General features: G+C 62.1%; 91 protein-coding genes and 1 tRNA gene (2 of these 92 cut by a window edge). 33 read left to right on the top strand and 59 right to left on the bottom strand.

Translation table 11 applies throughout. The features are described 5' to 3' along the window. The 4 genes in view from NCG91_RS11670 to NCG91_RS11655 are tightly spaced (at most 28 nt apart) and all read right to left on the bottom strand, a layout consistent with a single transcriptional unit that may run on beyond the window. Positions 1-124, bottom strand: partial view of an ABC transporter ATP-binding protein gene (locus NCG91_RS11670; protein ID WP_251349816.1) — the 5' portion only. Its footprint begins 1,568 nt before the window's first position; 124 of the gene's 1,692 nt are visible here — the first part of the coding sequence; its start codon is at positions 122-124; its stop codon lies beyond the left edge, outside the window. Positions 125-133: 9 nt separating this feature from the next. Further along, positions 134-1,243 (bottom strand): ABC transporter permease, encoded by a 1,110-nt coding sequence (locus NCG91_RS11665; RefSeq protein ID WP_251349815.1) that lies wholly within the window; start codon positions 1,241-1,243, stop codon positions 134-136. A 9-nt stretch (positions 1,244-1,252) separates the two neighbouring features. Then, complete coding sequence (locus tag NCG91_RS11660; protein WP_034782513.1) at positions 1,253-2,191, bottom strand: ABC transporter permease; 939 nt, start codon at positions 2,189-2,191, stop codon at positions 1,253-1,255. 28 nt (positions 2,192-2,219) lie between these two features. Beyond that, entirely contained in the window at positions 2,220-4,058 is a 1,839-nt protein-coding gene (locus tag NCG91_RS11655; protein ID WP_251349814.1) for an ABC transporter substrate-binding protein, read from the bottom strand. Between the two features lie 379 nt (positions 4,059-4,437). Between NCG91_RS11655 and NCG91_RS11650 the strand changes: the two genes are divergently transcribed. From NCG91_RS11650 to NCG91_RS11640, 3 genes are all read left to right on the top strand, one after another. Continuing rightward, on the top strand, positions 4,438-4,746 hold the full coding sequence (locus NCG91_RS11650; protein ID WP_251349813.1) for a hypothetical protein: 309 nt from the start codon (positions 4,438-4,440) through the stop codon (positions 4,744-4,746). Positions 4,747-5,076: 330 nt separating this feature from the next. Beyond that, on the top strand, positions 5,077-7,746 hold the full coding sequence (locus tag NCG91_RS11645; protein WP_251349812.1) for a TonB-dependent receptor: 2,670 nt from the start codon (positions 5,077-5,079) through the stop codon (positions 7,744-7,746). A 357-nt stretch (positions 7,747-8,103) separates the two neighbouring features. Then, entirely contained in the window at positions 8,104-10,950 is a 2,847-nt protein-coding gene (locus NCG91_RS11640; protein WP_251349811.1) for a TonB-dependent receptor, read from the top strand. A 77-nt stretch (positions 10,951-11,027) separates the two neighbouring features. On the opposite strand, the gene aroG is transcribed toward NCG91_RS11640, so the two are convergent. Beyond that, positions 11,028-12,092, bottom strand: coding sequence for a 3-deoxy-7-phosphoheptulonate synthase AroG (gene aroG / locus NCG91_RS11635; protein WP_285817118.1), 1,065 nt, complete (start codon positions 12,090-12,092; stop codon positions 11,028-11,030). A 507-nt stretch (positions 12,093-12,599) separates the two neighbouring features. Here aroG and NCG91_RS11630 point away from each other — a divergent pair. Further along, positions 12,600-15,446, top strand: coding sequence for a TonB-dependent receptor (locus NCG91_RS11630; RefSeq protein ID WP_251349809.1), 2,847 nt, complete (start codon positions 12,600-12,602; stop codon positions 15,444-15,446). Positions 15,447-15,593: 147 nt separating this feature from the next. On the opposite strand, the gene tldD is transcribed toward NCG91_RS11630, so the two are convergent. The 3 genes from tldD to NCG91_RS11615 all read right to left on the bottom strand — a co-directional run bounded on the left by tldD (position 15,594) and on the right by NCG91_RS11615 (position 22,203). After that, positions 15,594-17,054, bottom strand: coding sequence for a metalloprotease TldD (gene tldD, locus NCG91_RS11625; protein ID WP_251349808.1), 1,461 nt, complete (start codon positions 17,052-17,054; stop codon positions 15,594-15,596). Between the two features lie 157 nt (positions 17,055-17,211). Continuing rightward, a complete protein-coding gene (locus NCG91_RS11620; protein ID WP_285817117.1) occupies positions 17,212-18,012 on the bottom strand; it encodes a carbon-nitrogen hydrolase family protein in 801 nt (266 codons plus the stop codon). A gap of 30 nt (positions 18,013-18,042) precedes the next feature. Next, a complete protein-coding gene (locus tag NCG91_RS11615) occupies positions 18,043-22,203 on the bottom strand; it encodes a YhdP family protein (protein WP_354004586.1) in 4,161 nt (1,386 codons plus the stop codon). A gap of 259 nt (positions 22,204-22,462) precedes the next feature. Between NCG91_RS11615 and glnE the strand changes: the two genes are divergently transcribed. The 3 genes from glnE to NCG91_RS11600 all read left to right on the top strand — a co-directional run bounded on the left by glnE (position 22,463) and on the right by NCG91_RS11600 (position 26,339). Continuing rightward, positions 22,463-25,216, top strand: coding sequence for a bifunctional [glutamate--ammonia ligase]-adenylyl-L-tyrosine phosphorylase/[glutamate--ammonia-ligase] adenylyltransferase (gene glnE / locus NCG91_RS11610; protein ID WP_251349805.1), 2,754 nt, complete (start codon positions 22,463-22,465; stop codon positions 25,214-25,216). A gap of 13 nt (positions 25,217-25,229) precedes the next feature. Continuing rightward, positions 25,230-26,006 carry a YoaK family protein gene (locus tag NCG91_RS11605; protein WP_251349804.1) on the top strand — a complete coding sequence of 259 codons (777 nt, stop codon included), beginning with the start codon at positions 25,230-25,232 and terminating at the stop codon, positions 26,004-26,006. 138 nt (positions 26,007-26,144) lie between these two features. Continuing rightward, positions 26,145-26,339: a hypothetical protein gene (locus NCG91_RS11600; protein ID WP_251349803.1), complete on the top strand. Its 195-nt coding sequence runs from the start codon at positions 26,145-26,147 to the stop codon at positions 26,337-26,339. Between the two features lie 63 nt (positions 26,340-26,402). On the opposite strand, the gene gap is transcribed toward NCG91_RS11600, so the two are convergent. Continuing rightward, a complete protein-coding gene (gene gap, locus NCG91_RS11595; RefSeq protein WP_010395244.1) occupies positions 26,403-27,413 on the bottom strand; it encodes a type I glyceraldehyde-3-phosphate dehydrogenase in 1,011 nt (336 codons plus the stop codon). A gap of 79 nt (positions 27,414-27,492) precedes the next feature. Continuing rightward, positions 27,493-29,490, bottom strand: coding sequence for a transketolase (tkt, locus tag NCG91_RS11590; protein WP_251349802.1), 1,998 nt, complete (start codon positions 29,488-29,490; stop codon positions 27,493-27,495). Between the two features lie 188 nt (positions 29,491-29,678). Between tkt and NCG91_RS11585 the strand changes: the two genes are divergently transcribed. Then, entirely contained in the window at positions 29,679-30,404 is a 726-nt protein-coding gene (locus NCG91_RS11585; RefSeq protein ID WP_251349801.1) for a 16S rRNA (uracil(1498)-N(3))-methyltransferase, read from the top strand. A 157-nt stretch (positions 30,405-30,561) separates the two neighbouring features. On the opposite strand, the gene NCG91_RS11580 is transcribed toward NCG91_RS11585, so the two are convergent. Then, positions 30,562-33,624 carry a TonB-dependent receptor gene (locus NCG91_RS11580; protein ID WP_251349800.1) on the bottom strand — a complete coding sequence of 1,021 codons (3,063 nt, stop codon included), beginning with the start codon at positions 33,622-33,624 and terminating at the stop codon, positions 30,562-30,564. Between the two features lie 1,490 nt (positions 33,625-35,114). On the opposite strand from NCG91_RS11580, the gene NCG91_RS11575 reads away from it, so the two are divergent. Further along, on the top strand, positions 35,115-36,746 hold the full coding sequence (locus NCG91_RS11575; protein WP_251349799.1) for an NAD(P)/FAD-dependent oxidoreductase: 1,632 nt from the start codon (positions 35,115-35,117) through the stop codon (positions 36,744-36,746). Between the two features lie 79 nt (positions 36,747-36,825). Here the strand turns inward: NCG91_RS11575 and NCG91_RS11570 are convergent, their stop codons facing one another. The 7 genes from NCG91_RS11570 to glnA all read right to left on the bottom strand — a co-directional run bounded on the left by NCG91_RS11570 (position 36,826) and on the right by glnA (position 47,278). Beyond that, positions 36,826-39,579, bottom strand: coding sequence for a TonB-dependent receptor plug domain-containing protein (locus NCG91_RS11570; protein WP_251349798.1), 2,754 nt, complete (start codon positions 39,577-39,579; stop codon positions 36,826-36,828). 374 nt (positions 39,580-39,953) lie between these two features. Next, positions 39,954-41,327, bottom strand: coding sequence for a GAF domain-containing sensor histidine kinase (locus NCG91_RS11565; RefSeq protein WP_099665309.1), 1,374 nt, complete (start codon positions 41,325-41,327; stop codon positions 39,954-39,956). 134 nt (positions 41,328-41,461) lie between these two features. Beyond that, complete coding sequence (gene corA / locus NCG91_RS11560; protein WP_034760218.1) at positions 41,462-42,427, bottom strand: magnesium/cobalt transporter CorA; 966 nt, start codon at positions 42,425-42,427, stop codon at positions 41,462-41,464. Between the two features lie 139 nt (positions 42,428-42,566). Next, positions 42,567-44,054 (bottom strand): nitrogen regulation protein NR(I), encoded by a 1,488-nt coding sequence (gene ntrC / locus NCG91_RS11555; RefSeq protein ID WP_251349797.1) that lies wholly within the window; start codon positions 44,052-44,054, stop codon positions 42,567-42,569. A gap of 48 nt (positions 44,055-44,102) precedes the next feature. Continuing rightward, entirely contained in the window at positions 44,103-45,191 is a 1,089-nt protein-coding gene (gene glnL / locus NCG91_RS11550; RefSeq protein ID WP_251349796.1) for a nitrogen regulation protein NR(II), read from the bottom strand. 5 nt (positions 45,192-45,196) lie between these two features. Then, entirely contained in the window at positions 45,197-45,679 is a 483-nt protein-coding gene (locus tag NCG91_RS11545; RefSeq protein WP_099668212.1) for a DUF4124 domain-containing protein, read from the bottom strand. Between the two features lie 183 nt (positions 45,680-45,862). Beyond that, positions 45,863-47,278, bottom strand: a complete 1,416-nt coding sequence (gene glnA / locus NCG91_RS11540; protein WP_070219258.1) for a type I glutamate--ammonia ligase — start codon at positions 47,276-47,278, stop codon at positions 45,863-45,865. 386 nt (positions 47,279-47,664) lie between these two features. Here glnA and NCG91_RS11535 point away from each other — a divergent pair, with 386 nt between their 5' ends. From NCG91_RS11535 to NCG91_RS11525, 3 genes are all read left to right on the top strand, one after another. After that, a complete protein-coding gene (locus NCG91_RS11535) occupies positions 47,665-48,126 on the top strand; it encodes a rhodanese-like domain-containing protein (protein ID WP_099665312.1) in 462 nt (153 codons plus the stop codon). Between the two features lie 157 nt (positions 48,127-48,283). Further along, entirely contained in the window at positions 48,284-48,634 is a 351-nt protein-coding gene (locus tag NCG91_RS11530; RefSeq protein WP_251349795.1) for a type II toxin-antitoxin system RelE/ParE family toxin, read from the top strand. Further along, complete coding sequence (locus NCG91_RS11525) at positions 48,631-48,915, top strand: helix-turn-helix domain-containing protein (RefSeq protein WP_251349794.1); 285 nt, start codon at positions 48,631-48,633, stop codon at positions 48,913-48,915. The genes NCG91_RS11530 and NCG91_RS11525 overlap by 4 nt, the downstream gene beginning before the upstream one ends. Before the next feature lie 13 nt (positions 48,916-48,928). Here the strand turns inward: NCG91_RS11525 and NCG91_RS11520 are convergent, their stop codons facing one another. Next, positions 48,929-50,281, bottom strand: coding sequence for a TAXI family TRAP transporter solute-binding subunit (locus NCG91_RS11520; protein WP_251349793.1), 1,353 nt, complete (start codon positions 50,279-50,281; stop codon positions 48,929-48,931). Positions 50,282-50,412: 131 nt separating this feature from the next. On the opposite strand from NCG91_RS11520, the gene NCG91_RS11515 reads away from it, so the two are divergent. Then, positions 50,413-51,018: a glutathione S-transferase family protein gene (locus tag NCG91_RS11515; RefSeq protein ID WP_251349792.1), complete on the top strand. Its 606-nt coding sequence runs from the start codon at positions 50,413-50,415 to the stop codon at positions 51,016-51,018. On the opposite strand, the gene NCG91_RS11510 is transcribed toward NCG91_RS11515, so the two are convergent. From NCG91_RS11510 to NCG91_RS11480, 7 genes are all read right to left on the bottom strand, one after another. Then, positions 51,015-51,395: a hypothetical protein gene (locus NCG91_RS11510; RefSeq protein WP_251349791.1), complete on the bottom strand. Its 381-nt coding sequence runs from the start codon at positions 51,393-51,395 to the stop codon at positions 51,015-51,017. The two genes, NCG91_RS11515 and NCG91_RS11510, sit on opposite strands and share 4 nt — an antisense overlap. A gap of 63 nt (positions 51,396-51,458) precedes the next feature. Further along, complete coding sequence (locus tag NCG91_RS11505; RefSeq protein ID WP_251349790.1) at positions 51,459-54,575, bottom strand: transglycosylase domain-containing protein; 3,117 nt, start codon at positions 54,573-54,575, stop codon at positions 51,459-51,461. 412 nt (positions 54,576-54,987) lie between these two features. Then, a complete protein-coding gene (locus NCG91_RS11500) occupies positions 54,988-55,773 on the bottom strand; it encodes a competence/damage-inducible protein A (protein WP_251349789.1) in 786 nt (261 codons plus the stop codon). A 31-nt stretch (positions 55,774-55,804) separates the two neighbouring features. Then, positions 55,805-56,632 carry an EI24 domain-containing protein gene (locus NCG91_RS11495; RefSeq protein WP_099665319.1) on the bottom strand — a complete coding sequence of 276 codons (828 nt, stop codon included), beginning with the start codon at positions 56,630-56,632 and terminating at the stop codon, positions 55,805-55,807. Continuing rightward, positions 56,632-57,672, bottom strand: a complete 1,041-nt coding sequence (locus tag NCG91_RS11490; protein WP_251349788.1) for a sterol desaturase family protein — start codon at positions 57,670-57,672, stop codon at positions 56,632-56,634. Before NCG91_RS11490 ends, NCG91_RS11495 begins: the two co-directional genes overlap by 1 nt. Beyond that, a complete protein-coding gene (locus NCG91_RS11485; protein ID WP_251349787.1) occupies positions 57,669-58,523 on the bottom strand; it encodes a polysaccharide deacetylase family protein in 855 nt (284 codons plus the stop codon). The genes NCG91_RS11490 and NCG91_RS11485 overlap by 4 nt, the downstream gene beginning before the upstream one ends. Positions 58,524-58,533: 10 nt before the next feature. After that, the gene (locus NCG91_RS11480) at positions 58,534-59,505 is read right to left on the bottom strand and encodes a YVTN family beta-propeller repeat protein (protein ID WP_034760259.1); all 972 of its coding nucleotides are present in this window, start codon (positions 59,503-59,505) and stop codon (positions 58,534-58,536) included. A 197-nt stretch (positions 59,506-59,702) separates the two neighbouring features. Here NCG91_RS11480 and NCG91_RS11475 point away from each other — a divergent pair, with 197 nt between their 5' ends. After that, the gene (locus NCG91_RS11475; protein WP_034782471.1) at positions 59,703-60,059 is read left to right on the top strand and encodes an FKBP-type peptidyl-prolyl cis-trans isomerase; all 357 of its coding nucleotides are present in this window, start codon (positions 59,703-59,705) and stop codon (positions 60,057-60,059) included. Positions 60,060-60,258: 199 nt separating this feature from the next. Beyond that, positions 60,259-60,513 (top strand): acyl-CoA-binding protein, encoded by a 255-nt coding sequence (locus NCG91_RS11470; RefSeq protein WP_034782468.1) that lies wholly within the window; start codon positions 60,259-60,261, stop codon positions 60,511-60,513. 139 nt (positions 60,514-60,652) lie between these two features. Here NCG91_RS11470 and proX read toward each other — a convergent pair whose 3' ends face one another. The 4 genes from proX to NCG91_RS11450 form a co-directional block, all read right to left on the bottom strand. After that, a complete protein-coding gene (gene proX, locus NCG91_RS11465; protein WP_251349786.1) occupies positions 60,653-61,711 on the bottom strand; it encodes a glycine betaine/L-proline ABC transporter substrate-binding protein ProX in 1,059 nt (352 codons plus the stop codon). Between the two features lie 9 nt (positions 61,712-61,720). Further along, the gene (proW, locus tag NCG91_RS11460; RefSeq protein ID WP_251349785.1) at positions 61,721-62,824 is read right to left on the bottom strand and encodes a glycine betaine/L-proline ABC transporter permease ProW; all 1,104 of its coding nucleotides are present in this window, start codon (positions 62,822-62,824) and stop codon (positions 61,721-61,723) included. Then, positions 62,821-64,053, bottom strand: a complete 1,233-nt coding sequence (proV, locus tag NCG91_RS11455; RefSeq protein ID WP_099668215.1) for a glycine betaine/L-proline ABC transporter ATP-binding protein ProV — start codon at positions 64,051-64,053, stop codon at positions 62,821-62,823. Before proV ends, proW begins: the two co-directional genes overlap by 4 nt. Positions 64,054-64,627: 574 nt before the next feature. Further along, complete coding sequence (locus NCG91_RS11450; RefSeq protein WP_077400202.1) at positions 64,628-64,912, bottom strand: polyhydroxyalkanoic acid system family protein; 285 nt, start codon at positions 64,910-64,912, stop codon at positions 64,628-64,630. A gap of 200 nt (positions 64,913-65,112) precedes the next feature. Between NCG91_RS11450 and NCG91_RS11445 the strand changes: the two genes are divergently transcribed. The 4 genes from NCG91_RS11445 to NCG91_RS11430 all read left to right on the top strand — a co-directional run bounded on the left by NCG91_RS11445 (position 65,113) and on the right by NCG91_RS11430 (position 69,039). Continuing rightward, positions 65,113-66,510 carry a gluzincin family metallopeptidase gene (locus NCG91_RS11445; RefSeq protein WP_251349784.1) on the top strand — a complete coding sequence of 466 codons (1,398 nt, stop codon included), beginning with the start codon at positions 65,113-65,115 and terminating at the stop codon, positions 66,508-66,510. A gap of 89 nt (positions 66,511-66,599) precedes the next feature. Further along, positions 66,600-66,887 (top strand): protealysin inhibitor emfourin, encoded by a 288-nt coding sequence (locus NCG91_RS11440; protein ID WP_251349783.1) that lies wholly within the window; start codon positions 66,600-66,602, stop codon positions 66,885-66,887. 332 nt (positions 66,888-67,219) lie between these two features. Continuing rightward, positions 67,220-67,543, top strand: a complete 324-nt coding sequence (gene fdxA, locus NCG91_RS11435) for a ferredoxin FdxA (protein WP_010395176.1) — start codon at positions 67,220-67,222, stop codon at positions 67,541-67,543. 275 nt (positions 67,544-67,818) lie between these two features. Further along, a complete protein-coding gene (locus NCG91_RS11430; RefSeq protein ID WP_077400193.1) occupies positions 67,819-69,039 on the top strand; it encodes a polyhydroxyalkanoate depolymerase in 1,221 nt (406 codons plus the stop codon). A 66-nt stretch (positions 69,040-69,105) separates the two neighbouring features. Here NCG91_RS11430 and NCG91_RS11425 read toward each other — a convergent pair whose 3' ends face one another. From NCG91_RS11425 to NCG91_RS11415, 3 genes are all read right to left on the bottom strand, one after another. Continuing rightward, positions 69,106-69,789: a DOPA 4,5-dioxygenase family protein gene (locus NCG91_RS11425; protein ID WP_251349782.1), complete on the bottom strand. Its 684-nt coding sequence runs from the start codon at positions 69,787-69,789 to the stop codon at positions 69,106-69,108. A 42-nt stretch (positions 69,790-69,831) separates the two neighbouring features. Continuing rightward, on the bottom strand, positions 69,832-72,396 hold the full coding sequence (locus tag NCG91_RS11420) for a TonB-dependent receptor plug domain-containing protein (RefSeq protein WP_251349781.1): 2,565 nt from the start codon (positions 72,394-72,396) through the stop codon (positions 69,832-69,834). A 129-nt stretch (positions 72,397-72,525) separates the two neighbouring features. Further along, a complete protein-coding gene (locus tag NCG91_RS11415) occupies positions 72,526-73,266 on the bottom strand; it encodes a substrate-binding periplasmic protein (protein WP_099665327.1) in 741 nt (246 codons plus the stop codon). Between the two features lie 43 nt (positions 73,267-73,309). Between NCG91_RS11415 and NCG91_RS11410 the strand changes: the two genes are divergently transcribed. The 7 genes from NCG91_RS11410 to NCG91_RS11380 are packed head-to-tail and all read left to right on the top strand — an operon-like array spanning position 73,310 to position 81,722. Beyond that, positions 73,310-73,609: a hypothetical protein gene (locus NCG91_RS11410; protein ID WP_251349780.1), complete on the top strand. Its 300-nt coding sequence runs from the start codon at positions 73,310-73,312 to the stop codon at positions 73,607-73,609. 19 nt (positions 73,610-73,628) lie between these two features. Continuing rightward, positions 73,629-74,360 (top strand): electron transport complex subunit RsxB, encoded by a 732-nt coding sequence (gene rsxB, locus NCG91_RS11405; RefSeq protein ID WP_251349779.1) that lies wholly within the window; start codon positions 73,629-73,631, stop codon positions 74,358-74,360. Next, positions 74,357-75,004, top strand: a complete 648-nt coding sequence (gene nth / locus NCG91_RS11400) for an endonuclease III (RefSeq protein ID WP_034782448.1) — start codon at positions 74,357-74,359, stop codon at positions 75,002-75,004. The genes rsxB and nth overlap by 4 nt, the downstream gene beginning before the upstream one ends. Before the next feature lie 27 nt (positions 75,005-75,031). Then, positions 75,032-77,890: an AMP-binding protein gene (locus NCG91_RS11395; RefSeq protein ID WP_251349778.1), complete on the top strand. Its 2,859-nt coding sequence runs from the start codon at positions 75,032-75,034 to the stop codon at positions 77,888-77,890. A gap of 14 nt (positions 77,891-77,904) precedes the next feature. Continuing rightward, the gene (locus NCG91_RS11390; protein ID WP_251349777.1) at positions 77,905-79,698 is read left to right on the top strand and encodes an AMP-binding protein; all 1,794 of its coding nucleotides are present in this window, start codon (positions 77,905-77,907) and stop codon (positions 79,696-79,698) included. 1 nt (position 79,699) lies between these two features. After that, a complete protein-coding gene (locus NCG91_RS11385; protein ID WP_251349776.1) occupies positions 79,700-80,590 on the top strand; it encodes a hypothetical protein in 891 nt (296 codons plus the stop codon). Positions 80,591-80,624: 34 nt separating this feature from the next. Then, positions 80,625-81,722 carry an MBOAT family O-acyltransferase gene (locus NCG91_RS11380; RefSeq protein ID WP_251349775.1) on the top strand — a complete coding sequence of 366 codons (1,098 nt, stop codon included), beginning with the start codon at positions 80,625-80,627 and terminating at the stop codon, positions 81,720-81,722. Positions 81,723-81,899: 177 nt separating this feature from the next. Here the strand turns inward: NCG91_RS11380 and proB are convergent, their stop codons facing one another. From proB to rplU, 5 genes are all read right to left on the bottom strand, one after another. Next, entirely contained in the window at positions 81,900-83,018 is a 1,119-nt protein-coding gene (proB, locus tag NCG91_RS11375; protein ID WP_251349774.1) for a glutamate 5-kinase, read from the bottom strand. 27 nt (positions 83,019-83,045) lie between these two features. Beyond that, positions 83,046-83,456, bottom strand: a complete 411-nt coding sequence (locus tag NCG91_RS11370) for a hypothetical protein (RefSeq protein WP_035825091.1) — start codon at positions 83,454-83,456, stop codon at positions 83,046-83,048. A gap of 12 nt (positions 83,457-83,468) precedes the next feature. Beyond that, positions 83,469-84,578: a GTPase ObgE gene (gene obgE / locus NCG91_RS11365; RefSeq protein ID WP_077400162.1), complete on the bottom strand. Its 1,110-nt coding sequence runs from the start codon at positions 84,576-84,578 to the stop codon at positions 83,469-83,471. A gap of 113 nt (positions 84,579-84,691) precedes the next feature. Then, positions 84,692-84,964 (bottom strand): 50S ribosomal protein L27, encoded by a 273-nt coding sequence (rpmA, locus tag NCG91_RS11360; RefSeq protein WP_070219281.1) that lies wholly within the window; start codon positions 84,962-84,964, stop codon positions 84,692-84,694. A gap of 40 nt (positions 84,965-85,004) precedes the next feature. Further along, the gene (gene rplU, locus NCG91_RS11355) at positions 85,005-85,316 is read right to left on the bottom strand and encodes a 50S ribosomal protein L21 (protein ID WP_034754730.1); all 312 of its coding nucleotides are present in this window, start codon (positions 85,314-85,316) and stop codon (positions 85,005-85,007) included. A gap of 304 nt (positions 85,317-85,620) precedes the next feature. On the opposite strand from rplU, the gene ispB reads away from it, so the two are divergent. After that, entirely contained in the window at positions 85,621-86,610 is a 990-nt protein-coding gene (gene ispB, locus NCG91_RS11350; protein ID WP_099395339.1) for an octaprenyl diphosphate synthase, read from the top strand. Positions 86,611-86,676: 66 nt separating this feature from the next. Here ispB and arsH read toward each other — a convergent pair whose 3' ends face one another. From arsH to NCG91_RS11335, 3 genes are read right to left on the bottom strand one after another with little or no spacing between them, the layout of a single operon-like run. Beyond that, a complete protein-coding gene (gene arsH / locus NCG91_RS11345; protein ID WP_251349773.1) occupies positions 86,677-87,414 on the bottom strand; it encodes an arsenical resistance protein ArsH in 738 nt (245 codons plus the stop codon). Between the two features lies 1 nt (position 87,415). Then, positions 87,416-87,838, bottom strand: a complete 423-nt coding sequence (gene arsC / locus NCG91_RS11340; protein ID WP_251349772.1) for an arsenate reductase (glutaredoxin) — start codon at positions 87,836-87,838, stop codon at positions 87,416-87,418. Further along, on the bottom strand, positions 87,835-88,206 hold the full coding sequence (locus NCG91_RS11335) for an ArsR/SmtB family transcription factor (RefSeq protein WP_251349771.1): 372 nt from the start codon (positions 88,204-88,206) through the stop codon (positions 87,835-87,837). Before NCG91_RS11335 ends, arsC begins: the two co-directional genes overlap by 4 nt. A 133-nt stretch (positions 88,207-88,339) precedes the next feature. On the opposite strand from NCG91_RS11335, the gene NCG91_RS11330 reads away from it, so the two are divergent. The 3 genes from NCG91_RS11330 (at position 88,340) to NCG91_RS11320 (ending at position 92,088) form a co-directional block, all read left to right on the top strand. Then, complete coding sequence (locus NCG91_RS11330) at positions 88,340-90,433, top strand: AsmA family protein (RefSeq protein ID WP_251349770.1); 2,094 nt, start codon at positions 88,340-88,342, stop codon at positions 90,431-90,433. A 54-nt stretch (positions 90,434-90,487) separates the two neighbouring features. Next, positions 90,488-90,564, top strand: a tRNA-Pro gene (locus NCG91_RS11325). 129 nt (positions 90,565-90,693) lie between these two features. After that, the gene (locus NCG91_RS11320) at positions 90,694-92,088 is read left to right on the top strand and encodes a GntP family permease (protein WP_251349769.1); all 1,395 of its coding nucleotides are present in this window, start codon (positions 90,694-90,696) and stop codon (positions 92,086-92,088) included. A 1-nt stretch (position 92,089) separates the two neighbouring features. On the opposite strand, the gene NCG91_RS11315 is transcribed toward NCG91_RS11320, so the two are convergent. The 4 genes from NCG91_RS11315 to NCG91_RS11300 form a co-directional block, all read right to left on the bottom strand. Then, on the bottom strand, positions 92,090-93,493 hold the full coding sequence (locus NCG91_RS11315; RefSeq protein WP_251349768.1) for a sodium:solute symporter family protein: 1,404 nt from the start codon (positions 93,491-93,493) through the stop codon (positions 92,090-92,092). 105 nt (positions 93,494-93,598) lie between these two features. Further along, positions 93,599-94,393, bottom strand: coding sequence for a 3-oxoadipate enol-lactonase (gene pcaD / locus NCG91_RS11310; RefSeq protein ID WP_251350062.1), 795 nt, complete (start codon positions 94,391-94,393; stop codon positions 93,599-93,601). A gap of 45 nt (positions 94,394-94,438) precedes the next feature. Next, the gene (gene catC, locus NCG91_RS11305) at positions 94,439-94,729 is read right to left on the bottom strand and encodes a muconolactone Delta-isomerase (RefSeq protein WP_251349767.1); all 291 of its coding nucleotides are present in this window, start codon (positions 94,727-94,729) and stop codon (positions 94,439-94,441) included. A 153-nt stretch (positions 94,730-94,882) separates the two neighbouring features. Further along, positions 94,883-95,992 (bottom strand): muconate/chloromuconate family cycloisomerase, encoded by a 1,110-nt coding sequence (locus NCG91_RS11300; protein WP_251349766.1) that lies wholly within the window; start codon positions 95,990-95,992, stop codon positions 94,883-94,885. A gap of 102 nt (positions 95,993-96,094) precedes the next feature. Between NCG91_RS11300 and NCG91_RS11295 the strand changes: the two genes are divergently transcribed. Further along, complete coding sequence (locus NCG91_RS11295) at positions 96,095-97,009, top strand: LysR family transcriptional regulator (protein WP_251349765.1); 915 nt, start codon at positions 96,095-96,097, stop codon at positions 97,007-97,009. Positions 97,010-97,012: 3 nt separating this feature from the next. Here NCG91_RS11295 and NCG91_RS11290 read toward each other — a convergent pair whose 3' ends face one another. The 14 genes from NCG91_RS11290 to NCG91_RS11225 all read right to left on the bottom strand — a co-directional run bounded on the left by NCG91_RS11290 (position 97,013) and on the right by NCG91_RS11225 (position 112,826). After that, entirely contained in the window at positions 97,013-97,405 is a 393-nt protein-coding gene (locus NCG91_RS11290; RefSeq protein WP_251349764.1) for a hypothetical protein, read from the bottom strand. A gap of 56 nt (positions 97,406-97,461) precedes the next feature. Continuing rightward, positions 97,462-98,811: a PepSY-associated TM helix domain-containing protein gene (locus NCG91_RS11285; protein WP_251349763.1), complete on the bottom strand. Its 1,350-nt coding sequence runs from the start codon at positions 98,809-98,811 to the stop codon at positions 97,462-97,464. Positions 98,812-98,819: 8 nt separating this feature from the next. Continuing rightward, the gene (locus NCG91_RS11280; protein WP_251349762.1) at positions 98,820-100,934 is read right to left on the bottom strand and encodes a TonB-dependent receptor family protein; all 2,115 of its coding nucleotides are present in this window, start codon (positions 100,932-100,934) and stop codon (positions 98,820-98,822) included. Between the two features lie 77 nt (positions 100,935-101,011). After that, positions 101,012-101,410 carry a DUF2946 domain-containing protein gene (locus NCG91_RS11275; RefSeq protein WP_251349761.1) on the bottom strand — a complete coding sequence of 133 codons (399 nt, stop codon included), beginning with the start codon at positions 101,408-101,410 and terminating at the stop codon, positions 101,012-101,014. A 47-nt stretch (positions 101,411-101,457) separates the two neighbouring features. After that, positions 101,458-102,027, bottom strand: coding sequence for a PqiC family protein (locus NCG91_RS11270; protein WP_251349760.1), 570 nt, complete (start codon positions 102,025-102,027; stop codon positions 101,458-101,460). Between the two features lie 23 nt (positions 102,028-102,050). Further along, a complete protein-coding gene (locus NCG91_RS11265; RefSeq protein WP_099665344.1) occupies positions 102,051-103,682 on the bottom strand; it encodes a PqiB family protein in 1,632 nt (543 codons plus the stop codon). Beyond that, on the bottom strand, positions 103,675-104,967 hold the full coding sequence (locus NCG91_RS11260) for a paraquat-inducible protein A (protein WP_369812319.1): 1,293 nt from the start codon (positions 104,965-104,967) through the stop codon (positions 103,675-103,677). The genes NCG91_RS11265 and NCG91_RS11260 overlap by 8 nt, the downstream gene beginning before the upstream one ends. Before the next feature lie 128 nt (positions 104,968-105,095). Then, positions 105,096-106,445 (bottom strand): amidase, encoded by a 1,350-nt coding sequence (locus NCG91_RS11255; RefSeq protein ID WP_251349759.1) that lies wholly within the window; start codon positions 106,443-106,445, stop codon positions 105,096-105,098. Between the two features lie 5 nt (positions 106,446-106,450). Further along, positions 106,451-107,128 carry a DUF2848 domain-containing protein gene (locus tag NCG91_RS11250; protein ID WP_099665347.1) on the bottom strand — a complete coding sequence of 226 codons (678 nt, stop codon included), beginning with the start codon at positions 107,126-107,128 and terminating at the stop codon, positions 106,451-106,453. Positions 107,129-107,137: 9 nt separating this feature from the next. Then, complete coding sequence (locus tag NCG91_RS11245; RefSeq protein WP_251349758.1) at positions 107,138-108,463, bottom strand: MFS transporter; 1,326 nt, start codon at positions 108,461-108,463, stop codon at positions 107,138-107,140. Positions 108,464-108,571: 108 nt separating this feature from the next. Further along, positions 108,572-109,243, bottom strand: coding sequence for a DUF4286 family protein (locus NCG91_RS11240; RefSeq protein WP_251349757.1), 672 nt, complete (start codon positions 109,241-109,243; stop codon positions 108,572-108,574). A 134-nt stretch (positions 109,244-109,377) separates the two neighbouring features. Then, the gene (locus NCG91_RS11235) at positions 109,378-110,304 is read right to left on the bottom strand and encodes a LysR family transcriptional regulator (protein WP_251349756.1); all 927 of its coding nucleotides are present in this window, start codon (positions 110,302-110,304) and stop codon (positions 109,378-109,380) included. 57 nt (positions 110,305-110,361) lie between these two features. After that, a complete protein-coding gene (locus tag NCG91_RS11230) occupies positions 110,362-111,597 on the bottom strand; it encodes a M20/M25/M40 family metallo-hydrolase (protein ID WP_251349755.1) in 1,236 nt (411 codons plus the stop codon). Continuing rightward, positions 111,594-112,826, bottom strand: coding sequence for a urate hydroxylase PuuD (locus NCG91_RS11225; protein WP_251349754.1), 1,233 nt, complete (start codon positions 112,824-112,826; stop codon positions 111,594-111,596). The genes NCG91_RS11230 and NCG91_RS11225 overlap by 4 nt, the downstream gene beginning before the upstream one ends. Before the next feature lie 131 nt (positions 112,827-112,957). Between NCG91_RS11225 and NCG91_RS11220 the strand changes: the two genes are divergently transcribed. Further along, positions 112,958-113,896 (top strand): LysR family transcriptional regulator, encoded by a 939-nt coding sequence (locus NCG91_RS11220; RefSeq protein ID WP_034754583.1) that lies wholly within the window; start codon positions 112,958-112,960, stop codon positions 113,894-113,896. Positions 113,897-113,969: 73 nt separating this feature from the next. After that, positions 113,970-115,343 carry the 5' portion of an allantoate amidohydrolase gene (locus tag NCG91_RS11215; RefSeq protein ID WP_251349753.1) on the top strand. The gene runs 381 nt beyond the window's last position, so only the first 1,374 of its 1,755 coding nucleotides appear in the window; its start codon is at positions 113,970-113,972; its stop codon lies off the right edge, out of view.

The raw sequence follows: 115,343 nt of genomic DNA, 5'->3' as shown, positions 1-115,343 counted from the left end.
GCGCGACGGTGCTGTTGCGCGGCACGTTGAACGAGATGCCCTTGACGGCTTCGAACGTGGTCTTCTTGTCCAGGCGGAAAGTGACGCGCAGGTCGCGCACTTCCAACAGGTTATTCTGGTCCATGAGCAACTCCTATTTCACTTTGGGGTCGAGCGCATCGCGCAAGGCATCGGTAAACAGCGAGAACGCCGTCACCAGCACGGCCATCGCCGTGGCGGCGGCTGTCAACTGCCACCATTTGCCCAGGATCAGTTCATTTTGTGCCTCGTTGAGCATGCTGCCCCACGAGACGGTACCCACCGGCACGCCAAAGCCGAGGAAACTCAGGATCACTTCCGCCTTGATGAAGCCCACGACCAGAATCGACATTTGTACCAAGGCAACGTGACTGACGTTCGGGAAGATGTGGGAAAACATCTTGCGCCAGTGCGAGGCGCCGATGGCGTCGGCCGCCATCACGTACTCGCGCGCCTTGTGCTTGATGTATTCGGCGCGGATCAAGCGGTACGGCCCCGTCCAGCCCGTCAACCCCAGGATCAGCACGATGGTCAGCACGCCCTTCTGTTGCAGCACCGCCGCCACCGTCAAGATCATCAGGATCGAAGGAATCGACGTGAAGATGCTGTAGAACCAGTTGAAGAAGTCATCGACGATGCCGCCGAAGTAACCGGACACGGCGCCAAAGATGGTGCCCAGCACGACGGCCAGCAAGGCGGCCACCAGGCCCACGACGATCGACGTCTCGCCGCCCTTGACGGTTTTCTGCAGGATGTCGTGGCCCCACTTGTCGGCGCCGAACGGCAAGGTTGCCGCCTTGTGCGTGACGAGTTTCTTGGCCTTGCCCATGCCGGCGCGCAAGGCCGTCAAGTCGTCGGCCAGCGGGTCCGTGACGCCGTACATTTCCACGCCAGCCGATGGATTGCTGCCCATCTGGGCGCGCAGTTCGGCGATATCGTCGGCCAGCGGGTCGAGCACGTTGACGGGTGTCGGCGCGCTGCGCTCGTCCGTCACGGGCATGGCGCCATCGGCGGTGACGTCCTTGTCGGCGCCGACAAAGGTGGGCGGCGCATAGCTGACGGCCACTTCGTCTTCCCAGTTCGAAGCAACCAGGCCGCTGGCGGAAGCCAGCACCAGCAGGAAAAAGGCGCCGACCACGGCCAGCGATACCATTGCAATCTTGTCGCCGCGCAAACGGCGCCACGCCAGGGCCCACAGGCCGGGCGATGTATGAGGTTTCGACATCGTCTCTTTCTACTTCAGTTGTACGCGAGGATCGACCGCCTGGTACAGCAGGTCGGTGAGCAGGTTGAAGAGCATGGTGGCGGCGGCGACATACACGGTGATCGCCTTGATCACCGGAAAGTCGCTGCGCTCGACGGCCAGAATCACTTCACGCCCGATGCCGGGGATGCCGAAGAAGCGCTCGAGCAGGAAAGCGCCGATCAGCAGGGCCGGCAAGTTCGACATCACATAGGTAATGATGGGGATGCCGGCATTGCGCAGCACGTGCACCCACATGATGCGGCCTTCCTTCAAGCCCTTGGCGCGCGCCGTGCGCACGTAATCCTGGTTGGCCTCGTCCAGCACGAAGGTGCGGAACAGGCGCAGGGTCGGCGCAATCGACACGGCCAGGCCGATCAGGATAGGCAAGGTGGAATAGCGCAGCAGGTTTTCCCAGAAGCTGTCGCCCCAGCCCTGCACGGGGAACAGGCCCAGTTTATAGGCGAAGCCGTACTGGAAGACGATGATGTAGACGAGGATGGAAATCGACATGCCTACCGTGCAGGCGATCATGACGGCGCGGTCCGTCAGCGAGCCGCGCACGAAAGCGATGGCCAGCGCCAGCGCCACGCCAAAGAACGTTTCCAGCACGGTCAGCGGGATCAGCACCATCATCGACGGCCCCAGGCGCGACGTGATGATGTGCGACACGGATTCCCCCGTCGCCCAGCTCTGGCCGAAGTCAAACGTGACGATCTGCTTGATGAAGATCCACAGTTGCACGTAGTACGGCTGGTCGACGCCCAGCTGGCGGCGGATGTTGGCGATGCTTTCCGCACTCGACATCTTGCCGGCCAGGATGTAGGCGGGGTCGCCGCCCACCCAGTTGAACAGGATAAACACCAGCAGGACGACGCCCAGCATGGTGGGCAGCATCTGCCACAAGCGGCGCAGGATATAAGCAAACATAATGATTCCTTGTTGTTATAAGCCGCGCTTATTTTTTAGCAGAATCGGCAACAGGCGCCACAGGCGTGCCCGTGCTGTCGATATCCATGTACGCCCATTCCTGGAACAGGATCGGGTGCTTCTTGTAGCCCTGCACCGACTTTTGCGCCAGCATGTTGCGGTAGCGCGCGTAGCCGATCAAGGCGCCCGCATTGACTTCCAGGCGGCGCGCCATCTTGTGGAACAGCTCGTCGCGCTCGGGGCTGGCCGGCATGGCCTGGCTGGCCGCGTACCATTTATCGTACTCGGGGTCCTGGTAGCAGCCATTGTTGTTCTGGTGCGTGTTCGGGCCGTAGAACAGCTGCATGAAGTTGTCGCCGTCCGGATAATCGGCCAGCCACGGCGCCGTGCGCGTCTGCATCTTGCACTGCTTTTCCGTCTTGAGGATGTCGGAGAAGATCATGCGGTCGTTTTCCATGCGGATGCCCAGCGAGTTGTACGTCTTGCGCCACATTTCCGCCTGCAGCACGCCATTGGCTTCGTTGCGCGAAGCGTAGCGGATCAGGAGCGGCTTGCCGTCAGGCAAAGTGCGCCAGCCATCGGCGCCCTTCTTGTAGCCGAATTTATCCAGCAATTTATTGGCCAGCACGGGATCGTATTGCAGCAGGCTCTTGTAGTGCGGATCGTAGCCGACGACGCCGGGCGGTATCGGATAGTCGAGGCGCTTGGCCTGGCCATTCCAGATGATGCGGATTTCTTCATCGATATTGTGCGCCATGGCAATGGCACGGCGCAGCGCGATCTTTTCCTTGCTGAAGCCGCCGAGGGTGGGGTCTTCCATGTTCCAGTAGTAATAGCTGATCTCCGGGTCCAGCAAGCGCGACAGTTGCACGCCCTTCTCCGCCAGTTCGGGACGCAGCTTGCCGTTCAGCAATGCTTTCGGCGCCAGCGGGCCGTCGAGCCAGAACACGTCCGTGCCGCCGCTCTGGAAGGACAGCCAGCGCGACTGGTCTTCAATCATCACGGAAATTTCGATGCGGTCGATGGCAGGAATGCGCTTGCCCTGCATCTGGCGCACGATGCGCTGGTCGTCCGGGTCGTCGCCGGCCATGAAATTCCACGTTTCCGGCAAGTGCTGCGGGTTGCGGTTGAGGACGATGCGGTTGCCGCGCGTCCATTCACCGAGCGTGTAGTAGCCGGTGCCGACGGGATTCGAACCCACTTCGCCCTTCACGTCGCCGTACTTGTCCACCACTTCGCGCGCCACGGCGGCCGTCGGCACGTAGGCGAGGATCATGGGGAAGTTGAAATCCGTCTTGGTCAGCGTGATGCGCAAGGTGTACGGGTCGAGAATTTCCAGGCCGGCCACCTTCTTGTTGAAGTCCAGCTTGTTCGCCTTGGCCGCTTCCTTGGCCAGGTCGTCCAGCCCCACTACCTTGCCTTCGAACAGCCAGCTGTGCGGCGAAGCGAGGCGCGGGTCGAACAATCGTTTCCACGAATACACATAATCGGCCATCGTCAGTTCGCGGCCCTTGCCGCCGAACGCCGCATCGGGCGTGAACAGGATGCCTTTTTTCAGGCGGATGGTGTAGGTCTTGCCGTCGGCGGACACTTCCGGCATGGCGGCGGCCGCGCCGGGCACCACCTTGACGGGGCGCGCCAGGTAATCATAGGTGTACAGGGTGTCGAAGACGGCCTGCGTGATGTGGTTCGAATACAGGTCGCGCGCGGTGGCCGGATCGAAGCCCGTCTCGGCGGCCGGCAAGATATAGCGCAAGGTTTTGACCGGCGCGGCCGCGGCGCTGGGGGCATCGGCGGCAACGGCCGCCAGCGGCAGGGTGGCCAGGCAGGCGAGCAGCGCCACGCGCCGCATCCATGGTGACTTCATGTAATACCCTTCATCTCGATTATCTGTCGCACCGTATTGGTGCGCTTGTACTGGCTTCCCCCTGGGATACAGGATTCCACCGCCAAAACCAGTCCATCCTCGCAAGATCTATGCCTTGTTCATCGCCAGCCCCGTCCGCATGCAGGCGCGCTGGAAAAAGGCGTAACGATAACGCATATTTTGTTCCCGGGCAAAAAGCCGCAGTGCTGGCGTGACGGGCAGCCACGGCTGCCTGCCGTGCAGGGGAAATCTTCCGCAGCGCAACAAAGACCGGTCGCCACCATGAAAAAACGACTTGGCAGTAACCATTACCGCACCGAATGACGACAGTTTTTATGGCAGTACGGAAAATATACGGCGCGGTGCAACATTAAAATAATTGCAAATATTAAAACAAGTCGGCGCCCTGGGCCTGGCCGTGGGCGCGGAACACTGCCGCGACAAGCTCGACAATCCATCGTTGTCGGGCACGGAAGACGGCTCCATCCATTCCACCTATGTAGCCGCCAGGGGCGACAGCAAGGTGTCGGCCGTGTTCCTGGAAGTGCTGGCGCCCGTGATCAAGATGGTGGAATTGTCCGGCGCCTTGCGTGACGACAAATACGACCGTTTCTCGTCGACCACGCCGAAACTGGGCGCCAGCGACAATTTCTTCCAGCGTCCGCTCAGGCTGCCACGCACAGCCTGAACATCCGGCAGGCACAAGTCACTATCGCCATGCCATCCACACCAACGCCAGCTGCACTGCAGCGAGCGTTTTTTTATTTTGCGCACGAGGGGGGATGGCAGCCTCGTCAAAAATGCGGCACAAAATGCACCTTCTTTGTTCTAAATCAGTACCTCTGATGCACTGCGTTGTTTAGGCACACAAACCTGTTTGCCACGTTGACAAGGACTTTTGCAGCTCATTACAGTGAATCTCTTGAAAAGATATAAATACTTTTCAATGTTCTCGGTGCGCCAACCAGCGCGGCCGTTCTTGCCCTTCTAGCCAACCGCTTTTCCAGGAGTCTTGAACATGATCAGAGAAACACGCTTGTCCCGTTCCATCCGTTTGATCTGCGCCAGCGGCCTTGCCGCCGGCCTGCTCAGCCAGCAGGTGCTGGCGCAAGAAGTCAGCGATACCAGCAGCATGCAACGCGTCGAAGTCACCGGTTCCTCCATCAAGCGCCTCGTCTCGGAAACGGCGACACCCTTGTCCATCTTCAAGGCCGAGGATTTTGCCAAACAGGGCTTGACGACGGCCCAGGAAGTGCTCAGCAAGATCCCCTCGAATGCGTCCAGCATGGGCAGCGGCAATGCCGTCGGCGGCAATACCAGCGGCTTGCCCACGGGCGGCCAGGCCAGCGCCGACTTGCGCGGCCTGGGCGGCGACAAGACCCTGGTCCTGCTCAACGGCCGGCGCATCGCCAACCATCCGTATGACGGCGCCAGCGTCGACCTGAACATCATCCCCATCGCCGCCCTGGAACGGGTCGAAGTGCTGCGCGACGGCGCCTCGGCCATCTACGGCACGGACGCCATCGGCGGCGTCATCAACTTCATCACGAAGCGCTCCGTCAACGTCACGAATATCACCGCCGAGGTCGTCGCGCCTGAACACAAGGGCGGCGGCGAGCACCGCATCAACCTGTCGACGGGTTTCGGCAAGCTCGACACGGACGGCTACAATATTTTCGGCGTGGTCGACTACCACAAGCAAAATGTGCTCACGTCGCAGGACCGCGATTTTTCCAAGACCGGCATCATTCCCGAGCGGGGCCTGTCGCTTACCAGCGGCACCACCTTCCCTGGCAACTACTTCGATGCGGCGGCCAATGGCGGCAAGGGCCTGGCCGGCAATCCGTACGCGGCCAACGGCTGTCTGCCACCGCTGTCGGTGGCGGCCGCCAACGGCACTTGCCGCCAGGATTACACGCGCCAGATCGACGATCTGCCCGCGCAAGAGCAAGTGGCCTTCTTCGGCAAGGGCGCCGTCAAGCTCGGTGGCGGCCACCTGGCCACGGTGGAATATCTGCATTCGGAAAACAAGGTGAAAGCACGCACGGCGCCGCCGCCGCAAACGGGCTTGATCTTGCCCATTAGCAGCAAATATTATCCGGGCAAGGCGGGCGGCGTGCCGGCGCAGCCGGGCTTGTCGGGCCAGCCCCTGAGCGTCAACTGGCGCCCCGTGGAAGCGGGCCAGCGGCAGATCGATTCGGACGGCAAGGCGGACCGCCTGGTGCTGGCTCTCGAAGGCGAACTGGCGGGCTGGGATTACAAGACGGGGCTGAGCCACGCGATCAGCAAATCGTCGGAGAAATTTACGGGTGGCTATGTGCAGGATGCCTCGTTCGCCGCCGGCGTGCTCAATGGCATCCTGAACCCGTTTGGCGTGCAGGATGCGGCCGGCAAGACTTATCTGGACAGCACCGCCCTGCGCGGCGAAGTGCAGAACGCCAAGGTCACCACCACGGGCTTCGACCTCAAAGGCAGCCGCGACCTGATGCAACTGGCCGGCGGCCCGCTGGCGATTGCGCTCGGCGGCGAAGTACGGCGCGAAAAGGCCGACTTCAACGTGAACCGCGACATCGCCGGCCAGGCCACCAGTTCAGGCCTGTCCGGCTCGCTGTCGAAGAGCGGTTCACGCACGATCCAGGCCGTCTTCGGCGAAGTTAACTTGCCGCTGATCAAGGACCTGGAAGTGCAGCTGGCCGCGCGCTTCGACCATTACAGCGACGTGGGCAGCACCACCAATCCGAAGCTGGCCCTGCGCTACCAGGCCAGCAGCGCGCTGGTGCTGCGCGGCTCGGCCAGCACGGGTTTCCGCGCGCCCACGCTGTTTGAAAAGAATGCGCCGCCGTCGAAGAACGATACCAACGATAGCTACGACGACCCGATCCTGTGCCCCGGAGGCGTACCGCAACCGGGCGCCAATCCCCTGCGCGATTGCGACTTGCAGCAATTCAAGCTGCAAGGCGGCAATGAAAAGCTGAAACCGGAAAAATCCACCACCTTCGCCTTTGGCCTGGTGCTCGAACCCATCAAGGAAGTCACCGTCGCCGTCGATTACTGGAACATCCATTTGAAGGACAAGATTTCGTCCCTGCCCGAACAATCGATCTACGGCAACTATGAAAAATACAAGGCCTTGTTCCTGCGCAATCCCGACGGTTCGCCCTACGCCATCCTCGACCTGAACGACAACCTCGGTGAAGTGAAGACCGACGGCATCGACGTCAGCCTGAATGCGCGCCTGGGACGCGGCGCGTATGGCGATTTCAGCGTGTCGGTCGACGGCACCTGGACCCACAAGTATGACTACCAGAACGAGCGCGGCGGCGAATTCATCGCCAACGTGGGCCGCTACGCGGATAACAATCCCGTCTTCCGCTGGAAGCATACGGCGGCGCTGAACTGGCGCATGGGCAACTGGGGCGCCACCGTGTCGCAATCGTTCAAGTCCGGCTACACGGATCAGAACCAGGTGGATCCGCAGTACCGCCACGATGTGCCGTCCTACAGCCTGCTGAACGTCTCCGGCAGCTATGCGTGGAAGGGCTTGCTGCTGACGGCCGGCGTGAAAAACCTGTTCGACAAGGAACCGCCGTTCTCGAACCAGGGCACCTTGTTCCAGAAAGGCTATGACCCGCGCTACACGGACCCGATCGGGCGCGCCTGGTACTTGCGCGGCAGCTATACGTTTTAAGGGGGAATTGCGGGAAACGAGATCAGACGGGCAGCGCTGGCAGGCATTTGCCAGCGGAAGCAAAGACGGCGCCATCAGCGATGATGTGCGCCGTTTTATTTTACGCATCTGAGCAAGTCTGACAAGGGTTCACGATATTTTATTGCTGAAGGATTATAAAAAAAACAGGAAAATGTTGCATTTCGTCCAAAAAGTCCGCACGAAATTGACAATCTGAATCGTGAATGTTTTGATGAGGCCCAAGAAAATTTACAGAATTTTCGTTGGTCAATTTTGAAATAAGCAAATAAATTGTCAGCAAGCAACATGTTATTTCAAAATAAATGCCATCTTTATCACAATAACAAGGAATTTCAGATGATGATAGAAAATGTAATATCGCGGTCGCTGCGCCTGATGTTTGCAGGCGGCATGGCCCTGAGCATGCACGCCGCGTATGCGCAAGAAACAACAGATGGCACCATGCAACGCGTGGAAGTCACGGGTTCGAGCATCAAGCGCATCGCTTCCGAAGCGTCGCTGCCGGTGCAGTCGTTCAACCAGAAAGACATCAAGAAAACCGGCGTTACCACGGTTACCGATTTCATCCAGCAAATTCCTGCAATGCAGGGCTTCTCCGTGGCCGCCGATTCGGTGGGCGGCGGCGGCGGTGGCGTCACCACGGCCTCGATCCACGATATCGGCGCAGCCTACACGCTGGTGCTGCTGAACGGCCGCCGCTTAGCGCCATCGAATTCCGGCACCACCATCGACCTGAATTCGATCCCACTGTCGGCCATCGAGCGCGTGGAAGTGCTGACGGACGGCGCCTCGGCCCTGTATGGCGCCGACGCCATCGCCGGCGTGGTCAACTTCATCCTGAAAAAAGGCACATCGCCGCTGGAAATCAATGCCAAGTACTCGCGCCCTGAAGAAAAAGGCGGCGCCAGCAATTCGATTTCGATCAGCAAGGGCTTCGGCGATATCGACGAAGACGGCTACAGCATCTTCGTGTCGGCCAGCCACGACGAACAAAAATCGCTGAAAGCATCGCAGCGCAGCTTCGCGAAAAGCGGCATCATCAATTTCAACGATCCGAAGACCGGCAAGGCGCTGCAATTCATCAACGGTTCCTCGCGTTCGTCGGCAGCCAATGCCGCAGCCACCTACAACCGTACCGATGCAAACGGCAATGTGGTGATCAACCCGGAAACCAAAAAACCATTCGTCGATACCGTCAACCTGGCCAATCCGTATGCACTGGCCCATGGCGGCAAGTGCGCGCCTGGCAATATGGACTTCTACGGCGATGGCAACTGCTATTTCGACTCGCCGTCGACCATTGAAATCAATCCCGAATCGAAGCGCGACTCGCTGTTCAGTTCGGGTACCGTCAAGCTGGGCAAGACCGGCTGGCAAGGTTTCTACGACTTCGCCTACACCGAAGCGAGCATCAAGGCCAGCATCGCGCCGTACCCAGCCGATTTCTCCATTTCCCCGAATTCGCCCCTGTTCAGCAAATACATTGCCTCGCAGTTGAGCCCGTCGCAGCTGGCCAATGCTGTGAGCGGCGTCGCCAAGTACCGCCTGTCCGAAATGGGTAACCGCGTGTACGACTACGGCAACAAGGCAACCCACCTCGTCGGTGGCGTGGAAGGCAGTGCATTCGGCTGGGATATCAACACGGCCGTGACGTACTCGAAAAACAAGCAGACGCAGGACTACGTCAGCGGCTTCCCGCTGTCCGACAAGTTCAACGCCCTGCTCGACGCCGGCACTATCGACCCGTTCGCCTACCCCGTGGGCGCCATGCCGGACACCATGCGTCAAGCCCTGCTCGGTACTGGCTTCAGCGGCACCTACAACACGCAAACCGTGGAAATGAAGGGCGTCGACGGCCGCGCTTCGCGCCCTGTGTTCTCGCTGCCGGGCGGCACCGCCATGCTGGGCGTGGGCGCCGACTACCGCAACACCTCGTTCAAGATGCAACAGGCGGATGTCGCCAAGCAGGCGCAAATCCTGTTTGACAATGCGCAAGTCGACAGCGAATACGCACGCGACAACGCTGGCGCCTATGCCGAGCTGATGCTGCCGATTTCGAAAAAACTGGAAGTAACCGGTTCGGTGCGTTATGACCAGATCGGCGCCATCGACGACAAGCTGACGGGCAAGACGGTAGGCAAGAAAGAAAACGCCACCACCTGGAAAATCAGCGGCAAGTATTCCGCGACCAAGAGCCTGATGTTCCGCGCCGCTGCCGGCACCGGCTTCCGCGCCGCCAGCATGCAGGAAATCGCCGGACCGCTGGAAGACTGGGGCGTCACGGGCGGTAACTACCAATGCCCATTGACGGCGGCAAACGGCATGGGCGGTCACCCGCTGGCCAGCTATTGCAGTGGCGTTGGACGCCAGCAATTCGAAGCCTTCCAGGGCGGCAATCCTGAACTGAAGCCGGAAACGTCGAAGCAATGGAGCATCGGTACCGTGTTCGAGCCGATCGACAGCCTGTCGATGTCGTTCGACCTGTGGAACGTGGAAATCCGCGACCAGGTCACGGCCGTCTCCGAAGGCTTGATCTTCAACAATCCAGCCAAGTATGCCAACCTGTTCACCACCAAGCACATCACCTCGACAGGCCTCGACGTGCTGGCCATCAAGCTGCTGCCGATTAACATCGGCAAGGTGGAAAACCGCGGTATCGACTACGACTTCACCCACAAGATGAAGTTGCTGGACGGCCGTCTGACGAGCCGCCTGATGGGTACCTACCTGCTGCGTTCGCGCTACACGACGCCGGGCACCGATGATCAGTGGGAAACCAGCCTGAATCGCTACGGTTCGAACGACAAGGTCAGCTTCCGCAACATCATCCGCGCCACCACCTCGTATGAGACGGCCAAGTTCACGCATACGCTGAGCGCCAGCTACCGCAATGGCTACACGGACAAGGAACAGACGGTCGACGATTGCGCCGTGATCGTCGCAGGCAGCCCTGGCGAATGCTATGGCATCCAGCTGGAAGTGCCGAGCTACACCACCTTCGACTTCCAGACGGCTTACCGTCCTATGAAGAACGTGGAAATCACGGGCGGCATCCTGAACCTGTTCGACCGCAATCCGCCGTTCACCCTGCGCAACACGGGTTCGCATCAAATTGGCTACAACCCATCGTACTCGAGCGCCCTGGGCCGCCAGTTCTACCTGAGCGGTTCCTACAAGTTCTAAGCTGATTGCATCGGCTGAAAACTGAAAAAGCCCGGAAAGCTTAGCTTTCCGGGCTTTTTTTCATGCTGCGCGCCACCTTATTCCGCGTCGCCCTGCAGGCGGCGCTGCCTGACGGCCGCCGCCAGGTTTTCCAGCACGGCCACGCTGGCGCTCCAGTCGATGCAGCCATCCGTGACGGACTGGCCATAGATCAGTTCCTTGCCCGGAATCAAATCCTGGCGGCCCGCCACCAGGTGCGACTCCACCATCACGCCGACGATGCGGCCATCGCCACCGGCCACCTGGCTGGCGATATCGGCACACACGGGAATCTGGTTTTCCGGTTTTTTCGAGCTGTTCGCATGCGAGGCGTCGATCATCAGGCGCGCCGCCAGGCCTTGCGCGGCGATCGCCTTGCACGCCTCGTCCACGCTGGCCGCGTCATAGTTCGGGGTTTTTCCGCCGCGCAAGATGATGTGGCAATCCTCGTTGCCGTTGGTCGAAACGATGGCCGAGTGACCGCCTTTCGTGACGGACAGGAAATGGTGCGGCTGCGAGGCGGCCTTGATGGCTTCCACGGCGATTTTCACATTGCCATCCGTGCCATTCTTGAAGCCGACCGGACAGGACAGTCCCGACGCCAGCTCGCGGTGCACCTGCGACTCCGTCGTGCGTGCGCCGATGGCGCCCCAGCTGATCAGGTCGGCGATGTATTGCGGGCTGATCACGTCAAGGAACTCCGTGCCGGCCGGCAAGCCCAGCTCATTGATATCGCGCAACAGTTCGCGCGCCATGCGCAAGCCGTCGTTGATGCGGAAGCTGTTGTCCATGTACGGGTCGTTGATCAGGCCCTTCCAGCCCACCGTGGTGCGCGGTTTCTCGAAGTAGACGCGCATGACGATTTCCAGTTCGCCCGCGAAACGCGTGCGTTCCTTGACCAGCAGGCGCGCATATTCCATCGCCGCCTTGGTGTCGTGGATGGAGCAAGGCCCGATCACCACCATCAGGCGGTCGTCCTGGCCATGCAGGATACGGTGCAGGGCAATGCGGGCGCTGGCGGCAGTCTGTTCGGCTTGCTCCGAGCAGGCAAATTCGCGGATCAGGTGGGACGGCGGGGTCAGTTCCTTCATTTCGCGAATGCGCAAATCATCGGTGCGGGGCATCATTTTCTCCAAAATTTAAGGAAGGGTAAAACATCTGGGTAAAAAAAAACCGCCATCAGTGGCGGTTTTTTAGAATTTGCTGGGATCTCGTTTTGCTGCTACGTGAACCGACCGCTACTCCACCGCCTTTGGGTTGGAATTGCTAAAGTAAAAATAAGCGGTAAAAAAGTGGCGAGCGAACATGCGAGTCATCCGTAAGTGATGAACGACTATAAACCTAAATTGCAAGGGTTGGCAAGCATATTTGTCGGCAAAGCCGCATGCCGCTGCCGTTTTACACTGCATAACCCGCAAAAAAGCATAAAAAGTTGCGCGCTGTGAATCTCGCCGCGACTCTGCATCCCCGCGCCACCGTTGTGCCCGTCGTGGCAACCACGCCACGCCAGCCATTCTATCGACGACAAGCGGGACACTCCTTGATCCAGGTCTAGTCCCGGCGTCGCCGCACGGACAAAACTCAAGGACGTATCGACGACCTTTGACTGCCTGACCTTTCCGGAGAACCGCATGATCCCTACACCATCCTTGCATTCCGCTGCCTTTTCACCACCCAGACTGGGCCTGGCACTGGCCAGTGCACTGCTGAGCCTACCCGTCCTGGCGCAGGACGCCGCGCCGATTGCGCGCGTGGAAATCACCGGCTCGAACATCCGCCGCGCGCAGGCGGAAACGGCGTCGGCCGTGCAAACCCTGAGCGCGGCCGACATTGAAAAATCGGGCAAGTCCAGCGTGGCCGAACTGCTGCAGACCCTGGCCGTCGACAACCAGGGCTCCGTCCCCACCACTTTCGGCAACGGCTTTGCCGCCGGCGCCTCCGGCGTGTCGCTGCGGGGCCTGGGCACGGCCTCGACCCTGGTGCTGCTGAATGGCCGCCGCGTCGCGCCATATGGCCTGGCCGACGACGGGCAGAAAGTGTTTTCCGACCTGAACATCATTCCCCTGGAAGCCGTGGAACGGGTGGAAATCCTCAAGGATGGCGCCTCGGCCATCTATGGTTCGGACGCCATCGCCGGCGTCGTCAACGTGATCCTGCGGCGCGACTACCAGGGCACGGCCATCAAGGGCAATTACGGCAAGACGAAGGAGTGGGATGGGCGCGACGCGCGCGCCGCCATCACGCACGGCTTCGGCGACATCGACACGGACCGCTACAACGTGTTGCTGAACCTCGAGTATAGCGAAAAGGCCGCCATCTGGAACCGCGACCGGGCCGGTCGGGGCGCCGTCGGGCGCAGCGACTTGCGCGACCTGGGCTTCAGCGCGCAGGAAACCCTCAGCGGAGCGGGCGCCATCACCACCAACAATGCGGCCGGCAGCGCCGTCAACGGCAATGTGCGCAATCCCGACACGCTCGACTACTACAACCGCGGCAACCTCGCTGGCGCGGGCTTTACGCGCACCTTCCCCGGCGCCGCCTGCGGCAATTTCACGACTCACCCGCAGGGAGATCCGGGCGGCGGCTGCCTGACCGATGCCGCGCAGCAATATGGCCAGATCCAGCCCAAGCAAAAGAACATCAATTTCTTCGGCCGCGGCGCCTGGCAACTGACGCCGGAGCTGCAGACGTATGCCGAGCTGAATCTGTATCACAGCGAATCGCACTCGGCCACCACGCCCTCGACGGTCAGCGGCTCGGTCGGCTATCCGGGCGGCCCCGTCAGCAATGCGGGCGTGTCGCTGGGCGCCGCCCACCCGGACAATCCGTATTTCGGCACGGCGGCGCGGCTGCGCTACCTGGCGGCCGACGTGGGGCCGCGCCTGTCGGAAGTCACATCCACCTTCATGCGCTTTGTCGCCGGCATCAAGGGTAGCGTGGCGGGCTGGGATATCGACAGCGCCCTGCTGTACTCGCAGAACAAGGTGTCGAACGACCTGGACGGCTACCTGCAGCGCGACGTCGCCTTCGCCCTGCTCAACCCGAGCGCCACCAATGTGGAGCGGGCCAGCCTGAACCCCGCGTATGCGGCCCTGCCGTCCGGCAGCCTGTGGCGCATCGCGGAAAACGCGGGCCTCAATTCGCGCGAGCTGTACGCGGCCCTGTCGCCGCGCATCTCGAACGACGCCAAGACGCATATCGCGCAGATCGACTTCAAGGCCAGCCGCGAGGTGGCCAAGCTCGACGGCGGCGCCCTGGGCATGGCCGTGGGCGCGGAATTCCGCCACGAATCGACGGAACTCAAGCCCACCACGGGCACGGAACGGGGCAACATCATTGGTCTCGGCTATTCCGCCTACAAGGGCAGCCGCAACGCCTCGGCCATCTATGCCGAGGTGCTGGCGCCCGTGCTGAAGAGCGTGGAACTGTCGGGCGCCCTGCGCGCCGACCATTTCACCGACGTGGGCAACTCCTATACGCCGAAAGTGGGCGTGAAATGGACGCCCGTGCGCGAACTGGCCCTGCGCGGCACCTTCGCCAAAGGCTTCCGCGCCCCCAGCGCGGCGGAAAACGGCGTCGGCGGCCTGGCCGCGTTCTCCACCGCCAGCGATCCGCTGCGCTGCGCACTGGGCGTGGAAGCGGCCTGCGATCCGGCTTCCATCGCCGTCATCACCTCGCCCAATCCGAAGCTGTCGCCCGAACGTTCACGCAGCTATTCCGTGGGCGCCGTGTGGGACCCGCTGCCGCGCACCAGCATTTCCGTCGACCTGTGGCAAATCCGCCGCAAGAATGAAATCAACCAGGAGCAAACGGATACGGCCATCGCCGAAGGCCATGTGGCGCGCGACCCGTCGACGGCCACCGGCATCGCCGGCGATCCGGGCGCCATCACGGCCGTGCTGGCCAATTATGTGAATTCGGCGCAAACGACGGTGCGCGGCATCGATATCGACGCGCGCCAGCGCTTCAGCCTGGGCAGCGACTATGGCAACCTGGTGTTCGACTTGAAGTGGACGCATCTGTACAAATGGCTGCGCACGGAACAGGACGGCACGCAGCGCGATTTTGCCGGCACGCATGGCAATTGCGACGTGTCCAACTGCATGGGCACGCCGGACGACCGCATCAACCTGGGCGCCACCTGGGAACGCCAGAACTGGCGCGTCACGGCCAACGTCAACTACCGCGCGCCGCTCGATAACCTGCTGTTCAAGAATGACCCGGACGGCTGCGCCACGCACTTCGCCGACGGCACGGACGCGCCGCGCGGCTGCCGCATCGCCTCGTTCACCACGGTGGATCTGACGGCCCGCTGGCTGGCCACGCCCAAGCTGGAAGTGTTTGCCACAATACAAAACCTGTTCGACAAGATCGCCCCGCTCGATCCGCTCACGTATGGCGCCACGGGCTACAACCCGCTCGACTACGCGGGCGCGGCGGGACGCTTCATCAGTGCGGGGGTGAAGTACAAGTTCTGAATTTCGTCATATTTTCAACGTATCAGGCGTTTCAGGAACCGTAGCGAGCAAGCCCAATATTGGGTTGAGTAGCGCAGCTGTACTTCAGGTACAGCGAGCAACGCAAACTCAAGAGTGGGCTGCGCAGTAGGTTCCTGAAATGGCGATCTAAGCCGTGCCGCCGACGGTAATACCGTCCAGGCGCAAGGTCGGCTGCCCCACGCCCACGGGCACGCTCTGCCCTTCCTTGCCGCACACGCCCACGCCCGAGTCCAGGCGCATGTCGTTGCCGATCATGGAGACGCGGTTGAGCACGTCCGGGCCATTGCCGATCAGGGTCGCCCCCTTCACCGGGTAGCTGAGTTTGCCATTTTCAATCATGTACGCTTCGCTGGCCGAAAAGACGAACTTGCCATTCGTGATGTCGACCTGGCCGCCGCCGAAGTTGACGGCATATAAGCCGTTTTTGACGGAGGCGAGGATCTCGCCCGGGTCCTTGTCGCCGCCCAGCATGTACGTATTCGTCATGCGCGGCATGGGCAGGTGGGCGAACGATTCGCGGCGCGCATTGCCCGTCACGGGCATCTTCATCAGGCGCGCATTCATGGTGTCCTGGATGTAACCCTTCAGGATGCCATCCTCGATCAGGGTCGTGCACTGCGTGGGGTTGCCCTCGTCATCGATATTCAGGGAACCGCGCCGGCCAGCCAGGGTGCCGTCGTCGACCACGGTGACGCCCTTGGCGGCCACACGCTCGCCGATGCACCCGGAAAACGCGGACGAGCCCTTGCGGTTGAAATCGCCTTCCAGGCCATGGCCGATGGCTTCGTGCAGCAGGATGCCGGGCCAGCCCGGACCCAGCACGATGGTCATGGGGCCGGCGGGCGCGGGACGCGCTTCCAGGTTCACCAGGGCCGAATTGACGGCGTCCGCCGCGTATTGTTCCAGTACGGCATCGCTGAAATAGTCATAGCTGTAACGCCCGCCGCCACCTGCCGAGCCCGTTTCGCGGCGGCCATTCTGTTCCGCGATCACCGTCAGCGAGACGCGCACCAGCGGGCGGATGTCGGCCGCCAGCACGCCGTCGCTGCGCAGCACCAGCACCACGTCATATTCGCCGGCCAGGCCCGCCATCACTTGCACGACCCTGGGATCTTTCGCCCGCGCCATCTTTTCCACGCGTTCGAGCAATTGCACCTTGGCCGTGGCGTCCAGCGAGGCGAGCGGATCGTTGGGCAGGTACAAGGATCGTCCGCCCTGCGGCTGCATCTGGCCCGCGATCTTGATCCTGCCGGCGCCGGCGCGCGCAATCGTGCGCGTGGCCGCCGCCGCTTCCAGCAGGGCACGCTCGGAAATGTCGTCGGAATACGCAAACGCCGTCTTGTCGCCGGACACGGCGCGCACGCCCACGCCCTGGTCGATGGAAAAACTGCCCGTCTTGACGATGCCCTCTTCCAGGCTCCAGCCTTCGCTCTTGGTCGACTGGAAATACAGGTCGGCATAGTCGACCTTGTGCGTAAACATCGTGCCCAGGGCTTTCAACAGCTTGTCCTCGTCCAGGCCGAACGGCGTGAGCAGAATCTCGCGCGCCACGGTCAGGCTGGACAGATTGGGTTCAAATGGCTTCATAACTTTGCACTCGCTAATTATATTCAACTCATTCTCAGTACCTGACAGAAGCGTAGCGAGCGGCAGTGATTTGTGGCCGAGAAGCGCAGCCGTGCTTGAGCACGGTGAGCATCGCAGGCCGCAAAGCGCGACGCGCAGTAGCTTATGTCAGGTACCCTCACATAGTGCGGTGCGCCAGGGCTGGCAAGGATTCGCGCACGCCGGCCAAAAACACCAGGTCGATCTCGCCGCTCACCACGCCCTCGCCTTCGGGCAACACGGCTTTCACTTCGCCCCACGGGTCGATCAGCATGCTGTGGCCCCAGGTGCGGCGGCCGTTCGGATGCAAGCCGCCCTGCGCCGAGGCCAGCACATAGCACTGGTTTTCGATGGCGCGCGCGCGCAGCAGCACTTCCCAGTGGGCGCTGCCCGTCGTATGGGTAAACGCGGCCGGCACGACGATCAGCGCGCAATCGCCCATGGCGCGGTAGAGTTCGGGAAAGCGCAAGTCATAGCAGATGGACAGGCCGACCCGGCCGAACGGCGTCTCGATCGAGCGCACCTGCGCACCCGGCACGATGGTGCGCGATTCGTTGTACGACTCGGCGCCGCGCGTAAAACCGAACAGGTGGATCTTGTCGTAGCGGCCGGCCGGTTCGCCTTGCGGGTCATACACCAGCGTGGTGTTGAGGACCTTGCCCTCCTCGCCGGAAATCAGGGGCAAGGTGCCGCCGATCAGCCAGATGCCGTGCTGGCGCGCCATCTGCGCCATGCCATCCTGGATGGGTCCGCTGCCGGGCTGTTCCGCATGGGCCAGCTTGTCCGTTTCCTGCTTGCCCATGATGGCCCAGTACTCGGGCAGGACCACCAGCTGCGCGCCACCGGCGGCGGCCTGCGCCACCAGGCGGCGCGCCGTGGCCAGGTTGTCTTCCACGGAAGGCGAGGAAATCATTTGTACTGCTGCGACTGTATGCATCATTGCCACCTCTTCTCCATTCGAACGCCGCGCCTATTTCGCCACGGCCTCCGCCGCTGCGGCGGCAGGCACGGCGACAGGGTCCAATTTACCACCATCGAGCTTGGTCACGACGGGCGCTTTCCACGGCCCGGCGATCTGCATATGGTAAGTGAGCGCCTTCATCACGGGCGCACGCAGGAACAATTGCGCCAGGAAACTGCCCAGGCCGATGACGGGGTTGACGGCCAGCGCGTACACGAGCGGCCCCGTGCCCAGGTTGAATTCCGGGATCACCACCACGTGCAAATTCGTCGTTTCATTGGCGATATCGGCCGTGCCATCCATCAGTACGGTTGCCGCCACGCCATGCATCTTGAGGTTATCGGTGCTCACCACGCCGCGCTTGATGCTGGCGTTGGCCGTGATGCCGTCGAAGGCCAGGCCTTCGGAAAACACGTCGTGGAAATCGAGTTTCAGCAAGCGGGGCAAGGCTTGCAGGCTGAGCACGCCCAACAGCTTGGCCGCGCCCGGATCCTGCTTGAGGAACTGGCCCGATTCCACGTTCATCTCGATCTGCCCCGACAAGGTGGGGATGTCGAGCGAATACGGCAAGCCGTTCCAGGCGATGTCGCCGCTCAGGCGGCCCTTGCCGCGACGCACCGTGTCGGCAAAGCCGAAGCGGTCGAGCAACTTGCCCGCATCGACGATATCGAGGCCGAAACGCAGGCTGGTCGTGCTTTGCCCATCCTTGATCACCCATTTGCCATTGCCGCTCAGGGCGCCATCGGGATTCGACAGTTGCAGCTTGCCCACGCGCCACTCGCGCCCGCCCGCCGCCATGGTGTTATAGGCCTGCAACTCCAGCCGGCCGATCTTCTTGTTGAACAGTTCAAATTGCTCGGCGACGATATCGAGCGAGGGAATCGACTGGGCGCCGTTCTTTCCCTCCAGCAAATTCTTCACGTCGTTGGCGGCCGACTCCGGAATGATCAGCGACGACAGGCGCGCCGTCATCTTGCCCAGGCCGGACGGCGTTTCCAGCCAGGTCACATAGCCTGACACTTGTTTTGCATCAATATTAGCTTGCCACACATCCTTCTGGTGCGTGGCGCCCACGACCACGTTTTCCAGCTTGCGCTCGCCCAGCATCAGTTCGCTGGCACGGGCGGCCATCATGTCCGGCACCACGTATTGCGCGATATCGGGGGCATCGTCGGCGGCGCCGCTGTCGGCGGATGCCGAGCCGCTGCCGGCGATCTCGCTGCCGGCGGCAATCCAGCTGTCCACGTCCAGGGTTTTCATGTTGACGTTGAACATCATGCCGCTGTCCGGTTCCGGCGCCGGCACGTTCACGCCGATGCCGCCGCGCACCAGGCGCCAGGCGTCCTTGCCCTGCTTCTGGCGCTGGTAACGCGCGGCAATGCCGGATCCCAGCGCGATGCGGATATCGTCCGTGCGCAGGCCCGCGCCGTTGGCCGCATTGCCCGTCAAGGTGAATTTCACGGGCAGGCTGTCGCCGGCCGGCTTTTTCAGGGGGGCGGGGAAATCCAGGCCCAGGCCCGTCAACGGCGATTCGACATTGACCACCACCTGGTGGTCGCGCGCCGTGATCAAGCCGCTGTAGCGCGCGCCGCCGTTCAAATGTTTCGCCAGGCGCTGCAGCACGGGCGCCGGATACGTCTTGCGCAAGCCGTCGATGGTCATGTTGCCGGCAATCTTGACCTGGATGGAACTGTCCGCCTGCGTGCCGCCCGAGATGGCCAGCGGCCCGCCCAGCAGGCTGCCGTTCAAGCCGTTCAGGTTGACGCCCTTTTCATTGAATTCGATCTTGCCCTGCGTACCCAATACGGGCGGCATGTCGTGGAACAGCACCACGTCGTTGCCCGCCAGCTGCAAGCTGCCCTGCACGGTCGATTCGAGCATGCGCTCTATCGGCAAGTGCAATTTGAGGGCCAGCCTGGCGTTGCCCGTCGCCGTCGTTTCATCCGTGAAATGCTCGATCCAGCCCAGCACGGGACTGGCCGTCACGTACTTGAGGAATTCCTGCATGGGGCCGGCCGCGTTGCCTTCAATGTCGAGCAAGGTGTCGAACACGGTCAGGTCGGGGATCACGGCTTTGACATTCGTCAAAGCCACGCCGCCCGTGATGGCCGTGTCGCCGCGGATTTCCATGCGCGCCCGTTCAAACACGAAACTGCCCTTGATCTTGTCCGCCTGCGGCCACAGGGGCGCCTTGCCTGCCAGCGGGCCGCTTTCCGCAAATTCGCCGGGCGCGTAGTTCAGGGTGCCATTTTCGAGCTTGCCGGCCACGCGGAATTCGCCCCGATTGCGCTGGGCCGGCGTGTCGGCCTTGAAGGGGAAATGCTCGAGTTCGCCGCGCAGGCGCAGGCTGACATCGCGCGCCACGCCGCCTTCCAGTGCCCCCGTCAGCCAGTGGCGCAGGTGCTCGGGCGTTTGCAGCGGCAGGTAGCGGCCGATGGTGTTGATCTGGAAATTGTCTATCGTGCCCGTCAAGTCGACCTGGCCCAGGTTCTTGCCGTCGAGCGGCATGCGGTGCGTGCCTTGCAAGGCGACGCGCAAGCCTTGCTGATTGAAGTCAAGCTTGTCCAGCTCGACTTGCAGCATATTCTCCGCTTCAAACGTCCAGCGCGCCTGCATGGCGAATTGTTCGAACGGCATGGCCGGTTCGCTCAGGTACGATGGAAACTGCAGCATCAGGTCTTGCGCATCGATAGCGATGCTGCCGCCCTTGTCGCTGGCGTCGATGGTGCCGCTGAGTTTGTCGAAGCCGGGAATGGCCGGTGCGGCTGCCTGCGCGGGGCTGCTGGCCGTCTTCGCCACGGCCAGGCGCGCCGGCTGCGCATTCAGGCCCAGGTCGATGAGCTTGCCGCGCAGCCGGTAGCTGGCAGGAGTCGCCATCTCGCCTTCCCATTGCGCCGAAAAATCCTGCAAACGCCCGCGTGGCGCCAGGGCGTCGAGGCGCTGGCGCTGCTGTTCGCCCAGCGGCAGCTTGTCGGCCAGCGCGGCCAGGGTTTGCAAATCGAGCGACTTGGCCGTGATTTCCGTGCGCGCCGGCTTGCGCTTGGTGGCGGCAATGAAACGCTCGGACAGGGTCGTGGGTGGCAGGCTGAGGCCGTCGCGTGTTTCCACCGCGAAATTCGTCAACTCCACCTGATGGCCATTCGCGCCAAAGGTGGGCTTGCCGTCCGGCACCTGCGCCGACAGCTCTTCTTTTGCCGAAATGCGCCCGCTGACCGACAGCAAGTCGAGCGGGGCGATATGCTCGCCCAGCTGTGCCTGCACATCCGTCAAGCCCACGTCGGCCGTGAAGCCGGCCAGGCGCGCGTGATCCAGGCTCAACCAGGCGCGCAAGGCGCCCTTGCCCTGGCTCAGCTCGAACGGGTAATCGAGGTAGCGGCGCCAGGCGGCCAGGTCGGCGTTTTTCAGGTCCGCATACAGCTCGCCCTTCCACATCGACACATCCGAGATGCGCGTGCTGAAAGGCGGATGCGTGAAGTGAGCGCGCACATCGATGGGCGCTGCCAGGCTGCCGGGCGGCGTGGCCTGCAAGCCCAGCCGGTGGCTGCGCCAGCGGTTGCGCAGCAGCAAGTTGACCTGGGTTAAAGCCAGCTCCGGCGTGCCGCGCGCTTCGTCCGTCCAGCGCACCTTGCCGTCGCGAATGATGATGTCATGCTGCGACAGCAGCCAGTCGGCGCCCTTGCCGTCGCTGCCCTGGCTGCTGTCGACGAGCACGCCGGCCACATACAGCTTGCCATCCATGCTGCGCCGCACGTCCAGGTCGGGCCGCGTGATTTCCAGGGTAGTGAAGCGCACGGAACCGAGCACGCTCCACCACGACACGGTCGCCGAAATGCTCGGCAGGCTCAGCGCCTGGCGCCCCGCCTGGTCGCGCAGGGTCACGTCGCCGAGGAAGAGATTCGGCCGCACGCCATGCCAGGAAGCATAAATGCGCGCGATACTGACAGGGTTGCCCAGTGCGCGGCTGGCCGCCCGCTCGATATCGCCTTTGTAATAATCGATATTCGGCAAGATAGCGTAGCGCAGGAATAAAAACAGCACGGCGAAGGCGAAATACGCCAGCAGCACCAGTTTGATGGTAAAACCCAATACATGGTGGGTGGCCAGGTTGGCCATGCGATAGGCGGCACGCAGCCTCTGCCAGCGCAGGGCCAATGGCACATGTTCTGTCACGCTTGCTTCTGGCGGTTTTTGCATCAATAAGCTAATAAACTGGCCCGGCGTCAAATAATGGCAAAAATCGTCTGCATTCGTGGTGCGCGCCTGCATCCTTGCGCTTGCGTCTGAGCAAAGCCTCCCTTACCATCGTCCGGAAGAGCACGCACTACCGGCGGTATACGGCCAGCGGCACAATTTTACCGCATCCCCCGCCGTTCGCAGCCAAGTTAAACAAGAACATGCACGCAGCATCCACGAGACCCTTACCGATACCATGAGCACACAGCCTTTGATTTCCGCCTCCCGTTTCTACCAGCGCTGGCTGGACGCCGCCCCCGAGCGCGCCGCGCAGGTGGCGCAACTGGTGCGCGCGCCGCTGGACGGGCTCGACTTTGCCGCCGAGCTGGCCGCTCAGGCGAACGCCGCCACGCCGCCGCTGCCGCCCGAACGGGCCATGCGCCGCCTGCGCAACCTGCTCGTCTGCGGCCTGATCGCGCGCGATCTTGGCGGCCAGGCCGACTTGAACGAAGTCGTCACCGCAATGACGGGTTTTGCCGATTTCGCCATCCGCACGCATGTGGACGCCATCATGGCCGAGATGGTGGCCCTGCACGGCATGCCCGTCGGCGAGGAATCGGGCGAGGAACAAGCCTTGATGGTACTGGCGATGGGCAAGCAGGGCGGCGGCGAGCTGAACGTCTCGTCGGACATCGACCTGATCTTTGTCTACCCGGAAGATGGCGATACGCAAGTCACCTTGCCGGGCCAGCGCAGCCTGTCCAACCACGAGTTTTTCATTCGCATGGGCAAGAAACTGATCGCCGCCCTGGCGGAGATCACGCAAGACGGTTTTACTTTCCGTGTGGATATGGCCCTGCGTCCGAACGGCAATTCCGGCCCGCTGGCCGCCAGTCTGGGCATGGTGGAACAGTACCTGATCGTGCAAGGGCGCGAATGGGAGCGCTACGCCTGGGTCAAGGCGCGCGCCGTGACGGGCAAGCCGGAAGACATCGCCGCGCTCGACGCCATCGTGCGCCCCTTCGTCTTCCGTCGCTATCTCGATTTCGGCGTCATCGATGCCATCCGCACCATGCACGGCCAGATCCGCGCCGAGGTCAACCGCCAGGAGCGGCTGCACCCGGACCGCAGCAATAACGTCAAGCTGGGCCGTGGCGGCATCCGCGAAATCGAGTTCCTCGCGCAAGTGTTTCAATTGATACGGGGCGGGCGCGACGCCGAGCTGCGCGAACGTTCCACGCGCGCCACCCTGCGCACGGTGGCGGACAAGGGGCTATTGGAGCCGGCCATCGTGGAACAATTGCTGGGTTCCTACACTTTCCTGCGCAACCTGGAACACCGGCTGCAGTATCTTGACGATGCGCAAACCCATACCTTGCCCGCGAACGAGGCCGACCGCCTCACCGTGGCGCAGATGATGGGATTGCCCGACACGCCCACCCTGCTGGCCCAGCTGGAAGCGCACCGCGTGTTTGTCGCCGGTCAATTTGACGAAATGTTCAGCGACAAGAGCAGCGGCACGCCGCCGGCCGACACGGGCATCGACCCGCAAACGTCGAACGACTGCGCCGCCTCGGACCAGCAGGAAGCCATCGAGGCGCGCTTCGCCGCCCTCGACTTCCATGAACCGGCCGCCTGCGCGCGCCGCCTGCTGGCCACGTGGCAGGCGCCGCGGCTGCAATCCCTGCCCGAGGCGAGCCGCACGCGTTTAGTGGCCCTCGTCAATTCCGCCCTGCCCCTGATCACCGATTGCTCCGTGTCCAACGGCAACGCCAGCCAGCTGGCCACCCTGGGCCGCCTGCTCGATTTCCTGGAGGCCATCGCGCGCCGTTCGGCCTATCTGTCGCTGCTGACGGAATACCCGCATACGCTCGAGCGCGTCGTGCGCATGGTGTGCGCCAGCGGCTGGGCCGCCACCTTCCTCACACAGCATCCGATACTGCTCGACGAGCTGCTGGACGAGCGCATCCGCAATACGGTGCCTGACCCGGCCGCGCTGGCGCTGGACTTGCAACGCCAACTCGACGACGCGCCCGGCGACACGGAGCGGCAGATGGATATCCTGCGCGAAACACACCACGCGCAGCTGTTCCAGTGCCTGGCGCAAGACCTGGCGGGCGACCTGAGCGTGGAGAAGCTGGCCGATTACCTGTCCCAGCTGGCCGACATCATCGTCGCCGCCACCGTGCAAGCCGTCTGGCAAACCTTGCCCACGCGCCACCGCGAGGTGCCGAAATTCGCCGTCATCGCGTACGGCAAGCTGGGCGGCAAGGAGCTGGGCTATGTCTCGGACCTCGACGTCATCTTCCTCTTCGACGACGACGACCAGGAAGCGCCCGGCCTGTACGCCAAGCTGGCGCAGCGCTTCATTACCTGGATGACCTCGCACACCTCGGCCGGCATTTTGTTCGATATCGACATCGCCCTGCGTCCCGACGGCGCCTCGGGCATGCTGGTTTCCAGCGTGCAAGCCTTCGAGCGCTACCAGGGCAGCGCGGCCTGGGTGTGGGAACACCAGGCGCTCACGCGCGCGCGCTTCTGCGCCGGCGATGTCGGCATCGGCAAGCATTTCGAGCGCATCCGCGACACGATCCTGCGCAAGGAAAGGCCGGAAAACGGCCCCCTCAAGGGCGAAGTGGTGGCCATGCGCAAGAAGATGCTGGACGCCCACCCGCCCCGCCCCGGTAACTTTGATCTGAAACAAGATCCGGGCGGCATGATCGACATCGAGTTCATGGTGCAATACCTGGTGCTCCAGCATGCGGCGCAGTACCCGCAGCTGACGGCCAACTCGGGCAATATCGCCCTGCTGCGCCTGTGCGGCGAACTGGGGTTGATCGATGCCCAGCTGGCCGCCCTGGTGGCCGACGCCTACCGCGCGCTGCGCAAGCTGCAGCACCAGCTGCGCCTGCAAGGACAGGACCTGGCCCGCGTGGAACCGGAAAGAGTGCGCGTGCATGCGGACAACGTCATGCGCCTGTGGCAAGCCATCTTCGGCGCCACCGCCTGAGGCCGGCCCGGGCATGCCGCTTCATTACCTGTCCCGCCTGAGCGGATCGGCGCGCGATACGCAAGCCAATCTGCAGCTGGGCTGCGTGCTGGCGCTGGTGGCCGGCGCCGTGAATGCGGGCGGCTTTCTCGCCATCGGCGGCTATACCTCGCACATGACGGGCATCGTCTCGGGCATGGCGGATGACTTGGCGCTGGGCAATATCACGCTGGCCCTGGCGGCGCTGGGCGCGTGGCTGGCCTTTGTCAGCGGCGCGGCCGTGACGGCCATCATGGTGAACTGGGGCAAGCGGCGGCGCCTGCACAGCCAGTTTGCCGCCAGCCTGCTGCTGGAAGCGGCCCTGTTATTGCTGTTCGGCTTGACGGGCAATTACCTGGCCACCATGCCCGACGTGCTGGGCCCCGTCACCATCTTGCTGCTGTGCTTTGTCATGGGTTTGCAAAACGCCATCATCACCAAGATTTCGGGCGCCGTCATCCGCACCACGCACGTGACGGGACTGTCCACCGACATCGGCATCGAACTGGGCAAGATGGCGTATTACAACCGGCGCCACCTGCCGGACCGGATGGTCAAGGTCAACCGCGGCAAGCTGAGAACCCACAGCCTGCTGATCGCCTGCTTCTTCATCGGCGGCGTCAGCGGCGCCCTGGCCTTCAAGCACATCGGCTTTCCTGCCGCCACCATCCTGCTCGCCGGCGTGCTGACCCTGCTGTCGGGCGTGCCCGTGCTGCGCGATTTGCGCCTGCTGTGGCGCTTTTACCGGCGCCGCCTGCACATCCTCCGTTAGCAAAAATATTTTTCTTTAAAGCAATAAAATACTGGTTTTAATGCTAATATTTTTCTGCGTCCAGCGAGCCGATCAGGCTTGGCAGGACGGCGTTTTGATTTGACACCCTATCGTTGTCCAATTGTGAAAGCGAGAAAAATGATTTCCATCAAAAAAGCCCTGTTTGTCTTTGCCACTGCCGTCGGCATCGCTGCCTCGTTTGCCAGTAACGCGACCGAACATGCACGCAGACCGCCGGATACGTGCACCTATCTCTTGAACAGCTGCTATCAGGGCAATAACAATGACTGCGAACTCTGGTACGCACAGTGCGCCAACGTCGACCCTGAGTAAGCGGACTAAAGCAACAGACGAAAAAAAACGCCCCGAAGGGCGTTTTTTTATGCGGTCAAAAGATTACTTGGCCGACATCAATGCAACGGTGGTGTCGAGCATGCGGTTCGAGAAACCCCACTCGTTGTCGTACCACGACGACACTTTTACCAGGCGGCCCGACACTTTGGTCAGGGTCGAGTCGAAGTTCGACGACGCCGGGTTGTGGTTGAAGTCGATCGATACCAGCGGTTCGGTCTGGTACGTCAGGATGCCTTCCAGGGCGCCTTCCGAAGCGGCCTTCATCAGCGCGTTGACTTCTTCCACGGTGGTGTCGCGCTTGGCGATGAAGGACAGGTCGACCAGCGACACGTTGATGGTCGGCACGCGGATGGCGAAACCGTCCAGCTTGCCATTCAGCTCAGGCAGCACCAGGCCCACGGCGGCGGCGGCTCCCGTCTTGGTCGGGATCATGCTCATGGTGGCCGAACGGGCGCGGCGCAGGTCTTCATGCATCACGTCGGACAGCACCTGGTCGTTGGTGTAGGCATGCACGGTGGTCATCAGGCCCGTTTCGATGCCGATGGCGTCGTTCAGCGGCTTGACCAGCGGTGCCAGGCAGTTGGTGGTGCACGAAGCGTTCGAGATGACGGTGTCCGTCGATTTCAGCACGGAGTGGTTCACGCCGAACACGACGGTCGCATCGACGTCCTTGCCGCCTGGTGCCGAAATGATGACTTTTTTCGCGCCGCCCTTCAAGTGAGCCGAAGCTTTCTCTTTGGTGGTGAAGAAGCCCGTGCATTCCAGCACGACGTCCACGCCCAGTTCGCCCCATGGGATTTCAGCCGGGTTGCGCTGTGCGAATACGCGGATCGGATCGCCATTGACGATCATGTTGTCGCCTTCGACGGTAACCGTGCCCGGGAACTTGCCGTGCGCGGTGTCGTAGCGGGTCAGGTGGGCGTTCGATTTGGCATCGCCCAGGTCGTTGATGGCAACGATCTGGATATCCTGTTTCTTGCCGCCTTCGTAGAAAGCGCGCAATACATTGCGGCCGATGCGGCCGTAGCCGTTGATTGCAACTTTGATCGTCATACTCTGCTCCTGATTAAAAAAAAAGGTATCAGCACAGCACCCCGGCCAGCACATGGCCAGGGTCTGCTCAAAATCAATATTAGCCAGCGATAACGGCTTTAACCTTGGCTACGACATTCTCGACCGTGAAGCCGAAGTGCTTGAACAGCACGCCGGCCGGAGCCGATTCGCCAAACGTGTCGATACCGACCACGGCGCCTTGCAGGCCCACGTATTTGTACCAGAAGCTGGTCACGCCCGCTTCGATGGCCACGCGCGGCACGCCTTTCGTCAGCACGCTGGCCTTGTAGGCGGCGTCCTGGCGGTCGTACACGTCGGTCGACGGCATCGACACCACGCGCACGGCGATGCCTTCGGCAGCCAGCGCGCTGGCGGCGGCGACGGCCAGTTCCACTTCGGAACCGGTGGCGATCAGGATCGCCTTGGCATCGGCCACGTCGTTCAGCACATAGCCGCCGCGGTAGATGTTCTCTATCTGTTCGGCGCTACGCTCCTGGTACGGCAGGTTCTGGCGCGAGAAGATCAGGGTCGACGGGCCATCCTTGCGGCGCACAGCGGCGCCCCAGGCAGCGGCCGACTCGACGGTGTCGCATGGACGCCAGTTGTCCAGGTTCGGGATCAAACGCATCGACGAAACGTGCTCGACCGATTGGTGCGTCGGGCCGTCTTCGCCCAGGCCGATCGAATCGTGGGTGAACACGAAGATCGAACGCAGTTTCATCAGCGCGGCCATGCGCAGCGCATTGCGGCTGTAGTCGGAGAACGTCAGGAACGTGGCGCCGAACGGGATGTAGCCGCCGTGCAAGGTGATGCCGTTCATGATGGCGCTCATGCCGAATTCGCGCACGCCATAGTTGATGTGGTTGCCAGGCTGGCCCGAACGCACGGCTACGCACTCTTTCCAGTTGGTCAGGTTCGAACCGGTCAGGTCGGCCGAGCCGCCCAGGAATTCCGGCAGGGACGACGCCAGTGCCTGGATGGCGTTCTGGCTGGCCTTGCGGGTGGCGATGTTTTCTTTCTTCTCGACGCAGGAAGCGATGGCGGCCGACAGCGCCGTTTCAAACGCGGCGGGCAAGTCGCCCTGCATGCGGCGGCTCAGTTCAGCGGCTTGCTGCGGGAATTCGCGGCCATAGGCGACGAAACGCTCGTTCCAGTCCGCTTCCAGCAGGGCGCCTTGCTTCTTGGCATCCCAGGCTGCGTACACGTCGGCCGGCATCTCGAACGGGGCGGCATCCCAGCCGATGTATTCGCGCACGGCGGCGATTTCCTTGTCGCCCAGCGCGGCGCCGTGGACCTTGTCGCCGCCTTGCAGGTTCGGCGAACCCTTGCCGATGATGGTCTTGCAGCAGATCAAGGTTGGCTTGCTGGCCTTCTTGGCGGCGGCGATGGCGGCAGCCACGGCGGCAACATCGTGGCCGTCGACGGCGCGGATGACGTTCCAGCCGTACGCTTCGAAGCGGGCCGGGGTGTCGTCCGTAAACCAGCCTTCGACTTTGCCGTCGATGGAAATGCCGTTGTCATCGTACAGGGCGATCAGTTTGTTCAAGCCCAGGGTGCCGGCCAGCGCACACACTTCGTGCGAAATACCTTCCATCAGGCAACCATCGCCGACGAACGCGTAGGTGTAGTGGTTGACGATATCGTAGCCAGGCTTGTTGAATTCAGCGGCCAGCAATTGCTCCGACAGGGCCATGCCGACGGCGTTGGCGATGCCCTGGCCCAGCGGGCCGGTGGTCGTTTCCACGCCTGGCGTGACATCGACTTCCGGGTGGCCCGGGGTTTTCGAATGCATCTGGCGGAACGCCTTGATGTCATCCATCGACAGCTCGTAACCGGTCAGGTGCAGCAGCGCGTAGTGCAGCATCGAGCCGTGGCCGTTCGACAACAGGAAACGGTCGCGGTTCTGCCATTTTGGATTCGCGGGATTGTGGCGATAGTGACCGCTCCACAGGGCAACTGCAATCTCGGCCATGCCCATCGGCATGCCTGGATGGCCGGAGTTGGCCTTTTGTACAGCGTCCATTGCCAGTGCGCGGATCGCATTGGCCATTTTGGTAGTCGGGAGCGTAGTTGTCATGATGGTATGGGTCAGTCGCGAGTTTGGAATTCGTTTGCAACAGCACGGACAGGGAAGCCGGCTGCTTTCTGTGGTCAAGTATTTTACCAGACTGGGGGGCCGCAAATTAGAATTGCGGCGTACTGGCCCGCCAAATGGCTATACTTTGACGTCTTTCCACCCCACTTACACCCCCGTTGAGGATTTGCATGCCGCGTTTTTTCTGTCCCCAGCCGCTCGTTGCCGGCACCACCATCGCCCTGCCGGAGGCTGTCGCCCACCATATCCAGGTCGTGCGCCTGGCGCCGGGCGACCTGATCACCCTGTTCAATGGCGAAGGGGGCGAAGTGCAGGCTAGCCTGGTGACGGTCGCCAAGCGCAGCGTGACGGCTGAAATCCAGACGCACGTGGCGCGCGAAGCGGAGCTGCCGTATGCCGTGACCCTGGCGCAGGCCTTGCCGGAAGCGTCCAAAATGGACTGGATCATCGAAAAAGCCATCGAACTGGGCGCGGCGGGCATCGTGCCGCTGTCGGCGCAACGTTGCGTCGTGCGCCTGTCCGCCGAGCGGGCCGAGAAAAAACTTGCACATTGGCAAGGCATTATCGTTTCCGCTTCGGAACAATGCGGGCGCAACCGCCTGGCGCAGCTGGCGCCATTGCAGGATTTCAATCACTGGAGCCGCCAGCAAGATTTGCATAAGCGCATCATTTTGACGCCGCGCGCGGAGCAGTCGCTGGCCGACTGGGCCCGCCACCAGCCGCCGCAGGCGATCACCGTGATGGTGGGCCCGGAAGGCGGCTTTTCGGAAGCGGAAGAAAAGGCTGCGCTGGCCGCCGGCGCCATCGGCCTGGCCATGGGCCCGCGCATCCTGCGCACGGAAACGGCGGGCCTGACGGCGCTGACCACCCTGGCGGCATTGTGGGGCGGGATGTAAGAGGCCAGAAACCATATTGAAGGCAATGCCGGGGGCGTTCCCACGCCTGCCGTGGACATAGCCAAAAAAAATGCCGCACCCTGTCTGACAGGGCGCGGCATTTTTACTGAAATCGTGTCTTTTGCAAGCCGCCGGCAAGCCGGCGGCCATCACACAATTAGAACTTCTTGTTGAACTCAGCGGTGAACTTCATCGAACGAGGTGCGGTGTAGCTCAGTACCGATTCATACAGAGCATAGCGTGCCTGGTTGGTGTTGTAGCGCTCAACCACTTTTTGCGTGGTTTGCGTGTCGAACACATTGAAGATGTCCAGTTTAACCGACAGGCCTGGCACATAAGCTGGTTTGTACGAAACGTTCAAGTCCAGGTTTTTGTCCCATGGCAGATTGCCCACGGCGCCACGTGGCGAAGGAACGTTCTGGTTGCCAGTTGCACCGAAGCAGTAGTGCGAAGCGGACTGATAGTTAAAGCCGATGTCGTCTGCCGACTGCGTGTTCGGATTGGTACCGACACACGAACGTGGGCGGCCCGAAGCGAGCAAGGCGGCTGCACCCAGGGTCCACTCTGGGGTCAGGTCGTAGAAGCCGTAAGCCTTGATCTGATGCTTACGATCATTTGGCAGGCGGCCATCCGCATAGCGCATCAGTGCTGCGTAATCCCAGGTCTGGGTAGCGGCAACGTCTGCCTGGCCAGTCGTGGTATCGGACAGCGTCTGACCCTCGGTATTGCCGCTGCTGCGCGACAGGGTGTAGTTGACCTTACCATACCAGCCGTTACGGTATGGATGCTCAGCAAACACATCAAGTGCAGCGTAAGTACGCTTGGCCTTGTCGAAGCCCAGGTCTTCCTTCGTCAGGTGGACGCGGGTGTAGTTGGACTGCGTACCTGCGAAGTCAACCAGGAAATCATTTGCTTCGCCCGGGTTGAACGATGCGCAGTTGAAGCCGCCGTAGTTCGAAGTATCGATACCATTACGCTTGGCGTATTTTGCGAACACGCGGCCATCGCAGAAGTCATCGATCGTCGATTTCAGGGTACGGTAAGTAACCTTGGCACCGAAATTCAGGCTAGGGTTGTAAGCCTTTTCAAAGCCCAGGGTCAACTCATCCTGGAACGATGGCTTCATGTCCAGTGCAGCAACGGTTTTCGGATCTTTTGCTTGGCCGAATTCGTTGTTTGCAGACAAGACACCCGTCAACTGGGTCAAGCCCGTTGGCGCACCATGTGCATCCGTACCCGTGTAAGCGTAGTACTGGTTGGTGTTCAGCGAACCGTTTGCACCGCGCAGAGCGATCACGGTTGGCATTTGCAGGGTGTAACGGCCAGCGCTACCGAATACTTTGAACGATGCATCGCCATTCACGTCCCACACTGCTGCTACGCGTGGAGCGTATTGGTTCTTCATCTCAATATACTTGGTGCCGTCCTGGTTGGCATTGTAGAAGCCTTCGCGACGCAGACCTGCGGTCAGCAACACGTCCTTCGTCACTTGCCAGCGATCTTCAATGTACTGAGCATCCTGACCAGCGAAAGCATTCGATACGGTCGAGGACAGGACACGCGACACATAATAACCTTGCGATGCGAGCGGGCCCTTGCCTGCCAGCGCGCCAACTTGGCCGCCAGGAACGTCAAATGGCTTGCTAGCATCCGGTGTCTTGCCGTACAACCACAGTGCGCCACCGGCCAGAGCGTCGCCAGCATCTGCCGAGGACATCTTGTTATTGTCCAGACCAGCACGCAGGGTGTGGTTGCCAATCTTATATTCCAAATCCAGACGCTTGGACGTTACGCGGTCGATGGAACCATTGACTGGTTGATTGGTCGAGAACGGCTGGCCGCCCGTGTAGTTCAAGCCTGGCGCCTGATCCGCCTTTGCCGCACTCACTTGTGCCAGCGTTGGATCGTAGCCCGTAGGCTCATAGATATGCTTGGCGCGCGACTGGCCATACAGGGCCGTGACGGTCAGGTTATCGGAAATGTTACCAACGTAGCGCGCAATGTTGGCTTCGCCGCCGTTCGGGTTGAATGGGCCGTATTCTTCGTGGGTAGACGAGTTGACCTTGCTGCCGACGGCGCGGGTCGCGTAATCATACGAGCGGAATTGCGTATCGGTCTCTGGCAAGTCACCGATCGTGGTGAACTCGATGCGATGATTATCGGAAATATTCCAGTCCAGCTTACCGAAGTAGCGCTGCGTGGTGGTCTTGTAATCGCGCCAGCCGTTATCACTGTTGGTCAGTGCGGTGCGGCCGCCAAAGACGCCATTGCTTTCGGCGCGAGTTTGTTCCAGTGCAACGAAACCGAACAAGGTATCCTTGATCAGCGGACCACCAACATAGGCGGAGTACTGTTTTTGCTCGAATTCATTGTCTTCGCGGCGAATACGCAGAGTCCCGTCTGTTTGCGGGAAAACACCGGTATTGCCGTAGTACATGTCACGCGACTTGGCGCGCAACGACTTCGGTGCGATCGAGACCAGTGCACCGGCTTCCCAGGTGTTGGTACCGGATTTGGTCGTGACGTTGACCACGCCGCCAACCGAACGGCCAAATTCAACGCCGTAACCGCCCGTCAAAACCTGAGCTTGAGCGATCGCGCCAAATGGGAGTTCCATCGCGCCCAATTGGGACAGCGGGTTGGTTACCGGGAAACCGTTGATGTAGTAGGCATTTTCCGAAGCGCCGCCACCACCGAAGCTGGCTCCGGCTGGATAGGTCGGATCGCCACGGGTGGTATTCGGGGAGAGTTGAACGATTGCCTCGACGTTACGTGCGATCGGCAACTTGTCCAGCTCGCGCGCGGTAAAGGTCGCGCCATTGGTCGAGCTCGAGATATCGATGCGGTTGCGACGACCCGTCACTTGCACGGCCTGAACGCCGCCAGCAACAGGGAAAATCGCCTCGACGCCTTGACCGGCCAGCACTTCCAGCGACGTGGTGCCAACAACCGATTCGCCCTTCTTCAGCGTCACGGTATAGGTGCCGATAGGCAGACTCGTGGCACGGAATGCACCGTTTGCATCAACTGCCGTGGAACGCGTCTGGTTGGTACCATTGTTTTGCAACACGACGGTGTCGCCAGCGCCGCTGCCGACCTTACCAAAAATACTACCTGCTGCGTTCGACTGCGCCATGACGGGAGCAACGACCATGGCGGACATGGCGCCGGCGCTGAAGGCCAGCGCCAGCGCACGAACTAAAACTGTTTTTCTCAACATGTGGTTTCCTAATTATTAGATTAAGCGTCTCTGGTAGAGTTGCTTGGTAAATTTTAAGCACTAAATCATGTTTAATACGTTTTTATTTCCGGTTTTAGTTTTTGATGATTTGACACTCTCCCACCACTGATATGGCAGGCTTCAGACAAAACAGGAAAAACCTACTTGCCTAAGCGATACATAAAACCATATGCGATTGTTCACTGTCAACATAGTAGGAAAATATGATGCAAAGATACAACAAAAATGAATGGCGCCGGACAATGGCAAATGCGTCCAAGATTGTGCGGCAATGCACCAATTTGATGCACTGCAAAAAAACGCATATTAATATGCGAAAAATTATTGTTTGAAAACACACGACGTTGCGCTCGCCTCGCGCCCATGGCCAGAACGTGGAATACCTGCCATGGCGCTCCTGCAGCCCTTGAAGCGCCGCCTTCCGAGCATGCGAAGCATGCGGGATGGCAGCAGACCTGTTGCAGATTGACAACACCCGATGGAATTGAACTATTCAAACCTGAAGTTTTCAATTACATTGTATGAATACTTCTCACGGAGTTATTTGCGTTTGAATATAAGTTATTAGACGCACCAACGATTATCAGTATCCGGAAATATAATTTCCATATTCATCATCAGAATAAAAAAACAAATAGAAACACACCCTGCATTCTCCCCTCCGAGAAATAAAAAATCAGCGCCATCAAAAAATCCATATCTGGAAAATCAGAACATATAACGCAATAACGCAATGCCCTTATTTCTCGATGAGAATCGCATGGAATAACATCTGCAGTTATTGCATACAATAATCTGGAATTAAAAACAGGTTTTGATGGCCGGCGCCGGCTCGCAGCTTCCCTCCCATGCGCGCATGGTTAAATGTGGCAACGCCAGCAGCACGCTGACCCGCCATGCCACGATGGCAGCCTTCCCGCGGCTGCGGAACATCTCCTCTCCCCGCATCGCTGCAGCACCTCTTGTCCATTCAACTTGGCAAGAAAATTCATAATTTGCCTATACATATTGATATTCAACTTCTTATCCCAGCTTCAAAAATCGTCTGATCAACAAGCATGTAATTTGATATCGCAACAACAGCGCACCGTGCACAAAATGGGCAATATCTAAAAACAGGCAACGGCCCCGGCCATCAAGCCTTCGGACAAAGTCAGCCTGTCGCATTGCCCATGCCTGCCGTGGCGGCGAAACGACAGGCTGGTGCACCAGAATGGTGCGCTGCGGAAGCGCGCTGTCGTGCCGCGCCATCGCGTCAGGCATCGGCGCGAACGCGGCGTCAGGAGACGCGCCGCTTCCCGTGCGGCACCCGGCCGCCGACAACGCCCATGCGACAGGAAAATGGCCCGACATCCGCCCAGGCCGCCATGCATTGCCTGCAAGAAGGAGTAAAATGCCGCCTTGCGCCGCGCCACGCGGCTGCCCACTCTCCGCTAGATACGGAGCCCTGCACTTTTCGGATAGACACCATGTTGCGACTCAACGAAGTAAAACTCCCTCTCGAACACGACGAAGCGGCCCTGCCCGCCGCCATCCTGGCGCGCCTGGGCATCGCTGCGGCCGATTTGCTCGGCTTTACCGTCTTCAAACGCAGCTATGACGCGCGCAAGCGCAGCGCCGTGGTGTTGATTTACTCGCTGCATGTGGACGTCAAGAATGAAGCGGCCGTGCTGGCGCGCCTGCAGCACGATGTGCACCTGATGCCCGCGCCCGACACCGACTACAAATTCGTCGCCGGCGGCGAACAGCTGGCTGGCCACAGCAATGAACCGCGTCCCATCGTCATCGGCACGGGCCCGTGCGGCCTGTTCGTGGCGCTGATCCTGGCGCAGATGGGCTTGCGTCCCCTCATCCTGGAACGGGGCAAGCAGGTGCGCGAGCGCACGGTCGACACCTTCGGCTTCTGGCGCAAGCGCGAGCTCAATCCCGAATCGAACGTGCAGTTCGGCGAAGGCGGCGCCGGCACCTTCTCGGACGGCAAGCTGTACAGCCAGATCAAGGATCCCAAGCACTACGGACGCAAGGTCTTGACGGAATTCGTCAAGGCGGGGGCGCCCGAGGAAATCATGTATGTGAGCAAGCCGCACATCGGCACCTTCCGCCTGGTCAAGATGGTGGAAGAAATGCGCGCCAATATCGAGCGGCTGGGCGGCGAATACCGTTTCAGCAGCAAGGTGGTCGATCTCGACATCGTGCCAGGCGCCGACGGCGGCCAGGTGCGCGGCGTAGTGCTGGACAATGGCGAAACCATCGCCAGCAACCACGTCGTGCTGGCCATCGGCCACAGCGCGCGCGACACCTTTGAAATGCTGCACAAGCGCGGCGTGTACATCGAAGCGAAACCGTTCTCGATCGGCTTCCGCGTGGAACACCCGCAATCCCTGATCGACAGCTGCCGCTTCGGCCCCAGCGCCGGCCACCCGATCCTGGGCGCGGCCGACTACAAGCTCGTGCACCACGCCAGCAATGGCCGTTCCGTCTACAGCTTCTGCATGTGCCCGGGCGGCACGGTGGTGGCGGCCGCCTCAGAACCGGGCCGCCTGGTGACGAACGGCATGAGCCAGTATTCGCGCAACGAGCGCAACGCCAACAGCGCCATCGTGGTCGGCATCACGCCGGCCGACTATCCGGGCGACCCGCTGGCCGGCATCGCCCTGCAGCGCGAACTGGAAGAGCGCGCATTTGCCCTGGGTGGCGGCAACTACGATGCTCCAGGGCAATTGGTCGGCGACTTCGTCGCTGGCCGCGCCTCGACGGAATTTGGCAGCGTGGTGCCGTCGTACAAGCCGGCCGTGCACCTGACGGACCTGGCGCCTTCGCTGCCCGAATACGCGATCACGGCGCTGCGTGAAGCGTTTCCGGCGTTCAACAAGCAAATCAAGGGCTATTACAAGGCCGACGCCGTGCTGACGGGCGTGGAAACGCGCACCTCGTCGCCGATCCGCATCAAGCGCCGCGACGACGACCTGCAAAGCCTGAACACGCGGGGCCTGTTCCCCGCCGGCGAAGGCGCCGGCTATGCGGGTGGTATCCTGTCGGCCGCCGTCGACGGCATCAAGGTGGCCGAAGCGGTGGCGCTGTCGATGGCGGCGCGCGGCTAGGCCACGCTGCCTCCGCCCTGCGGCGGGACGAAAAAAAACCGGCACCATGTGCCGGTTTTTTTATGCCTGCGCCCGCTTTTTAAAACTTGTACGAGGCATTCAGGTAGCCGGTACGGCCGCGCGGATCATAGTAGCGGTCGTCATAGCCGAATTGCTGGCCGCGGTTCGCGCCGGACGTCGATGGCACGAACGGGGGGCTCTTGTCGGTCAGGTTCAGCACGCCTGCGGTGAAAACCCAGCTCTTGCTGGGAGTCCAGACCGTCTGCCAGTCAAGCGTCGAATAGAACCCGACCCGCATCCGGATATCTTCCTGGCCCGTCACGGCGCCGGAAGCGTCGATCACGTCGACCGTCGTTTTCTGGTCCTTGTAGCCGGACAGGAAGTTGACCGTCAGCGAATTGGCCCAGTTGCCCGTTTTCAGGGTGTTCGTCCACTGGCCGCGCGTGCGGAAAGTCACGGTGCCCAGTTCGGCATAGTTACCCAGCGCAGAATAATACTGACCACCGCGTTCCAGCTGTATATCTTCGCGCAACATCTGCGTCGCGTTCAGCTGCGAGGTAAACAGGCCGATACCCGAGCGGTAACGGGCGCTGATATCGATATCGACGCCGGTGGCGAACGATTTGCCCAAGTTCTGGTTATCGGCCAGGAAGGCCAGGTAGGTCTTGCCCGTACCGACGTCCGTATTCACGCCCCACGATTTCGGATATGCCGCGGGATTGGCGAACACCAGCTGCTCGGTCAACTGGCCGAAGGAATCGCGGATCTGTACATGCCACAGGTCGGCGCCCAGGGTAATGGCGCTGATCGGCTCGTAGCGGAAGCCCAGGGTGGCCTGTTTCGACTTCTCTGGCTGCAAGTTGCGGTTGCCGCCGGCCAACTGATCGTACTGGTGGTTGCCTGGCTGGCATTGGGCATTGAGGCGCGTGGCAATCGCTTGCAGGGCCGGCGTACACGTGTACTTGTCGCTGGTAACGCCATAGCCGCGCTGCAAGGCGTTGACTTGTGGCACTGTCGGCGCATGGAAACCATTGCCAACGGAGCCGCGGATCAGCAAGGTGGGCGCCGGCGTCCACTTGAAGCTGGCCTTGGCCGTGGTGGCGCCGCCGAAGTCCGAGAATTCATCGAAACGCAGGGCCGCGCCCAGTTCCAGTTCCTTCAGCACCGGCGCGATAATTTCGCTGAACACGCCCTTCGACGTGCGACTGGCGCTATACGGCTTGCTGCTGGCGGCATCGCCGAAACGCTGGTCGCACTCCAGTCCCGCCGCGCCGCCGCACAAGGTGCCCTTCACTGGGTCGGCCAGGATGCCCTGTGCAAACGGGCTCGGTTTGGAAGAGAATTCCTCGCGATTGATGTTGGCGCCCACGCCCAGCATCATGGCGCCGCCCGGCAAGCGTCGTATTTCCGTCGAACCATTCAAATTGATGGTTTGCAGGCGCGACGTGCCGCCATCCCAGTAGCCGGTGAAGGCGGCCGCCTTGATGGCTTCCTGCGCCGCAGCCGATTGCTTGCCCGGACCGACGAAGGGATCGAGTAAACCGCTCGATGTCAGGTTGCCGACGGCAATCGCGCCAGGATAACCGGAAATACTGCCTTTTACGCGGCTTTCCGAGAAGTTGTAGGAGGCATTGTAATCCCAGCCGGCGGCCACGCCGCGCGTACCCACCACCACACTGGCGAAGTCGGCCGTATCCTTCGAGGTGCGCTGTCCCATGTCGAACAGGCGATATGCCGCCACGCTGTCACCGGTAATACCGATTGGCAACAAATACTTGTCATGCAGCGGCGTTCCCTTATCGATGGAAATCTCGCCCGGCACGGGGGCGATACGCGAGGTCTGCTTGGTGCGCGACAAGAGTACGTCGGCATACACTTCGTGACCGGCGACTTTGAAGGTACCGGACGCCATGAAATTGTCGCGTTTGCGTTCCGGATAGATCTCCAGGTCCTTAACAAAATCATAACCGCAGTAGTCATTCAAGCGCGGGGTGCCATCCGGGTCTGCATACGGTTCAAGCACGCGGAAAGTCTTGGCGGGGCAGGAGCCGTTGAGCTTTTGATAGGGACTGATCAGCTGGCCATTGTCATCAACGGCGTTGGCGGGAATGGGGCTGACCGAAAACTGCTGCTTCTGATAGCGTTTGCCGTTGGCCGAGAATTGCACCTTGCCCGTGTTGGCGAACGAGCGGTCGACCGAGGTCAACTTGTCGCGTTCATCGTGGCCAAAGGTCAGCACCACGTTGTAGCCATCGTCTTCCAGGTTGCCGAAGCCCTTGGTGGCACTGATACGTTTCTCACGCGCACCGTTCTTTGGCGCCGAATAGCCGATGCTCACATCGCCTTCCGTCGTGTCGTGCTTGGTAATGAAGTTGACCACGCCGGCAATGGCGTCGGCGCCATACAGCGCGGACGCGCCGTCGGTCAGCAGTTCAACCCGCTGAATGGCGGAAATCGGGATCGAATTCAAGTCGAAACCGGCGGCGAAGCCAGTCAGGGTCTGGCCGCCGAACTGGGCCAGGCGCTTGCCATTCAGCAAGACGAGCGTACGCGTCTCACCCACGTTATGCACGGAAATGCCGGAGAAACCGAAGGTGCTGCCCCCGACCGAAGAACTTTCCGTCGTCGCCCCCTGGGCGGAAGAGAGTTTCTTGACCAGGTCGGTGACCGAAGTGGCGCCCGAGGTACGGATGGCTTCGGCGGTCAACACGGTGACGGGCAAGGCACCTTCGGCGGCGATGCGCTTGATCGACGAGCCGGTGACTTCCACGCGCTGTATCTGCGTATCTTGCGCCACCGCAGATTGCGAGGCAACGGACAAAGCCGCTGCCATGCCACCGGCACAGACAATGCGAACGGCACGGGAGATGACGGTTTCTTTAAGCATGACGAACCCTTTTCATTTTTGCATTATGTAAGCAACAAAGCTGCTATCCGGACTGCATCCACTCTCCTAAAGGCACTCTTCCTGCACCGCACGTTCGACAGTGTGCCAGCCCCGCTCCCGCATGAGGGAAGGCGAACCACGATGTCGGTACAACAGCCGAGGCCAGCCAACTGAAAGTTAGCTAGACAACTACATAGAATCACGGGGATATTCTTGGTGTCAACAGAACTCACGTCGCGTATGGCATACAAACAACATTGTGAAAAAAATAGAAGTCAGGCAGGCATGCCACCCAAAGATAGCGTACAGAGCAGCCGTGGTCAGCTGGCCAGCGGCAGCCTGATCTGTATATGACAGCCGGGCGTGCTGTCGATGGCGCACACCTGGCCGCCCAGTTGCTGCACGATGGTGTAGACGATGTGCATGCCCAGACCGGAGCCGCCCTGGCCCCGCTTGGTGGTGAAGAACGGTTCGAACATATGCTCGCGCACGGCCGGCGCCAGGCCGATGCCGTCGTCGGAAAAATCGAGCAGCAGCCAGCGCGCAGCCGCGTCGGTGTCGTCCTCCTCGATGCGCGCGCGTATCGTGATGCGCCCCGGCCCGCCCTGCGGATAGCCATGGCGGGCGCTGTTCATCAGCAGGTTCGAGAGGATTTGCGACAGCTTGCCGGCCGCCAGGCGCACCTGGCAATCGGGGGCGATATCGAGTTCCACGCCCAGCGCCGCCTTGCGCAATTCCGGACTGTGGGCCGACACCAGGCCGTGCACATAGTCGTGCAGCGCCAGGTCGGCCACGTATTCGCTGACCTGGTCCACGGCCAGTTGCTTGAAATTGCCGATCAGGTCGGCGGCGCGCGCCAGGTTGCGCTCGATCAAGGCGGCCGCTCCCTTGAGCGACTCGGCAATGTCGATCAGTTCGGCACGGCTGACCTTGGCGCCACCCAGCAGCTGCACCAGCTGGTCGGCATAGCTGCCCATGCTCGACGCGGCCGTCAGCGCCACGCCGATGGGCGTGTTGACTTCATGCGAGACACCGGCCACCAGCGAGCCGAGGGCCGCCATCTGCTCTTGCTCGATCAGGTTGGCCTGCGCCGCCAGCAGCGATTCGGTGCGCACGCGCACGATTTCTTCCAGCTGCTGGGTGCGCTCCTGGTGCTGCAGCTCGGCCGCGCCGCGGGCCGAGAAGATCGACAGCAGCAGCAAGGCCAGCAAACGCTTGTTTTCATCGATGGGCCGCGTGTCGATGGCCGACAGGATGCCCAGGGTCTTGCCATCGGTATCGATCAGCGGCATGCCGACATAGCTTTCCGCCTGCATGTCGACGAGGAGGGTATCGAATGGAAAGCGACGCTGGATATCGCTGCCATGAAAACACATGCTCTGGCACGTCACATCCTGGCATGGCGTGTGCTGCAGGCTGTATTCGATATTCGGCTGGTAACCGTCGCCGCCCCACAGGGCGAGGGTGCGGATACCTTCGCTGCCATCTTCCAGGCGCACCAGGCGTCCGGCGATCACATAGTGCACGTCGAGCGCTTCGGCCAGGTCCTTGACGAGGATGCGCAGGAAGTCGTCGCCCCGGGCGTGCGCCGTCGAGGCGGTAATCGAGCGCAGGGCCGCTTCCGCCAGGGTGCGCCGCTGCTCGGCATCGAACAGGGGTTCTTGCGAATTCACATCAAACAACGGAATACTCATGAATGCTCCTGCACGGCACCGGAAGCGCAGGCACACCTGCCGGCGCGGCGACTCTCAGCCATGGCCCGCCCCAGCGGACCTGCCGCGATTGTACCCCTGGCTATTGCTTAATAATACAGATACACAGGAATTTTTTACAGCCAGCCGGAACGCTTGAACAAGTAATACATATAACCGCAGACACAGCTCATCACTGCCACGGCGGCCGGATAGCCATAATGCCAGTCCAGCTCCGGCATGAACTTGAAGTTCATGCCCCAGATGCCGGCAAATGCCGTAAACACGGCGAAGATGGCCGCCCAGGCCGCCAGCTGCTTGTTCACTTCGCTCTCGTCGATGGCCACCATCGACAGATTCACCTGGATCGCCGTGCTGATGGTGTCGCGGATGGTGTCGAGCGTGCCATTGATGCGCGCCAGGTGGTCGTGCACGTCGCGGAAATACTCCTGGGTATCGTGGCACAGGGGCGGCACGCGCCCGCCGTGCAGCTTGCCCACCGCTTCCATCAGGGGCGCCACCACATGGCGCAAGACCATGACCTTGCGTTTCAATTGATATAGCCGTTCGATATTGTCGCGCTCGGTGCCACGGTCGAAGATGCGGTCTTCGATCAGTTCCAGCTCCGATTCCAGCGCGTCGAGCACGGGAAAGTAGCGGTCGACGACGGCGTCCATCAGCGCGTACAGCACGAAGGCCGAGCCCTGGCGCAGCAGATGCGGTTCGCGCTCGGCGCGCGCGCGCACGCCGAGGAAACCTTGCGAACTGTTGCTGCGCGACGAAAGCACGTAATTGGCGCCCACGAAAATGTCGACTTCGCCCAGCACCAGTTCATTCTCGACCATTTCCACGGTTTTCACGACGGCAAACAGGGAATCGCCATATTCCTCGATCTTCGGGCGCTGGTGGCCCCGCTGCGCGTCTTCCACCGCCAGTTCGTGCAGGCAAAACTCGTGCTGCATCTGTTTCAGCTCGTCCGGCGTGGCGTCGAGCAGGGCGACCCAGACGAAACAATCGGGGCGCTCGACGTAATCGCTGATGTCGTCGATCGGCAAGTCGGCCAGTTTTTTGCCATCCTGGTAGGCCACGCAGTTTATGAGCATGCTATTCCACAGTTCAAGTTAACACCGGACGAAACAGTCCGGCAGGCGCCAGCTTACCTTATCGCCTGCAGTGCGTGTTGTGGCGTGCGAGGGACGCCGTGGGGAAAAGCGGACGGGGGAGCCCCCGTCCTGACCTGCATCAATCGTCCTTGGCGCCGTCGATGCCCAGTTCCGATATCTTGCGGGTGATGGTGTTGCGGCCAATGCCCAGGCGCACGGCGGCGTCGTTCTTGCGCCCGTGCGTATGCTTGAGCGCCGTCTTGATCAGAGCCGACTCGAACTGGCGTCCCAGCACGGCCATGACTTCCTGCTGTCCCGCGCCCAGCATGCCGGCCGCCTGCAATTCCAGTAAACCAATCCAGCCCGGCGGCGCGCCGTTGGCGGGCGCGGCCGCCTCGAAGACCTGGCCGCCATGCACATGGGCAACGGCCGCCGGCGCAGGCTCGCCCGCCGCCGTGGCGGCGCCATCCCCCTGCCCCTGCGTCAATTCCAGCGGCAAGTCCTTGATTTCCACCGTCTGGCCCGGCGCCATCACGGTGATCCAGTTGCACAGGTTTTCCAGCTGGCGCACATTGCCGGGCAAATCGAGGCTGCTGAGGAACTGCATCGTCGGCTCGCTCATGCGTTTGGCTTCCACGCCCAGCTGGCGTGCGCTTTGCACCAGGAAGTGGCGCACCAGGATGGGGATATCCTCGCGCCGCTCCCGCAAACTGGGCAGGCGCAAACGGATCACGTTCAGGCGGTGATACAAGTCTTCGCGGAACAGGCCGTCGCGCACGCGCTGTTCCAGGTTCTGGTGCGTGGCCGTAATGACGCGCACGTTCGCCTTCATGGGCTGATGGCCGCCGACGCGATAGAAATGGCCGTCGGACAGCACGCGCAAGAGGCGCGTCTGCAGGTCGAACGGCATGTCGCCGATTTCGTCGAGGAACAGGGTGCCGTTCTCCGCTTGCTCGAAGCGGCCCCGGCGCGTCGTCTGGGCGCCCGTAAACGCCCCCCGTTCATGCCCGAACAGTTCCGATTCCAGCAAATCCTTGGGTATTGCCGCCGTGTTGAGGGCGATGAAAGGCTGCGCCGCGCGCGGGCTGTGCTTGTGCAGCGCGCGCGCCACGAGTTCCTTGCCGGAGCCGGATTCGCCCGTAATGAGCACCGTCACGTTCGATTGCGACAGGCGGCCGATGGCGCGGAAGACTTCCTGCATGGCCGGCGCCTGGCCGAGGATTTCCGGCGTTTCCGACGGCCCAGACTCGACGCTGGTCTCGCGCAGGCTTTCTTCCAGCGCGCGGCGGATCAGCTCGACAGCCTTGTCGATATCGAAAGGCTTGGCCAGGTATTCGAAGGCGCCGCCCTGGAAGGCTGCGACGGCCGAATCGAGGTCGGAAAAGGCCGTGATGATGATGACTGGCAAGCCGGGAAAGCGCGACTTGACCGTCTGCAACAATTCCAGGCCGGAGGCGCCCGGCATGCGGATATCGGACACGAGCACTTGCGGCGTGTCAAATTCCAGTGCGGCGATGGCGTCGCGCGCATTGGCAAAACTCTTGGTGGCGAGATTTTCCCGCGCCAGGGCTTTTTCCAGCACCCAGCGGATTGATTCGTCGTCGTCAACTATCCAGATTGGCTTCATTAGTGTGTGCGTCCCGCAATGGATTTCATGGGTGGGATACCTCCTCGCTTATGGCAAGGGTAGAACGATCCTGAAATCGGTGTATCCAGGCCGGCTTTCGCACTCGATCACGCCCAGGTGCTGTTGCACGAAGGTTTGCGCCAAGGTCAGTCCCAGCCCGCTGCCGCCTTCCCTGCCCGACACCAGCGGGTAGAAAATCCGGTCGCGGATCTGGGGTGCGATGCCCGGTCCATTGTCAATGATATGCAAGTCTAATGCCAGGCCGTAACGGACCTTGGCCAGGGTCACCTGGCGCGCCACGCGCGTCTTGAAAATCAGCTCCGCATCGCCCGCCTCGATGCGCTCGGCCAGGGCCTGCGCCGCGTTGTGCGCGATATTGAGCACGGTTTGTATCAATTGCTCCTTGTCGCCGCGAAACTCGGGGATCGAGGCGTCGTAATCGCGCGCAATGGTCAGGCCGCTGGGGAATTCGGCCAGGATCAGGCTGCGGACCCTTTCGCACACTTCGTGGATATTCACGTCGCCCACGATGTGCGGACGGCGGTGCGGCGCCAGCAGGCGGTCGACCAGGGTTTGCAGGCGGTCCGCTTCCTTGATGATGACTTGCGTGTATTCGCGCAGTTCGCTCAGGTGCAGGGCCGGCAATTCCAGCTCCAGCAACTGGGCCGCGCCGCGGATACCGCCCAGCGGGTTCTTGATTTCATGCGCCAGGTTGCGGATCAGCTCCTTGTTGACCTGGCTCTGGTCGAGGATGCGCTCCTCGCGGTCGAGCTTTAACTGCTGCACGTTTTCGCGCAGCTCGATCAGCACGCCGTCGCGCGGCGCGTCGAGCGCGCTGACGATGCTGTGCACGCGCAGCGGCTCGCGCCCCAGGCGCTCCAGGCTCAGGTCCTGGCGCAGGTCGGAAAACTTGTGTTCGAGCGCCTGCGCGCAGATGCCGGCCAGCTCCTCGGGATTGAGGAACAGCGCCGTCAGCTTTTGCCGCGACAGAGCCTTCAAGGAGCTTTCCAGCAGGTTTTCCGCCGCCGCGTTGGCGTAGCTGATGCGGCCGTCGCCATCGAGCAGGATCACGGCCGAGGCCAGCAAATCAAGGCCGGCCAGGTGGGCGGGACGGCTGGAATGGTTGTCTAGTGTCATGTGCTTTACCGGATATTCGCGATCTCGCGTTTCAGGGCCTCGACGTTTTGCTGTGTCCGGCTAATGTTGTCCTTCAGCTGCGCCACTCTTTCCTGGTATTTCGCGTAGTTGCGCTCATTGCCCTGGCGCTCGGGTTGGCCGCCGTTAAATTCCAGGCGCTGCGCCGCCAGTTTCTGCTCTTCGCTGCGCAATTCGTCCTGCAGGATCTGGCGCCGGTCCAGGTCGCGCGCGCGCTGCTCGGCGCCATCGACCTTGGGAAACGCGCCGGCGGCAGGCGCCGCCGTGGCCGCCGCCTGCAGGGCGGGCCGTACCGGCGCACCGGCCAGCGGGGCCGTCCTGCGTGGCGGCTCCGTCATGGCGCCCGGCAAATCGAGCAACTGGCAATGTTTGCCAGCACTCCTGTCCGTGTATGTCTTGTGTCCTTGCGCATCGGCGCACACATACAGCTGCCCGTGCGCCTGTGCCGCCGCGCCCAGCAATCCTGCCATCAGCGCCATTCTGTAATGCTTGGTCAATCTTCACTCCTGTCGGCTCGTGCCGCATCGTTCCTGGGCCGACTATACAACACCGCACTGTCACCGCCTTGGCGCCTTGCATAAAAAAACGCGGGCAAGACCATCGCCTCACCCGCGTTTTTTATTCACTACCGGCACATTGCCGGCGTGGCGCCATTACAGCGAGTAGTACATGTCGAACTCGGCAGGATGCGTGGTCATGCGCATGCGCTGTACGTCCTGCATTTTCAGTTCCAGGTAAGCGTCGATCATGGAATCGCTGAACACGCCGCCACGGGTCAGGAACTCGCGGTCCTTGTCCAGGGCTTCCAGTGCTTCTTCCAGCGAAGCGCACACGGTCGGGATCAGTGCATCTTCTTCCGGCGGCAGATGGTACAGATCTTTCGAGGCGGCTTCACCCGGATGGATCTTGTTAGCAACGCCGTCCAGACCGGCCATCAGCAGTGCGGCGAAGCACAGGTACGGGTTCGCCAGTGGATCCGGGAAGCGCGCTTCGACGCGGCGGCCTTTTGGATTGGCCACGTGCGGGATACGGATCGAGGCGGAACGGTTTTTCGCCGAGTACGCCAGTTTCACTGGAGCTTCGTAGCCTGGTACCAGACGCTTGTACGAGTTGGTGCCCGGATTCGTGATCGCGTTCAGTGCCTTGGCGTGCTTGATGATGCCGCCGATGTAGTACAGGGCGAAATCGGACAGGCCGGCATAGCCGTCGCCGGCGAACAGGTTTTTGCCATCTTTCCATACGGATTGATGCACGTGCATGCCCGAACCGTTGTCGCCAACGATAGGTTTCGGCATGAAGGTGGCGGTCTTGCCATAGCTGTGCGCCACGTTCCACACCACGTATTTCAGGTTTTGCGTCCAGTCGGCGCGCTCGACCAGGGTCGAGAACTTGGTGCCGATTTCATTTTGACCGGCGCCGGCCACTTCGTGATGATGTACCTCAACCGGGATGCCCAGCGATTCCAGGATCAGGCACATTTCCGAACGCATGTCCTGGAAGCTGTCCACTGGTGGCACTGGGAAATAGCCGCCCTTGACGGTAGGACGGTGGCCGCTGTTGCCGCCTTCGATGTCCTTGCCGGTCGACCACGAACCTTCGTCCGAACCGATCTTGACGAAGCAGCCCGACATGTCGATCTTCCAGCGCACGCTGTCGAAGATGAAGAATTCCGGCTCAGGGCCGAAGTAGGCGGTGTCGCCCATGCCCGACGATTTCAGGTAGGCTTCGGCGCGTTTCGCGATCGAGCGCGGGTCGCGGTCGTAGCCCTTGCCGTCCGACGGTTCGATCACGTCGCACTGCATGAACAGGGTCGTTTCTTCCATGAACGGGTCGATATTGGCCGTGTTTGGATCCGGCAGCAAGATCATGTCGGACGCTTCAATGCCTTTCCAGCCAGCGATCGAAGAACCGTCAAAGGCGTGGCCCGACTCGAATTTGTCCATGTCGAAGTGCGACACGGGAACCGTCACGTGCTGCTCTTTACCACGGGTATCGGCAAAGCGGAAATCAACGAATTTGACTTCGTTTTCTTCTACCATCTTCAAGACTTCTGCGGCTGTCATTGCCATGCGTATCTCCTAAATGAATGTGGGGTGAGCCGACCTTAGTGCGTCTGGGCTGATGAAGCGAAGCAAACATTGCGTGCCACCAAAACTCATAAGGATCATAGCAGATTCCATGCCAGCTCCCGGAGCCCCCCGGTGCCGGAGACAAAATTACTGCCATCCCAGTGAAAGTTTTCATGCCCGCGATTTTGACACGCGTTTGCGTCAAATCAAGAATGCACTAAGCAAGTGCAAAAAACGAATAACGCACCATTATCGTGCATTTTGTGCGAATTACCGAAAAATGCCTCCTTGTGGTGCATGCGCCGTGCACCATGGATTCCCGTTTGCGGGGCGCGGACGGCGCACTATAATCGTACACACACCTGCCCACTTTCATCGAGGACGCCATGACCACCGCCGCCGACATCCTGACCACCGCCCGCAGCCGGGCCAATGAAGGTACGCCGTATGCCGGCGCCGTCACGCCGCAGGAAGCGTATGACTTGCTGCAAGGCGATGCCGCCGTCAAGCTCATCGATGTGCGCACGACTGCCGAGCGCGACTGGGTGGGCCGCGTCGACATCGCCGATACCCAGCATGGTGCGGTGCAGTGGGCCACCTACCCGGGCGGCGTGCCGAATCCCGACTTCCTCGCGCAGCTGGCGGCCCAGGCCGGCAAGGACGAGGTACTGCTGTTCCTGTGCCGCTCCGGCGTGCGTTCGCGCCATGCGGCCAAGCTGGCCACCGAGCACGGCTATATCAACTGCTTCGACATCCTCGAAGGCTTCGAGGGCGACAAGGACGCCGACGGCCACCGCAAGCAGATCGGGGGCTGGTGCAAGGCGGGCTTGCCGTGGCTGGGCGCCTGACGCTGGCTGCCGAATTATCTGAACAGTGTTTGATCTGGCGAGCCACCATGCGGCCCGCCATCGGCTACAACCATCCATGCGCGCCCGCTTTTCTCAAGAGCGGCGCAGATTTACCTTGCGAGTATGTACCTTATATAGTACAACGTAGAGGTGCGTCATGGATGCTTCCGGCTTGCGGCAGATTACCCTGCTGTTCTATGCGAACGGCAATGGTGGCGAACCCGTGCGCGACTGGCTCAGATCCTTGCCCGTCGAAGAACGTCATGCGATCGGGCAAGACTTGATGCATGCGCAATGGCGCTGGCCCGTGGGCATGCCCTTGTGCCGGCACTTGGGGCACGGTGTGTCGGAAGTGCGCAGCAGCTTGCCCGGCAACCGCATTGCGCGCGTGCTGATCTGCCATCACGGCGATTGCCTGGTGGCGCTGCACGGCTTTATCAAGAAAACCCGCGCCACGCCGGACGACGACCTGGCGCTGGCCCGCAAACGCCACAAGGAATTGACATGAACGCCACCGCTCCCCACCTCGGCAGCAGTCTCGACGACTTCCTCAAGGAAGAAGGCATCTTTGAGCAAACGCAAACCCGCGCCATCAAGGAAGTGATCGCGTGGCAACTGACGCAGGCCATGCAGGAACAATCGCTGTCGAAGACGCGCATGGCGGCGCTGCTGCAGACGAGCCGTTCGCAACTCGATCGCCTGCTTGACCCCAGCAGCGACGTAACCCTCTCCACCCTGGAACGGGCCGCCGCGCTACTCGGGCGCAAGCTGTCGATCACCCTCGTTTAAGCGGGTTAAGCGCTCAGGCCGGCTCGGCCGCCTCCGCGGCCGGATGCTCGCCCATCAGGGTCAGGATGCGCTTGCGCACGAAATTGATGTGGCTGCGCAAGCCATACAGGCCATCGGCAAACGACAGGGGAATCGAGATCTGGTTGACCATTTCCTCGATCTGGTCGAGCCGTTTCAATTGTTCCGCATACACGTGCGCGCGCCGGTCTTCCGGCACGTCTTCCAGCGCCTGCTCCACCGTGCGCAGCTGGCCATACCAGCGGTACACGCGCGAACGGATGCGCCACACGTACAGGGGCGGCACGACGCGCGACAGGGGCAGGATCAGGGCGCCCAGCGCCACCACCAGCACCCACATGCGGTCGAAGAAATTGGCCAGCCAGAAACTCATGTAACGCTGCAACACGGGCGCGCCATCCTTGTAGAATTTCAACGCTTCCGGCGCCACGGGAATTTCCGTGTAGCGCGCGGACGGGAACTGCCCCTGCTGCTGGAACCAGCCCGTGCCGCCATGGATGCCGGCCGCCGCCTGCACGAACAGGTCGATCAGGGCCGGATGCAAGTCTTCGCGCGCGACCAGGGTGGCCGTCGGCGCGATCAGGTGATAATCCTGCGCGGGAATGTTTTGCCCCAGGTCGACGATGCCACGTGGCAAGACGACGTGGGTCAGGAACGGCAGGCGCCGCGTGTACGCCTCCGCTTGCGAAAAATCAAACAGCTTGATGCCCGGCGTTTGCAGCAGCATCTGGATCAGCGGCGCTTCCGGCGCCGAGCTGAACACGAGACCGTCGATGCGCCCTTCCAGCAGTTCCACCGTGGCGGGCGTGTTCTGCAAGTCGCTCACCGTCAACTCCTTGGCTTCCACGCCATTGACGGACAGCAACTGCCGAAACAGGCCGGGCACGCCCGTGCCTTCCGGCCCCAGGTTGATCTTCATGCCCTTCAATTGCGTCAGCTCCGTCACGGCCTTGTCTTCGCGCATGAACAGCCAGACGGGTTCCGTAAACAAGCTGCCCAGGGAAATGAGGCCGTGGCGCTCGGCATCGTCGTGTTCCGTCGAGCCACTTTGCACGAAGGCGATATCGGTCTTGCCCGCATTCAAGCGCTGCAGGTTTTCCTGCGAACCCAGCGACGGCTGCAAGGTTACCTTGATGCCGTGCCTGGCCAGGGTGGCCGCGTACTTCTTGCCGAACTCTTCGTAAGCGCTATTGTCCTGCCCTGTCGACAGGGTTACCTTGCGTGGCGGCGCCGGGTCGACCAGCCAGTAAGCGAGCGCGCAAAACGCGCCGACCAGCAGCAAGGTGGGACCGGCGGTGGCGAGGAAATCGCGCACGGAAAAGCGGCTGAACGCGAGGATTTTGGACATGTGGTGGCGCATAGGTTTCATGGGTGGCTACGATGCCAAGAAAAGCGCAACTATGCAAGGCACTTTCACATGCGCGGCGTGGTCATTTCCGCTACAGTGGCAGATCACTCATTCGCCCTTCGGAGCCCTGCATGCTGAAAATTCTTGGAAAAGCCGCCTCGATCAATGTCCGCAAAGTCTTGTGGACGTGCGAGGAACTCGACCTGCCGTACGAACGCGAAGACTGGGGCAGCGGCTTTCGCGCCACGGACGACCCGGCCTTCCTGGCCCTGAACCCGAACGCCATGGTGCCCGTGCTGCTCGATGGCGACCTGGTGCTGTGGGAATCGAATACGATATGCCGCTACCTGTGCGCGCAGGCGGGCCGCGACGACTTGCTGCCGAGTAATCCGCGTGCCCGCGCGGAAGTGGAAAAATGGATGGACTGGCAAATGGGCGACCTCAACAACAGCTGGCGCTACGCCTTCATGTCGCTGGTGCGCCACAGCCCCGCACACCAGGATGCAGCCCAGCTGGCCGCAGGTATTGCCGGATGGAACAAGATGATGGGCGTGCTGGAACAGCAGTTGCAGCGCACGGGCGCGTATGTGTGCGGCGAAACGTTCACCCTGGCGGATATCGTGCTGGGCCTGTCCGTCAAGCGCTGGCTGATGGCGCCCATGCAGCGCCCCGAGTATCCGGCCATCGCCGCGTATCACGCGCGCCTGGAAGGTAAAACCGCCGTGTTTGCCGGTTAGTCCAGTTCGATTGCCTCGACCGTGCCGCCGATAACGTAGCAATCGCCATCGCGACGCACCTCCTCCAGGGTCGCCGGGTCGTCGTGCGCATACGTGCCGTCGACATCCACGCACCAGACATCGCCAAAGCGCAGCAGCTTCACGCCGCAGCAGATGCGGTTGATGAAGTTGCCCGGCGTTTTTATCATCAATTCCCGCACATCCCCCACCGTGATGGCGACTTTGCGCCAGATGTTGCCCTCCAGTTCATGATTCCTCGCGTACAACACGATGCGCACGCTCTGCACGCCTCGGGGTCCATATGCTTGCTCGAATGATACGAGCGCGCCATCGTCAAAGCGGTGATATTGCGCAAAGATCTGCTGTGTTCTTTCCATGGATTCTTTCTCCTCCATAAAAAAACCGGCCCATTCAGGCCGGCTTTTTAATGCAGCAACGATTTAATTCGTGCACTGCTTGGCCACACCTTCGGCTGGCGCAGGCGGCTCGATCAGCGGCATCAGGCTCGGCGCCAGGGACACCAGCAGTTGCACGGGCAAGGCGCTGGTGAAATCGTAGTTCTTCGATTCCGGCCCCCGCACATACGCCGTCATGCTGCCATAGAAGCGCTCGCCGATATTGAAGACGAACGTGGCCGAACGGTTCACGTAGCGCGACTCGATCAGGCGGCCGCCGGCGCCATACACGTCGAAGCGCTGGTCGCCCGTGCCCGTCTTGCCGCCCATCGGGATCGGCACGCCGTCGGCGCCGACAAACGCCGTCTTCGCCCGTTTCGCCGTGCCGTCCGACACCACTTCGCGGATGGCCTTGGCGACTGCCTTGGCCACGTCCGGCGACAGCACTTGCTCCGCTTCCACCTTCGTGCCCCGCTTGACCATGGTGTCGTACGGCGTATTGGCGGCGAAATGCATGGAATCGATGCGCACGCTGGGTTTGCGCACGCCATCGTTGATGATGATGCCCATCAGCTCGGCCAGCGCGGCGGGACGGTCGGCCGACGCGCCCAGGGTGGTCGCATACGACGGCACGAGCGAGTCGAACGGGTAACCCATCTTCTTCCACTGGCGGTGGATTTCCAGGAACCCTTCCACTTCCAGCAAGTTGGCGATGCGGCGGTCCTGCGCGTGCTTGCGGTGCGTATTGAACAGCCATTTATACACTTCCTGGCGTTCCTTTTCGCTGGCCGCCACCATCTGCGACAGGGTGGAACCTTCGTGCTGGCGCAGATACGCCACCATCCACAGTTCCAGCGGATGCACATTGGCAAGGTAGCCCCGGTCGGCCAGCGACCAGTTTTCCATCGCATACTGCTGGTACATCTTGGCCACGCGCTCGGGCGGCACTTCGTTTTGCGACGGTAGATTGGCGTTGAGGAAGTCGCCAAATTCGGCCACCGTGCCCTTCGGATTGATGGTGCGGAAGATATTCGCCAGGCGCACGGGGGTCGGGCGAATACTGGCCAATAAAATCTTTTCCTGCTCGTCGACGCTCTTGCCGCGGTACTTCTGGTAGAAGCGGTGCAGGAATTCGCGCCCTTCCTTGTCGGCAAAACGGCTCAGGTACTGGGCTCGGCGCGGATCGTCCGCGTCCGCCAGCAGCGAGGCCGAGGAATCGGGACGCGAAAACATGTAGTAGCGGGCCACGTCGCGCATCAGGCGCACGAACACCAGGTTGGTCGACTGGCGCAGCGCCTGCTGCACCGTCATGATGCGGCTGTCGTCGAGCTTGGAGAAGTTGCCGAAATGGTGCAAGCCGCCGCCCGTGAAGAAGCCTTCGCCCGGGTTGCCCGAATATTTGCGCTCCATGGCGGCCGCCAGCATGGCGGGTAAATTGCGCGCTTCGCCCAGCGGCAAAGGTTTCAAATAAGCAATTGCCCACTGCGACAGCATGTCCTTCGGATCGACGGCAATCTTGCCCAGTTCGGCGGCGCCCATGCCGCTGTAGCGCTGGTGCAACTGGTCAATGATGTCCATGTACGTCACCAGAGTGCGCAGCTTGGCCGTGGAACCGAGGTCCAGCTTGGCGCCTTCGTTGATGTCGAGCGGCTGGTCGTAGTTATCCGTCTGCACGCGCAGCAAGTTGGCTTGTTCGCCCTTTTGCAGCAAAGTAAAACTGTAGACCACATTGGCGGGGTCGCCATTGCCCAGCATGCCCTTGCCCGTCAAGCCGGCCGCTTTCGCCACTTCCGGGTCGCGCAGCTCGCGCAAGACCTTGGTGACGGCGTTTTGCGCCTGCGCATCGAGCGTGCTGACCACTTTCAGGTCGAGGCGGTCGAGGTTGTACAAACGCGGATCGCCCAGCATGCTGGCCAGGTGGTTGCGCACGGCATTCGACGCCTTGCGCGTGACGAACGAGGTCGACGCTTCCGATTGCACGCCCGAGGCCGTCGACGGGCGCAGCTTCTCGGCGATGGCCGCATTGCGCAGCTGCGGCGAGATCACGCCCGCTTGCGCCAGCAGGCGCAGATGGCTGTTGGTCAGCTCTTCCAGGTCGGCGCCGCCTGCCACCAGGTAATGTGAGGGACGGCGCTGCGCGATCAGCAAGCTCAACGCCTGCTTGTAGGCGAGCGCACTGCCCGGCTGGTCCATATTACCTTTGAGCAAAGTTTTCACTTCGGCAAATGGACGGCCATACCAGACCCACATGCCGTCGCCGATGCCGTTGACCTCGCCAAAGCCGCTCTTTGCCGACAGCGGCACGGTATTGAGGTAATTGACGACGATCTTGCGCCGCGCTTCCATGGTGTTTTCGCCATCCTGGTACGAGCGCAGGCTGGCCGACAGCATCTGCAGCAGCTTGTCCTGCATGGAACTGGTGCGGCCGTCTTCCGAATGGCGGTATTTTTCAATTTGCGTGGCCAGCGTGCTGCCGCCGCCGCCGCGGTGGCCGCCGAACAGGTTCAGCGCCTTGTCCAGAATCGCCTTGCTCAGGCGGTCCCATTCCACGGCCGGATTGCGCTCGGGCGTGCCCGGATCGAGCAATTCGCGGTTTTCAATGAACAGCAGGCTTTGCACGAGCGCGGGTGGCGCTTCGGCGAAGCCGTCGAACATGCGCTCGGGATAGCTGGCCGCGAACAGGGGGGCGGCGCGGCAATCGAGGATGCTCAGGCCCGCGCGGTTTTTCTCGTGATACGTGGCAAAGATGCCCCGGTCGACCAGTTGCACCATCTTCGGCGACATGCGCGCCTGCGCCGTCACCTCATAGTCGCGCGCATTGAGCTTGCTAATAAAATCCGGCAAGCTGGCATAGCCGAGGCGCTCGTCATACGGGCCGTGCTGCGGATAGCGGATGGCGCCCGCCGGTGCGGGGCCGGGCTCGACCTTGAACGTCAGCTGGCGGTCCAGGCGCGTGAAAAATTCCGCCTGCAGGGCCGACGTGCGCACTTCGCGCATGACGAACCAGGCCACGCCGGCAATCAGCGCCAGCAGGATGATGGCAAAGATGGGCCAGATGCGCGAACGGCGCTTCTTCGGCGGGCTCGCCGGCGGCGGCGCCTCGGCAGCTGGATCAGAGGGGGGCCGCTCTTGCGCGGCCAGATTGACGCCTGTGTCTTTCATGGGATGCTGGGGTAAGGTTGGGTTTGGACGGCGCGGGAAATGCGGCAGCGATACCGCTCCGCGCAGGGTAAGACGAGAGCCAGCCAGGGCCGGTCACAACAAAGCTTGCTTAACATGATGTCCATACCGGTAAATCGAAAAAACACGCTACTGCACAGGCAGGCGACCCCGCGTTTGACACGCAAGGCCCCTGTTCACCATTCCACCACATCGGCATGAAAACGACTGACGAGCGCGCACAAAAATCTTGCTTCATTGAAGATTTTCGCAAAAAAACAACGTCTTGGAATGTACGCTTGCGTACTAAGAGCCTATCCCAGTAGATGAATACATCCCCTGCTGGGATAGGCTCTAAGATGCAAGGCGGGCGGCACGCCAGCGGAAAAGCCGCCGGCGCCGGGCTGGCTGCATGTCAGATGGTGGTGTATTCCGCCTGCAAGGTATCGAGTGCGGCGCACATCTGCGCGAAGGCCGCCGCCGCTTGCGCCGGCTCGCCCTTGACGCCCAGTTCGATGTGCCGGCGCGTCTGCGCGTCGCCCACGCTGGGCAAGCTGAAAACCTTGATCAACGGAAACTCCGCTTCCAGCCGCACCATCAGCGGCGTCAGCAGGGATTCGGCCGTTTCGTACACGAGCAAGGCGTGTTCCGCATGCGGCACCTGGTTGAACAAATGGGGGTAATGCGTGTCCAGCACCCATTCGATCATGGGCCAGGACATGATGGGAAAGCCGGGCACGAAGTAATGCTCGCGCACGGCAAAGCCGGCAATCTTGTTGTACGGGTTCGGAATCAGCTCGGCGCCTTCGACAAATTCCGCCATTTTCAGGCGGTGCAGGTTTTCCGGCGAGTTCAGATCGGCCGGCACGCCCGCCTCTACGCCCATTTCCGTGATGCGCTGCTGGATATTGATCTTGCCCTGCGAATGCAGCACCAGCGGCAAGCCCAGCGCATCGGCCGCCGCCTGGCGCGTATGGTCGTCCGGGGTGGCGCCGATGCCGCCGAAGCTGAAGACGATGTCGCCGCTGGCAAAGCTGCGCTTGAGCAAGGCGACCAGGCGGGCAGGCTCGTCGCCCACGTATTCCGCCCAGCTCAGCTGCAATCCCCGCGCCTTGAGCATTTGCACCACTTTCGGGAAATGCTGGTCCGTGCGCTTGCCCGACAGGATTTCGTCGCCGATGATGATCAATCCGATAGCCATGAAGCTTCCTCGTAGAATTCGATAAAAATACTCAAGCGTCCGCCGGCGCCACGTCGGTCATGCCGCGTACGCCCCGCAAACGCGACAGTGCTTCCAGGCAGTAATACTGGAACCACAGCCCCGTAAAGATGAAGATCAGCACGTACAGCCAGATGGCGAACGCCGCCAGGAAGGGGAAGAACACCACCGACATCGCGCCGCCCATCCACAGCAAGCCCGGCACGGCGCCGGCCGCGCCGGACACCATGCCGATGGCCAGCAGGGGCCAGCGCTGCGTGCGCATGATGGCGTGGCGCTCGTCCACGCTGGCGTAATCGGCCATGGCGTCATACGCCATCACGCGGTAGGTCAGCCAGCCCCACAGCACGGCTTGCCCCGCCAGGGCGGCCGGCGGAAACGCGTACAGGGGCAGCAGGATGACCCAGGCGACGATGAACAGCAAAAAGGTGGCCAGGGACGTCCCCACGCTGCCGAGCAGGCTGCCGCCATGTTTCTTTTCCAGCTGAGGAAAGTGCCGCCCGCCGATATGGCGGCCGATGGCCGGCATGGCGAACAGGCCCATGAAGATCAGCGCCGTCAGGATCATCAGCGGCAGCAGCATGAACATGGCGATCAGCGGCACGATCACGGCTTTCAGCACGCCCAGGCCGAAGGTGGTCAGCACCTGGCCGCTGGTGCGGAAGAAATCGTACTGCGTGAACAGCGCGTGCAGGCTGTCGATCAGCGGCTGCAAGCCCACATACAGCAAGCCGCCCCACAGCACCAGCGACAGGATGAACGGCGCTACGCTCAGCAGCAGTATCCTGCCATGCAATTGCGACAGGAAAGCACGGCCATACGAATTCAACACATTACGCATCAACGGCGTCCTTTTCGTTTAATTCTTGCAAATTCCACCATGCGACGCAGGCCCAGCCATTGCTGCTGCCAGAAACCGCGGCCATAGTTGCGCCCCGGCCGGCCGACACCGTTGCTGTCGATGCGGGCCAGCTGGTCGCGCACGCCCGTGCGCGCATAGCCCGCCGAGAAATTCGCGGTGCCCAGCAGCATATCCCAAATCGGCAAGACCACGCCGAAGTTGCAACCACCCATGCTGCCCTTGCCTTTCGACTCGTGCCCCACGCCGATCGCGTGATGCATGCGGTGGAAACGGGGCGAGATCAAGAGCCGCTCGCCGATGCGGCCGAAGTGTATCCTCACATTCGCATGCTGCAAGCTTTGCAAAATGCGCGAAATCGACACCAGCAGCACATACTGGCCAGGCGGCACGCCAATGCCGAGCGCCACCAGGGCCATCACCACGTCGCGCAGGAAGTCATCGAGCAAGTGGTTGCGGTCATCGCTCCACAAATTCATGTTTTGCTGGCTGTGATGCAGGCTGTGCAAGCCCCACCACCAGCCGAAATGGTGCGAGGCCCGGTGGTAGCAATAATCGACGAAGTCCAGTATCACAAAATAAATGATAAAACTGAGCAAGGGGCTGATGCCGGGCAACAGCGATTCCAGGTTCAATGGATGAATATTGTCGAAGCGCAAGGCGCCCGCCAATGCATCCATCAGCGGATCGAGCGTGAAGAACACCACGACGGAAAACAGGCCGATGCGGTGCAGCACGGTGTAGATGAAATCGTTCCAGCGGGCGCGCGGGTCCGTCATCTTTTGCGCGGGAATCAAGGCTTCGAGCGGACGCAGCACGAGAAACAGCAGCACCAGTTCGCACAGGCCGATCAGCAGCCACTCCGTGCCCTCGAACGCTTCTTCCGTGAATTCGCCAAAACCCAGGTGATACACGAGCGGGTTCACGATGGTCTGGAACAGCCAGCCTTGCGCCGCGCCAAAGGCGTCGACCACGGCATCGATGACGGGCGTGACGAAGCTGACGATGTCGGCGGCGATCATGGCTGGCCCTTCTTCTGCGCATAGGCAGGGTGCTCGCGCAGGGTGGCAAAGCAGAAACCTTTGTCTTGCAGGCCGGAAATCAAGGCGTCCAGGTTGGCCGGTGCCCATGCATCCTTGCGCGACCAGATGCCCATATGCGCAATGAAAATATCGCCGCTACGCAAGTTCGCCAGGGCTTTTTTCAGCAGCGTGGCATTCGGATACTTATCGCTGGGTAATTCATCGCCCGAATAGCCGGCCGGCGCCCAGCCCGCGTGCTGGTAGCCGCAGGAGCTGCCGGCCGCCAGGGTGCGCGGCGACGTGTAGCCGCCCGGCGCGCGCCAGAACGGGTCGAGCTTGCGGCCGGTCAGCTCCTGGAAGCGCGTATCGACGCGGCGCAATTCCTCGCAGAACTGCTGATCCGTGAACGACGCCAGCTTGCCGCCATCCTTGCCGAACTGGGGCTTGACCTGGATCAAGCCGTTGGCCAGATCCTTCTTCCAGTACACGTGGTCAAACGTATGCGTGCCAAATGCATGGCCTTCGGCCACGCGGGCTTTCCAGTACGGCGCCCACGAGGCATCGAGCGAATAGTCGCCCCGCGTGGTCTTTTCATTGGCCAGGAAGAAGGTTGCCTTCACATGACGTTTGTTGAGCACGTCGGCGATCAGCTGAGCTTGCGACTGGCTACCCGTGTCGAAGGTCATGTAGATGGTGCCCTTGCAGGCGGCTGGCGCTAAAGATGCAGCTGCAGATGCGGCTCGGGCAACAGGTACGGCAGCAGGTGCGGCGGCATGCGCGGGCGACAGCATGGCGCTGACGCACAGCAGCATGGCGGGCGCGTGGCCCGCGAAAATGAAGCGTTTCATCATCACCTGCTCATCACATACGCGGCGAGTGGGTGGCGAAATACACGCCATGGGGCGAGCGGCCCACCGGTATGGTCTTGATCACCTTGCGCGTGGTCAAGTCGATCACGGCCACTTTCTTGATCCAGCGCAACGTTACCCACATGGTCTTGCCGTCCGGCGTGATTTCCATGCAATCGGGGCCGCCCGGCACATTGATGGTGCCCACGTTTTCCAGGGTTTGCTGGTCGATGATGTTGATGGTGTTCGACACGCGGTTCGAGACAAACGTCATGCGGTTGTCGCCCAGCGCGCGGAAATTGTGCGTGCCGGCGCCCGCCTTGATGCGCTTGACGGTCTTTTGCGTGCGCCAGTCGATCACTTCCACGTAATCGCTGCCCATGATGCCCACCAGCAAATGCTTGCCATCGGGCGTCATCGTGATGCCGGCCGGCGCCGGGCCGACAGGCATGGTCCATTTCACCGTTTGCGTGGCCAGGTCGATGGCGCTGACCTGATTGCTGCCCTGCTGCGTAATGAAAGCCATGGTGCTGTCGGCCGTGAACGCCATATGGCTGGGCAATTTTGGCAGCGGGATGCGCTTGGCCAGGGTCAGGTTCTTGCCGTCGTAGCGGTACAGGTCGATGCGGTCCAGGCGCAGGGAGTTCGAGATGAACCATTTCTGGTCCGGCGAAAAGCCGATCTGGTACGGGTCGAGGATGTTGCTGATGCGGCGCTGGATCTGGCCCGACACGGGGTCGAGGAAAATCAGCTCGTTGCCGACGGAACTGGCGACGATCAGCGACTTGCCATCCGGCGTTTCCATCAGATGGTGCGGTTCCTTGCCGACGGCAAAGGTGGACAGGGGAGCATAGGTTTTCTGGTCCAGCAGTTGCACCGTAGCATCACGGGAATTGAGCACCACCACCACTTCGGCTTGCGCCGTCGATATTGCGGAAACCAGGCACAGCGAGGAAAAAACAAGGCGGCGTAGACTGCGGAACATGGCAAAAATCACTGTTAAATACAAAACATGCATTTTACGTGGAACACTGTATTTATTGTGTGAAATCCCCCCTTAAATGCTGCCGGCAGCCACACATCGCCGTAATTTCCGTTTTTTCCCCGTGCCAGGCCTGGAATGGCGCTTTGCAACTCATTGCTCTACAATCTGAAGCTTTCATCGCCTACACAAGGATAATCATGACCACCACCACTACCGCTTCCGGCCTGCAATACATCGACACCACCGTTGGCGAAGGCGCTGAAGCGCAAGCCGGCAACAATGTTGTCGTGCATTACACGGGCTGGCTGCAAAACGACGACGGCAGCGCCGGCGCGAAATTTGACTCGAGCAAGGACCGCAACGATCCATTCGAATTCCCGCTGGGTGCCGGCCGCGTCATTCAAGGCTGGGACGAAGGCGTGCAAGGCATGAAAGTGGGCGGCAAGCGCCAGCTGATCATCCCGGCAGCACTGGGCTATGGCGCACGCGGCGCCGGCGGCGTGATTCCTCCGAACGCCACCCTGATTTTCGACGTCGAACTGCTGGGCGTATAAGCACCGACTCCGCAGCGCTCAAGCGACTGTACCGACGCCGCCCCTGTTCACGCAGCGGCGGCGTTTTTGTTTTGAGTGTGTCCTCTAATGCACGGCGCGCTTTTTTCACTATGATGTCAGGCACTGCAGCACGCACGGTGGCCACTCCGCCGGGCCTGCCGCACTTTTCCAGCGATTCCATCAGCACACAGGAGCCATCATGAGTTTACAAGAGCAATTCGAACAAGCGCAGCTCGATTCCAAGACCCTGTCCGAGCGTCCGGACAATATGACCTTGTTGAAAATCTACGCCTTGTTCAAGCAAGCGTCGAGCGGCGACGCCACGGGCGAGCGTCCTGGCATGACCGATTTCGTCAACCGCGCCAAGTTCGACGCCTGGGCGGCCCTGGCCGGCACCTCGAAGGAAGAGGCGCAACAGCAATACATCGACCTGATCGAAGACTTGAAGGATTAAACCTGAAAACGCCTGTTTTGCAGAGAAACAGGCCGAAAACGGCTGAAAACTCACCAAAAACCACAAAAAACAGGCTAAAAAAGCAAAAGTGGCTACCAAATCGGTAGCCACTTTTTTTACGCCTGTCTCAGCCGCAAACTTACTTTTTCGCCGCCGCCAGCGCTTGCGCGATCCAGCCGTCAAACGTCTGCTGGTGGAACTTGATCCAGCCAGCCGTATGGCGCGCGATATCGGCTTGCGTGTTTTCGCCGCGGCGCATGCGCTCGTTCTGCGCATTGATGTCCGCTACCGGCAATTGCATCACTTCGAACAGCCTGGCTGCGGCCGGATTCTTCTCCGCCCAGGCCTTGTTCGACACGATGCGCGCCGTGTTGACGGCAAAGCCGTAGTCGCTGCCATCGTCGAGGCGGGTATTCACCTTGTCCGGATTGGCCGAGAACGGCACTTTCAGCCAGACCACGTCCTTGCCCGGCACCAGCACGCCGCTGACCCAGTACGGCGTCCACGTGTAATACAGGATGGACTCGCCACGCTTGTAGCGGCCCAGGGTATCGGCGATCAGGGCCGCATAGCTGCCCTGCACATGCGTCACCGTCTCGCGCAATTTATACGCATCCATGTGGTTCTCGATCAGCGCTTCGCAGCCCCAGCCGGGGTTGCAGCCCGTCAAGTCGGCCTTGCCGTCGCCATCGTGGTCGAACAGCTTGGCCAGGGTGGGGTCGCGCAACTGGTCGATATTCGTGATGTTGTACTTTTCCGCCGTCGCCTTGTCGATCAGATAACCTTGCGCGGCAGGCCCCGCATACTGGCCCGTGCGCGACAGCTTGGCGTCGCCGCCCGCATTGTTATAGAAATCCTTGTGCATCGGGTCCCAGTGCACGGCCATGAAGGTGGCGTCACCGTTGGCAATCGCGATATGCGCCGTCGGGTATTCCACTTCCTTGATCGGCTGCACGTCGTAGCCCAGCTTTTCCAAGGCCTTGTCGACCAGCATGGTCTGGAAGGTTTCTTCCGCGATAGAACTTTGCAGCGGTTGCACCTTGACGCCCTTGCCGGGCAGCGCATCTGCAGCGGCGGCCGGCGTCTGCGCCATGGCCAGGCTGGTGGTCAGGGCCATGGCGGCGATCGCCAGGGCGGAAAACAGCTGGAACTTGCGTTGCGATTTTTGCGTCACTTTGAAATTGTCGATTTGATGCATGTGTATCCTTTATTGTGCGTTGGCCAGCGTTACTTGCTGTTCAACATTATTTTTCTCCGCATTGCCGCGCACCAGGCGCAGCACGAAACCGGCAGGACCCGTCTGGTACCAGTGGCGCACGCCGCGGCGTGGCTGGCCCATCGCTTGCGTCAAGCGGTCCAGGGTGATGGCCAGCAGCACGATGCCCAGGCCGCCCACGGTGGCCAGGCCCATGTCCAGGCGGCCGATGCCGCGCAATACCATCTGGCCCAGGCCGCCGACGGCGATCATCGAGGCGATCACGACCATCGACAACGACAGCATCAGCGACTGGTTGATACCGGCCATGATCGATGGCATGGCCAGCGGAAATTGCACGCGGGTCAGCAACTGCCACGGCGAGGCGCCATAGGCGCGGGCCGCTTCGATCAGGTCGGGACGCACCTGGCGGATGCCGAGGTTGGTCAAACGCACCAGCGGCGGCAGGGCAAAGATGATCGTCACGATCACGCCAGGCGCATTACCGATACCAAACAGCATCACCACGGGCACCAGGTAGACGAAGGCCGGCGTCGTCTGCATGGCATCCAGCAGGGGGCGCAGGATATTCTGCGCGCGGTCGCTGCTGGCAAGGAAGATGCCCAACGGCAAGCCGATGGCCAGGCAGAACGCCAGCGACGTCAAGACCAGCGACAAGGTCGTCATGGCTTCCGGCCAGATGCCCAGCATCGACACCAGCAGCAGCGCCAGCACGGTGCCGATGGCCAGGGTGCGGCTGGTAAATTGCCAAGCCAGCAAGCCGATGATGGCGATCACCGTCAGCGACGGGGCGGCCAGCAGCACGCCTTCCACGCCGGACAATACGCTGTCGATCGGTGCGCGCACGGCCTGGAAGAAGGGACGGAAATGCGCGACGACCCAGCCCAGGCCCTGGTTGATCCAGCTTTCCAGCGGCAGCGAGCCGTCGAAAATCTGCGTCAGGTGAAAGCCGGACGCATGTTCCGGCTGCACGGCAGGCGCGGCGGCGTCCAGCCAGGCGGTGCTGGCGTCGGTAGGCGGCGTCAGCGCCCAAGGATTGATTTGAGCGGCCTGTTCAACAACAGGTTCTACTGCGGAAACGGTGCTTGGGTTCATGCTTGTCCTTTCTGTTGTTGTTCGGCTATGGCTGGCGTGTCGCGGTCGAGGAACTTCAGCAAGGTTGTCTTGCTGATGGCGCCGCGGAAGCTGCCGTCATTGGCCACCACAGGGACGGCGTATGGCAGTTGCGCCACCTGGCCGAACAGGCCGGCGACTGGCTCATCTGCATTGATGGTCTGCACGTCGGGCAGATAGGCATGCGCCAGGCCCAGCGGTCCGACATGGCCGTCGAGCGCACTGCGCAGCGAATCGGCCGAGACGACGCCGAGGAACTTGCGCTGCGGATTGACGACGTAGGCAAACGCGCGATCCTGCTCTTCCAGCATCGACAGCGCGGCGCGCGAGCCGCGGCTCGGCGACTCGGACACGACGATCTGGCTCTTGCGGGCGATATCGCTGGCCTTGAAGACGGCCGCCGCATCGACGCCGCGCACGAAGTTGCGCACGTAATCGTTGGCAGGTTTACGCAGGATTTCTTCCGGCGTGCCCACTTGCACCACGTGGCCGTCTTTCATGATGGCAACGCGGTCGCCGATGCGCATGGCTTCGTCGAGGTCATGCGAAATGAAGACGATGGTGCGGCGCTTGATTTGCTGCAAGCGCAGCAGTTCCGATTGCATTTCCGTACGGATAATCGGATCGAGCGCGGAAAACGCTTCATCCATCAACAGAATCGATGGATCGCAGGCCAGCGCACGGGCCAGGCCCACGCGCTGCTGCATGCCGCCCGACAATTCGTCGGGATAGCTGGCGCCGTAGCCGTCCAGGCCCACTTGTTCCAGCGCTTGCTGGGCCAGCGCATGGCGCTCGGCCTTGGGCATGCCGGCCAGTTCCATGCCGAAGGCAGTGTTGTCGAGCACGGTAATTTGCGGCAGCAGCGCGAACGACTGGAACACCATGCTGATGTCCTTGCGGCGCAGGGCGCGCAGCTGGGCGTCCGGCAAGGTATTGATGTCGTTGCCGTCGATCAGGATGCGGCCGGCGGTCGGCTCGATCAGGCGGTTCAGCATGCGCACCAGGGTCGACTTGCCCGAACCGGACAGGCCCATGATGACGAAGATCTCGCCCGCTTCAATGGTAAAGGTGGCGTCGAAAACGCCGATGGTGCAGTCAGTCTGGGCCAGGATATCCTGCTTGCTGGCGCCCTGATGGACGAGTTCAAGTGCTTCTTCTGGCTTGTCGCCGAACACTTTGAACACATGGTCGATAATGATTTGTTTTGCCACGATGTGGTTCTCCCTCGATTTGACGAATGGAATGAAACCCAGCAAGCTGCCAGCTTGCGGCGGGAATCAGCAAACCCTGTTGCGTCGGCTACGCCACGGCGCAAAAAAGCGCACGGGAGCGACAGGAAACAGGGGGTGACACGCATGTGACCAGCGGATGGCCAAAGCCGGTGCCGGGGTGCCGTGTGCGTGCTAAAAGAGGCTGTGGTTCAGGACTTTTAACAACGCTAGCGCCATGCAAATACATGGCACCAAATGTATTTGACCGAAAAAAAATCGACCAAGCTACTTTTAACTGGATGCGGGTGTAAAACCCAATGAATTATTCACCACTCAGCGAGTGGGGAGTACTGCGAAGCAGAAGGTGAAACGCGGTGTAGCTGTTGTAAATATGACTCAAGTATAACGCAAAAAGCCGCCAAAGTCCAATGGCTTTCCAAATAGAAATGTGCTAGCAATGTTCGCCAGCGTACAGTCAGACGTGAAAAAGGCGAAAAGCGACGTGTTTTCATCGTCTTTTCGCCCATCGCTGCGACACGTTTTCTAGCACCAAACATGGCGCCAGACAAGCGGATCAAACTGGCTCGGCAAACACCTTGCGCATCTTTTCGGCGATCTTGCCTTCAATCGTGGAAGCGAAGGCGCTGAGCATGAAGCCCAGCTTGATTTGCAGTTGCGCCTGCTCTTTTTCCAGGGTCAGCGAACCATCGACGCCGCTACGCTCGAAGCGCAGCACATCGCCATCCCAGGCGCAGGCCAGGTCATATTCCTGGGCCAGCTTGTCGGCCACTTGCTGCGCCGCTTCGCGCGCCTTTGCTGCTGTCAGCTTATGTTGCTGAACTATATTTATATCCGCCATCAAACGATCCTTTTATTATAAAAACGGGTGCCATACGGCCAGCATCATACCAGCCGCCACGCGGCAGCCGCAGCCATGGGGAACGCCGGCACACGGAAAAAACCGCGCTTTCTTGCGCCGCACTTGCGCCGCATCAAACCGCAACCACCGAAGCAGGCCGACTATCTCCATTCCAGTTGCGAGTGTCTTGGAGAGCTACCATGGACCAGAAAGTCATCGTGCCGGTCGAAGCCGTGCTGACCCAATGCGTGTCCTTGCCTGTCGGCTATGTCCCTACCCCCTCTGCGCCCTACCGCCTGCACCGCAAGAATGCGCAACTGACCCTGCAGCCGGGTCCGCCCCGCCTGACGGACGCCACGGTCCGCAACCTGGCCGCCGTGCCCGTCGGTTCGCGCGTGCTGATCTGGAAGCAAGACCCGTCCGTGAGCGAGCTGGGCACGCGCAAGTCCTTCCTGCCCGGCCTGATACTGCAAGGTCCGCGCGACGCGCGCATCACCTTTGGCGAGCCGGGCATCGCCCAGGTCAGCCCGAACGCCTTTGGCGACTTCATCGTCTCGCCCAACACCGACCAATTCGACGCCGTACACACCTTTGCCATCGTGCGCATGACACTGACCATGTACCAGCGCGCGATGGCAAGCAACAACACGGCGCCGCCCCTGCCCTGGCAATGGAATAGCGCCAGCAATACGGCACCGCTGCGCGTGTTCCCGCACGGCTTGCCCAATGTCATGAATGCCTATTACAGCCGCAGCGACAAGGCCCTCAAGTTCGGCGACTTCATTCCCAGCGGCGCCACCGAGCGCGTCTACACTTGCCGTTCGCTCGACATCGTCTCGCATGAAACCGGGCACGCCATCCTCGATGGCCTCAAGCCGAATTGGCTGCTCAACAATAATCCACCGCAGACGGGCGGCTTGCACGAATCGTTCGGCGACCTGACGGCCATCTTCCTGGCCCTGTCGCAGCTGGACCAGGTCGAGGCCGTGATCGCGCAAACCAAGTCCGACCTGCACGACAAAACCTTCCTGGCCGACCTGGCGGAACAGTTCGGCCTGGCGCTGGGCCGGCCGAACGGCTTGCGCAATGCCGATAACGACATCAAATTGTCGGAGGCCGGCACGGAAGTGCACGCCATCTCGCAAGTGTTTACAGGCGCTATCTACGACATCCTGGCCGACATCTTTGCCCACGAACGCCAGCCCCAGCTGGAAGATGACGCGGCCGTGCTGCACCGTTGCGGCGACTACCTGCGCAGCCTGGTCTTGCGCGCCCTGGTGGCGTCCCCCGACCAGGCGGCCACGTACGCCGACGTGGCCGGTCATATGCTGACCCTGGCGCAAGCCGACGGCTTTACCAGCTACCTCGATTTCATCCGCAACAGCTTTACCGTGCGCGAAGTGCTCAAGGACAATGCCATGACGGAGGATGGACAAATGACCTTTGCCCCCGATGTCATCGACGAAGCGGGCGCCGTGCAAGACAGGCGCGCCTGCTGCGGTACCATGAACCATGCGGAATACAGCGAATCGGATCAATTGCTGGAAGCGGAGCGCGAAGCACTGGCGGCCTGGTGCCGCAGTTACGCCCCCCGGTAAGCGCCCCGCGCCGCAAGCCCGCCAGCGGTCAGCCGCAGGCGAAGGCATGCCGCATCATTTCCCCACCACCGTCCCCAAGAAGGAGCAGCATGAAAATTTCAGCCCGCAGCAGCGGCGGCTTTGCCGGCCTGAGCGAACAGTACGACATCGATACGCAAGCCCACCCGGCCGGCCCTGGGCTGGAAGCGACACTGGCCAGCAGCGGTTTTTTCACGCACCCGCAGGGCACGGGCGAACAGGTGGGCGCCGATATCCCCCATTGGCAGATCACCGTCGAGGCACCGGCCGCGCGCCGCACCATCACGTTTGCCGAAGATGGCAGTGCTGAAAATGCACGTTGGCAACAGTTGCTGACGCAAATACGCGCCAGCGCCTGATTGTTCTGGCACTTATTTTTACCGATCTTGATTTGGGTAAAACAAAAACACCACACGGCGAGCGCCCGCCTCGCCCGTCCTGTTCCCTGCAGCATCGGGCGACTGTCGCTTTCTTGCCGCGTTCTTCATGGTAACGTCCCGGATAGTCGCTGAATTGCACGCTCTGCGCGGCAACGGCGCTGCCAAAAAATGAATTTGCTTATATGTATTGTATATAAGCGGGATTTGTGAGAAATAGCGAATTGCCTTAAAATACAATGCTTTGCTTTAGTATGCGCCGCCGAGGTTCCTGCAGGCGCTACAGCACCTCCCCCCAAATTGATAGGACTGTTATGACCCACGTTGTCACCGAATCCTGCATCGCCTGTCGCTATACCGACTGCGTCGATGTCTGCCCGGTAGATTGTTTCCGGGAAGGCCCGAACTTCCTGGCAATCGATCCGGACGAATGTATTGACTGCGCAGTCTGCGTGGCAGAGTGCCCGGTGAACGCGATTTTCGCGGAAGAAGACGTGCCGGGCGACCAGCAAGCCTTCATCAAGATCAACGTCGACCTGGCCCGTAACTGGCCTTCGATCACCAAGACGAAGGCTGCCTTGCCGGAAGCCGAGCAATACAAGGACGTCAAGGACAAGCTCGACATGCTGGTGCGCTAAGCGCACGGCACTTGCCGCGGCGTTTCCGGCGGAGACACTGTTCTCCGCAGGGGCGTGGCGGTGAAAAAATGTACAAAAAGCAGCGGAAACGCTGCTTTTTTTGCTTTTAGAGCATCGTTGCAGGTCTATCCACGCAAGTGTGGCGCGCTGTCACACCAAAGCGCAAACTGTGGACCTATGCGCGGTAATGCACATTTTGTCCTCAACAAATATCGTAAAATTGGATTATGATATTTGAGCCGATATTGGCGCTTGGAATTAAACAAGGACTATATATGCTTTACCAACTGCACGAACTGCAACGCTCCTTCCTCACTCCGGTGATGCAATGGGCAGACATGTCCTCCAAGTTATTTACCAACCCGGTTTCTCCACTGGCCCACACCCCGTTTTCGCAACGCATCGCAGCCGGCTACGAGCTGATGTACCGCCTTGGCAAAGACTACGAAAAACCACAATTTGACATCAAATCCGTTCTCGTCCAAGGCGAGAACGTCGACATCCGCGAACACGTTGTCGTAACAAAACCGTTTTGCCGCCTGATTCACTTCAAGAAAGAAGCCACTGGCTTGCAACAGCCCAAAGTTTTGCTGGTTGCCCCCCTGTCCGGTCACCACTCGACCCTGCTGCGCGATACCGTGCGCGGCTTGCTGGCCGAGCACGATGTCTACATCACCGACTGGACGGACGCGCGCATGGTACCGCTGACGGAAGGGCCGTTCCACCTGGACGACTACATTTATTATGTGCAGGAATTCATCCGCCTGCTGGCGCCTGACTTGCACGTCATTTCCGTCTGTCAACCGACCGTGCCCGTGCTGGCTGCCATCTCGCTGATGGCGACGGCCAAAGATCCGCACATGCCGAAAACCATGACGATGATGGGCGGCCCGATCGACCCGCGCCGTTCACCCACGCAAGTGAACAACCTGGCGACGGAAAAGAAATTCTCGTGGTTTGAAAACACCGTGATCTACGCGGTGCCGCCGAACTACCCGGGTTTTGGCCGCAAGGTGTATCCGGGCTTCCTGCAGCACGCCGGTTTCATCGCCATGAACCCGGGCCGTCACGCGCAAAGCCATCGCGAGTTCTACATGCACCTGGTGACGGGCGACGACGAGCCGGCGGAAGGCCATCGCCAGTTCTACAACGAGTACAACGCCGTGCTGGACATGCCGGCCGAGTACTACCTGGAAACCATTAAAACGGTTTTCCAGGAATTCAGCCTGCCGATGGGCACGTGGAAAGTGGGCGGCCAGCTGGTGCGTCCGCAAGACATCACGAATGTGGCGCTGTTCACCGTAGAAGGCGAGCTGGACGACATTTCCGGCGCCGGCCAGACGCAGGCGGCGCATGACCTGTGTTCCGGCATTCCTGCCGAGATGCAGCAGGATTTCGTGGCGCCAAAATGTGGCCATTATGGCATTTTCTCGGGCCGCCGCTGGCGCGAAATCATTTGCCCGAAAATCGGCGAATTCATCCAGAAACATTCCTGATCCGCAGTATTTCAGGCAAAACGGCACGCCAGGCTACCCTGGCGTGCCGTTTTTTTTATGCCCGGCTCATGCGCGTGACGTTTCGACCTTCACCGTCGGGCGCGTATTGACAAAGATTTGCTCGACTCGCGGCTCGCCCGGCCCCGGTTTCTTCATCGCATAGCCATTCACGGGCTGCGAGCGGTTCACCCACAGCGCGTAATACAAATGGTCGGCGCGGGGATCTTCCGTGTTCGGGTGGATCAGTATCGTCAGGCCCAGGCTATTGAGTTGCAGCCACGGCACGATGACGGGCAGCAAGTCATTCGTGAAGCCAAAGTAAAACGACGGCGTCACGTGCGGGCCGCGCGGCTCCAGGTTCCAGTCGCCCAGTTCGATCTGGAAACGCTCGGCCGCCCACTTGCGTATCAGCGCCGCCTTCTGGTAACTGTCTTCGTCAAAATAGATATGCGCGTGATAGCTCTCGATATCCGTGTAGGCGCGCGGCTTTGCCGGCAAGGTTTCCTCGCCGGGCCGCACGCTGACGGGGCGCGGCGTGGGCGCCGTGTCCGTATGCTCGCCCCACGGGCTCTTGCCGGGTGCTGGTTTGGCGCGTTTGACGGCGCCATCCTGCGCCAGGGCCGTGCCGGCCAGGCCCGAAGCGGCCAATGCCGCCACGAGTCCCCCGCCGCGCAAGACCGTGCGGCGTTGCGGCGAGAGGAGATTGGCCCATTCCAGGTCGATGGCCGCGTGTTGATTGTTGTCAGACATAGGATTTCCTGTTCTTGATGATAAATATGGAGAGAAGGCAGATCAAAAGTGAACGGTGGCGCGGGCGTAGTAATAACCGCCCAGTACGCCCAACGGTCCCGAGTTGTCGTAAGCGCCCGTGTACTGCGCCAGATTCGCGGCGCTGCGCGCGTCGCGCGGCACCTGGCCCGGTTTCTGGTCGAAGACATTGTTGGCGCCCACCGTCACGTTGATGCGCTTGCTGATGTCGTAGCCGACGCTGACATCCGTCACGAAGGCGGCCTTCAGTTGGTAATCGCCGCCCGTGATGGCGTTCAGGCGCTTGAGCTTGCCGTAGCGCGTCTCGCGCACGTTGAACGTCCAGCCCGCCTTTTCATACGCCAGGGTGAGGATTTCCTTGTCGCGCGGCGCCCGGTACAGCAAGTCGTACTCGGCCGATTTGCTCAGGGTGCCGATATTCGGCAAGCCTTGCAGCACCGTCGGCAAGGCCGCCTTGCCGACCAGGCTCGTGTGGTTGATATTCGCGGCCGCCGTCCAGCGCAGCTTGCCGTCGGCCACGCGCAAGACATCCTCGGCCGTCAAATCGATGCCGCGCGTGCGCGTGTCGCCCACGTTGGCAAAGTAATGCGCGACGAGGCCATTGCCCACCGTCAGCCCCGCCGAGCGCAGCAGGTTTTCGATCACGCTTGCTTGCGCGGCCGTCAGCGGCCGGCCACTGCCGTCGAGCGCCACGCCCGAGCTGCGGTCGATACCGATGTTCGACGACACGCCCAGTCGGTCGCTGACCTTGATTTGATACGCGTCAACGGCCAGGCGCAGGGTGGGCGTAGGATTGAAGGTCAGCCCGGCCGACAGATTCGTCGATTTTTCCGGTTTCAGCGCTTGCGCACCCAGTGCCCGCGCGGCGGCCGAGTTCGGCTGCGCCAGGGTATACGGCACGCCCGCATGGTCGGAGGTGTTCGAATACGATTGCGTCACCAGGCTCGGCGCATGGAATCCATTGCTGACGGTGCCGCGTACGGCCACCGTGGGCGTGACGTCATAGCGGGCGGACAAACGGCCCGTCGTCTTGCTGCCGAAATCGGAATATTTCTCGGCACGCAGTGCCGTGTCGAGCAGCAATTGCGGCGTCAGTTTCGCGCCCAGGCCGACATACGCCGCATAGCTGTGGCGCGCCGTATCCGAAGCGTCGACGGGCAGGTAGCCGGCCAGCGCCGATGAGCCGCTGCCCTGCCAGGAAGCGGGTTCGCCCGGGCTGCGTTGCTGCGTTTCATGCGAATACTCGAGACCGACGCTCAGGTCGGCCGGCTCGCTCAATCCCAGCGGCACGGGACGGCGCGCGTCGGCGTTGGTGGTCGAGCGGCTGTAGCGCTGATTGCCGATGGTGAAATCCGTCTTGCCACCTGGATAGCTCAGCGAATAATTGGCCGAATTTTCCACGCCCACGTCGATATCGTCGCGTCCGTAAGTACTGCTGATATCCCAGTTCCAGCCCGCCGTCTCGCCCTTGACTCCGCCCGTCAGGGAAAAATCGCTTTCGCTCGTCGTTTCATACGGCGTGAAGCCGTCGGGATACACGGACAGCAAGCCTTTGTTGTTATTAAAAATGGTATTGGGCAGACGGAAATTCTGCGCCGAGCGGGCATTGCGGTGCGCGTACGTGCCGAAGCCATACAGTTGCACCTCGTTCGACACGTCATAACCGAAGTTGGCGCTGAGCGAGGCGGTCGTGCTTTGCGGCACGCCCGTATTGCGCCATGGATTGCTGTTGCGGCTTGCTTCTGCCGGGTTCGGCGAGGCGCCGGCCGGCAAGCTGTTGTTCGGTCCCAATTTCACCAGCTGGCCATCGCTGTTGCGCACGGCCGGATACGACAGGTAGCCGGGATTCAGGCCGAAATTGCGCACGGCGATGCCCTGGCGCTGGACTTCGGCACCGAAGTGCGCAAAGCCGTGTTCGCCCAGGCGCGTGCCGCCATCGATGCGCACGGAACCGTTCGTGCCGTCGCCGTCGTAGGTGGAGCCGAGTTGCGTGCTGAAGCTGCCCTTGTCATCCGCCTTCAGGATGATGTTGATGACGCCGGCAATGGCGTCGGAACCGTAGATGGCCGAGGCGCCGTCGCGCAGGATTTCCACACGGGCAATGGCGCCCGTGGGTATCAGGGCCAGGTCGGTGGCGACGGAACCGGGAAAACCATCCTCGTTGACGATGGCCGTCGTATGCCGGCGCTTGCCATTGACCAATACCAGGGTATGCGACGGGTCGAGGTTGCGCAATTGACCGGCACGCACGATGCTGCCCAGGTCCGGCTGCACGCGGGCTGGCAAGTTGAACGACGGCAAGGCCGTGTCCAGCGCATCGAGCAAGTTCAGCTTGCCCGTGGCTTGCAATTGCTGCGCGCTGATCACGTCGATGGGGGCGGCGCTGTTGGCCACCGTGCGGCCCGTGCCGCGCGCCCCCGTGACGATGACGGTGTCATACGGCGCGGCGGCCAGTGCGCCAGCGCCATCCGGCGCGGCCTGCGCGTGGACCACGCCAGGCGCCCCCAGCAGCAGTACGGCCACGGAGACGGCGTGCGCCAGTTGCCGCAAACGCGGGGCGGGGTCATGCTTGTGAATCGGTTCCAGCATACGAAAACATCCTTTCAAAGTCGTCAACACAGTGGCTGCAGACTAAAGGATGGACAAACAAACAAGAACGAATGGTTTCGTATTTAGATATTTCGTTTTGGCAACTAACAACAGCGGCGGCGCGCCGTGTCAGGGAGTCGCCGGGGCGGTCGCCAGGCTCTGGTCGAGCCGCTTCCAGTAATCGCGTTCCAGCCGGGCCGTATCGATATCGCGCGCCGCCTCGTTGAAGCGTTTTTGCCACGCCGCCCCCCCGGCATCGCGCTGGAAGCACACATGCACGGGACGCTCCTTGAAGACGGTATCGATGACGGCGATGCGTTCGCGCTCGGCCTTGCTGAAGTTGCGCCCCATCAACAAGTGCTGCAGGACATGGCGCTCGATGACGATCACGCGGTAACGCTTGATGAACAGTTTCTTCAGATTCGTCGCGTCGTTCAAACCCTCTTCCGTCTTCAGCTCGCCACGCGCCACCATGCCGTCGAACTGTTCCCCATTCGAGTAGCCGGCCACGGTGCCGATGCGCAGCTTGCCCAGGTCGGCCAGGCTGGCGCCAGGCACGCCGTCCTCTTTCAGGTAGGCCAGCACACCCTGCGTGTTACCAACCGGAACAGAAAAGTGGCAGAGTTTTTCCCGTTCCGGCGTGCGCCACACGGCCAGAAACCCGGCATAGCGGGAACTGGCCAGGCCAAACTGCATGGCGCGCTTCCAGGGAAAATAGTCATACTTGACCGTATAGCCGAGACGCTCGAAAACGGCGCTGACCATGGCGCCCGACATGCCATCGGCCGGTAGGCTGCGGGAAATAAAAGGCGGCCAGTCTTCCGCCGCGAAGCGGACGATGCGCGAGCTGGCAGCGCCCGGCGCCGCCATGGGGGAACTAGCCTGCCCGTGTGCAAGGGCAAGTGCAGAGTGCATGAACAAACAGAAGGGCAAACCAACTGTCCGGAGGAAACGCATGTTTGGCTCCTATGGCCTGGCGCACCTTGCAATGCAGGCGCGGCAACAGGACTGGCGGTCGGCTTTTTTGATCACTGGCTTGATAAAAATCATGCTCCCACAAAAAAAAGAAATTGCAAAGTTGTTTATTTGCACTTTGACATTCCCAGGGGAAATAAAATACGATTGCGGCGCGCCTGCAACAGGCTGTCATGCCGCCGGCTATCCCCTCTTGCGCAACAGGTTTTTACTTGTGCGCGCGCCGGATGGCCGATAATGGCGTTTTACCGTGGAAGATGACCGTGCCGCACCCTGCCCCTCCCTCACTTGCCGACCAGATCGAAGACTTGCTGCCGCAAACGCAATGCACCAAATGCGGCTACAACGGTTGCCGCCCGTATGCGGAAGCGATTGCCGCCGGCAGCGCCGACATCAACCAGTGCCCACCGGGCGGCGCGCAAGGCATCGTGCGCCTGGCCGGCTTGCTGGGCAAAAAAGTCATCCCGCTCAATCCCGTCAACGGCCTCGAACGTCCGCGATCTGTCGCCTATATCGACGAATCGCTGTGTATCGGCTGTACCCTGTGCATTCAGGCTTGCCCGGTGGACGCCATCGTCGGCGCCGCCAAGCAGATGCACACGGTGGTGACAAGCCTGTGCACGGGCTGCGACTTGTGCGTGGCGCCCTGCCCCGTCGACTGCATCGTCATGTACCCGGTCAGCGGCGACGCCACGGGCTGGGATGCCTGGAGCCAGGCAGAAGCAGACGACGCGCGCGCGCGCCACGATTTCCGCACGCAGCGCCTGCGCCGCGAAACGGAGGAAAACGAAGCGCGCCTGGCCGCCAAGGCCGTCGCCAAGATGCGCGAAGTGACGCAGGAAGTGCCCGTCACGCCCGACGAACAGGCGGAAAAGGAACGCAAGCGCGCCATCATCGCCGCGGCCATGGAGCGCGCGCGCGCCAAGGCCGCTGCCGCCAGCACGGATACCCCCCAGCCAGCCCCCACCACCCCGAAAAAAGACGCATGAACGCCGCCAAACGCCTGGAAATCTTTACGCGCTTTCGCGCCGCCAATCCCTCCCCGAAAACGGAACTCGACTACACGACGCCGTTCGAGCTGCTGATCGCCGTGCTGCTGTCGGCACAGGCGACGGACGTGTCCGTCAACAAGGCGACCCGCTTGCTGTATCCGGTCGCCAATACGCCAGCCACGATACTGGCCCTGGGCGTGGACGAGCTGGCCAGCTACATCCGCACCATCGGCCTGTTCCGCACCAAGGCGAAGAACGTCATCGCCACCTGCCAGATCCTGCTCGAGCAGCACGGCGGCGAAGTGCCGCGCGACCGCGCCTCGCTGGAAGCCTTGCCCGGCGTGGGCCGCAAGACGGCGAACGTGGTCATGAACACGGCGTTTGGCGAACCGACGATGGCCGTGGACACGCATATCTTCCGCGTCTCGAACCGCACCGGCATCGCGCCAGGCAAGAATGTCGATATCGTCGAGCAAAAACTGCTGAAATTCATCCCCAAGGAATTCCTGCACGACGCCCACCACTGGCTCATCCTGCACGGCCGCTACACGTGCACGGCGCGCAAGCCACAATGCTGGAACTGCATGATTGCCGACCTGTGCGATTACAAGGACAAGTCGCCGATGCCGGCCGTGGTCTGACAACACACCTTTACGAACGGCGACACCATGTTGCAAACGACACTAGATACCCTGGCTTGCCCCGCCTGCCGACAGCCCCTGCAAAGCAACACGCCAGCCGAGGCGTCGGCACCGTTGCTGGAAGCGATATTGAGCTGTCCGGCGTGCGCGATTACCGTTCCCGTCGTGCAAGGCTTTGTGCTCTTTACGGAAGCACGGCAAGGCGGCGATGCCCATATGCTGCCGGCGATGCGTGCCCAGCTGACGCCCAGCGCCGACTATCTGTCCTTCATGCACCGCCGCCATGTGCGCCGCATTCCCGACCGCTACGCCGCCTTTCAACCCTTCAATGAATCCACCCGCGCCTTTTATGCCTTGCTGGACCTGATCAGGGAGCATTTGCAACCTGGCGACCTCATTCTCGACACCTGGGGCCGAACGGGCTGGAGTGGCGAAATGCTGGCTGCGGCGTTTCCCCAGCAACATGTCATTTCTGTATGGGAAGGCAACTTCGATGTGCTCGGCTACATGGGATATGCGCACTGGTTGCCCGCTGGACAGCGCGCGCCCAACCATGACATTATTTTCTTGCCGCCGGGTAGTCCCATGCCTTTTCGCGACGGCACCTTCGCGCTGATTCATGGCCTTGATTCACTACATCGTTATGCGCCACTGACCTTCGCCGGCGACATGCTGCGCATCGCCCGCAGCGATGCGCCGATCATCTTCCCGCATGTACACATGGCCAATAGCCAGCCCACGCCGTACTTCGAGCGCGGCGGCAACATTATTCACGGCCGTTGCTATCAGCAGCGCTTTGATGCTGCGCAAGCACGCGGCGAACGCAAGACGCTGGTGATGTCGGAGGTAACCCTGTTCGACGCCATCGGACAGTTGCATGGCGAGCCGGCCACTGCACACTACAACGGCGTCGTGGCGCTGGTGCCTCCCGCATGGGAAGGGGCGCCCCTGCGCCAGGCCGATCTCGACCTGGCATTGCCCGCATCGCGCGCCGTCGTCAATGCCGTGCTGCGGCTCGACAGCTTGAACGGCTGGTGTGTGCCCGATACCGATGCGCTGGGTGGCTTGATGCAAGATTTGCTGGTGCGCCATCCTTGTTATGCGCAACGCCTGGTGCGCCTGGGGCAACACAAACTGAGTGGTGAGCAATTGCAGATCCTGTTCCAGCTGGGCCAGTTGCGTACTCTGGAACAAGTGGCGCAGCGCCTGCGCCTGCCAGTGGAATACGTTTGCCAGCAAGCCAGGAACATGGTCGATATGGAACTGCTGCAGATGGCCCCCATCAGCGGCGCCATGGCACGCTTGCAATCGTACTATGCCAGCCAGATCGTGCGTCCGCTGCCACAGGAAGAAACCTTTGAGTATCTGTGGCAATTACTGCCCACGCTGTACCAGCAGCGCCCGCTCCTGCTGTGCGGCATGGACGACAGCGCCTTTGGCTGGGCCGAAGTCGCGCTACTCGTGCCGGCGTTGCAACGGGGCTTGCTGGCGATGGGCGTGCGGGCAGGTGACCGCGTCGCCATGCTGTGTGCCCACCACCCTGAAGCGGTACTGCTCAGCTGGGCCTGCTGGCGCATCGGCGCTGTCGTGGTTCCCTTGCGCAAGGAATTGACGGACACGCCCGCCTTGCTGCAACCCTTGCTGGAACGCATTGCTCCCGCCCTGCTGGTACTGGATCATCCCCGTCACAGCGCCGCCGCTTTGGCAAGCTGCCCGGCGCTGCTGCTCGACGATATCGGCCAGGAAGCGGCGGCGGTCTTGCCGCCAGATTGCGCATTGCCTGAATTATCAGCCTTGCTGGAAGGCTGGATGGAGCTGCCGCCGACGCCGGAGCTGCCCGGACAGGCCGTCCACCCCGACGATCCTGCCGTGATCCTGTTTACTTCTGGCAGTACTGGCATCCCCAAGGGCGTCGTCCACAGCCAGCGCGCCCTCATGCAGAGCGGCCAGCTGGCGGCGACGGAATTTGGCTGGCATGATGGCGACATCCTGCTGTCGCTGGGCGACTGCCACACCATGAGCGGCTTACGCAACCCCATGGTCGCCGCCCTGTTTGCCGGTGCCAGCGTGTATCTGGCCGATGAAAACGAACGGGGCAATGTCGGCAAGACCTTGCAAGCGGCCCAGCGCCATGGCGTGACCGTCCTGGCGACAGGTCCCGCCTGGCTAGCCATGCTGCAGTTGCTGCCGGCCCACCTGACCCTGCACCCGGCCAGCTTGCGGCAAATCATTTCCACGGGCGCGCCCCTGCAAACGTCGCTGCACGCGGCCTTGAGCGAGCGCATGCGGCTCGCCATCATCGATTATTACGGACTGACGGAAACGGGGGGGCTGTGCATGCTGTTCCAGCACGCGCCCGGTGCCACGCAAGCTTGCGGCCGCGCCGTCGGCGCCATCGTGCAAATCTGCGATGACAGGGGCATGCCGCTCGGGAAAGGACAAACAGGGGAATTGCGCGTGCACAGCAACCAGCTCATGCTGGAATACTGGCGCGATCCGGCGCAAACGGCGTCCATCGCCCGCGATGGCTGGATCTTCACTGGCGATATCGCCAGCCACGATGGCCTCGGCAACATTACCTTGCTGGGCCGGCACGACGACCAGCTCAAGAACGAATATGGCGACATCGTCCACCCTGCCCCGCTGGAACGGGCGATGTGCAGCTATCCACACGTCAGGGAAGCCGCCATCACCGCAGGACCACAGGGACTGATCGGCATGCTGGTGGTCGACGGCGGCTTCGAATTACCCGCTTTTGTCGCCTATTGCCGCCAGCACGCGCAAATCGAGGCATTCCCCCGTGACCTGCGCATCCAGGCAGCGTTACCGTACACGGCCGCAGGAAAACTCGACCGCCGCGCGCTGGCCCATTCAATCACACCATAACAAATACGCTCACCATGTTTCAGACTCGTCCCACACCTGCGAATACGCCATTCCTGATCGGCCCCAAGTCTTTGTCGCATAGCCATCTGGAGGAACAAATCCTGCAAGTGGCTGCCCGGCTGATCAGCAGCGAACTGCACAATAAACGCGTGCTGCTGATGGTGCGCGACGATCTGGCCTATGCGCCCTTGTTGCTCGGCTGCATGCGGGCCGGCGCGATTCCCCTGCTGCTCGATCCGGGAACCTCGGTGCGGCAAGTCAGGGATTTACTGCAGCATACGCATATCGATGGCGTCATTGCCGATGCGGACGCCATCGACCTGTGGCGCGCCGAGGGTGTCCCTCTGCCGGCGCAGCAGATACGCGTCGGCACTGTCCAGGCCAAGGGTTTGCTGCTGAACAAGCTGCTGGGACGGCGGGCGCCAGCCGACCTGGACAACTGGCCTGGCCTGCTGTCCGCTCCCGCACCGGCACCGTTGCCGCCGGCAAGACAGGAGGGGCCTGCCTATGTCGTGTTCACCTCCGGCAGTACGGCCCGTCCGAAAGGCGTGGAAATGCACTGGCCCGCCCTGCTCGCGCATTTGCAGACGATCGGCGAACATTACGCGCTGACGCCCGCATCACGCCTGCTGAACCTGATGCCGCTATCGCATGCCGATGGCCTGGTGCAAGGCGTGCTGCTGGCTTATCAACGCGGCTGTACCCTGGTGCGTCCTGCGCCATTCAGCATTGTCGCCATCGAGAGCATCCTGATTGCGATCTACCGCGAACAAGTCACGCACCTGATCGCCGCGCCCACGGCATTGGCCCTGATGCAGCAATATGGCGCCCACCTGGCGGAAAACTTCGAGAATGGCCATTTCCGCTTCGCCGTTTCCTGCAGCGCCCCCTTGAGCGCGGCTACCTGGACCAGCTTCAGCCAATGTTTCAATGTAAAGCTCATCAATACCTACGGCTTGAGTGAAACGGGAACCTGCGGACTATATGCCGGACCGGACGCGGCCAGCCACAAGATCGGCAGCGTGGGCATGCCGCGCGACATGCTGGCAAAAATCTTGCGAGACGATGGCAGCGAGGCCGGCTGCGACGAGGCCGGAGAACTGTGCCTGCAAGGTGCCAACCTGATGCAGGGCTACCTGGACAATCCGCAAGCGACCGCTGCCGTCCTGCGCAATGGCTGGCTGCATACGGGTGACCTGGCACGGCGCGACAGCGATGGCGTGTACTGGATCACGGGGCGTATCAAGGACGTGATCATTTGTGGCGGCTACAATCTGTCGCCGGAAGCCATCAATGGCGTACTGATGCAACACCCGGCCGTCCTGGAAGTGGCGACCGTCGCCTTGCCTGACCCGACGTGGGGCGAAATCCCCGTCGCCTGCGTAGTATTGCGCCCTGGCATGGAGGCGGACAACCAGCAACTGCTGCTGCATTGCGCCCAACATCTGGGTGCACACGAATTGCCGAAACGCATTAGTTTTACCGGCCAATTGCCGCGCACGCCGTCAGGCAAGGTCATCACGGCACAGTTGCAGCACGCGCTATCGCTTGCGCCCAAGGAAACAAGCGCCCACGGCGATCAGCAGGCAGACATTTTTGCGCTGGCCGCGGACCTGTTCAATTTACCGGCAAGTGCGCTGAAGGGGGATTCAGGCCCCGCCAATACGCCAGGCTGGGATTCGCTGGCACATATCAACTTCGTGATCGGCCTGGAAACGCTGTTCAAGGTGCGTCTGAGTCCATCGGATGTGGTGCATATGGAAACCATGGACGCCACCGTGCAACTGATCAAGCGGCTGACGCGCTGAGATGGCGAACGCACTTCCTCTGCGCATCTGGCCATACAGTGCGGCGCTGGCAGCTGGCGTGGTCGGACTATGCATGCTGCTGCGTCATGTGCCCGGCCCACGCTACGACAATACGATTGCAGGCCAGACGAAAACGTTTCTCGACGCGCCCAGGCCAGAAGGGAAATGGCGCGTGCTGGCGCTGGGTTCGTCCCTGCTCCATGCCGCCACCCCGCAAATAGCCAGCGTGCAGCGTGCCGAGCTGCCGGACATCGCCTGGATGCGGATGACGAAAGGCGGCGCAGGTATCGGCTATTTGCAATCGAGCCTCGCCACCCTTGGCAGCCGCCCACCGGAGGTGCTGGTCCTCGAACAGAACCTGTTCTTGCCAGATGATGGCAACGCGACAATGGATCAACTACGCGAAGATGTCTGGCACTGGGGCAAGCAAGCTGCTTCATTGCTCACCGCTGGCAAACTTGCCTCGCCACCGCGATACTGGGAGCGCAATGATCAGGAACTTGCATTTACCTGCGGCCCGGAGCTGAAGAAATTAAGCGCGTCACAAATACGGCAGCATGCTGCCGAACTACAAAATCTGTATCGACAGAGCACCTTCGATGCTGCACTGATCAACAACATTGCCACGCTGGCGCAACGGGGCGTGCGGGTGATACTGCTCGATGTGAGGCGATCATTGCTGATTGAACAACAGACGGCGCAACAAAAGACAGACTGGCAGCGGCGCTTGCAAGCATTGCTGCCTGCGAGCCAAAACATCATCTATCTAGCCTCGCCCGCACTCACCGAACAAAACCTTTATTGCGACGCCAGCCATCTGAACACGCAGGGCGCGCGTCAGTTCGCTCCCTGGTGGCAAACCCAGTTACGGCAGTTGCGGGACAGGGGTTGACATGGTGTGGCTGACAATTTTTGGCATGCTGTGCATGCTTGTTCTGGTCGTGCTTTACTGGCGTTTGCCAGTGGCCTGGCGCCCCTGGCTGCTGGTGGCCACAGGCGGCGCGCTGCTATGGCATGATGGCTGGGCCAGCATGGCGGCCTGGGGTGCATTGCTGGCATGGCTGGCCTTCATCTGCGGCCCCCGATGGCGGCGCCCGGCCCTGATGCAGACGCTGGGCCTGACGGGTGTCTTGCTTGCCTTTCTGGCTTACCAGTACGCGAAAGCCGGCCATGGCATCGCCGCCTACCTGGGCTACGCCTTCGTCTCGCTGAAAGCCTGGCACCTGATCGCCGAGCATGGCGGCGGTGGCATCGCGCGCGATGGCCGCACCGGCACGACCCTGGGCTATCTGCTCTTCCCGCCCACCCTGGCCGTCGGTCCGGTCCAGCGTTACGATGCCTTCCGCATGGAACTACTGCGCGCGCGCTGGGACAGGCAACTCGCTTCGCCAGCACTGCAGCGCATGCTGTACGGTTATTGCAAGGTGGTTTTACTCGCAGGGTATATTCTCAATTTCAAATTCAACACTCTGAATTTGTCCACCGGTTACGCCTGGCTCGATGCCTATCTGCCCTTGCTCGGTTATGGCTTGAACCTGTATTGGCAATTCTCGGGCTATTGCGATATCGCCATCGGCTTCGCCGCGCTGCTGGGCATACGCGTGCCGGAAAATTTCAACTTTCCTTTTGCTGCCCGTAATCTGCCCGATTTCTGGCGCCGCTGGCACATCACGGTGTCGGAATGGTGCCGCGATTTCGTTTTCCGGCCCATCCTGACGCGCACGCGGCAATACCTGTTTGCCAGCCTGGGCAGCATGATCGTGCTGGGCTTGTGGCATGAGCTGTCGCCGCGCTACTTGGCCTGGGGCCTGTTCCACGGTGCCGGCCTGGCCATCGTCCACCTGTGGGGCAAGCACATGCCATGGGCGGAGCTGTTGCGCCGCTACACCCTGTGGCGATTCTCCAGCTGGTTTTTGACCTTGCAATTTGTCATACTGAGCTTCGCGCTGACGTCGACGCCGGACCTGCAAACGGCCTGGTCTTGCCTGACGGTGCTGTTCGCACCACTGTTACCTGGGAGTTAAGGTGTACCAATTTCTCTTGCGCTACCTGCCAGCGCCGCTCGTGCACGGGCTCTTCACGCTATGGTATGGGGGACTGCTGCTGCTGCTGTGGCTGAAATGGCCGCTGGCGCTGGGAATGGGATTTCGTTACGGGCAACTGTAGGCCGGGACCGATGCAGGCATCGGCCCCGTTATCGCTTACAGCAACACCATATTGTCGCGGTGGATCAGCTCATGGCCTTCCATGTAACCGAGAATGGCTTCGATTTCGGTGGACGGCTTGCGCATGATGCGGCGCGCTTCGCCGCTCGTGTAGTTGGACAGGCCGCGCGCCACGGGCACGCCATCCACGTCGACGCAGGTGATCACGGCGCCGCGGCCGAATTCGCCGTTCACGCCCGTCACGCCGATCGGCAGCAGGGACTTGCCTTCCTGGCGCAGCTTTTGCACGGCGCCCGCATCCAGCACGACGGCGCCGGCCGTGTGCAGATGATCTGCCATCCACTGCTTACGCGCCGTCAATTGCCCCGTTTGTGCCAGCAACTCCGTGCCGATCGCTTCGCCCTGGGCGAGGCGGCTGAGCACGTCGCTGTCGCGGCCCCAGGCGATGATGGTATGGGCGCCGGACTTGGCGGCGCGCTTGGCGGCGAGGATTTTCGTCAGCATGCCGCCACGGCCCAAGCTGCTGCCGGCGCCGCCGGCCATCGCTTCCAGGGCCGGATCGCCGGCGATGCCTTGCGTGATCAGGTAGGCGGTCGGGTCCTTGCGCGGGTCGGCCGAGAACAGGCCGTGCTGGTCCGTCAGGATGACGAGCGCATCGGCCTCGATCAGGTTGGCCACCAGCGCGCCCAGGGTATCGTTGTCGCCGAACTTGATTTCGTCGGTAACGACGGTGTCGTTTTCATTGATGATCGGCACCACGCCCAGGCGCAGCAGGGTCGTCAGGGTGGAGCGGGCATTCAGGTAGCGTTCGCGGTCGGCCAGGTCGGCGTGCGTGAGCAGCACTTGCGCCGTGCCGAGGCTGTGGGCGCGGAAGCTGCTTTCATAGATTTGCGCCAGGCCCATCTGGCCGACGGCGGCGCAGGCCTGCAATTCGTGGATATCGGTGGGGCGCTGCTCGAAACCGAGGCGCAGCATGCCTTCGGCGATGGCGCCGGAGCTGACGAGCACCACTTCCTTGCCCAGGGCGCGCAAGCCGGAAATCTGCGCGGCCCAGCGCGCGATGGCGGCATGGTCGAGTCCGCGGCCATCGTTGGTGACCAGCGAAGAGCCGACTTTGATGATGATACGGGTAGCTTTTTGAATCACGGAATCCATGGGGCGGCGCTCTTCACTTAATAGACGTCAGCGCGCAGGACGCAGCAGCAGCAAGGCCAGCCCCGCCGTCAGCTCCATTGCGCACATGAACAACACAAAACCCTGGGGCAAGCCGAAGCTGATGGCCGCGAACAGACGGCCGGCGGGCTGCGCCAGGACCAACATTGCTGTGATATCGCCGAGGACAGGCGGTTCGCCCTGCCGTGCCGCGAACAGCGCCAGGAGCGCGGTAGCGCCCCAGACACCGACATGCGTGGCGTAGAACTGGCTGTAGCCATTGACGCCATTGAGGAAGATGCCCATGCCGGCCGCCATTTCATCGGCGAACAACAGGCAGGCGACCGCGCTCAGCCCGTAAGCATACGCGATCAGATGCAATACACGGCGCTGCCACGCTTGCTTGCGCGCTGGCGCGGCAGCGGCCGTCTGTACCGACATCAGGGTAAAGCCTTAGTCGAGGATCTTGAAACGCGGATCATCCGGGTCGATCGACGAGATACCGCGTGCTTCTTCGGTCATCTGCGTTTCTTCGGCACGGCTTTCGCTGTGTTTCTTCGCTTCCAGATGCTGGTAAATCGCATTCACCAGTTCCGGGCAACCTTGATGGTTCAGCGCGGAAATCTCGAAGACGGGACCTTTCCAGGCGAAACGCTTGAGGAAGTCCTTGACGATCTTCTTGCGCTCTTCTTCCGGCACCATGTCGAGCTTGTTCAACACCAGCCAGCGCGGCTTGTCGACCAGCGACTCGTCGTACTTCTTCAATTCCTTCACCAGCGCCTTGGCTTCCTTGACAGGATCGACGTTGGTTTCGAACGGCGCCAGATCGACGATGTGCAACAGCAAGCCCGTACGCTGCAAGTGGCGCAGGAATTGATGGCCCAGGCCCGCGCCTTCGGAAGCGCCTTCGATCAAGCCGGGAATGTCGGCGATCACAAAGCTCTTCTCGTGCGACACGCGCACCACGCCCAGGTTCGGGTGCAGGGTGGTAAATGGATAATCGGCAATTTTCGGGCGCGCGTTCGAGACGGCCGAAATGAAGGTCGACTTGCCGGCGTTCGGCATGCCCAGCAGGCCCACGTCGGCCAGGACTTTCAATTCCAGGCGCAGTTCGCGGCGTTCGCCTTCCTTGCCCTCGCCTTTTTGGCGTGGCGCGCGGTTGGTCGAGGACTTGAAGTGGATATTACCCCAGCCGCCTTCGCCGCCCTTGGCCAGCAATTCGATCTGGCCGTGTTCGGTCAAATCGGCCAGGATTTCGCCGCTCGCGTTGTCGATGATCAAGGTGCCCACAGGCATGCGCAGGTGGATGTCATCCGCGCCCTTGCCATAGCAATCTGCGCCACGGCCAGGCTCGCCATTGCGAGCCTTGTGCATTTTGGAGAAACGGAAATCGACGAGCGTGTTGATATTGCGGTCGGCGACAGCCCAGATGGACCCGCCCTTGCCGCCATCGCCGCCATCGGGACCGCCGAAAGGCCGGAATTTTTCACGGCAGAAAGATGCGCAGCCGTTGCCGCCATCGCCCGCGATGACTTCGATTTTTGCTTCGTCGATAAACTTCATAATTTTGCCGCCATAAAACTAAAAAGGCTCTACCTTGGGCAGAGCCTTTCGATTGAAGGCTTGCGCCTTACATCATGCGATCATGGCGGAGCGAACTGGCGCTCCGCGATGAATTACGCTGGTACTGCTTCGTTTGGTACAACGGTCACGAATTGCTTCGAGCCAGCACCTTTGACAACGAACTTCACTTTGCCCGCGATCAGCGCGAACAACGTGTGGTCCTTGCCCATGCCTACGCCTTCGCCGGCGCGCACTGGGGTGCCGCGTTGACGAATGATGATGCCGCCAGCATTGATAGCTTGGCCGCCGTAGACTTTAACGCCCAGACGTTTTGATTCTGAATCACGGCCGTTTCGCGTTGTGCCGCCGCCTTTTTTATGTGCCATTTAAGACTCCTTGATAGCTGATTAATTCAAACAGCGGCGATTAGCCGTTGATCGAAACGATTTGGATTTCGGTAAAATTCTGGCGATGGCCTTGATGCTTTTGGTAGTGCTTACGACGACGCATCTTGAAAATTTTGACCTTATCATGGCGACCATGCGCCACAACCGTAACCAGTACCGTTGCACCTTCGACCAATGGAGCACCAAACTTGATGCTGTCGCCCGCGCCTACTGCGAGCACTTGATCGATGGTGATTTCGGAACCAATGTCTGCCGGTATCTGTTCTACTTTAAGTTTTTCGCCAGCGACAACTTTGTATTGTTTGCCACCGGTTTTTATGACCGCGTACATGATTTGAAACCTCATCAAATGTTGAAAGAATTTGTCCCACTGCCATGAAAAGCAAGCCGTGCACAACAGGGGGAACCAGCGATTATACACGGACTGAGAAATTGCGTCAAAAACTATTCACAAAGCTTGATGATCGTGGTATGTCGACAACCTGACCATCATGTCAGGCTTGCGCCAGGCGGACAGCAAAACGCGCGCCAGTGCCAAGCAGATCAATCAATTGCTCTACAGTCATAGGCAAACGTCACGCACGCGCAAGCCTTGTCGTATAATCGCGGCACCCACAATCTAATGCAGGTTCGCCTTGTCTGACGCTAACAAACACGTTAACCAAAACACCATCGTGCAAACGATTGCCGCCGATATGGACGCAGTCAATACGGTGATCCGCCAAAAGTTGCACTCCGATGTGATTCTGATCAACCAGATCGCTGAATACATCATCAGCGCAGGCGGCAAACGCATCCGTCCCGTGCTGATCTTGCTGGTGGCCAATGCCCACGCCTATCGCGGCACGGCGCACCATGAACTGGCCGCCGTGGTCGAATTCATCCATACCGCCACCCTGCTGCACGACGACGTCGTCGACGAATCGTCGATGCGCCGCGGACGCCAGACGGCCAACGCCCTGTTCGGCAATGCCGCCTCCGTGCTGGTGGGCGATTTCCTGCACTCGCGCTCGTTCCAGCTGATGGTGTCGCTGAATAATATGCGCGTCATGCAAATCCTGTCCGACGCCACCAACGTGATCGCCGAAGGCGAAGTGCTGCAGTTGCTGAACATGCACGATCCGGACGTGACGCAAGACAGCTACCTGAACGTCATCCGCTCGAAGACAGCCAAGCTGTTCGAAGCGTCGGCGCAACTGGGCGCCCTGATCGCCGGCGCCAGCGAAGACGATATCGAAGCGGCTGCCGAATACGGCCGCTCGCTGGGTACGGCTTTCCAGCTGATCGACGACGTGCTCGACTATGCAGGCGACGCTGCCGAAATCGGCAAGAACGTGGGCGACGACTTGCGCGAAGGCAAACCGACCATGCCGCTGATCTGGCTGATGGAAAACGGTACGCCAGAGCAACGCGAACTGGTGCGCAGCTGCATCGAGCAAGGCGACGAACAGCATTTCGACGCCGTCCTGACGGCCATCACCAGCAGCGGCGCCCTCGACTACACGCGCAAGCAGGCGGAAATCGCCGGCCAGCGCGCCGCCGATGCCATCGCCGGCTGGCCGGACAGCGTCTATAAGCAATCCATGCTGCAACTGTGCTCGTTTGCCGTGGACCGCAATCACTGATCGCGATTTGCGTTACAGCAAAGACAACGGCGCCGATGGCGCCGTTTTTTATGCACTGTCGAAAAGCTAGGTGCGCTCGTGCTCCATCGCCGCGCCCGCCAACTCCTGCACGATGGCCGGCTCCGCTTCCAGCCGTTCGCTGTAGCGGCTGCCCAGGTAATCGCGGCGGTCGCGCACCAGCAGGGTGAATTTGTACAATTCCTCCATCACGTCGACCAGGCGCTCGTAATACGGCGACGGCTTCATGCGGCCGTCATCGTCGAATTCCTGATACGCCTTGGCAACGGAAGACTGGTTCGGAATGGTGACCATGCGCATCCAGCGTCCCAGCACGCGCAAGCCGTTGACGGCGTTGAACGATTGCGAACCACCGGACACTTGCATCACGGCAAGAGTTCGCCCCTGCGTGGGCCGCACGCTGCCCGTTTCCAGCGGTAGCCAGTCGATCTGCGACTTAAAGACACCCGTGACGGCGCCGTGCCGCTCGGGGCTGCACCATACCTGCCCTTCCGACCACAGCGACAGCGCGCGCAACTCTTGCACTTTCGGATGCTCGGGCGACACGCTGTCGACCATGGGCAAGCCGTGCGGGTCGAACACGCGCGTGTCGGCGCCGAAGTGGCGCAGGATACGCTCCGCCTCAAGCGTCATCAGCTTGCTGTACGAGCGCTCGCGCAAGGAGCCGTACAGCAGCAAGATACGCGGCGCGTGGGTGGACACGCTGGCCGGCGCCAGCTTGTCCAGGTCCGGCACGTCCAGGTGCGCGGCGCTGATGTTCGGCAACTCGTTGGCAAGGTCTGTCATCTCAAGCCACCGGCTTGCCGTCGGCGCCCACCACGGCCTGGCCGTCTTCCTTGGCAAATGCGCCCTGCTGCGGCAGCGGCAGGATTTCCAGCACTTTTTCAGACGGCCGGCACAGGCGCACGCCCATTTCCGTGACGACGATGGGGCGGTTGATCAAGATAGGATGGGCTTGCATCGCGTCGAGCAGGGCCGCATCGGGCAAATCCGGATTGGCCAGGCCCAGCTCGTCGTACAGGGCGCCCTTGTCGCGCATGACGGCGCGCACGGACAGGCCGGCGCGGCCGATCAGGTCGACCAATTCCTCGCGCGAAGGCGGATGCTTGACGTAATCGATGATGACGGGTTCGACGCCCGTGTTGCGGATCAGGGCCAGGGTATTGCGCGAGGTGCCGCACGCCGTGTTGTGGTAAATCGTGATCGTCATGTCGTGATGTCCTTCAGTAAATGTGGTTCGCTGACGCAGCAAGACGCGCCAGCGCAGCAGTTCTCGGTCAAAAAGGCCAGCAAGCCGTTCATGCCCGCATAGTTGGTCGCATAGATGATGGAACGGCCCGCCTTGCTTGCCGTTACCAGATTGGCGTGCGCCAGTTCTTTCAAGTGAAACGACAGCGACGAGGGCGCAATGGCCAGCGCTTCGGCGATTTTCGTCGCCGCCATGCCTTGCGGCCCCGCTTGCACCAGCAGGCGGAACACGGCCAGCCGCGATTCCTGTGCCAGCGCGGCCAGGGCCACGATGGCGGAAGTGCTCGTCAGCGGTGTCGCTCCGCTCGCTATTTGCTGTGTATTTTCCATATTTCAATAATAGTCGAATTATTGAATCTTTTCAAGCCACACGCCTTGGCTACCTATCTTACGTAACCTAGCGCACCGACTTTCATGGCCTATCGGTCTACCTTGATGAAAAAATCACTGCGATCGGCATCCCATGACACGCTCGACACCCCTGAAAATCCTCGGCTGGAGCCTGGCCGCCCTGCTGGCCCTGGTCGCCATCGTGGTCATCTTTGTGCTGACCTTCGACTGGAACCGCGCGCGCCCCTACATCAACGAGAAGGTGTCGGAAAGCACGGGCCGTACCTTCGTCATCGGCGGCGATTTGCAGGTGAAATGGAAACAAGGGCTGAAAACGGAGCCCGGCTGGCGCCGCTACGTGCCGCGGCCCATCATCAGCGCGCAGGACGTGCGCATGAGCAACCCGGACTGGGCCACGGCCGGCCCGCAGCTGGCCAGCGCGAAACGCATCGACGTGGCCCTCCATCCATTGCCCTTGCTGCAGCACAAGGTAGTGCTGACGGACCTGGCGCTCGACGCGCCGAACATCGCCCTGCAGCGGCGCGCCGACGGCAGCAACAGCTGGACCTTCAAGGATAACGGCCCTTCGGCATGGGACGTGGAAATCCAGCGCATGGCCTTCGGCGACGGCGCCATCCGTTATCTGGACGAGGGCATCGCGCTGGACGTGCGCGCCAAGGTCAGCTCGACGGCGCCCGATGCCACGCCGGGCGACGCGCCAGGCAGCGCGCCCGTGCAGAAATACGGCATCGCATTCACCCTGGGCGGAACCTATCGCAAAGCGCCCGTGACGGGCGGCGGCAAGGCCGGTGCCGTGCTGTCCTTGACCGATAACAACACCGTGTATCCCGTGCAGGCGCATGCCGTGCTGGGCAAGAACAAGGCCAGCATCGATGGCACCTTGACGGACCCGCGCTCGCTGTCGGGCATCGATTTGCAGCTGAGCCTGGCCGGCGCCAGCATGGCCGACCTGTATCCGCTGACGGGTGTGCTGCTGCCGGAAACCCCGGACTACGCCACCAAAGGCCGCCTGCTGGGCAAGAAAGACGGCGCCACCTGGAACTGGACCTATCAAAACTTCAAGGGCACGGTGGGCCAGAGCGACCTGGCCGGCACCCTGCAGTATTTGCCGCGCCAGCCGCGTCCCTTGCTGCGCGGCGAAGTGACGTCACAGCAATTGCGCCTGGAAGACCTGGGCCCCACCATCGGCGCCGACAGCAATGCGCAGAAACAGGCGCGCGGCAAGGCGCCTGTGCAGCCCGACAACAAAGCCTTGCCCGTGGAACAGTTCAATACAGCCAAATGGAATGCGCTCGACGCCGACGTGAAATTCACGGGCAAGAAACTGGTGCGCACGCACGATATCCCGCTCAACAATGTCGTCGCCAACATCCACATGAAAGACAAGGTGCTGAGTCTGACGCCGCTCAACTTCGGCATGGCCGGCGGCGACATCACCTCGAACATCACGCTCGATGGCCGTCAAAAGACCATCGCCGCGCAAGCCAAGGTGGCGGCGCGCCACCTCAAAATTCGCGAACTGTTTCCCAAGCTGCAATCGATGCAAGCGAGCTTCGGCGAAGTGTATGGCGATGCGGCGCTGACGGGCCACGGCAATTCCGTCTCGGCCATGCTGGCCAGCGCGAATGGCGAGCTGGCGGCCACCGTCAGCGAAGGCTCCGTCAGCCAGTTCATGCTGGAACTGGCTGGCCTGAACCTGGCCAACGCCGTCTTCGTGAAAATCTTTGGCGACAAGCAAGTCCACCTGAACTGCCTGGCCAGCGACTTCGCCGTCACGAATGGCCAGGCCGACGTGCGCCGCTTCGTGCTCGATACGGACACGGCCGTCGTGAATGTCACGGGCAACGTCAACCTCGCAAGAGAAACCCTGGACCTCGACGTGCGCCCGCGCACCAAGGGCGCGCGCATCATCACCCTGCGCACGCCGTTGTACGCGAAAGGCACGTTCAAGAACCCGGACGTGGGTCCGCAAAAAGGCCCGCTGGCCCTGAAAGCCGGCGCCGCCGTGGCCCTGGCCACCGTCGTCACGCCGCTGGCCGCCCTGCTGCCGCTGGTCAACGTCGACAAGGCGCCCGACACGGACTGCGCCGCCGTCATGGCGCAAGCAAACGCCACCCGCAAGGCCCCCGCCTCGCCGGCGACGAACGCGCCAGCCAAGAAAGTGAGCGAAGCGGACATCAGGAAGGCCCAGCAGGAAAAGAAATAAGCTTTGATGCAACCGCTTGAAACCCTTTCCGCCATCTGCTGTAATAAAGAAAAGCGGGGTGTGGCTCAGCCTGGTAGAGCGCTGCGTTCGGGACGCAGAGGCCGGAGGTTCGAATCCTCTCACCCCGACCAGCCTTATCTTCCTTGCTGCGCCTGCATCAACTGCTTGCACCTTGACCTGCGCGTTGGTGTCTTGCCGAGAAGTATGATACTAATTACATCATTGGTATCCTGATCACTTTCCGCGCAAGGGCTTGACCGATGTCTTTCCTGATAGTTCTGGCCGCATTGGCCTTTCTCATGCTGGCCGCCTACCGCGGCTACAGCGTAATCCTGTTTGCGCCCGTCGCCGCACTGGGCGCCGTGCTGCTGACAGATCCGTCGGCCGTGCCGGCCGTCTTCAGCGGCATCTTCATGGAAAAGATGGTGGGCTTCATCAAGCTGTATTTCCCCGTCTTCTTGCTCGGCGCCGTGTTCGGTAAACTCATCGAGCTGTCCGGCTTTTCCCAGTCCATCGTCGTGGCGGCCATTCGCTATATCGGCAGCTCGCGCGCGAATGCCGTCATCGTTGCCGTGTGCGCGGCCCTGACCTATGGCGGCGTGTCGCTGTTCGTGGTGGTGTTCGCCGTGTATCCGTTCGCGGCCGAGCTGTATCGCCAGAGCAATATTCCCAAGCGGCTGATGCCGGGCGCCATCGCCCTGGGCGCGTTCTCGTTCACCATGGATACCTTGCCCGGCACGCCGCAGATCCAGAACATCATCCCCACCACCTTTTTCAATACGACGGGCTGGGCCGCGCCATGGCTGGGCACCATCGGCGCCGTGCTGACGGTAATCATGGGCCTGGCTTTCCTCGAATGGCGCCGCCGTTCCGTCATGGCGACGGGCGAAGGCTATGGGGCCGAGGCCGAAAAGGCCAAGGCCGACGTGGGCGACCTGCCCCATCCGCTGCTGTCGGTAGCGCCTCTGGTGCTGGTAGGGGTGGCCAACTTTGCGCTGACCCGGCTGATTCCCCACTGGTACGGCGCCAGCTACTCGCTCACCGCCGAGGCGTTGCCAGGGCTGCATGCGCCCGTAACCACGTCGATCGCCTCCGTGACCGGTATCTGGGCCGTGGAAGGCGCCTTGTTGCTGGGTATCTTGCTGGTCTGCGTGACGGCTTTCGGGCGCATCCGCGCCGCCTTTGCGGAAGGCACCAAGGCGGCCGTGGGCGGCGCCTTGCTGGCGGCCATGAATACGGCGTCCGAATATGGCTTTGGCGGCGTCATTGCCGCCCTGCCCGGCTTTCTTTCCGTCAGCAACACCTTGCGCAGCGTACCCGATCCCCTCGTCAACGCGGCCGTGTCCGTCACGACCCTGGCCGGCATTACGGGTTCGGCCTCGGGCGGCATGAGCATCGCGCTGGCCGCCATGTCGGACAGTTTCATCCAGGCCGCGCAGCAGGCGCATATTCCGCTGGAAGTGATGCACCGCGTGGTGGCCATGGCCAGCGGCGGCATGGATACCTTGCCGCACAATGGCGCCGTGATCACCCTGCTGGCCGTCACGGGCCTCACGCACCGCCAGTCCTACCGCGACATTTTCGGCATCACCGTCATCAAGACCGTGGCCGTGTTCCTCGTCATTGCCCTGTATTACCTGACGGGGCTGGTCTGACCTAGAGCCGTGACGACGATGCCGGCTTCGCCACGGCTTGCGCCGGCTTGAACAGATGGCTGATGCCCATGGTCAGCAGCGGACCGGCCAGCGCCAGGTAGGAACTGTCCACGCCATACGGATTGCCTGCCAGAAACCAGCCGATGGTGGCGATCACCGAGACGATCACGCCGACAAAGGCGCCGCGCGGCGTGCCGAATTTCGGCGCATAAAAGGCCATCAGCACCAGCACGGCCAGGGTGGCGCGCAGGGCCTTGCCCAGGAAGGCGATCATCAGCAGTTTTTCCGCATACAGCGCCAGCACCAGCGGCAGCAAGCCCGCCACAACGATGGCGATGCGCAGGAACATCAGCGATTTCGCATCGTTCTTTGCCTTGTTGTACCAGGGGTCATAAAAATCCTTCATGGCCAGGGTGGCCGATGCCAGGGTGGTGGCGGAAATGCCGCCGAACAGGGCGCCGGCCAGACCGACGATCATGATGCTGGCGGAAAACGCCGGCATGTGGGCGATCAGGGTCGGGAAGGCGTCGATCGACTTCATGCCCGGATACAACACGGCGCTGCACATGCCGATCAGCGCGGCCATCAGGCCGAACGGAATCATCAATGACGACACGTAATAGCAGGCGCGCTTGGCCACGGCCGGGTTGTCCGTGCTGACGAGGGCCTGGATCACGTATTGCGTGGCGAAGATGGAACCGATACCGCCGATCATCCACGCGATGATCTGGCCCCAGCCGATCTCGACCCAGTTGAACATCTTGGCCGGCAGCTGCGCCTGCAGCGCGCCGATGCCGCCGGTTGCTTCCAGCGCATACGCCAGCGCCAGGATCACGCCCAGGTATTTGACGATGGAGTGGGCGAAATTGGTGTACACCACCGAGCGCATGCCGCCCAGACTGACATAAATCACGGTGATGGCACCCACCAGCAGGATGGCCACCGTCTTGTTGATGTGCAGCACGGCCGCCAGCACGGCGCCACCGCTCGCATACAGGGCCACGGCAACGATGCTCAGCGCGACGATGGTAAGGATGGATGCCGCATAGCGCACAGGTTCGCCGTACGTCTGCGCCAGGATGCCGGAAATCGTCGATTGCCCGCTTTCCTTGTATTTTTTCACCAGCACGATGGCCAGCAGCAAAAAGCCCAGCGACAGCGCCACCAGGTTCCAGGCGGCGGAAATACCCAGTTCATAACCCTTCTGGGCCGTGCCGATGCTCACGGAACTGCCGATGAATTCCGACAATAGCAGCGCGCCGATCAGGTAAGCGGGATAGTTGCGTCCGCCCGCCGTCATGCCCTCGGCGCTGTTGGCATGCTTGCGCACGCTATACGTAATGTACGACATGAGGGCGAAATAGCCCACCGTGACTGCCGCGATAATGATCAATCTGTTTTCCATCTGTCTACTCCAAGTTTGCTTTTTTTCTTATTATTTTTTCAAAAAAGCTTCCCCTGCCGCGTGCCGGTCTTTGCCGGTGGCGGTGCTCAGGGGCAAAGCGAAATCTTACCCTGCCGGCGACGATACAAAGGCGTGCAGCTGCGCCGTGAAGGCCTGCGCCGCCTCGACATTCGACAAATGCGACGCGGGCACCTGGGCCAGCTGTGCACCTGCCACCTGCCGCTGCAGCCAGCGCGCATCGTCCACCGTGGTGACGGGATCGTGCTCGCCGGCGATGACCAGGGTCGGCACCGCAATCGTGGCCACCTGCGCGCGCAAGTCCGCCTGTGCCAGCGCTGCGCAGCAGGCCGCGTAGCCTTCGGCATCCTGTCCGCGCAGGGTGGCGATCATGCGCGCCACCGTGGCCGCTTCACGCGCGATGAAGGCTGACGTAAACCAGCGCGCGGCGGCGCCGTCGGCCACCGTGGCAATGCCGTCGCGGCGCACCTGCGCCGCGCGCGCCAGCCAGGCGTCGGCCGTGCCGATGCGCGCCGCCGTATTCGCCAGCACGAGCTTCGTCAAGCGCTGCGGCTGGTGAATGCCCAGCCACTGGCCCGTCAAGCCGCCCATGGAAATGCCGCAGAACGCGGCACGGGCGATATCCAGGTGGTCGAGCAGCGCCACCACGTCCAGGCCCAGGCGCTCGATGCCGAACGGCGCGCCGCCGCTGGCCGAGCGGCCATGACCGCGCGTATCGTAGCGCACGACATAAAAGTCGCTGGCCAGGTCCGCCGCCTGGGTATCCCACATGGACAGGTCCGTGCCCAGGGAATTCGACAGCAGCAGACATGGTTTGCCACGCTCGCCGTCGGTGCGGTAATGCAGCAGCGTATCTTCCCCGTTCCAGGTGGTCACGACAATTCCGGTATCCCTCTGTTTCATCGCATGTATCCTTTGCTCCGCGGGTCAGGCATCGCCGTCGCGCACCGACGACGGGTGACGGCACAGCGGCATCACGTCGATCTGCATGTAGGGGAACAGCGGCAAGGAGGTGAGCAAGTTGTGCAGCTCGTCCACGCTGTCCACGTCGAAGACGCTGATGTTGGCGTACTGCCCGGCGATGCGCCACAGGTGGCGCCACTTGCCCTCGTGCTGCAGGCGCTGCGCCAGTTCCTTTTCCGTCTGTTTCAGTTGCGCCGCCTGCTCGGCGGGCATGCTCAATGGCAGGTTCACATTCATGCGTACATGGAATAACATGGTGTCTCCTTAAGATTTTTATAGGCACTTACAACGCCTAACAAAACCGTAGCGAGCGGAAGAGAGTTGCGGTCGAGAAGCGCAGCTGTACGAAGGTACAGTGAGCATCGCAGACCGTAAATCACGACGCGCAGTAGGTTTTGATAGGCGTCTTCAGGCGCGCTGCATGGCGCGCAGTTTGTCCATATCGATCTCGACGCCCAGGCCCGGCCCCGTCGGCACCTGCAGCATGAAGTCGCGGTACACGAGCGGTTCGCGCAAGACTTCCTGCGTCAGCAGCAGTGGCCCGAACAGCTCCGTGCCCCAGGCCAGTTCGGCAAAGGTCGAGCAGACGTGGGCCGTCGCGGCCGTGCCGACGCCGCCTTCGAGCATGGTGCCGCCGTACAGGCCGACGCCGGCCAGGCGTGCCACGGTGGCCACTTCCAGCGCCGGCAGCAAGCCGCCCGACTGCGTGATTTTCACCGCATACACGTCAGCTGCATCGGCCTGGGCCAGCGCCAGCGCGTCGGCGGGACCGTGCAAGGCTTCATCGGCCATGATGGCCACGTCGAAGCGCTGCGTCAGCCGCGCCAGCGCGGCGCGGTTGCCCGCCTTGACTGGTTGCTCGATCAAGTCGATGCCGCCCGCTTCCAGCGCGGCGATGCCGCGCACGGCGTCCGTCTCGCTCCAGGCCTGGTTGACGTCGACGCGCACGCTGGCCCGTTCGCCCAGCGCCCGCTTGATTTCCAGCACGTGGGCCACGTCGTCCATCACGTCGCGCAAGCCGATCTTCAGCTTGAAGATGCGGTGGCGGCGCAGTTCCAGCATTTTTTCCCCTTCGGCGATATCGCGCGCGGTATCGCCGCTGGCCAGCACCCAGGCCACGGGCAGCGCATCGCGCACGCGGCCGCCCAGCAATTCCGACAGCGGCACATTCAGGCGGCGCGCCTGCGCGTCCAGCAGGGCCGTCTCGATCGCGCACTTGGCGAAGCGGTTGCCCTGGATGACCTTGCGCACCCTGGCCATGGCCTTGGCCACTTCGCTCGCTTCCATGCCGACCAGCAGCGGCGCGATGTAGGTATCGATATTCGTCTTGATGCTTTCCGGGCTTTCGCCGCCGTAGCTCAAGCCGCCGATGGTGGTCGCCTCGCCCCAGCCCGTGATGCCATCGGCGCAGCGCAGCCGTACCATTACCAGGGTTTGCGTATTCATGGTGGCGACGGACAGCTTGTGCGGACGGATGGTTGGCACATCGACCAGGTAGGTCTCGATATTTTGAATCATATTTATTCCGTATAATTCTGTAGAGTGGAGACACGATATTCCCAGAATGCCCCCACGTCCAACACCGAGTTGGTATCAAACCTATACCTGAAAGGTATGAAGATGGAATTACGGCACTTACGCTACTTCGTGGCAGTGGCAGAGGAAAGGAACTTCACGCGGGCCGCTGCGCGCCTGCATATCGCGCAGCCGCCACTGAGCCGGCAGATGCAGCAGCTGGAAGAAACCCTGGGCGTGACACTGATCGAGAAAGGCTCGCGGCCCTTGCGGCTGACGGAAGCGGGCGAATTTTTCCTCGCCCACGCGCGCCCGCTGCTCGACCAGGTGCGCGACCTGAAGGCGATGACCCAGCGCATCGGCAAGCTGGAACGCACGCTGTCGATCGGCTTCGTCGCCTCGACCCTGTATGGGGAATTGCCCGACGTCGTGCACCGCTATTGCGAGCGCCATCCCGAGGTCGACGTGACCCTGCATGAAATGACGACGGTGGAGCAAATCAAGGCCCTGAAGGAAGGCCGCATCGACGTGGGTTTCGGGCGCCTGAAAAGCGAAGACCCCAGCATCCGCCGCATCCTGCTGCGCGAGGAGCGCCTGGTGGTGGCCCTGCCACCCGGCCACCGGCTGGCCAAGGGGGAAGGCGGATTGCGCCTGACGGACCTGGTGCACGAAACCCTGCTCGTGTACCCGAAAGCGCCGCGCCCCAGCTTTGCCGACCAGGTGCTGGCCATGTTCAGCGAAGGCAATGTCACGCCCGGCCCCGTCACGGAAGTGCGCGAACTGCAGATTTCCATGGGACTGGTCGCGGCCGGCCAGGGCATTTCCATCGTGCCGGAAAGCGTGCAGGCCATGCATCACCGGAACGTCGTGTACCGCAAGCTGGACGACAAGCATGCGTTCTCGCCCATTTTATTCAGCATGCGGCACATGGACCGCTCGCCCGAGCTGGACAACCTCCTCGCCGCCGTGTACTCGATCTACGATGAACACGGCATCGCGCACGTCAAGGAAAGCCTGTAGCCCTCAGGCAGACAGCGGCGCGTCGGCCAGCAATGCCGAACGCAGCGCGCGGATGCGCAGTTCCGTGAAATAGCCGCCCGCCTCGTTGTAGCGCAGGTAGTGGCGGCCGCAATTGAGGCAGCGGGCCACCTGGCTCAGATTAGCGGGATAGTAGCGCGGCGCGATGGGCGCATCGACGCTGTCGTAGCGCGTGCCCTGCGGGTGATACTCGTCAAACGTCGGTTCTTCGTACGGATCTTCGCGCAGGGTGCCGATTTCTTCAAACCGGTCCAGCTCCAGCGAGGTGGGCAGGCGCTGCCAGGCGTCCAACGGAACGGCGCAGCAGCTGCATTTCTGGGTAACCGCAGCCGACGCGGCGGCCAGTGCGGACAAGGCGGGGAAATCGATGAATACCATGGTTCAGCCTATGCAAGGGGCGGCCCATGGCAACGAGCCTGGCCGCGCCCCTTATTCTAGCGCAGCCACATCCGGCCGACACGCGGCCCACATTTTGCCAGGCCCAGCTCCAGCAGCATCAGCAGGCCGCCGGAGATGAGCAGCAGCGGCATCAGCGCACACATGCCCGCCGCCGTCATCCAGGCCAGCGTGGAAAGCGAGGTCCAGGCGCCGGGCAGCAGCTTGGGTAAACCCAGCGAGCCCGGCAAGCGCCGCTTGAAAAACATCACCCAGCCCGACACGAGCGAGAACAGCACGCTGGCGCCGAACAGCAGCAGCAAGGCCTGGTTCCACCAGCCGAATTCGCCGCGATGAAACGGGATGCCGATGGCCGTCGCCTTGCCGAACGCCGTCTGCGCCTCCCACCCCGCATAGTACAAAGGCTTGCCGCTGTAGGCGTCGAATTGCAGGTCGAAGCGCAAGGTGGGCTGGCTGCGGTCGGCCATGGTGGCGCGCCACACATCGTCCTGGCTGACGGGCGCCGTCAGCCGCACGGCGATGGCGGGCGCATGGCTGCGCGCCACCTGCCACGCATCCTGCCAGTCGAGCGGGGCGCCCTCCTCCGTTGAGTGCAGGCCGCGCGGCACGGGCGGCGGCGCCTGGCCGCTGACGTCACGCAGCGCGCGGATGCGCCCACCCGCCTGCTGGCTCCATGTCAGCCCGGTTGTCAGGATGACGACGCTGACGATGGCGAGCGCCACGCCGAGAAAAGCATGCCACTGGCGCCAGCCATTGCGCCCGCGCGCACCCCGCTTCGGCAAGCCCGATTGCCCGCCGCGCGGCCACCACAGCACCACGCCCGTTACCAGCATCACCATCAACCAGCTGGCCGCCAGCTCGATCATCCAGCGCCAGCCATCGTTTTGCAGCAGGCGCGAATGCAGCTTTTTCGCCCAGTTGCCGAAGCGCTCACTGCTGGCCAGGCTGCCCAGCACGCGCGCGTCATAGGGGTTCACATATACGACGGCGGCTTGCGCGGGCAGGCCGAACTTCGGCCTGACGGGCGTGGCCGGCGCGGCATGTCCGCCATGGCCCGCATGTTCATCCTGCGCGCCGCCGGGCGGCGCGAACGCCACCTGCACCGCGTCGTCCTGCTGAAACGGCGGCACCACGTGCTGCACCGCCCAGCCACGCGGCGCCGCCCGTTCGGCCGCTGCCACGGCGGCATCCAGCGGCAGCATGGCGCCCTGCGGCGCCACATGGTCGAGGTGCTGGTACAGCCTTGCCTCGATCTGCGGCGTGAATACGTACAAAATGCCCGTCAGGGTGGCCACAAGGGCAAACGGTGAAGCGATCAGCGCGGCCCAGAAGTGGATGCGCCAATACAGGCTTTTGCGCCGTGCGATGAGAAAAGTTGCGTCGTCCATGGCCATCCTCACAGTGCGTTGAAGGTATAGGCCAGGCCGAGCATCACGCTGCGCGGCGCGCCGGGCGTGTACTGGTTCTGGCTGTTCGGCGCATAGCTGCCCGTGCCCGCATAGCTGCTGCTGGCCGAATCGGCATAGCGTTTATCTGCCAGGTTGCGCACCTGCGCCCACGCTTCCAGCCCGCGCGCGAGTTGGTAACTGGCGCGCAGGTTCAGCAAGGCATGCCCCTTGTACTCCACCGTGTTGGCATTGTTCATCCAATAGCGGCCCTGATGCACGGCTTCGAGCGCGATACGCGCGCCGGCCACGGGCTTGTAGCCGATCTCGATCGAGGTGATGTCGCGCGGCGCCTGCGGCATGGTGCGGCCGCTGTAATCGAGAGTGGAAGACACCTGGTAGCGCAGGTAGCGGTGGCGCGCGATGGCCGTGGCGAAGCGCGCGTCGAAGGGGCCGCTGTCGTAGTTCAGGCCAAGCTCCAAGCCTTCGCTGCGCGTGCGCCCCGCATTGCGATTTTCGCTGTTGCCGGGAGAGAGCGTGTAGCTGACGATGGTATCGCGTCCGTCGAGCCGGTACAGGGCCGTATCGAGTTTCAAACGGCCCTGCAAGAAGGCCCAGCGCAAGCCCAGTTCATAGTTGTTGTAGACGGACGGCTGCAAGTCGGCGATGCCCGTCTTGCCATACAGCTGGCTCACCTCGGGCGGCGTGAAGCCCTGGCTGACGTTCGCATACGCGCTGCCCGCATGGCCGAGGGCGTAGGTGGCGCCCAGCTTCGGGCTCACGTGCGAAAAGCTGCGCGACTCGTCTGGCGCGCCGTAATTGACGCTGCCGCCGGGCGCCAGCTTGTTATGGTAGTCGTAGCGTATGGCGTCCGAGCGGCCGCCCAGCACCACGCGCGTGCCCGCTAGGGGGGAAAACTCCCATTGCGCGAAGACGGCCGTGTTGAGGATATCCGTCTGGTAGTCGCGCACGCCCTGCGGATTGCTGGCATTGGCCAGGGAGTAGCGCAGGTAGCGGCCCGTGGCGGCATCGCGCACGATGGATAGGTTATCGCTGACAAAGGGATTGTCGCTCTTGTCCACATACACGCCGGCGATCAGGCGCGAACGCAGCCACGCGAATTCCTGCTGGTGTTTCACGTCCAGTCCCAGCGAATCGACGTGGTTGTTGTTGATGACGCCCTTGCACAGCATGCCCGCGCAGCTGCCGATGGAATACGCGGGAATCTGCCCATGGTCGTTCTTGCGCGTAAACACGGTGACGGTGCTCGTGCCATTGGCCGTCGTCTCGCCCTCCCACGCCAGATTCATGCGCGTGGTCTTGTCCTTGCGGTAGGTGAACGTGTTCAGGCTCTTGCCCGGGTCATTGCGGTAGTCGTTCTCGAACAGGCTGCCCGTCATGGCCGCGTCGAGATCCGTGTGGACGATGGTGGCGCGCAGCTGCGAGGTGGGACTGAGCGCATAGTCGGCGCGCAGCGAGAACGAATCCTTGTCGCCGTAGCTGTACTCCTGCCAGTTGTCGCGCGAACGGCGCGAACTGTAGTGGGAAAAGCGCAGTCCCAGCGGACCCCAGGTATCGCTGGCGGAAGTGTCGTAGCGGGTGTAGCCAGCCACATTATCGCGTCGCACGCCGACCTTGGCCGTCGGCGTGGCGCTGGCGCTGGCCGTCAAGAAATTGACGGCGCCGCCCACCGCATTGCTGCCGTACAGCGAGGAGGCGGCGCCCTTCACCACTTCCACGCCGCTGGCGCCCGCCATGTTCATCTCGTTGAGCGAGTTATGGTTGAAGACGCCCAGCGGGCGGATGGGAATGCCATCTTCCAGGTACTGGTAGACGGCATTCGTGCCGATCGGCTGGCGGATGCTCATGCTGTGCTGCTCGTTGCCCAGGTCATTCCAGTACACGCCGGCGATGCGGTTGAGGATATCGCCCATGGTCTTGGGCTTGTCGCGTTCCAGGGTTGTGGCATTGACGACGCCGATGGCCTGTGGCGTCTCGGACAGCCACGCTTGCGCGCGCGAACCGGAAACGACGACGGTGTCGATGGCGTGGTCAAGTTGCTGCGCCCGCGCGCAGGGGTAAGCCACGGTGATGGCCGCGGCCAGCACCAACAGTTTCTTGTTCATGTGATTCTCGTTTAAGTGTGCGGATGCGGCGTGCCCCACCGCAAGGCGGACAGCGCCAACATTGAAAATGCAAGGACTTAGACGAGTGCGGGCGGCGCGCGCGATTGCGCGGTGGACCAGATGAACAGCGGAGACGGCGACTGGTAGTACAGGGCCGGGAAAATGGCCGTGCCGCCGGCGACGGGCAGCGGCAGCACGGGACTGGGCGGCAAGCCCACGGAACCCGCATGCGTGGAACAGAAGGCGCAATGCTCCATCTGCATGGCCTTGCCGCCGGACTTGCCGTCGGCGCCGCCATCATCGTCGACCTGGACGAAACGGATGCCGGCCACCGAGCAGATTTCCGCCCAGCCGGAGCCGGACTCCTGCTTGGCATTGGCGACGGCCTGGGAAACCGATGGCGCGAGCGCCGCCAGCAGGATCGCGAAACAGGCGATCCAGGCGGCAAAGCGGCGCGTGAACAAGGTCATTCCCATGGCCGCATTTTACCAGCGGCCGCCGGGACTGGGTAGCGGAAAGCGGCTCAGGCGGCCGGACAGGCGGCGTTGCCGTTGTCAAAAGCGCGCACCACGCTCGCCGTATCGGCGGCGATGCGGTTCACGGCGCGGCGGTGACCGAGCACCAGTTCATCGTAGCCGGTGCCCACCTTTTCATTGGCTATCGTGCGGCAAGTCACTACTTTGCTGGTGGCCAGCTGGCGCACGCTCCACACGGCGTCGATCAGCGCATATTGGCCCATCACGGACTCGAAACGCTGCACATTGGTGCTGATGCGGTACACGGGCAAGTTGTCCGGATGCGGCGTGCGGAACACGTCGATGGCGCCCAGGTCGTTCGTCACGGCCGTCGACAGGGCCTGGCCGATCTCGCCGGCCAACGGCCCCGCCCAGCGCTGCTGCTCCAGCAATTCGATGCGCCCCGATGGCGCCGTCACGACAAACTGGTTACGGCTCACCTGCTGCGGCACGCTGACGGCCAGCACCTCGACATAGTATTTGACGGGTTTGGCCGGCTGCGCGTCGGCGCCGCCGCTGAGCGTATAGAAATGCTCGGGCTGGGGCGTGGAGCAGGCGCCCAGCAAGATGGCTGTCATCAAAAGCGCAAAAATTGGCTGCTTCATTTTTTCTCATCTCCTTTTTTACCGCGGATCAGGGACTCTGGGTGGCGTTCCAGGTAATCCGACAGGGCATTGAGCGATTGCAGGGTTTGCGTCAGCTGCTGCAAGGCCTGGCGCACGTCCGACTGCAGCGGCGAATCCTTTTGCAGCACCTGTTCGGCCGTGCCGAAGGTCTGTTTCGCCGCCGTCAAGGTATCGCGCATTTCCGGCACCACCTGGCCATCGAGCTGCTTGAACAGGGTATTGGCCTGCTTGATGGTGGCGTTCAGATTATTGCCGATCTCCGCATACGGTACCTGATCGAGCTTGCGGGCGATGCTGGCGATCTGCGTCTGCAATTCGTCGAGCGTGTTCGGCACGGTCGGCACTTCCAGCGGATACTTGTTCGCGTCGAGCACCACCTTCGGCGCTTTCGGGAAGAAGTCCAGCGCGATGTACAGCTGGCTGGTCAGCAGGTTGCCCGTGCGTAGCTGGGCGCGCAAGCCACGGCTGACCATGCGTTCGAGCAGCTGGTGGCCGGCCGAACCTTCCTCATCGTCGACAGCGGCCTTGAAGCGCATGCCCAGGCGGGCCGGGTACAGATTGACGGTGACGGGCATGCGGAAGTTCTTCTTCACGGGATCGAACTCGATGCCGACCGAACGCACCTCGCCCAGCACGATGCCGCGGAAGTCCACCGTGGCGCCGGGCTGCAAGCCGCGCAGGGACTGGTCGAAATAGAACACGGTGGTGATGGCCTGGCCATCGGGTTCGCGCATGGCGCTGGCCTCATCGGCCGCCAGGCGGAAATTGGTATTGGCCGGTGCCGGCTCTTCGGGCTTGCGGCCATTTTCCGCCTCGAAGGCGATGCCGCCCACCAGCATGGCCGCCAGGGACTGGGTGTTCAGCTTGAAGCCGTTCGAATCGAGGCGCACATCGACGCCGCTGGCATGCCACCAGCGCGCGTTCTTGCCGACGAACTGGTCGTACGGCGCGTTCACGAAGACGGACATGGTGATGCCGTTGCCATCCTTGTCCAGCGCAAAGCTGACCACCTTGCCCACGCGCAGGCGGTGGAAGAACAGGGGTGAACCCACGTCGACGGAGCCGAGGCTTTCCGCATGCAGGGTGTACAGCTTGCCCTTCTGGTCGCCGGCCACGGCGGGCGGACTTTCCATGCCGATGAAGTTGTCTTTCTTCGCTTCCGACTTGCCCGTGTCGACGCCGATGTAGGCGCCCGACAGCAAGGTGCCCAGCCCCGTCACGCCGCTGGCGCCGATCTGCGGGCGCACCACCCAGAAACGCGAATCGGCGGTAGCGAAGCGGCGCGCTTCCTTGCTCATGTCGATCGTCACCAGCACCTTGCTCAAGTCCTCGCCCAGTGTGATGGCGCGCACCTGGCCGATATCGACATCCTTGTACTTGACCTTGGTCTTGCCAGGCTCGAGTCCTTCGGCGCTCTTGAAGCTGACCGTCACCGTAGGCCCCTGGTCGAGGATGGACTTGGCGGCCAGGCCGGCGCCGATCAGCGCGGCCAGCAGCGGGATGAGCCATACCAGCGACGGCAGCCAGCGGCTGCCCTGTTCTACATCAGGCTCCGGCAATGGACGGCCACCCGTTTCGGCATGGTCGCCTGCTTCTTTGTCAGACATGCTGTTCTCCAATCACTGTATTGTTTCCGGTATTTGTCACCACCACGGGTTCTTCCTCGCCGGGCACCTGCCCGTCGACGGGGTCCCAGATCAGGCGCGGGTCGAACTGCATCGCCGCCAGCATGGTCAGCACCACCACGGCGCCAAAGGCCAGCGCGCCAGGACCGGCCGTGATCACGGCCAGCGACTTGAAGCGCACCAGCGCCACCGTCAGGGTGACGACAAAGATGTCGAGCATGGACCAGCGGCCGATGAATTCGACCATGCGGTACAAGATGGTGCGCTGGCGCGGCCGCCAGCGCGAACGCCGCTGCGCAGTGAACGCCAGCAGCGCCAGCACGCCCAGCTTCAGCATCGGCACGACCACGCTGGCGATGAAAATGATGATGGCCAGACCTTTCGAGCCGCTGGTCCAGAACAGCACCACGCCGCTCATGATGGTGTCGTCCTGCGCGCCGAACAGCGATTGCGTCACCATCACGGGCAGCAGGTTGGCAGGAATGTAGAGGATCATGGCGGCGGTCAGCAAGGCCCAGGTGCGGTTGATGCTGTCCGGTTTGCGCACGTGCAGGGCCGTGCCGCAGCGCACGCAAGCCAGGTGCCTGCCCTTGCCCAGCGGCGGCGCCACCAGGCCGCAGGCATGGCAGGGCAGCACCTTCTCGCCCGGTGCGAAGGCCTTGTAGCGGATGCCGGGCAGCGCTTGCCGCGTCAGGTTGTCGCCCAGGTTCCACAGGGCCTTGGGGTCAAACGAGACGACGATGGCCAGCATCAGGGTCAGCGCGCCAAACGCGAACAGCCCCGGTTGCGGCAGCACCGTGGCCAGGCTGGTCATCTTGACGACGGTGATCAGGATGCCGATCATCAGCACCTCCGTCATGCCCCATTCGCGCGCCGTCTGCACGGCGCGCAGCACGCGGTTAAAGCCGGGCACCTTGACGCCGCCGCGCAGGCCCAGCGCCACGTACAGCAGGGAACCGAGTTCGATGGCGGGAAAGAGGATGGTAAACAGGAAGACCATCGTCGCCACGATGTGCATCTGCTCGGACCACAGCACACGGATGGAACCGAGCAAGGTGGCGCTGGAAGTGAGGCCATTGACGTCGAGTTCGACGATAGGGAAAAACTGGGCGATCAGGAAGACAAAAGCGGCGCCCAGAGTGAGCGCCACCACCTTGGTCAATTCGGCCGATGCGCCCTGCGCATGCGCGCCGCGATACAGCACCGAGCGGCAACGGATGCAGCGCGCCTTTTCGCGGGGACGCAGCGGACGTTTGCGGTACAGCACGCCGCAGTCATGACAACTAATCAGGTCGTATCGGTGCACAGTGTGAAGTTTGCCGGCGCCTGAAGCGCGACTATCCCATGTCAATGCCAGCCATCATGACAGAGTTGGCATTTTTCTGCACTACAGCATTATTCTTTTCCACGCTCCCGCAGCAGCGCCTCCACGGCGCGGCCGATTTGCAGCACTGTATCGTCGGCGCCCGCCAGGCCGCAAATGCCCAGCCCCACGGGCAGCTCGCCGTCGGCGTGGCAAGGCAGCGACAGCGCGCAGCCGTCGAGGAAGTTGATCACGCTGGCGTTGCGCAGCACCAGGCCATTCGTGGCAAAGAAGGTGGCGTCATCCGCTTCCAGGGGCGCAACCTGCGGCGCCAGAATCGCCACGCTGGGCATCAGCCAGGCGTCGAATGGCGCCAGGCGCCGCCGGGCGATGGCGATCAGGCGCGCGCGCGCATCGAGCAAATCGATGTAATCGGCCGCTCCCTGCTGCTGGCCGCGTCGGATGCGCGCCGCCACGCGCTGGTCATATTGCGCGCCCTTCTCTTCAAGCAGCACCTTATGCCAGTGCCAGGCTTCCGCCGCCACCAGGCCGCCGCCACCATTGATCTCCGGCAGTTCCAGCAACTCGGGGAAATCGAACTGTTCCACCAGGGCGCCAGCTTGCCGCAGCTTGTCCAGCGCGGCGTCGAAAGCCCGCTGCACCTGCGGCTCCACGTGCGTACCGACATAATCAAGGGTAAAGCCGAAGCGCAAGCCTTTCAGCGCTGGCGCCTGCACGCCGATGTCATGACCCGACAGCGCCGCGTACAGAATGGCGCAGCAATCGACGCTGTGGGCAATCGGCCCTGCCGAGTCGAGAGAGCGCGACAAAGGCACCGTCCCCGCCAGCGATACGGAAGCGGCCGTCGGCTTGAAACCCGTCAAACCGCAAAAAGCGGACGGGATGCGGATCGAGCCGCCCGTGTCCGTGCCCAACGCTCCCGCAGCCATCCCCAACGCCACCGTCACGGCGCCGCCCGAGGTGGAGCCGCCCGCCACGCGCGCGCGGTCGTGCGGATTGCGCGGCGTGCCGTAATGGGGATTCAAGCCCAGGCCGGAGAATGCGAATTCGCTCATGTTGGTGCGGCCCAGCAGGATGGCGCCAGCCGCGCGCAGGCGCGCCACGGCGCCGGCATCCACAACGGCGGGCGGGGCGTCAGCCAGCGCCAGCGAGGCGGCGCTGTTGACCTGCCCCCTGACGTCGAACAGGTCCTTGATGGACAGGGGAATGCCTGCCAGCGGCGAAGGCATCCAGCCTGCCGCGCGCGCCGCATCGCTGGCACGGGCCTCGGCCAGCGCCTGTTCGCCATCGAGGCTGACATAGGCATGGCCGCCCTGCGCCCTGTGCGCCTCGGCGCGCGCCAGCATGCGCTGCGTCAATTCCACGCTGGTGATGCGACCGGCGGCCAGGTCGGCCGCCAGTTCACGGATGGTCTTGGTCATTGTATTTATCCTTCCACAGGCAGGGTTTGCACGGCATAGCGATGCTGCAGGCGGCGCTGCAAGGCTGGATCATACAGCTCCAACTCGAACGCGTCGCCATGGCCCATCTCGCCAATGATCGGCTGCGTGCCGCAGAACATGGCGCTGCCCACGGGCAGAGTCGCCTGCCCCGTGTAGCGCAGGATCAGGTCTTCCGGCGACAGCATGCGCGTCACGGGGCCATCCTGATACAGGGCCGGCACGCCGGCGCGCTCGCGCCAGGAGCGCATCTGCAGCTGATCCCAGTGGTCCGCCACATCGGCATAGCGCCACAAGGTGTCGCCCACGGGCTTGCCGCACATCTGCTTCGACACCGTCACGCCATAGCTTTCCACCTTGCGGTCCGTATGGTCGGAGCCGATGCCCACCAGCAGGCCGTATTCGGTGGAAAACAGCACGAATTCGGCCTCGCCGGACGAATCGCGGCCCGGCACTTCGATGGCGGCATCGCTGGACAGCAGCGCCGCCGCCACGCGGTAAAAGGTCGGCACGCTTTTCGGGCGCGCCACGCCGATGGCTTCCAGTTCGGCGATATGGTGTTCGACCATCGCCAGGTCGCGGCCCGTCCAGCCGGCGATGATCAGGTTGTCGATGTCGAAGGTGACGGGGCCGTGGCCCGCCAGGTTGAAGGTATGGGTAGTCATGGTATCTCTTTACTCCTCAAGAGGGCCGCGGCCCGTTTCTCTGGCTGCGAAGACGGCGGCACCGGTGATCAGCAGGGCCGCCGCTACATACAGCGAGACGGCCATGGTGCTGTTGTACGAGCGGTACAGGCTGGCGATGACGAGCGGTGCAAAGCCGCCGCCGATGACGCCGGCCAGGGTATAGGCCAGCGAGGAACCCGCATAGCGCACCTTGGTGGGGAATTGCTCGATAACGAAAGCCGCTTGCGGGCCGTACATGATGGCGTGGATGACCAGGCCTACGACAACGGCCGTGACGATGGCAGCCGGACTGGCCGTGTCGAGCAGGGTGAAGAAGGCAAACGCCCACACGAGGCCCAGCACGGCGCCCAGCGCATATACGGGTCGGCGGCCGATCTTGTCCGACAGCGCGCCAAATACGGGCACCGACAGCGCATTGCAGGCCGTGCCGATCATGATGGCGGTCAGCGCCAGTGTCGACGACAGGTGCAGTACCGTCGTCACATACGTCAGGGTGAACACCACCACCAGCGCATACAGCACGTCCGATCCGATGCGCACGCCGCCGGCGATCAGCAAACGGCGCCAGTAGAGGCGCAGCACGTCGCCGATCGGCGCTTCCGCCTTCGCATCCTTCTGGTCAAGTTCCTTGAACAGCGGCGTTTCCTCGATGCCGCTGCGTATCCACATGCCGAAGGCCACCAGCAGCAGGCTGGCGATGAACGGCATGCGCCAGCCCCAGTCCATGAACGCTTCATGCGGCAGCAGGTAGGTGATCAAACCGATGCAGCCAGTGGCCAGCAAGGTGCCGAACGACGGCCCCACCTGCGTCCACGAAGCGTTGCGGCCCCGCTTGTCCGCTGCCCCGTGTTCGACGGAAATCAGCACGGCGCCCGCCCATTCGCCGCCCAGCGCGATGCCCTGCACGAAGCGCAGCGCCACCAGCAGGACCGGGCTCCAGATGCCGGCCGTGGCATACGTGGGCAATAGCCCCATCAGACCCGTCGTCACACCCATCAGCATCAGGGTCACGACCAGCACCCAGCGGCGTCCCAGCTTGTCGCCCAGGTGGCCGAAGATCACGCCGCCGATCGGGCGCGAGATATAGCCGACGGCATACGTGGAAAAGGCCAGGATGGTGCCCGTCAGCGGATCGAAAGAAGGGAAAAACAGATGGTTGAAGATCAGCGCGGCCATGGTGTTGTAGACGGTGAAGTCATACCATTCCAGGGTCGTGCCGACCATGCTGGCCGTGGCCAGCCGTCCCGTTTTTGGCTTGTCGCCCGGTGCCTGGGCCGCCGGATGCGCAGCGTTTGCCGTTGTATATGTGGTCATTGCCTACCTCTCTCGTCAGTTTTATTGCAGGTCCGGCGCAGGATGCTTTGCCCTGCGCCGTGGCCCGTGTCTCGTGTTATCAGTGCCGGCAAGATACGCGCGGCCGTGTCAGGCCGCGCGCAGGTCGGCCTCGCGCAACTGCCAGGACAGTTGCAGGATGGCCGTCTGTTCGCCGTCGAGGCCCAGCGCCGCGCTGGCGGCATTGGCGGCGGCCATGGCGGCGCTTTCCGACGATGCGTCGATCAGGAAGATCGGGTCGAGCACGCGGCCCTCCTTCTGCTCCGCCGGCAGGGGGCCGGACAGGTTCGCGTCGGGCGTCAGCAAGCGCGTGGCAATGACGCCATCGATCTGCAGCAATGTCGCCCCCAGCGCGGCCATGGCGGCCACGGCTTGCGCATCCTGACCGATCGCCGACGCGCCCAGGCGCAACACGGCCAACCAGGCGCCCGTACCCATGCCCGTTTCCGCCTCGATGGCGCAGACGCGGCGCATCGGGTCCACCATGCGCTGCAGATTCGTCACCGACCATGGCGTCTGCTGGCCGAAAGCCTTGAAGTAGTCGGGCGTCTGGAAGGCGCCCAGCGAATCGGTGCGGTACAGGCCCAGGTATTTGCGGGGACCGCGCACGCTCTGGTAGCGCGTGCCGCTGACAAAACCGGGAATGCGCACGCGCTCTTCCACGTGTTCGCGGTCATACCAGCGGTTGAAATCGCGTTCGTGTTCCGGGTCGGCGCTGGTCCAGACAAACAGGATGCCGGGCAAGGTGGGGGAGGTCGTCATGATGGTTCCGTTCTGCGTGATGGGTGGTATGCCAGCCCAGAATAGGTGGCACGCCATCACTTGGCAAACGGGTTATTCTGAACGCGACTGATAAGTTTTTCTTATGGGTCGCGGTGACAACAGCAATTTAATTCTCACATCCGCGCACCGGCGCCATACTCTTCGCCCAGCCCCAGGGTGAACCTGGCCGCCTCCTCGCATGCCAGCATGGCCACCAATTGAATCGCTTCCGTGGTGAGGTCTTCGCTGTAACTGATGACGATGCGCTGCGGCGCCAGGCTGCTGGCACAGGGAATCAGCGCGATGTGGCCCTGCTCGATTTCCTCGCGCAGGGGCGCCAGCGGCAGCACGGCGATGCCGAAACCCGCTTTGACCAGCCGCACGATGGCGGAAATCGAACTGACGCAATGCACCCTGCCCAGCTGCACGCCCTCGTCCTGGCACAGCGCTTTTAATGCAGAATGGGGCTGCGAGCCCCGGTTCATGGTGATGATCGGATGCTGCGCCAGTTCCGCCACCGTGAACGGCTTTCCCGTGTCGGGCCAGTCGGCGGCCCTGCCCGCCCAGCCCATGGCGATGGCGCCGCTACCCGTGCTGCGGAGATGGTCGCCCGTCAGCATGTCCGTCTGCAGCGCGATATCGAGCTCGCCCTGCTGCAGCTGCTCGTGCAGGCGGCGCGTCGATTCCGACGTCAATTGAATCTCGATACCCGGATAGCGCTCCTGCACCCGCTGCAGGAACGGGATCAGCCAGGTATGCACGATGGTTTCGATGACGCCGATGCGCACTTCGCCCGTAATCAGCGCTGGCGAGGAATTGGCCGCATACATGTCGCGGCACAGTTCCAGCATGCGCTCGGCGTACACGAGCAGGTTGCGCCCGGCGAAGGTCAGGCGGATTTCACGCGCGTCGCGGTCGAACAGACGCGTGCCGAAATCCTGCTCCAGCGAGGCGATGCGGTTCGAGATGGCCGCCTGCGTGATGTGCAGCTTGTCGGCCGCCGTGCGGAAGCTGCCCAGCCGCGCGGCCCAGACAAACGCTTCGAGAAAACGGGTATTCAATGGGGCTCTTCTTCACAGTTTGAATGTCCGCCCCATTGTAAGCCAAAGTCAGCGACCTTATTTCTGCGCCAGGAAGTCCAGCAGGGTCAGGGCGACGATCTTGCTGGCCTTGCGCAAATCGTCGAGCGCCAGGCGCTCATCGGCCTTCTTCGCATTCGATTCGGGCACCGTGCGCGGACCGGCGCCATACAGCACGGCGGGGATGCCCCGCTCGCCATACAGACGCGCATCTGCATACAGGGGCGTGCCGACGGCGGGAATCGTTTCGCCGAGGATGGCTTGCGCATTCTTTTGCAGGCTGCCCACCAGCTGTTCGGAACCGGGCAAGGGGCGCAGCGCGTGCGAGAGCAGCAGGCGGCGAATTTCGAGGCGGATGCCGGGCTCGCCCCGTACGGCGTCCTCGATCAGCGCGCGCACCTGCGCTTCCACCGCCACAGGGTCTTCTTCCGGAATCATGCGGCGGTCCATCTTCATGACCACCTTGCCCGGCACCACATTGGTATTCGTGCCGCCGTCGATGCGCCCCACCAGCATGGTGGGCGAATCGATGCCCGCCACTGCGGATTTGATTTTTTTCAGCTCCGGCAACTGGCCGTAGATAGCGTTGAGGATCTTGTTGGCCGCCTGCAGCGCGTCGTGTCCCGTCTCCGGCATGGAGCCGTGGCCCGACTTGCCGTGCACGGTGATTTCCAGCTGCAGACAGGCGTTATGGGCCGTGACGATGCCGTAGCTGAAACCGGCGGCGATGACGAAATCGGGCTTCGTCAGCTGCTGCTCCAGCAGCCAGCCCGGCCCCAGCAAGCCGCCGAATTCCTCGTCGTACGTAAAATGCAGCTCAAGCTGGCCCTTCAAGGGAATGCCCAGCGCCTCGAGCGCGCGCGCGGCAAACACATAGGTGGCGAAATCGCCCTTCGACACGGCCGTCGCGCGGCCGTAGATATAGCCGTCGTCGATCTGGCCGCCATACGGCGGGTACGTCCAGTTGTCGCCAGGCGGCACCACGTCGCCATGCGCATTCAGGGCCACCGTCGGCCCGCCCGCGGCATACGGCCGGCGCACGATCAGGTTGGTGATGCTTTGCATGCCGTACGCTTCCACCTGCGCCGCTGGCACCGCGTGCTTTTCCGCCTGCCAGCCATACGCCTGCAGCAGCTGCGCCACCAGGTCCGCATGGGGCGCGTTATTGCCGGGCGGCGTATCCGTCGGCTGCTGCACCACCTTTTGCAAAAAGGCGACTTCCTCGTCAAAATGGCTGTCGATCCAGGCCGTAATCTGTTCTGCGTGCGTTGTCATTTTGCTCCTTGCATGGTCTGTTGCAGCCAGGCGCCCAGCTCACTGCGCTCGGCGTCCGTCATATTGGTCAGGTTCCCGATCGGCATGGCCTTCAGTTCGATGGCCTGCTTGTAGATCTGCGCCGCGTGCTGGCGGATTTCGACTTCATTATCCAGCATCATGCCGGCCGGCGCCGTGGCAAAGCCCGGTTGCGTGGGCTGGGCCGAATGGCAGGTGGCGCAGCGCTGGGCGATGATGGCATGCACGGCCTTGAACTGCGCGGCAGGGTCCACCGCCGGCGCGGCCGCCACGGCCACGGGCGCCTTGGGCGCGATGGCCACTGCGACGGCCACCAGCAAGGCCACGCCCAGGGCCGGATAGCGCCACTCGACGCGGCCCTTGTGGCGCAGGTTGAAGAAGTGGCGGATGAAGACGCCGGCCGCCATGATCAGCGCCAGCACCAGCCAGGCGTGATCGTTGCGGTAGGTCATCGCGTAGTGGTTGCTGATCATGATGAACAGCACCGGCAACGTAAAATAATTGTTATGCACGCTGCGCTGCTTGGCCTTCAAACCGTGCTTGGGATCGGGCAGCTTGCCGGCGGCCATGGCTTCGACCATCTTGCGCTGGCCGGGAATGATCAGCATCAGTACATTGGCCACCATGATGGTGCCGATCATGGCGCCCACGTGGATGTAGGCGGCGCGCCCGCTGAGCAAGTGCGTGAGCACATATGCGGCGCCGACGATCAGCGCGAACACCGTCACGCCGAACCACAGCTCGTATTGCGCCAGCTTTGATCGGCACAGCAGGTCGTACACGGTCCAGCCGATGACGAGGGTGGCGATGCCGATGCCGATCGCCTGGCCGCTGCTGATGTCGGCCACGGATTTGTCGATCATCATGGCCTGGGCATTGAAGTAGTAGGCAATCGTCAGCAGCGCAAAGCCGGACAGCCAGGTCGAATACGCTTCCCACTTGAACCAGTGCAGTTCCTTCGGCAGTTCGGCGGGCGCCACCAGGTATTTTTGGGGGTTATAGAAGCCGCCGCCGTGCACGGCCCACAATTCTCCCGACACGCCTTTCTTTGCCAGCTCCGAGCCAGGCGCGGGCGGGCGGATCGAGTTGTCGAGCCAGACAAAATAAAAGGAAGCACCGATCCAGGCTATGCCCGTGATGACGTGCAGCCAGCGGACGATCAGGTTCAGCCACTCCAGGCCGTACGGAATCAGGTAGGCAAATACTTCCATAAATTTCCTCTAGTCAGACCGAACCAATATTCGTGCCAATCTACACAAGATAAACGGATTTACCGCCCATCACATGAAAAATATCGTATATTTGACATATTCAAATCGATATACAACAGAGCCGCCGCCACATGTCCAGCCTGCCGCAACACCTCGACCTGCACTTGATCCGCATCCTCTACCTGCTGCTGGTGGAAAAGAATGTCTCGCGCGTGGCGCTCAAACTCAATCAGCCGCAACCTTCGATTTCCGCCTCCCTGCGCAAGCTGCGCGAACTGACGGGCGACCCGCTGCTCGTGCGCGGCGCGCGCGGCATGGTGCCCACCCAGCATGGCGAAAGCCTGCTCAATCCGGCCAAGCGCATCCTCGACCAGACAGAGAGCCTGTTCGTCAAGAAAACGCCGTTCGTGGCGCAGGAAGAGGCACGCACCTTCCATATCGCCGCGCCCGACTACCTGGATAGCCAGTTCCTGCCCAACGTGGTGGCCCTGCTGCGCCGCGGTTCACCGAAAAGTCGCGTCGTGCTGCACAGCCTGGGGCCGGGCATCGACCATATCCGCCAACTGTCCGACGGGGGCCTGGACCTGGTGATCGCCAACTGGGATGAGCCGCCCGCGCATCTGCACATCTCGAAGCTGTTCGAAGATCCCATCATCTGCGCCATGCATGCGGAAAACGCCTATGCGCGGCGCACGGCCAGCGACGCCATGACCCTGGACGATTATCTGAGCCTGCCCCACGTGGCGCCGTCGCAGATGATGCCCGGCTACCATGGCGTAATCGATTCCTTCCTCGAACGGCAAAACCTGCAGCGCAACGTGGTGGTGGAATCGGCGTATTTCGGCCTGATCCCCTACATGCTGACGCAGACGGATCTGGTGCTGACCACGGGCCGGCAATTCATGCGCTTCTATGAAAAGACGCTTCCGCTGAAAACGTATACCGTGCCCCTGAAATTCCCGCCCATGCGTTTTTACCAGCTGTGGCACCAGCGCGTGCACCAGGCGCCCGAACACAAATGGCTGCGCGACCAGGTCAGCGCGGCCGCCAAGGCGCTGGTGCAGCGATAGCCGCTATCAGCACGCGCATATAATGGAGACAGGAACGGGGCGCTATCATCACCGCTTGCATGATCGGAAAACCATGACCACCCTTTCAGACCTGAACGCCGGCAGCACGGCAGACTTTATCGCACGGCTGCACGGCATCTATGAACATTCGCCCTGGATCGCCCAGCGCGCGGCGCCCGCCCGGCCATTTGCCAGCCTGACGGCACTCAAGACAGAGCTGCAGCGCGTGCTGGCGCAAGCTTCGCCGGAAGAGCAGCTGGGGCTGATACGCGCCCACCCTGAGCTGGCAGGCAAGGCCGCCATCGCAGGGCAATTGACGGCGGAATCGACGCGCGAGCAGGCCAAGTCCGGCCTGAACCTGTGCAGCGCCGACGAATTCGCCACCCTGCAGCGCCTGAACGACGACTACAACGCCAAGTTCGGCTTTCCCTTCATCCTGGCCGTCAAGGGCCCGACGGGCGAAGGCTTGACGCGCCAGGACATCATCGCCACGTTTGCGCGGCGCCTGAAGAACCGGCGCGCCGATGAACTGGCCGAATCGTTGCGGCAGATCAAGCGCATCGCCGAGCTGCGCCTGAACGACCTGTTCGACGTGCGCCTGGACTTCGGTCCGACCATCATGCAGCAGGCAGAAACCCTGGCCGGCTGGAGCGACAGCGATTACAACCTGACCTGCGCCTACCTGACGCCGGCGCACCAGAAAACGGCAGCACAGCTGGCCGACTGGATGCGGGACGCGGGCATGCAGGTGCACATCGACGCCGTCGGCAACGTGGTCGGGCGCTATCTGTCCGATGCACCTGACGCAAAAACCCTGATGACGGGATCGCATTACGACACGGTGCGCAACGGCGGCAAGTACGATGGCCGCTTGGGCATCGTGCTGCCGATCGCCGTCGTGCGCCACCTGCATGAGCGGGGAGAAAGGCTGCCGTTTCACTTCGAGATTGTCGGCTTCGCCGAGGAGGAAGGCGTGCGCTTCAAGAGCACGTTTTTGGGCAGTACGGCCGTCACGGGCAAGTTCGACGTATCGCTGCTGGAGCAGCTTGATGCGGATGGCGTGAGCATGCGCGACGCACTGGCCGCCGCCGGCCACGAAGTGAGCGCCATCGGCGCCCTCGCGCGCGATCCAGCCGACTTGCTCGGCTATGTGGAAGTGCATATCGAGCAGGGTCCCGTGCTGCTGGAACGCGACCTGCCGCTGGGGATCGTCACGGCGATCGCTGGCAGCTCGCGCTACCTGGTCAATCTTGGCGGCGTGGCCAGCCACGCAGGCACCACGCCCATGACCATGCGCAAGGATGCAGCCAGTGCAGCGGCCGAAATCATCCTGCTGGTGGAACGGCGCTGCAACCAGGGCGAGGCGCTGGTGGGCACCGTGGGGCAGCTGCACGTGCCAAACGGCTCCGTCAACGTGATCGCCGGCGCCTGCACCCTGTCGCTCGAC

This window comes from Janthinobacterium kumbetense (genome assembly GCF_023703445.1).
GTDB classification, from domain to species: domain Bacteria; phylum Pseudomonadota; class Gammaproteobacteria; order Burkholderiales; family Burkholderiaceae_D; genus Janthinobacterium; species Janthinobacterium kumbetense.
This window is presented reverse-complemented; position numbering and strand designations above follow the sequence as displayed.

Bases quoted from the DNA above. Each gene is read 5' to 3' on its own strand.
- NCG91_RS11330 (WP_251349770.1), top strand. From the start codon at position 88,340: ATGACACGCTCGACACCCCTGAAAATCCTCGGCTGGAGCCTGGCCGCC.
- NCG91_RS11225 (WP_251349754.1), bottom strand. From the start codon at position 112,826: ATGGAAGTATTTGCCTACCTGATTCCGTACGGCCTGGAGTGGCTGAAC.
- NCG91_RS11295 (WP_251349765.1), top strand. From the start codon at position 96,095: ATGGAATTACGGCACTTACGCTACTTCGTGGCAGTGGCAGAGGAAAGG.
- NCG91_RS11500 (WP_251349789.1), bottom strand. From the start codon at position 55,773: ATGGCTATCGGATTGATCATCATCGGCGACGAAATCCTGTCGGGCAAG.
- NCG91_RS11570 (WP_251349798.1), bottom strand. From the start codon at position 39,579: ATGGCAGCGGCTTTGTCCGTTGCCTCGCAATCTGCGGTGGCGCAAGAT.
- aroG (WP_285817118.1), bottom strand. From the start codon at position 12,092: ATGCCCCGCACCGATGATTTGCGCATTCGCGAAATGAAGGAACTGACC.
- NCG91_RS11585 (WP_251349801.1), top strand. From the start codon at position 29,679: ATGCCGCGTTTTTTCTGTCCCCAGCCGCTCGTTGCCGGCACCACCATC.
- proX (WP_251349786.1), bottom strand. From the start codon at position 61,711: ATGCATCAAATCGACAATTTCAAAGTGACGCAAAAATCGCAACGCAAG.
- NCG91_RS11490 (WP_251349788.1), bottom strand. From the start codon at position 57,672: ATGATCGCCGCCGACATCGTCAGCTTCGTCACGCCCGTCATCGATGCC.
- corA (WP_034760218.1), bottom strand. From the start codon at position 42,427: ATGCTCATAAACTGCGTGGCCTACCAGGATGGCAAAAAACTGGCCGAC.
- NCG91_RS11230 (WP_251349755.1), bottom strand. From the start codon at position 111,597: ATGACAACGCACGCAGAACAGATTACGGCCTGGATCGACAGCCATTTT.
- rpmA (WP_070219281.1), bottom strand. From the start codon at position 84,964: ATGGCACATAAAAAAGGCGGCGGCACAACGCGAAACGGCCGTGATTCA.
- NCG91_RS11495 (WP_099665319.1), bottom strand. From the start codon at position 56,632: ATGCGTAATGTGTTGAATTCGTATGGCCGTGCTTTCCTGTCGCAATTG.
- NCG91_RS11245 (WP_251349758.1), bottom strand. From the start codon at position 108,463: ATGACCACATATACAACGGCAAACGCTGCGCATCCGGCGGCCCAGGCA.
- NCG91_RS11510 (WP_251349791.1), bottom strand. From the start codon at position 51,395: ATGGAAAGAACACAGCAGATCTTTGCGCAATATCACCGCTTTGACGAT.
- NCG91_RS11580 (WP_251349800.1), bottom strand. From the start codon at position 33,624: ATGTTGAGAAAAACAGTTTTAGTTCGTGCGCTGGCGCTGGCCTTCAGC.
- NCG91_RS11315 (WP_251349768.1), bottom strand. From the start codon at position 93,493: ATGGAAAACAGATTGATCATTATCGCGGCAGTCACGGTGGGCTATTTC.
- NCG91_RS11335 (WP_251349771.1), bottom strand. From the start codon at position 88,206: ATGGAAAATACACAGCAAATAGCGAGCGGAGCGACACCGCTGACGAGC.
- NCG91_RS11450 (WP_077400202.1), bottom strand. From the start codon at position 64,912: ATGGCGGATATAAATATAGTTCAGCAACATAAGCTGACAGCAGCAAAG.
- NCG91_RS11415 (WP_099665327.1), bottom strand. From the start codon at position 73,266: ATGGCGGCGCCGGGCGCTGCCAGCTCGCGCATCGTCCGCTTCGCGGCG.
- NCG91_RS11270 (WP_251349760.1), bottom strand. From the start codon at position 102,027: ATGACAGCCATCTTGCTGGGCGCCTGCTCCACGCCCCAGCCCGAGCAT.
- NCG91_RS11220 (WP_034754583.1), top strand. From the start codon at position 112,958: ATGTCCAGCCTGCCGCAACACCTCGACCTGCACTTGATCCGCATCCTC.
- obgE (WP_077400162.1), bottom strand. From the start codon at position 84,578: ATGAAGTTTATCGACGAAGCAAAAATCGAAGTCATCGCGGGCGATGGC.
- NCG91_RS11390 (WP_251349777.1), top strand. From the start codon at position 77,905: ATGTTTCAGACTCGTCCCACACCTGCGAATACGCCATTCCTGATCGGC.
- NCG91_RS11420 (WP_251349781.1), bottom strand. From the start codon at position 72,396: ATGCTGGAACCGATTCACAAGCATGACCCCGCCCCGCGTTTGCGGCAA.
- tldD (WP_251349808.1), bottom strand. From the start codon at position 17,054: ATGAAGCCATTTGAACCCAATCTGTCCAGCCTGACCGTGGCGCGCGAG.
- NCG91_RS11480 (WP_034760259.1), bottom strand. From the start codon at position 59,505: ATGTTCCGCAGTCTACGCCGCCTTGTTTTTTCCTCGCTGTGCCTGGTT.
- NCG91_RS11265 (WP_099665344.1), bottom strand. From the start codon at position 103,682: ATGTCTGACAAAGAAGCAGGCGACCATGCCGAAACGGGTGGCCGTCCA.
- NCG91_RS11300 (WP_251349766.1), bottom strand. From the start codon at position 95,992: ATGATTCAAAATATCGAGACCTACCTGGTCGATGTGCCAACCATCCGT.
- NCG91_RS11320 (WP_251349769.1), top strand. From the start codon at position 90,694: ATGTCTTTCCTGATAGTTCTGGCCGCATTGGCCTTTCTCATGCTGGCC.
- NCG91_RS11575 (WP_251349799.1), top strand. From the start codon at position 35,115: ATGTTGCGACTCAACGAAGTAAAACTCCCTCTCGAACACGACGAAGCG.
- arsH (WP_251349773.1), bottom strand. From the start codon at position 87,414: ATGACAGACCTTGCCAACGAGTTGCCGAACATCAGCGCCGCGCACCTG.
- NCG91_RS11665 (WP_251349815.1), bottom strand. From the start codon at position 1,243: ATGTCGAAACCTCATACATCGCCCGGCCTGTGGGCCCTGGCGTGGCGC.
- glnE (WP_251349805.1), top strand. From the start codon at position 22,463: ATGAGCACACAGCCTTTGATTTCCGCCTCCCGTTTCTACCAGCGCTGG.
- gap (WP_010395244.1), bottom strand. From the start codon at position 27,413: ATGACGATCAAAGTTGCAATCAACGGCTACGGCCGCATCGGCCGCAAT.
- NCG91_RS11485 (WP_251349787.1), bottom strand. From the start codon at position 58,523: ATGATGAAACGCTTCATTTTCGCGGGCCACGCGCCCGCCATGCTGCTG.
- NCG91_RS11645 (WP_251349812.1), top strand. From the start codon at position 5,077: ATGATCAGAGAAACACGCTTGTCCCGTTCCATCCGTTTGATCTGCGCC.
- NCG91_RS11630 (WP_251349809.1), top strand. From the start codon at position 12,600: ATGATCCCTACACCATCCTTGCATTCCGCTGCCTTTTCACCACCCAGA.
- proW (WP_251349785.1), bottom strand. From the start codon at position 62,824: ATGAACCCAAGCACCGTTTCCGCAGTAGAACCTGTTGTTGAACAGGCC.
- NCG91_RS11425 (WP_251349782.1), bottom strand. From the start codon at position 69,789: ATGTCTGACAACAATCAACACGCGGCCATCGACCTGGAATGGGCCAAT.
- NCG91_RS11470 (WP_034782468.1), top strand. From the start codon at position 60,259: ATGAGTTTACAAGAGCAATTCGAACAAGCGCAGCTCGATTCCAAGACC.
- catC (WP_251349767.1), bottom strand. From the start codon at position 94,729: ATGTTATTCCATGTACGCATGAATGTGAACCTGCCATTGAGCATGCCC.
- arsC (WP_251349772.1), bottom strand. From the start codon at position 87,838: ATGACGATCACGATTTACCACAACACGGCGTGCGGCACCTCGCGCAAT.
- NCG91_RS11535 (WP_099665312.1), top strand. From the start codon at position 47,665: ATGACCACCGCCGCCGACATCCTGACCACCGCCCGCAGCCGGGCCAAT.
- tkt (WP_251349802.1), bottom strand. From the start codon at position 29,490: ATGACAACTACGCTCCCGACTACCAAAATGGCCAATGCGATCCGCGCA.
- NCG91_RS11240 (WP_251349757.1), bottom strand. From the start codon at position 109,243: ATGACGACCTCCCCCACCTTGCCCGGCATCCTGTTTGTCTGGACCAGC.
- NCG91_RS11515 (WP_251349792.1), top strand. From the start codon at position 50,413: ATGCTGAAAATTCTTGGAAAAGCCGCCTCGATCAATGTCCGCAAAGTC.
- NCG91_RS11525 (WP_251349794.1), top strand. From the start codon at position 48,631: ATGAACGCCACCGCTCCCCACCTCGGCAGCAGTCTCGACGACTTCCTC.
- NCG91_RS11655 (WP_251349814.1), bottom strand. From the start codon at position 4,058: ATGAAGTCACCATGGATGCGGCGCGTGGCGCTGCTCGCCTGCCTGGCC.
- NCG91_RS11505 (WP_251349790.1), bottom strand. From the start codon at position 54,575: ATGAAAGACACAGGCGTCAATCTGGCCGCGCAAGAGCGGCCCCCCTCT.
- NCG91_RS11600 (WP_251349803.1), top strand. From the start codon at position 26,145: ATGATTTCCATCAAAAAAGCCCTGTTTGTCTTTGCCACTGCCGTCGGC.
- NCG91_RS11520 (WP_251349793.1), bottom strand. From the start codon at position 50,281: ATGTCCAAAATCCTCGCGTTCAGCCGCTTTTCCGTGCGCGATTTCCTC.
- nth (WP_034782448.1), top strand. From the start codon at position 74,357: ATGAACGCCGCCAAACGCCTGGAAATCTTTACGCGCTTTCGCGCCGCC.
- rsxB (WP_251349779.1), top strand. From the start codon at position 73,629: ATGACCGTGCCGCACCCTGCCCCTCCCTCACTTGCCGACCAGATCGAA.
- NCG91_RS11440 (WP_251349783.1), top strand. From the start codon at position 66,600: ATGAAAATTTCAGCCCGCAGCAGCGGCGGCTTTGCCGGCCTGAGCGAA.
- NCG91_RS11385 (WP_251349776.1), top strand. From the start codon at position 79,700: ATGGCGAACGCACTTCCTCTGCGCATCTGGCCATACAGTGCGGCGCTG.
- NCG91_RS11565 (WP_099665309.1), bottom strand. From the start codon at position 41,327: ATGAGTATTCCGTTGTTTGATGTGAATTCGCAAGAACCCCTGTTCGAT.
- NCG91_RS11250 (WP_099665347.1), bottom strand. From the start codon at position 107,128: ATGACTACCCATACCTTCAACCTGGCGGGCCACGGCCCCGTCACCTTC.
- NCG91_RS11290 (WP_251349764.1), bottom strand. From the start codon at position 97,405: ATGGTATTCATCGATTTCCCCGCCTTGTCCGCACTGGCCGCCGCGTCG.
- ntrC (WP_251349797.1), bottom strand. From the start codon at position 44,054: ATGAAGCCAATCTGGATAGTTGACGACGACGAATCAATCCGCTGGGTG.
- fdxA (WP_010395176.1), top strand. From the start codon at position 67,220: ATGACCCACGTTGTCACCGAATCCTGCATCGCCTGTCGCTATACCGAC.
- NCG91_RS11475 (WP_034782471.1), top strand. From the start codon at position 59,703: ATGACCACCACCACTACCGCTTCCGGCCTGCAATACATCGACACCACC.
- NCG91_RS11255 (WP_251349759.1), bottom strand. From the start codon at position 106,445: ATGACCAAGACCATCCGTGAACTGGCGGCCGACCTGGCCGCCGGTCGC.
- NCG91_RS11430 (WP_077400193.1), top strand. From the start codon at position 67,819: ATGCTTTACCAACTGCACGAACTGCAACGCTCCTTCCTCACTCCGGTG.
- NCG91_RS11530 (WP_251349795.1), top strand. From the start codon at position 48,284: ATGGATGCTTCCGGCTTGCGGCAGATTACCCTGCTGTTCTATGCGAAC.
- rplU (WP_034754730.1), bottom strand. From the start codon at position 85,316: ATGTACGCGGTCATAAAAACCGGTGGCAAACAATACAAAGTTGTCGCT.
- NCG91_RS11370 (WP_035825091.1), bottom strand. From the start codon at position 83,456: ATGTCGGTACAGACGGCCGCTGCCGCGCCAGCGCGCAAGCAAGCGTGG.
- NCG91_RS11605 (WP_251349804.1), top strand. From the start codon at position 25,230: ATGCCGCTTCATTACCTGTCCCGCCTGAGCGGATCGGCGCGCGATACG.
- NCG91_RS11380 (WP_251349775.1), top strand. From the start codon at position 80,625: ATGCTTGTTCTGGTCGTGCTTTACTGGCGTTTGCCAGTGGCCTGGCGC.
- NCG91_RS11660 (WP_034782513.1), bottom strand. From the start codon at position 2,191: ATGTTTGCTTATATCCTGCGCCGCTTGTGGCAGATGCTGCCCACCATG.
- NCG91_RS11445 (WP_251349784.1), top strand. From the start codon at position 65,113: ATGGACCAGAAAGTCATCGTGCCGGTCGAAGCCGTGCTGACCCAATGC.
- glnL (WP_251349796.1), bottom strand. From the start codon at position 45,191: ATGACACTAGACAACCATTCCAGCCGTCCCGCCCACCTGGCCGGCCTT.
- NCG91_RS11545 (WP_099668212.1), bottom strand. From the start codon at position 45,679: ATGGCAGGATTGCTGGGCGCGGCGGCACAGGCGCACGGGCAGCTGTAT.
- proB (WP_251349774.1), bottom strand. From the start codon at position 83,018: ATGGATTCCGTGATTCAAAAAGCTACCCGTATCATCATCAAAGTCGGC.
- NCG91_RS11620 (WP_285817117.1), bottom strand. From the start codon at position 18,012: ATGATGCATACAGTCGCAGCAGTACAAATGATTTCCTCGCCTTCCGTG.
- NCG91_RS11280 (WP_251349762.1), bottom strand. From the start codon at position 100,934: ATGAACAAGAAACTGTTGGTGCTGGCCGCGGCCATCACCGTGGCTTAC.
- NCG91_RS11640 (WP_251349811.1), top strand. From the start codon at position 8,104: ATGATGATAGAAAATGTAATATCGCGGTCGCTGCGCCTGATGTTTGCA.
- NCG91_RS11285 (WP_251349763.1), bottom strand. From the start codon at position 98,811: ATGGACGACGCAACTTTTCTCATCGCACGGCGCAAAAGCCTGTATTGG.
- NCG91_RS11410 (WP_251349780.1), top strand. From the start codon at position 73,310: ATGAACAAACAGAAGGGCAAACCAACTGTCCGGAGGAAACGCATGTTT.
- NCG91_RS11395 (WP_251349778.1), top strand. From the start codon at position 75,032: ATGTTGCAAACGACACTAGATACCCTGGCTTGCCCCGCCTGCCGACAG.
- glnA (WP_070219258.1), bottom strand. From the start codon at position 47,278: ATGGCAATGACAGCCGCAGAAGTCTTGAAGATGGTAGAAGAAAACGAA.
- NCG91_RS11275 (WP_251349761.1), bottom strand. From the start codon at position 101,410: ATGGGAATGACCTTGTTCACGCGCCGCTTTGCCGCCTGGATCGCCTGT.